The following is a 115343-nucleotide window of genomic DNA, read 5'->3' as shown; positions in this document are numbered from 1 at the left end:
TAGCGCCCGGACAGCGTCATGTTGATCAGGGGGTTCGAAACCGCCGCAAGACCTGATTCCGCCATCAGCGCGATCAGTTTATCGACATACGCGTTATCCATGGAGTGCATCGAGGTCAGGTGGGAGCCTGTCACCCTGCCCTGCAATCCGTATGTTATCGCGCAGGCCGCCATCGTCTCGACATGACGCGAATTCGGATCGTCCGTTTCGTCACAATGCATGTCTATCGGCAGGCCACGGTCAGCCGCCAGCCGGAACAGCGCGTCGATCGACTCACCACCCTGAAGCGTCGTGCGTTCGTAATGGGGGATGCCGCCGACCAGATCGAGCCCCATGTCGAGCGCCCTGACCAGCAGGTCCGCTGCCCCCGCCATCCGGAAAAAGCCATCCTGTGGAAAGGCGACAAGCTGGATCGTCATCCACGGTTTCAGATCGTCCCGCAGGCGCACCAGCGCACGCACCGCTTTCAGGTCAGGGTCGCTGATATCAACGTGTGACCGAATGGCGAGCGTACCCTGCGAGATGGTCATCTCGCACAGCTTGCGGGCACGGGCGTAAATATCCTCTTCCGTCAGGTGGGGTTTTGTTTCCTTCCATATCTGAATGCCTTCCAGAAGGGTGCCGCTGGCATTGTGACGGATCAGGCCCGCTGTCAGTGTCGTATCAAGATGAAAATGGCTGTCCACGAAAGGCGGAGAGACAAGATAACCCTCCAGATCCAGCGTCTCGATAGCCTCGCCTGTAAACTGCGCTTCAATAGCAGCGATTTTTCCACCAGCGATGGCGATGTCCGCCCGGCTGCCATCGGGCAGAACGCCGTTTTTGAGAAGCAGGTCCATCATGTCAGAGTTTACCCGTTGCAGTCGTCATGAATGTTCTCATCGTATCAGGCATCCTGAAAACGGGCGACTGACACGCGCCGCTCACGCACACTCAACAGCGCGATCTGTCCCAGAGCAGCCATGAAGAATCCGAGGAGATAACCCACGTCCGCCCCCCCAAGCATCGCCGCGACAGGCCCGGTGTAGATTGGCGTCGAAGAGAACAGGCCGATTGTCAAAATCGTCACAACGACAAACAGTGTTGCGGAAGATGTCCAGCCGTGCAGTGTCTGCATCCGCAAGGGTTTCAGCGCAGCCGGACGGCAATACCAGTCCGCCAGCACGATCCCGCACCACGGCGCGATCCAATAAAGGGCGAGAAGCAGGTAATTTTCGTAGAGAGACACGAATGCTCCTTCACCCAGCACGGCAAGAAGATAACCCATGCCCGCCGTCACCACAGCGCTCAGCATGCGGTTGACATGCACGCCTCCGGAAATCAGCGCGTAGGCGGCGGTATTGTCGTTCGCGGCATTGATCGCGATGGAGGAAAACGCCACGGCAGCCAGAGCAACGGGTGCGAAAACACCAGACCAGTTCTGCAAGGCTGCAATGAGCGATCCCGGAGACGGGTCACTGATCGCAGCCCCGGTCAGCAAGCCGAACAGTTCCATGACGAAGGAGGAAAGGAATGTGCCACCGAAGGTCAGCCAAAATACCCGCGAAGAAGGTGTACCGGGCGGCACGTAGCGCGTGTAATCCGACGCATAGGCCGCCCATGCCATATTGAAACTGCTGACCGCGCCAATGCCGATCATGATATCGGCAAAACGCGGCGCAGCGACCGGCGTGACGGCGCCGTGCCCCGACGACTGGAAAACGGCGATCACACCGACAATCGCAAACGAAACCAGCAGGACCCAGCCGAGATATTTCTCAATTGCCTGCACAATGTCGTGGCCACCCATGCTCGCCAGCAACTGGGCGAATGCCAGAATCCCCAGAGCGAGCCAGAACGGCACGGCCAGACCGACCATTTTCAGCAGCAGAATGAAAGCCAACGCGGATGGCACGTTGTTGACCGCGTCCCAGCCGACGCAGTTCGCCCAGTTGATCAGGGACGGCAGGCGTTTCCCAATCCGGCCGAATGAGAAACGTGACGCTTCCATCTGGGGAAGTCCGGTTTCAGGCCCCATCACGGCGCAGAGCGCCACCGGCAGCGAGCCGAGGAGATTGCCGATCAGCAGAACTGCGAAACCGGTCCATCCCGGCAAACCAAGCACCACCACCAGAACACCGATAACCCATGCGGAAGGCGCAAGGTTGGGTGAGAAATGGCTCCAGAAAACCCGATCCACGCGGGTTGTCCGCAGATGGGTAGGCACGCGTTCCAGAACAGCCGCGCTACCGGTTTCCTCAACTTGCATGAGTATATGATCCTGCTTGAGAGAATTCAGACTTTTTCTGGCTGGGACTGACGATAGTCATACGTCTCGTCGAAACGGGAGAGAACGTAGTCTCCCGCCTTGATGGGCGGATAGAGCGGCGGATGGTCCGCATCCTGACAGGATGGCAGCGGGCTGATCACCGTGTCATAATCAGGCCCGAAGAAAAGCGGGATGGAGTAACGTTCTCTTCCTGACCTGTTGATGACACGATGCAGGGTCGAACAGAACAGATCATTGGTCCAGCGCGCCATCATGTCCCCGACATTGATGACGAACGTATCCGGAATGGGTGGCGCTTCCACCCACACGCCAGCCGCGTTCAGCACCTGAAGCGCTGAGTCACCGTTCTGGTTCAGGATTGTGAAACACTCATAATCCGAGTGCGCGCCGATGCCGATCTGCTTTTCGCTGACCACGACTTCCTGCGGCGGATAGCGAAGGATACGCATATGCGCGCAGGGTTTGCGGATCAGCGGCAGGAAGTAATCTTCCTCCAGTTCAAGGGCCAGAGCAAAAGCCCGAAACAGCACATGGCCCAGTTTCACAAGGCTTTTATAGCAGTCGAGCACGGCGGGTTTGAAACCGGACGGCTGCGTGGGCCAGAGATTGGGACCATACAGCGCCTTGCCCGCCAGCACGTCAGGATCATCGGCGGGAATATCACCGGCAAGGTCAAAAGCCTCATGCAGATCACCCTGCGAGTCAGGGTTGGTATTTTCTTCCAGCAGCGGCCCATAACCGCGATGGTTCGGTGAGTTCCTGAGATGGATAAGGCATTTTTCAGCCTCCGGCAGCGCGAAGAAAGCTTTGCTTTCTTCATAGCACCGGGCCAGCACATCCGGATTCACCCCGTGATTACGCACGTAGAAAAAGCCAACCTCAGTGCAGGCCTTGCGGACTGCGGCGCCAGTTTCCTGCCGTTCCGTCTCGTCCGGCGACATCATGCCCGCGAGATCAATGACCGGTATTTCCGTGAAGGCCGTACGCTGAACGTCCAGTCCTTCATCGCCAGTAATCCGGACACCATTTCCGGTCTGAACGACAGCCATCGGATGGGCCTCCCCGTTGAACGCAAACAAAAGGGCATCCTTCCTTTCAGGCGCCCCAGTCTGAAGCCATACCGGGATTCATTTCTTTTGTGCAATTATTTTTTAATCAGAAGAGCTTGCGTGACAGGGAACGTATCAGAAGCTTGCCGTCGCCCGCATTCGCGCAAACTCCTGCAACGCGTTCGGTGTATCGAAATCCGTCAATATGGACGGATCGGCGGCGACAGCCGCTTTTACCAATGTCGGGTCGGAGAGCAGGATCTTTCCGCCCCGGTCTCCCGTCAAAGTCAGCAGGGATGGAAAGCATCGGGCGCTCCACAGAACCGGATGCCCTCTCTGTCCCTGATATTCCGGCAGAACGACATCGACATCACCCTGATGAAAGCGATCGATCAGCGCATCAATAACCGGGCTGCCCACCAGAGGCATGTCACCAAGACAGACGAGACATCCGCCCGCCCGTTTCTCCATTGCCCATGCGATACCGACTTTCAGGGAGGCGGACAGTCCTTTATCGGCTGCGGCGGATATCCGGATATCCGCATGTTTACCGGAGCATGTTTCCCTTACAACCGCCTGAAGCGCACTCGTTATGTCAGACGCTGAAGGTGGGAGAACAACACAGAGCCCGGACACCTGACTGGCGCAGACTCCAGCAAGCGTGCGGGCAAGCATGGTCCGGCCATCCGCGTCTCTGGCGAGCAGCTTGTGCTGTGTCCCGGACCGGGACGACTGACCCGCCGCCAGAACGACAGCAACGACCTGGCCCGCTTGCGTCACGCCTCTACCTTTCGGGGCGACCACCAGCGGACATCTCTGGAAAGCGGAGCGTTCCGACGCACGGCGACGATATCCGCCATGATGGCAATCGCAATTTCCTCGACATCGACAGCGCCGATCGGCAGGCCGACCGGCCCCCTGATCCGGTCGCGTGACACCTCATCCACGCCTGCTTTACGCAACCGTTCCAGACGCGAGACATGCGTCGTGCGCGAGCCCAGAGCGCCGATATAGAAAGCCGGACCTTTCAGGGCCTCCACCAGAGCAGGGTCGTCCAGCTTGCTGTCATGGGTCAGCGTGACAATCGCCGTCATCCTGTCCGGTCTGGCCGCCGAAAGGGCGTCATCGGGCCAGTCGTCAATCAGCCTGATACCGGGGAAACGCTCCGGTGTCGCGAGACTGGTACGAGGATCAATGATGGTGACGTCATAGCCGGCGCTGGAGGCCATAGCGGCCAGAACCTGCGCGATGTGGACTGCCCCCACGATCAGCAGCCGGGGCGCGGGCATGAGCAGTTGCACAAACCAGTCCGGCGTCTCTGCGGGACTGACAGTTCCTCCCTCTTCTGCCGCGACCCGCCCCGTCATGACATCGACAATTGCAGGCGGCACCTTCCCTTCGGGACAGAAGAGCGGACCATCTCCGGCCAGTAGCGCGTGGCGTGAACCGTCCAGTAGCGCGTGGCGTGAACCGTCCAGCGCCGTGCCTATGGCGAGAGCCTCTCCCCTGACACGCCGATCAGCGATCCATGAGAGGAGTTCGGCAGGAAACGTGCCTTCCGGCGAAAACGGCGACCGCACCGCTTCAACCAACACGTCCAGACGTCCTCCGCAGGCCAACCCTACCGACCAGAGTCCCATCTCCTCCCCACCGTAGCTGCGGACGCAGGGCGGCGCACCGGCCATCACCTCTCTCGCGGTGGACATGACGTCGGCCTCGACACATCCGCCACTGACGGAGCCCTCGACACGCCCGCTGTCATCCATGACCATGACGCTGCCGAGCGGACGCGGCGAACGTCCACCGGTTCCTACGACCGTGGCGAAAGCGACCGCCCTGCCCTGCGCGAGCCACTCCCGAGCCAGAGCAAACGGGCAGGACAGTTTTATGGGGTGAGTAGAGCTGGGCATCTCCCTACCCTACAATGAATTCGGCGTTTCTTCACCTCGTCTCTGTGACAGGGCGGCGCTGACAGAAAGGGGGGTTGCCCCAAACCCCGAACAGGTCTCTATCTTGGCCCGAGATCCGAATCCCGGCGCGCTTCACCCGCGCGCCTCGCACTTTCGGACAACAACGTGCCAATCATGGAGCACACACGATGCCGAACAGTTTCGACGGACAAGTCATCTATATCGTTGCCGATGGCGGCAAGGCCCGCGTCCTTCAGCACAAGGACGGCCACATGCATGAAGTCTCCCACTTCGGAGCCGCTGAAATCGCAGGCTCTTCAGACAATGGTCGCGGTGATTTTTCCGTCTCCGACCATCACAAGGAAGAGTTCGGCAAACGCGTCGCCATATGGATGAACGACCAGCTTCATGGCGGCGGCAAGCCGGACGGTTTCGTTCTGGCGGCCCCGGCGAAGGTTCTCCACGTCATCCGTGACCATCTCGCCAAGCCGACACAGGCCAAGCTGATCAAGTCGATCGACAAGGATCTGACCAACATTCCGGTCATCGATCTGGCCTCCCACTTCGACATCCCGGAAACGGGCTGGAAGACCGTCTGAAGCCCTGCGTAACCTTATTCCAGACCAGAAGGACCATATGATGAGCGGCACAGGACGTCTGATTACGGAACGGCTTCCTGTAACGCCTTTCCATCAGAACTGTTCTCTGGTCTGGAACCCGGCGACGCACAGGGCCCTCGTGGTTGATCCGGGTGGGGACGCCGAGCGCATCCATGCCCGGATCAAAGAAGCCGGACTGACGGTGGACGCCATCCTTCTGACGCATGGTCATCTGGATCATGTCGGCGGCACCGTCGCCCTCAGAGCGCTTCTGGCCGACACGCAGACCGGCACGCCCGAGGTGATTGGCCCCACGATCCATGACGAATTCCTGCTGACCTCGGTCGAGGAGCAGGCCCGTCATTTCGGTCTGGCGAATCTCCGCAGCGTCAGCCCCGACCGATATACTGCCGATGGCGACACGCTCGATCTTCTCGGCCATCACTATCAGGTGCTGCATGTTCCCGGCCACACACCGGGCCACGTCGTGTTTTTCGACGCCGCCGAGCAGATTCTCTTCGCGGGCGACACACTGTTTCGCGGCACCATCGGACGCACCGACTTTTCCTATGGCGACAGCCGCCAACTGGTCGCAGCGATCCGCGAGAAGCTTCTTCCTCTCGGGGATGAAGTCGTCGTCGTGCCGGGACATGGCGCACCCACGAAAATCGGCGTGGAGCGGGTGAACAACCAGTTCCTTCAGTAAGACTTTATTTTCCCTCGTTCCCTATTCCCCTTTCCAGCCGTTCTCCAAAACGATCAGCAGAGGCGCATCATCAGTGAACCGTCAGACGTTTGGCACTCTTTTCCTGTCCCTTGCGCTTGCTTCAGGCGGACTTTCGCTGATCCTTCCGGCCTATGCCGATGACGCCGCATCCGGCGCTCCCACAGCGGCCCAGCCGCCGCTTCCGAAAGAAACGCTGACAATCACCTCGGATTCCGGGAAGCACGAGTTCACAGTGGAAAAGGCCACGACCCTGCGCGAGCAGCAGGTCGGCGAGATGTTCCGCACGACCCTGCCCGCTGATCAGGGCATGATCTTCCTCTGGAGCGCGCCACAGCAGAGCGACATGTGGATGGAGAACACCCTCGTCCCACTCGACATCGTTTTCATCGATGCGGACGGGCGCATCCAGTCCATCACCGAGAATGCCGTGCCGCAGAGTCTGGCGCGTATCAGCAGCCATGGTCCGGCCATGGCCACCCTCGAACTTCAGGGGGGCACGACAGCGAAGCTGGGGATTGTTGTCGGGGACAGGGTGACATCCGCATCGCTGGCCGCAAAGATGACGCCGCCAACTTCCGTGAAAAAACCTCACTGACCTTCATGACCACCCCGGCAGCACGTATCTCGTTCAGCAGGAGCATGCGGTGACAGTTCTGGTCACCGGGGCCGCCGGGTTTATTGGCTTCAGCACCTGCCTGCGTCTGCTGACGTCCGGAAAGCAGGTTATCGGGCTTGACAGTCTCAACAGCTATTACGATCCCGCGCTCAAGGGCGCACGCCTTGCCCAGCTCGCGGCTTTTCCGAATTTCACGTTCCGGAAAATCGACATTGCCGTCGATGACCTGCTGACAGTTTTCACCCCCTTCGAGCGACGCTCTCTGACCGAAATCCTGCATTTTGCGGCGCAGGCTGGCGTGCGTCATTCGGTCGCGATGCCGTTCGATTTTGCAGACGCCAATGTCCGGGGACAGGTCGCCGTTCTGGAGCTTGCCCGGCAGCTTCCCGCCTTGAGGCATATCGTATACGCCTCATCCTCCTCCGTTTACGGTCGCAACGCGGCGCTACCCTTCCGGGAAACAGACCGTGTGGACCAGCCCGGCTCCTTTTACGCGGTCTCCAAACGCGCCGCCGAGCTGACAGCGGAATGTTATCATCACCTCCATCAGCTTCCCCTGACTGGCCTGCGTTTTTTCACGGTCTATGGACCCTGGGGACGGCCTGACATGGCTTACTACCTATTCGCCAGAGCCATAAGGGAAGGACGCCCGGTCACGCTGTATGAAGGGGCCTCTCTCGGACGCGATTTCACCTTTATTGATGACGCGGTGGACGCCATCTGCGCGATCATGGAACTGCCGCCTTCCGACAAGGCGCGCATCCTGAATATCGGCAGCAATGTTCCTGAACCCGTGTCGCGGCTGATCGGCCTGCTCGAAAATTTTCTGGACCGGAAAGCGGACATCCGGCTCACTCCCCGTCCATCGGCGGATGTCGAATACACATGGGCTTCTCTTGAGCAGATTCAGAAACTGATCGACTGGCGTCCCGCTACATCGCTCGAAACCGGCCTGAAGCAGTTTTCACGCTGGTTTCTCAATTATCAGTACAACTGAAGCTCTTCACCCATATGCGGGTCTTGCACAAAAGGCTTGTCCGCTGTTTGCAGGATCTCTCCAGACAGCCATATCTGATGAAAAGACTGGACCAACGAGTTTCACAAAGCGCTGAAGACGCGGCTTTACTGTCCTTGATCCTGCCGACCATCAACAGGTTCCAGCGAATCAAATCCCAAAAGCCCTGTGTGTCTGTGCAAATATTAATGTCCATTAAATACATTATTAACCCGGAATAAGGCAAAAATTGATTTTTATTCACATATTGTAGGATTTAAATCCTATATTTCGCTATCCGCCTTATAAGATTGATAGGATCTGACTTTTATAGCCAGTAAGTGCGGCTCCGCCCCTTGTCAGATGCAAAGCAGCCTTGCTACGCACGATAGAGAGAAATTTGAGGGCTGCGCATTATGGATCTGCTGAGGACTTCTGGCTTCCGTCGTCTCGCTATGGCGACCCTCACAGTAGCGGCGACCAATGCACTGCTTCCCTCGGCGGGTCATGCCCGGACACGCCATGCCGCCACGAAAAACATCAGCCATCGCGTGCACAGCATCTCCTTCAATGTCGTGCAGCATGGCTACCACACCCATTATGCGCCCGCCTATTATGGTCGCTGGGTCCGGCACAACCACTACAGCAGCCATGTGATCCAGTGCGTGGCCTTCGCCAAGGCGGAATCCGCTGTTGAGATTCAGGGAAACGCACGTGACTGGTGGTACAACGCCGCCGGTCGTTATGCACGTGGCTCAGCCCCTGAAGTCGGAAGCGTCCTCAACTTCCGTCCGATCCGCCGCATGCCACTCGGTCATGTCGCTGTCGTGACCAGCGCTCTGAACAGCCGCGTCATCACCATCGACCAGTCTCACTGGGGCCAGAGCGGTATCAGCCGCAACGTCCGTGTCGTCGATGTTTCACCCGACAATGACTGGTCCGCTGTCCGCGTCGAACTGAACGGCCAGAAAGGATCATTCGGGTCGATTTATCCGACTTTCGGCTTCATCTATCCGCACAACGCAGGCGCATCTCCTGTCATGACCGCGTCTGCGGAGCGCATGACCCTCGCGGCCGACACCGGTTCGGAAGTTGCAGAAGCCCCCGAGGATGTCGGCACAATCGAGCAGAATTATCGTGCTCCCCGCCGTTTCCATCCGATGTTCCGCCATCACAAGGCTCCAAGGCACAAGGTCCACAAATAAGGGCCACAGACTGCTTGTTTAAAAAGAGAGGCCTACAGGGCCTCTTTTTTTATGGTGTTCATGCGGGCTGAAAAATACACGTCAGACCTTAAAACGCTCTCCCTGCTCGCACTCAGGGAAGAGGGGCCGCTCTCTCACAAGCGGATGTCGGGCTTCCTCCCACCTGCAAAGCATGACTGTTTTCCGGATCACAGGCTGTTCCTCAGTGTTGAAACTGACCAGCAGCCATTCGCAGAAAACAAAGTGACATTCTCTTAATAAGCTTTTGCACGCATATCCATTGCGAACAATTCTCAGTTGCAATACCCTGCCTGAAATCCTGTATGCGAATAAGGCTTCCCGTCTCATGAACACCGCAATGGAATTCACTGCTGAATGGCACCTCGAACGCTCCCGTCCGGAACAGCTTCTCTCCTACCTTGACCTTGCGCAGCCATTTGTCGGACAGATCAACAAGCTGATCGCCCGGTTTCGCGATGTCCATTTTCTCTGCGAACATGGCAGCAAGCCGGAAGCCCTGCTTCCTCTCCGCGATGCCCTCGCTTTCAATCTGGTCAAGATGTCCCGCTGGTGGAGCTTCGATTTCTGCCCACGCAGCATTCTGGAAATGCAGGCTCCCCGCTTTCTTGGATATGTAAAGGAACATCTACAGCGTTCCTGCAACGACGAAGCTCTCTACGACGTTTTTACCACACAGCGTTATCTTCACCCCGGCAGTCCTTCTGACGTGCTGATCGTTGGGCGTGACCCTGAACCTGATCTTTCACGCGTGCTCTACGGTGTCGATGGACAACGCCGGTTTCGGATCGGCTCCGAAACGCCTGACGGTTCTTCGCTCTGGCATAACAGCGCCTACTCCGATTTCGCTGGCGCATGGCTCGCCGCCCGTGCAGTGAAAGCGCGCGAAAGTGGTGATCGGGAAGCAGCACGCGATGCTTCACTGGCTCAGGCGGAACACGAACAGACCCGCTTGTGGCACCAGCGTTATTTCCATGCCTGCTGTGAACGGCATGTCATCACTCTCTATGCCGACGCCAAAAACCGTCTGCTCCTCCACAAAAGCGCCTTTGGACGAATGGAATCCGAAACCGTCATCAACAGTCTTGCTTTTCGTGTAGCGCGTTTTGCCGTTCACTCAGGCATGACGGTGACGGATCTGATCCGGGAAACAGCACCCGCCACCTCTCAACAAGAAGACAGTCTTGAGATTGAGCGACGGGCACGCACCCATGTCTTTACGTCCGTTGATGAAACGCGGCAGACCGTGCAACTCGCCGTCGTGGATCGCCTCGGCAGCTACCGTCCGCGTCATTGCTGCTGAAACGCAGGCGACAGGAACACGCAAGGAAGCCCTCCCACGCGATCACGCTGCTCATGCCCCACGAGTTCCGGACATAAGCCATATGCTGATCAGGTGATCACCTTCCGGTATCGGGTTCAAATACGGTGATCCCATAGGCGGAGGCTGTTTTTACCCAGCTTCGGCCATCATGCTGCAACGGAGGAACCTCTCCTTCCGGCGACGTGTAATATCCTGTCGCCCTCTGTCCGGAACGTCCTTCATATTTCCGGAACACGGCTTCCGCATAACGGCTTCCAGCCTGTGACGCCGCATGATAACGGGCGACCGCTTCGTGCCAGCTTCCCGTCCTTGCGTGAATATTTCTTAGGAAAAGACCAGCAGCCAGTCCATTGGTCACTGGATCAAAGCCGGCTTCAATCGATGGAAACGCATCGGAATGCCAGCCGAGATTGATCTGGAAACATCCGATATCAACATGCGGGCGGGAACCGAAAGCACCTGATTTCAGCATTGTCTTGACTGCATCAACCGCCAGATCCTGCCGGGAAAAGGAAACAGACAGTCCGTTTACATTGACGGCGAGAGGCTGGTTGTTGCTTTCAACCCGGGCAATCGCAACCAGCAGTCCCTGCGGGATATCCAGACTGTTTTCGACAAGGGCAGCCGCCCTGTCGCACGACATATCCGGCGACGCCTGCGCCTGACTCAGGCAGCCGGTCGTGACAAGCCATGTCATGGCAATCCAGAATGCAAAAGATTGGTTCATGAAATGAATATCGGACGGGTTATTTAGGATTTTATTAAAATGAACAAACCGGCCGTATTGTGCAGGCTTCATGTGTTATTCAGCCATCATCTGCATTCGGTTCCCTGTTCCGACACATCAGAACAGTCGGGAATGCACTCGAACTGAGCCCGTTCCCATTCACTCCACTCTGCTATCTATCCGAATTTGGCGGAACATCTTTCCATCCATTTGCATGACATCACCAGAAAGCACCCACCTGATCGCCTGTGACATTAAAAGCAATCAGGGCTGGAGTGTTGTTCGGGACGTGTCGGGCACGAGGCCCGTTTCGTCTCTGCCATGCGGCGAGCCAATATGAATATCATTGGCATGGCTGTCAGGCAGAGCGGCCATAAATCTGAGAGGATTTTCTCCTCGGATTCAGAAGAAAGCGGCCTTCAGGAAACGTGTCAGGCTTTCTGGAGATTTGTCGCAGCCATCTTGCCGCGATCTTCCGTCAGATCAAAATTGAGACGCTCGCCATCCGCAAGTCCCTGCCATCCGGCGGCCTGAACGGCAGTAATGTGGACGAAGACGTCCTTGTCGGAATCATCAGGTTTGATGAAGCCATATCCTTTGGTCACGTTGAACCATTTCACAGTGCCGGTCGACATAAACTGATCCTCTCGGGAAATCGGGGCTCTCAGCCCCTTTCCCGCACCATACCAAACCGACAATCAGAGACTGGCAAGAGAATTCTGCTTCGGTCTACACAAACACCTCTGGCCGGTTGACCGTAGCAGTCGGCAGACAGACATCTTTCCTTCTCACCATAAGCGGAAACGGACAATGCAAGCCACACTCTACCACAACCCGCGCTGCGGTACGTCCCGCAAGGTCCTGGATATTCTCAGCAGCCAGATTCCTGATCTGATCGTCGTCGATTATCTGAAAACACCGCCAGATCGCAGCACACTGCTTGATCTCGCCAAACGTCTGCCGACAGGCGCTGGCAGCCTGCTCAGGACCAAGGAACCACTGGCGACAGAACTCGGGCTCTTGGAAACAGGGGTGACAGAGGATCAGATTCTCGACGCGATCTTAGCCCATCCGATCCTGCTCAACCGACCGGTCGTTGTGACCTCGCTCGGTGCGCGCATCTGCCGTCCTGCGGAAATCGTGCAGGAAATACTGCCACCGACAGCCTGATCCTCAACTGTGGTCCCGGCAGCACACAGCGAAATCAGTTGGGCAGGGACCAGTCCAGCCACGCCATCAGCCCAATGAACACGACCAGACAGACGTGAGCAATCACAAGAACGCGGACGGTGATAACAGGCACTTCAGTTTTCGGACGACACGATGCCATGACTCGATCTTTCCTTGAAAATCCGGACTTCTGGGGTGGCTGGATCAGTTATGCGGCAGATGATGATAGGCACGGTTAAAGTAGACAAGCGCCGGAACAGGACTTCCCATTCTGACAGCCTGCACCTGCCCGAACAGCACGCTGTGGGTGCCGACCTCGACAATACGCTCGATACGACAGTCGAGTGAGGAAACAGCTTCCTCAAGAGCAGGCGCGCCGGTTTCCAGCGTCGTCCAGTGTCCTACGGCGAACCGCTCAATGGCGCTCAACGGACCAGCGAATCGGTCCGACAGATGCTCCTGAGCTGACGCCAGAACATTGACGCACATGGCCCCACCCTCATGGAACGCGTCCCGCGCACGACTCGCCCGCTTGAGACAGACAAGCAGGGTCGGCGGATCATCCGTCACCGAACAGACGGCAGAAGCCGTGAAACCGACCGGCTCAGCCAGTGTCCCCGTGGTAACAACAGTTACAGCGGCCCCGAGACGCGCCATGGCTTCCCGGAAGAGTGTTCCGTCAACGCTCAAAATTCTTCCCTTCTCTCACGCAGTCGTGCAGTCATGTCCCCCTTCATACAGTCTACCTCTTGGCGATTAAATGGCCCTTAGCGACTAAATGAATTGTCGCAGTCAGAGATAAACTCTCAATGAATGTGCACGCTCCAGAAACGTTGAGACAGAGACACCGTATGCAGGACACCATCAGCGCCATCCAGTGCACCCGCCACGGGCCTGTCGGGCGGATTACACTGGACAGACCCGGAAACCTCAATGCCGTTGACCGCGCCATGGCCGAGGCGATCATGGAGGTCCTCACCCAATGGCGCGACGATCCCGCCGTTGAAAGGGTTCTGCTGGACTCCTCGTCCAGCAAGGCTTTCTGCGCGGGAGGGGATATCAAGGCCCTCTATAGAAGTATTCAGGAAGACGGTCCCGAGGCCGCTCACGGGAACATGGTCGTCCCCTATCAGGCCATGCAGATGATCGCCGACTATCCCAAGCCGATCATCACCATCATGGACGGCATCACGATGGGCGGTGGCGTCGGGCTGGGGGCCCATGCCCGTCACCGGGTCGTCACGGAACGCTCGGTCCTCGCCATGCCTGAAAATCTGATCGGGTTGACGCCGGACGCAGGAGGCTCCTGGCTTCTGGCGGAAGCCCCGCGTTCCTACGGTCTGCGGTTTGCCCTGACCGGGGATCGAATGCTCGGTGCTCAGGCTGTCGCCATGGGCTTTGCCGACCATCTTGTTCCCTCCGAAAGCCTTGAGGCTCTGAAAGCGGCGCTGCTCGGCGACATCGCATCATCGGAGGAGACCATTCTCAGGCACTATGCAGAGATCAACCAGACAGCATCACTGGACGTTTCCTCAGAAGCGATCGGCAAGTGTTACGACGTGGAAGATCTGGGGCCACAGAAAGGACTGGCCCTACTGCTCTCGCGACTGGAAAGCTCGGATGAAGTCTGGGCTAAAACAGATTTGAGCCGTTTACTCAGCGTCTGCCCGTTCTCGCTTCATGTCACATGGCGGATGCAGCAGAGGCTCCACGCCAGACAGTTTTCGCGCGATGATGCCTTTGCCCTCGAAACAGAGCTGGTACTCCACATGATCTCCCGCCCTGATTTCTGTGAAGGCGTGCGGGCCAGAGTGATCGACAAGGACAATACACCAAGCTGGTCTCCGGCCTTATTATCAGACGTGAAGCCGGAGGATGTAGAGCGCTGCTTTAACGGTGGAGAGCTTCAGTAACTGTTCTGACTGGAAGGCGGGACATTTGTATAGGATTTGTTCAGCCGCACGGCATTCTGCTCCGGCGTGAGCCCTGTGGGGCCTTCCGCGACGGAACGGGCGACATTGGGCATGAGGTCCGGCCGGCTCCAGCAATCCACGCCGCTCCACCCCTGCGTGCAGTAAGGCTGCGGCGGAGGCGGCGTTTCCGGCGGGGAGCACCAGCCTGCCCCTTTCATCAGCTCGGACGTACTGCATGTCCGTCCCATGGCGAACGAGCCGATCTGCGGAACGGAACATGCCGTGAGCATCGGGAGAAGACAGAGGACAAGAAGGCGCGTGCTGTGCATGATCCTAGTGTCCTTCAATCGGGTGAATAAAGGCTTACCGTGTCCCTTCCCCATCCCGATTATCCGCCTGCCTGATTTCAGCTTGGGCGGCCTGTTCCGCGCACAGGTTTGCCGCGGGGCTGCCTCCCGGTTATTGTCCGGTCAGTTCTTGAAGTTGTGATGGAAACAGGCCGTGATTCCTCCGGAAAATCACGGTGCATCGCCGCTTTATCGAAAGGAGAGAGTGGGTTCCCGTGTCTGACGATATTTTCAGGGAAGTGGATGACGCCATGCGGATGGAACGCCTCCGTAAGAGTGCGCGTCGATTCGCGGGACTTGGTCTTGCCGGTCTTATCCTCATTGGCGCAGGAATCGGCGGCTGGGAATATTACCTCTCCAGCCTCCACAAGGATGCTCTGGCGAAATCCACAACCTATCTCGGCGCCCTGCGCGATCTGGGCTCGGACAGTTCAGTCGCGGGAACCAGCCTGCCGCTGACGCCAGCCCAGCAGAAAGCGCTGACGGCCCTGACGGAAGTCGGACAGGCCTCTCCTTCCGGTCTGGCGACACTGGCGCAGCTCCGTGAAGCCTCTTCCTACGCCACGCACGGCAAGACACAGGAAGCGCTCAGAATCTGGGACACCATCCAGCAGGATACGAAGCTGGACGCGACGCTGCGCCATGTGGCGACTCTTTTGTGGTGCCAGTGGCAGGTGGATAGCGGTGACATCGCCACCATCCGCTCCCGGCTCTCCCTGCTTTCCAACGAAAGCAAGCCCTTTGCTGCCCTCGCGAATGAACAGCTCGCGGTTCTCGATCTGCGGGCAGGTGACACTAAATCGGCCCGTGACCGTCTGACGCGCCTGCAACAGGATTTCAATGCACCGAACGGCGTGCGGATGCGTGCCGGCGGCCTGCTGCAAACACTCGATCAACAGGGATAAGCTCCCGGGGTCTAAAACGTCATTTCCTTCTTTCTACTCCGTCTGCCGAGAGCCTTTCATGCACCTGCCCCCTTCTGACAGCCGCCGCAGTTTTCTCCGCAAATTGCTGACCGGGGCCGCCCTTGTGCCGCTCGGAGGCTGCCATCTCTTTGAAGACGACAAGAAGCCGCTTGTCGTCGGACATCGCGTGCCGGTGCTCCCCGCCCACGGCGGACTGACCGTGACCAGAAGCAAGGAAGCCCTCACGCCGATCACCCTTCCGTCTCCCGTCGCCATGACCGAATGGCCGATGAGCGGACGGACACCCAGTCACGTAGGGACAAACTATGCGTGGGGCGGCCTGAAACGTCGCTGGACCCGCTCCATCGGTCAGGGGACATCCGCGCCGGATTTCCTGGCTTTCGCAGCCCTCGGCTCCAACGGTCAGAGCGTCCTGCAGGCCAGTCCGGTCATTCAGGGCGGACGTATCTTCACGCTTGATGCGGCGGGTGACGTCAGAGCCTTCACATGGCCGGGCATGAACCATCTCTGGACATTCAATCCAAAGCCGCACCGGATGAAGTCCAGCAATCTGGGCGGCGGACTGGGTGTAAACGGCGATACGCTCTATATTGTCGACGGCATCGCGGAGACCGTCGCGGTCGAAGTCGAAACCGGCAAGGTGAAATGGCGTGCAAACGTCGGCACACCCGGTCGCTCGGCCCCAACCATCGCAAAAAACCGTGTGTTTTTCAGCACGATCGACGCCCGCCTCTTCGCCCTCGACGCCACATCCGGACATCAGCTCTGGACATATGCCGCCAGCATGGCGCCGACCGTCATGTTCGGGGCCCCGGCTCCCGCTGTCGTGGACGGGATCGTGCTGGCCGGTTTCGGGTCCGGCGATATTGTCGCCCTGCGTGAGGAAAGCGGCGAAGTCGTCTGGAGTGACACGCTGGGCGCAGCCACCGGCATGTCGGCCGCGGGCGACTTTTCCTGCATCCGCAGCCTGCCCGTCATCCAGAACGGCACGGCCTATGCCATGAGTGTATCCGCTTCTCTCGTCGCCTTTGACATGAGATCGGGTCGGCGTCTGTGGGAACGGGCGGTCGCCGGCGCCTGCCCTCTTCTCGTGGTGCAGGACTGGCTGTATCTCATCACTCTGGATGGACAGGTTGCCTGTCTTGACCGCATTACCGGTCAGGTGCGCTGGATCACCCAGTTGCGCCAGTACAGCCGCGTTGACGCCCAAAAGGACGGCGTCGCCTGGACCGGGCCTGTTCTGGCGGACGGCAAGCTGCTCTGCGTCAGCACGCTCCCCGAAAACGGCATCGTTTCTCTCGACCCTGTGACAGGAAAAATCCTGTCCATCGACCCTCTCCCCGCGCCGACCTCGGTCGAGCCCATCTTCTCCGACGGACACATGCTGATCATCGATAACCGAGGCGACCTCAACTCCTATGGCTGATCGTCCACGCACAAAGTCCGGAAAGCGCGGACAGAAGCAGCTTCTGAGACCGGAAGCTCCCCTGCCCGCTTCCGGCCTGCCGACAGTGGTGATCGCCGGACGTCCGAATGTCGGCAAATCCACCCTGTATAACCGCCTGACCGGACGACGGAACGCGCTGGTCGCGGACTTCCCCGGCGTCACACGTGACCGCAAGGAAGGCGAGGCGCTGATGCGCGGTCGCACGATCCGTCTGATCGACACGGCGGGACTGGAAGCAGCGGCTCCGGACTCACTGTTCGGACGGATGCAGAACTCCTCAGCGCTGGCCGTGCAGCAGGCCGACCTTATCCTGTTCTGCATTGACGCCCGTGCCGGAATTACCCCTGCCGACCAGCATTTCGCCACATGGCTGCGCCGTCAGAACCGCAAGGTCCTGCTGGTCGCCAACAAGGCCGAAGGGCGCGCAGGCGCGGCTTCCGCGATGGAAGCTTTTTCTCTGGGGCTGGGTACGCCAATCGGCATTTCCGCCGAGCATGGCGAGGGTATTTCCGATCTGATGAGTGAGATCGTTGACGCCCTGCCGCAGAGCATCCTGCCGCCTATCGCTGAAGAAAAGCCTGTCAAAAAGAAACCCAAACCCAAGGCACCGGTCGAAGAGACGGTCAGCTTTGCCGCGCTGACCGGCGAAATTGACGAAGTGCCTGAAGAACTCGGCGAAGAAGCCGTTTTCATCGAGGACGAGACCGAAGAGCCGGGCATTCTGAAAATCGCCTTTGTCGGGCGTCCGAACGCCGGCAAATCGACGCTGATGAACCGCCTTCTCGGCGAGGAACGCATGATCACCGGGCCTGAACCCGGTCTGACCCGTGACTCGATTGCCGTCCTGCTGCGTGATGACCATGGCGAAGTGCAGATTGTCGATACGGCGGGCCTGCGGAAAAAGGCACGCGTTGAAGAACATCTGGAGAAGATGTCCACCTCCGCAACGATCGAGGCGCTCAAACGCGCCGAGGTCGTCGTTCTGGTCATCGACGCCACGCTTGGACTGCACGAGCAGGATCTCCAGATTGCCCGTCTGATCGAGCGTGAAGGCCGGGCCTGTGTTGTGGCGCTGAACAAATGGGACGCGGTGGAAGATCGCACTGCCACGCGTCAGGCGATTTACGACCGTATCCAGACCTCTCTGGCCCAGATGAAGGGAATCGAAGTCGTTTCCTTCTCCGGCAAGACCGGTGCGGGTGTGCAGAAACTGCTCCCCGCAGTCCGCCATACCGCCGAAATCTGGAACAGTCGCGTTCCGACCGGCGAACTGAACCGCTGGTTCGACATGATGCTGGAGCGTCATGCGCCACCGCTGGTTCAGGGCAGACGCCTGAAGCTGCGCTACATCACGCAGGTCAAAAGCCGCCCCCCGACCTTTCTGGTATTCGGCACCCGTGCCGAGCAACTGCCGGATGATTACAAGCGCTATCTGGTAAATGGCCTGCGTGAGACCTTCGGTCTGACCGGCGTGCCCATCCGGCTGCAACTACGAGGCACGAAAAACCCTTACGCGGACGAGCGGGATTGAGGCTGTCTTGCTTCCTCTGCCTGAATGTTGTTGGTGTTCAGGCAGAGGGGGGTGTTTTGTAGGCTTGATTTATTGGAGTGCGTGACTGCTTACGCCCTCATTCTGGACGCTTAAGTAAGTATTCGGCTTTTCGTAAAGCAGACATAAACCCCAAAATAAAAATCTGCGCGGTTCTCTCGCCGCTACATTGCTCCGGAAAAAAATTGCTCTTTTGTTCCGACCAGCGTTTTTATTCCCATGAACTCGAAAATAATTTTTGCCCGTGAAAGAAGCCGCTTGTCTTCTGTAACAAATATATCGCATGCTGATGCGTATTTTGTGTGTTCTATATCATACAAGGCACTTCTCTTTGCGCGCTCGCCCCTATCAACTTTGAAATTCATTACGTCTAGTATGTTGTGAAGAGTATAGAAACAATGATTTATGCTCTCAAAATCTCTGAATTTAGAAAAATCTTCTTTGTGCGGTGATGGAGAGTGACTCTTGCTTTCCTGAATAAGCTTAGAAAATTCTTCATCAGTTAAATCCATTAATACATTAGAAAGTCTATTATTTACCTCCTTTATCTCCTCTGAATCTGGATTCTTATTTGAATCTATGTTTGCTATTTTAATTTGTTCGACGACGCCGGTAGCATCTCTATCGGATTTGCACCTATCAATAACGCAGCCCAGTTCTTCTTTGAAAAATCTCATTGGCTCCTGTCCGCTTTTCGGTTGTATAGATAATCCATTTGTAAGATGAGATATTATGCTTATAATTCGATCTTTTTTGTCGCTTTGTTGCATTCTGAACATTTCTTCCGCATGGGCGGGACTATAAGCAAATTTGGTCTTACGATTTTTTTTACAAAAGGCGATCTCATCATCATTTAAATCAGAAAATACATTTTGGTCGAAGTAAACGACTGTTTTCGGCCTAAATACTCGAGTCCTTTTGAAGTGCTTCGGCCCTTGCCCAGACGATAATAGTGCGCGCACTTGAAATTCAGAAAGTGTCATTTTGTTGTCAACAATCATATTCTCTATCCTATCCGTCACTTCAATTTTGAGGCTATGTGGATAAGATTCATTATTTCCGGGTCTGTAATATCGAGACTATCATCTGGCATGTTTCCACCCGAGCGCAGTCCAACATCATTCCATCTCCCGTTGATGGAACCCATGGCCGGTGTGTCAATAATGCCTATGATGAAATCAGACTCGCACGGAGCGATTCCTGTAATTTTTACAGGCCATCCACCCGAAGATTTCGTAATAATCGGTTCAATGTTCAATATGACCATTCGCTCTTTCCTTATCCTTCGGTTGGTGGTCATTCATGCTTACTTTAGAAGTCTATTGCACAAATGGTAGATGGACGTGCTCTGCTTTTTGAGGTTTTTAGGACAGGACATGTGATTGGACTTACCAGCGCCGTGAAGCAAGTAAATATGGCGACACGGACGTCAATTTCTGTAGTCTAACGCTCGAAGTCCCGTACCTTCAGACGTTGCCTGAGTAGTCGATGCAGGGCATTTTCGTTTCGACCCGGTGAGCTGCATCGAGATTGGCGGAGACGCCCGCTTTATAAGACTTTCTAACCGAAACCAGACATTCCGTTGCCCCCCAAAGCAGCCTCCTACTTTACCGGAATAAGATCCTCCACACCAGACAGCAGCGCCTCCCGCGTGAAGGGTTTGGCCAGCACACGTGCATCCGGAGGCAGGATGGCGCGGTCAGCAAATCCCGTCACGAAAATCACGGCCAGATCGGGTCGCAGAACCGCGATCCGACGGGCGCATTCGTCCCCATTCATCTCCGGCATCAGCAAATCCATGACCACGAGGCCAATGTCCGGGCGGGAGCGAACCAGATCGAGGGCCTTCATTCCACTGTGGCATTCCAGAACCCTGAACCCCGCCTTGGCAAGAAAGCCCACAGTCACGGCGGCCACGGCAGGATCATCATCCACAACAAGGATACTGCGCTGATTGCCGTGGCTGTGATGCGTTTCCGTTGGTGCCGGCTGTATGGCTCCCGGGTTTCCGTCCCTGCTGATGGCGGGAAGCCAGAGCTCGATCGAGGTGCCGACGCCGGGATTGCTGGAAACCCTGACATCGCCGCCATTGCGCTGGACGAAACCGTACACCATCGGCAGTCCGAGTCCGATGCCGGAACCGACTGATTTTGTCGTGAAGAACGGCTCAAAAATACGGGCCTGTGTTTCCGGCGTCATGCCAACCCCACGATCGGCCACGGAAACGACAACATAATGGCCCGGGAGAAGGGGACGACCAGATCGCCCGACCACCGTGTTTTTCCGTTGATCTTCCGCACTCAGCGTCACGGCTTCAGCGGAAATGATGATTTCGCCGCCTTTCGGCTGGGCATCACGGGCGTTGAGGCACAGATTGACCAGAGCGACTTCCAGCAACGATGGATCGGTGGAGGCCTGCGGCAGTTCCTCATCGGGAAGTCTGAGCCGGACCGGAACAGCACGCGCGCCACCACCACCAACACTCTGCGCCAGAAGACCCTGCATCTGCCCCAGCAGTTTCGGCACATCCACCGGCCGACGGGCGAGATCACGCGGGCGACTGAAATCGAGCAGTTTCTGTGTCAGCACAGCCCCTCGACGGGCTGCATCCATCGCGTTGGTGAAGAGACGGCTGATATTGGGGTCGGTCGGCGGCTGCATATCCTGAACAAGCTCAAGGGAGCCCAGAATAGCCGTCAGAAGATTGTTGAAATCATGCGCGATGCCGCCAGCCAGTGTGCCGATGGCCTGCATCTTGTCAGCCTGACGCGCCCGTTTTTCCATTTCAATCAGGTCGGTGACATTCTGGTCGATCAGAACCGAAACCGGATGGACAGGCGATGAATCCGATGGGGGCGCGAGTTCAACCCTGGAAATCCTGTGCCAGCTTTCCCGGCCATCGGGACCAGTCCGCCTTACGCCCGGGAACTCATCAGTCGTCCGCAGGTCGCCAACGTTTCTTGTCTCTACAGGCACATCGCCAAGCAGGGCCGTTTCCGCCTGTCCGATGCACTCCTTCAATGGTCGCCCGAACGCTTCCGCCGCCAGCGCGTTCAGCCGCGTGATACGCCCTTCCGTATCGGTAATCGCAAGTCCTAATGGAAGATTATCGAAAAGACTCCTCAGCAGGGCCCGTTCCGTCGTCAGTTCACGACGCGTCCGGCAACCGGCAGCAGCTTCCCGCACCATGGCCAGCAGGCTGCCTGCCTCCCACGGTTTTGCGGCGTAAAAAGAGATTGCTCCGCGATTGAGCGCCGATACCACGGTATCCAGATCGGCATAGCCGGTCAGGAGAATTGTTCCTGCATCCGAGCTTTTGCGGGCTTCGGTGAGGAACATGTCACCCGTCATGTCGCGCATGCGCTGGTCAGAAATGATCACCGAAATATCGGGGTGATTCCGGAGAACCGTCAGGGCTTCCTGCGCGGAGGAAGCCTGAACGGTCACAAATTCGTCATCAAGCAGATCGGTGAGAGCAATCAGGATTTCCGGTTCGTCATCAACGATCAGAATCCTGTCCTGATGAATGCCGCCGGGTATCGTGCTCATGGCAACTCTCCCACAAGAAAAGCCGTTCCTTCCGCTGTATCCGGGTGCAGACAGGGGATCGCCACCGTGAAACAGGCCCCACCCATGGAGGATTTGGAGACCTCGATCGTCCCACCATGAGCCTGCACGATGCCGTATGCAGTAGCAAGGCCAAGGCCGGTGCCTTCACCAACGGGCTTTGTGGTGAAGAAGGGCTCGAACACCCGCTCGCGCATGAAAGGCGAAATACCCGGCCCGTTATCGCAGATGGAAATGACGTAGTGGGTCGCCGCTCCCTCCTCCGCATCGCTCAGGTCGGTGCTGATATTGATCAGGGGAATCCTCTGGTCGCCTTCCGGCAGGGAAAGCAGGGCATCGGCTGCATTGCTGATGATGTTCATGACAACCTGATGCACGAGCGCCACCTGACACCGGAGAACGGGCGGCGCATTGAATGAAAGATCGACCTTGATATTTTCAGAGAGTTTCGGAGACAGCAGCGCAAGGACAGTGTTGATCGCATCGGGGAGATTGACATCTTCAAATGCTCCCTGATCCAGTCTGGAAAAACGCCTCAGGCTGGAGACCAGATCCCGCATGCGTCCAAGACCGATTGAAGTGGCCCCAAGACGGTCCTGCCCTTTTTCAAGAAGCATCCTGACGTTTTCGACATCTCCCTTTTCCAGCGCCGACAATGCGCCTTCCAGCGTCCGGGAAACCGTGGCCTCATGCGCGATGACAAAAGCGAGGGGGTTATTGAATTCATGGGCTATACCGGCAACCAGTTCGCCGAGAGACGCCATCTTCGCTGACTGCACAAGGCGGGTCTGCGCCTCGATGAGCTTGCGGTTGGCTGCGCCGAGTTCGTCATTGGCCTGTTCCAGCGCATCCGCCAGAACCGTCTTGGCCCGTGCGCCCTCCATGGCGGCATCGCGTGCGGCGCGCTCAGCCTCGCTGCGCAGACTCTCATCGAGAATGGCCTTGCGATACAGCAGGCTGCGAACATGAAGAAGTAGAATCTCAGGACTGACTGACGATCCGACACAATCATCAACACCGGCTTCGTAGGCCGCGACTGCGCCGGTTTCCCCATCGCCTCCAAAGCCAAGCAGACGCGGTGGCGTGAGCGTGGTGGCGAACGAGGCATGACGCTGCCTGTCGAGCAGACGGCAGAAAGCCAGCCCATCGAATGTGCGAGAGGACAGGTCCACCACCACGCAGTCAACGGCGGGCAGCCAGAAATCCGGCGCTCCGGAAAGGGCGGAAGGATCAAGCAGGACCGTGTCCACGCCTTCTCCTTTCAGCAGGTCCACCACAGGTGGCGAGGTCTCTTCCTGAACAGCGTGTGCTGGCCAGTGTCGCAGGCAGCCATCGCTCATCATGGCGATTGCCACGGTAGGACGTCTGAACCGCTCCTGCATCATGGCCTGCGCGGTAATTTTCAGGCCACGCAACAGTGTTTCGATACGCAAGGCAAGAAAGGCCGGTGTCGCGGCGCGGGAGACACAGACATCAATCCCCGCTCTGAAAGCCTCGCCCATCATGGCTTCGTCATCGGTCAGCATGATGATGGGCAGGGAGCGTGTCAGCCTGTTGAGACGGAGATGGCGCGCCATCTTGCATCCCGTCATACCGGGCAAGGAAAATTCCGTAACAAGAATGGCGGGGGGCCACTGATCGAGACTATCAAGCGCCGCTTCCGCGTCTGCGACAACATTGACCTCATAGCCATGTCCGGTCAGTCCTGCCGAGAACCGATCCGTTGTCTCAGACTGTCCAACCAGAAGAACGAGGGGCTTGCGATTGCTCATGCCTACGCACCGGACTCTGCCTGTGACGCGCCGAGGCCGTCGAGCAACGCCACGAGACTGCTGACATTTGCGTACACATCCGCAGCCCCGATCCGGACGGCGGTAAAGGAGCTTTGAGCGAAAGGGCACAGCGCCGGTAACTCCACAAAAGTACGCCCCCTAGCACGTTTCAGAAGGGAAAGACCGGCCGCCCCCGAAGAATGGAGCCCCCCCAGCAAAACCGCCGCAGTCTCTTTTACAGTCTCTTCTGGCGCCACCTCGGCAAGCGAGGCGAGCAGCACGTCAAAGCCGTTTTCTCCCGATGAGACGTGGGAAGCGGACCACGGCCCTTCTGGCAGTCCGGCGAGGATGAGCCCCCTGTCGCCGGAAGCCACCACCCGCGGCAGGGCAGAGGCCGCCACAACATTCAGCGGCCCGACCTTAAGAGGCTGCCCAGTGTTCAAATCCGCCAGTAGCGCGCCCTCTTCAAGCGTGTCATCGAGCCAGCGGACGAACCCGGGCAGCAGGGAAGGCGCAAGCGCTGTCACCAGAACAACCGGCACAGAAAAAGAAGGGGCACAACCCTGCCAGACACGTAGGGCCGCTCCAAGAGCCCCCGTCCCCGCCAGCAGGAAAAGAGCCTGAACCGGAAGGGCGGACACATCCGGTCGCGCTTCCGGCACATCCTGACGCTTCTGTAGCGCCCTGACCTGACGTGCAAGGCTGACGACACGGGTAACGGTTTCCGGCAAGGAAAGCCCGGCCTCTGTCCGTGTGACAATATCCAGTGCACCCGACCGGAGACATTCAAACGCCCGGTCCATGTCCTCTTCCGCCTGGTCAGCCATGATGACGACCGGAACCGGATGCCGGACCATGATGGATCGCGTGACCTGCAACCCGTTCATCCCGGCAAGTGCTGATCTGAGAAGGATGACATCCGGAGGAGAAGCCTCCAGCGCTGCGAAAACATCCTCGGCGTCTTCCGCCTCCACGCAGCCGGAGCAGCACGGGCTGACGGTGAAGACGCCACGAACAAGCGAGCGGATTGCGGGATCATCGTCAGCTACCAGCACGCGGACAGGCGGCCCTTCGGGCACAGCCTGACGGACCACGGCTGTCGGCTGCGAAAAGACCTGCTCTGCTGTCGTCACCATTCGACTCCCGTTAAGGCACGCTCTGCTTCACACCTGCGCCCCACCTCACCGCACCACGGAAAAACGGGTCCTGAAACAGTTTCTTCCGGGTCGAGACCGCGCCGCACCTACAGGCGATATAAACGGAATCTGGAGCATATCGCTATTTATCACACCTGACTGATCGCAAGTGCGTGTACTCTCTGGCTTTTTCCGGGCGACACCCTGCCCCGGCCATGATCCCGCAATACGCGGAACAGGGTCATTCATGCAGGCTGTCAGCCCCTGACAGGGATTTTTTCAGACTGACGGCACTTCATCAACACGGGATTCGAGCCCCATGATCTGCGCCAGCCGGGTCAGACGCCGACGTACGGAGTCTCCCCGCACGGCTACACGCGCCGAAGTGAGATACAGGCAGAGACCGCCTTCTTCCCGCTCCAGTCTTGTGCCGTTGAGCAGCGTTTCCGTTCCGCCGCACAGGGAATAGGCCAGCCTGAGCGAAAAACCGAGAGTGAGCCCCCAGGTGAAGGTCTCCGCATCCAGCAGGGCCCGCGCCGGAGCCAGCCACACCGCATCGACCTCTCCTTCATACCGGATGGCCAGAGCGAGAGCGAGGGCAGCGCGGGCCTCGTGATCAATCCCTCCACTCTGCATCCACAGGATACGCAGGAACGTTTGTTCAGCCCGATATTCCGGATGATCGTGGCTGCCTACGTCAGACAGCCAGCACGCCACTTTTCTCAGCCGCTTCTGATGCTCGGTCTCTTCGGGGAAGATCACGGAAATCCAGTCGAACAGCGCCTCAGGCAGCGTCGTGCTGCGACCAAGGCGCTCACACATCTGCCGGGCCATGGATTCCAGCGGGTCTTCCTGCTGGAGGTCCGGCGCAACGTTCAGCGCATACCAGCCTTCCCGCAGGCCATCGACGCAGAACACGACGCGATCCGGTGAAACCCGCTTGAGCAGACGGCGCAGAACCGTCGCGGCGAATGGAACGTCATCCAGCCGTTTCCTCGGCACGCCGGGCAGGCGTTCCAGGACGCGCCGGTTGCTCTGGATGAGCCAGCCCGTCATCTCCCGCGCCATCTGCGGAGTCAGGGTATAATAATGCAGGATATTCAACGGATAGCTGGTACGGGCGATCTGCAGACGCGCAAGGGCGCGAAAAGCGCCACCGACAAGATAGAGCGTCTGGCCTTTCATCGTCTCCAGCCACTCGACTCCGGCAAGCTCGTCATCAGCTATGGCTTTGGCGGCCATAAGGTCGCCATTGGCCCGGTCACCCAGACGGATCACGCCCAGCGGAAGCGTGTTGGCGTCATGCCGTCCTTCAGAATCAATGCGGATCAGTTCAAGCGATCCTCCGCCGATATCCGCCACAAGACCGTCCGCCTCCGGAATGCCGCACAGCACACCAAGCGCCGCATGGTCCGCCTCCTCGATCCCGGACAGAATGCGGATCGGCACATCCGGCATGATTTTCCGGAGAGAAGCGACGAACTCAGGACCATTTTCGGCATCGCGCACGGCGGCAGTAGCCAGAATCTCGAACGGATCGGCATTCATGCCGCGGGCAATGGCATGAAAACGGCGCAGTACATCGACGGCCAGCGCGACGCCCTCTTCATTCAGCCGTCCCGTATGGGTCAGCCCCCGACCAAGACGAAGAACGGCCTTTTCATTGAAGATGGAGACCGGATTCCGTGAAACCCCATCGAAGACGACCATGCGGACAGAGTTGGAGCCAAGGTCGACAACAGCGGAACGCGCCGGAATGTCAGCCTGCATGCATGGTTCTCCCCTGAAGCGGCAAACGGATCATTTTCACGACACTCCCCGGGACGCACCGCATCCCGCAGTGTCTGTCAAAAGATACCCAACGCCCTATAACCGATGAACGCCGTGAAACCCAACAGGGAACCTCTTCCACCTGAAACTTTGAGGCTTTTCAGGAAATTAACATACTGACAAAAATGGATATTTTTTTCGATTCAGGCTTTTTTGCCGAAAAGACGACACTCCCGGATTTTCAAAAAAGCTTCGCTTGATTTTTCCAGGCAAGCCCAGACAGCGGATGCGGAAGCGCCTTCCGAACCCTGAGCGACAGAAACGCTCATTGCATCTGACCTCATTCTCCCGATCGCGCCTGCCTGATGTGGCGGAGCCGGGACGCCCCTTTGTCTTCATGAAAAACAAAGGGGGATATTTTCAAATGAGATACAAAACACAGTTTCCGGTTATCGAGCGGCGATTTTCCCTGCGATCAGGCTGAAAATCTCAAAGAGTATCTGGGCGCCCGCCTGCGCCGTATTGGTGGTCGCGTCATATTGCGGCGCGACCTCGACAACATCACCACCCACGATATCGAGACCATCAAGTCCACGCAGCAGTTCCAGCGCTTCCCGGGTTGTCAGCCCTCCCACCTCCGGCGTGCCGGTGCCGGGTGCAAAAGCCGGATCAAGGCAGTCCACATCAAAGCTGACATAGACAGGACCGGCGCCGATAACGTCACGGACTGTTTTCAGAATGGCCTCGGTCCCGAGTTTCGGTACGTCCTCGCCATGAATGACGGTCATGCCGGAGTCCTTCGAGAACTCCCAGAGATATTCGGAAGAGCCGCGAATGCCGATCTGCACGCAGCGCTCAGGGTCCAGAACACCGTCCAGAACCGCGAGACGGAACGGACCGCCGTGATGGAACTTTGCGCCCTCATATTCGCCGCTGGTGTCGCAATGCGCGTCGAAATGCACCATACCGACAGGCTGCTTCGCTCCGACCGCCTTGAGGATCGAATAGCTGATGGAATGATCTCCGCCGACAGACAGGGGAATGACGCCGGCGTTTACCAGACGGCCATAGAATTCCTGAATATCCTCATGCGACTTTTCGAGGCTGAAGCGGCTGCGAAACCCGACATCGCCGATATCCGCCGCTTTGCACATGCTGGACGGCACACGCTTCAGGACATGCTCGTAGGGACCGATCCGCTCGATGTCACGCACGGCGCGCGGCCCAAAGCGGGAGCCGGACCGGTTGGTGACACCAAGGTCCATCGGCACGCCGACAACGGCTACATCGAGACCGCCAAAGTCATCGGATGAGGCGGCATCAGGACAATATGGCAGGGACAGGAAGGTCTGCACACCGGAATAGGACTTGCTGCGTCGGTCACCACCGGAAAACTGCGTCGCGGCAACAGCCTTGAACTCCGGATCGAACATGTCGCCGCCCGATGCGGAACCGTATTTCCGGCGCAGGGCGTCCAGTTTTGCAATGTCCATCGGTCTCTTCTCTCCCTGCATCATAAGCCTGCTTCAGCTTGGAACACATCCGCGACCGGAAAACCATTGGATCGAAACGAAGTTCAGTTTGATCAACGATGAAGCAAACACTCTCAATCCACACATTCATTGAAGAGCCATGCAGATTTCAGAGACCTTGCTTCATTCACTACGTATTTTCTTCCATTGCGGAACTGGAAAGAACCCGCTTTATGTGCTGCATGGAAGTGATGGACCATCCCGTTGCCGCGTGACCAGATGTCTTTGATCCGTATGGCTGATCAGTCAGAAGCGACCGATCCGGCGCTGCTTCAGCGCGCCGTCGGTGCTTACGGTCTGGAGGTCCGCCTGTCCGAAAATGCCACACGGATTTCCGGACTGCGGCAGCAGGGCTGTTGCCGCATCCTGATGCCGCGTCGTCCACAGGGCACACCGGAAGCCGTACTGGTCAATGTCTCCGGTGGCATTGCGGCAGGCGACCGGATCAGCGGTGACATTGTCTGCCGGACAGGAAGCTGCCTGACCGTGACGACACAGGCAGCGGAACGGATTTACAAGGCGCGCGAGCAGGATGCGCCAGCCCGTATTGAAGCCCGCTGCACGGTCGAATCAGGTGCGCGGCTGGACTGGCTTCCTCTGGAGACGATCTTTTTCGACCGGAGCGCGACATCCCGGCTTCTGGAAATCGACATGGCCGGAGACGCGATAGTCCTCGGCTGTGAGACACGGGTTTTCGGACGCTCCGGCTCAGACGAGACGGTCGAGCATATCCGCCTGCGGGACCGCCTGCGGATCAAAAGGGATGATGAACTGCTCTGGGTAGAATCGCTGATCGCGGAAGGACCGCTCGCCAGACTTCTGGAGCAGAAGGCCATCGCCGCCGGACGGACGGTGATGCTGACACTGTGGCTGGTCGCGCCGGACGCGGAGGCATGGCTCGCCCTCGTGAGGGAAGCTCTCGGCACGCAGGAGAATGGTGTGGAAGCCGCCGCATCGGCGTGGAACGGGATGCTGGTGGTCCGAGCGCTTGGGGTCAGCAATCTCGCCATCTCACGGCTTTCCCGGCGTCTGCTGTCCATTCTGCGGGAAGGACGAGGTGATCCGGTGACGTGGCGCGCATGATGGGGCAGGATCACATGAAAGAACGGTGGCGCGTGCGCCGTAGGCTGGACAAGGGAGCACTCGGGTCATGAAATTGACGCCTCGGGAAAAAGACAAGCTGCTGGTGGCCATGGCGGCCATCGTCGCCCGAAAGCGGCTGAAACGCGGGGTCAGGCTGAATTACCCGGAAGCGATCGCGCTGATTACGGATTTCGTGGTCGAGGGTGCACGCGATGGCGCGAGCGTGGCCGATCTGATGGAACGCGGCGCTCATGTCATCACCCGCGATCAGGTGATGCAGGGCGTCGCCGAGATGATCCACGATGTTCAGGTCGAAGCGACCTTCCCCGATGGCACAAAACTGGTGACGGTTCATGACCCGATACGCTGATCCCCTCCCCCCCGGCGCGGTTCCCGGCGAGATCTTCCCCAAAACGGGCGATATCGAACTGAACGCAGGCGCAGAACGCCTGACACTTCTGGTCACGAACACGGGTGACCGCCCGATTCAGGTCGGCAGCCACTATCATTTTGCCGAAACCAATCCGGCGCTGAAGTTCGACCGCGATAAAGCCCGCGGCTGGCGTCTGGATGTGCCGTCCGGCGGCGCGCTGCGTTTCGAGCCGGGACAGGAGCGCGAAGTCACGCTCGTGCCGTTCCGGGGCGCACGACGCGCCATCGGCTTTCGGGGTGACGTCATGGGGGAGATTGACTGATGGCAAGACTGAGCCGTTTTGACTACGCCATGACCTATGGGCCGACGACGGGCGACCGTCTGCGACTGGCCGATACCGCGATCCTGGTCGAGATTGAAAAAGACTTCACCATCTATGGTGAGGAAGTAAAATTCGGTGGTGGCAAGACCATCCGTGACGGCATGGGCCAGTCCCAGCGCACCAACGCTGAAGGCGCTGTGGATACCGTCATCACCAACGCGGTGATCCTCGATCACTGGGGCATCGTGAAGGCTGATGTCGGGCTTGTCGGCGGACGTATCCGTGCCATCGGCAAGGCGGGCAATCCGGACGTGCAGCCCGGTGTGAACATCATCGTCGGTCCCGGCACGGAAGTCATTGCCGGTGAAGGCAAAATCCTGACGGCAGGCGGTATCGACAGCCATATTCATTACATCTGCCCACAGCAGATCGAAGAGGCGCTGTCATCCGGCATCACCACCATGCTCGGCGGCGGCACCGGCCCCGCCACCGGCACGGCGGCGACCACCTGCACGCCCGGTCCGTGGCATATGGCGCGGATGTTGCAGGCGGCGGAAGGGCTTCCAGTCAATCTGGCTTTCGCTGGCAAGGGTAATGCCTCCCGTCCCGAAGCGCTGGAAGAGATGGTGCGCGCCGGGGCAAGCTGTCTGAAGCTGCACGAGGACTGGGGCTCCACGCCCGCCGCGATCGACTGCTGCCTGTCGGTCGCCGACCGCATGGATGTGCAGGTGATGATTCACACCGACACGCTCAACGAAAGCGGTTTTGTCGAAGACACCATCGCCGCCTTCAAGGACCGCACGATCCATGCGTTCCACACAGAGGGCGCGGGCGGCGGTCACGCACCGGATATCATCCGCGTGGCGGGGCTGCCGAACGTCCTCCCCTCCTCCACCAATCCCACGCGGCCCTACACCATCAACACGCTGGACGAGCATCTCGATATGCTCATGGTGTGCCATCATCTGAACCCCAGTCTGCCGGAAGACATCGCCTTCGCGGAAAGCCGCATCCGTCGGGAAACCATTGCTGCCGAAGACATCTTTCACGACATGGGCGTGCTGTCGATGATGTCTTCGGACAGTCAGGCGATGGGTCGTGTCGGTGAAGTCTCCATCCGCACATGGCAGACGGCTCACAAGATGAAGCTCCAACGCGGCGCATTGCTGGGAGACGGCGATGCGGACAACAACCGCGCCAAACGCTATATCGCGAAATATACGATCAACCCGGCCATCTCGCATGGTCTGGCGCATGAGGTCGGTTCGGTCGAAGTCGGAAAACTTGCTGATCTCGTCCTGTGGGACCCGGCTTTCTTTGGCGTGAAGCCTGATCTTGTCGTCAAGGGTGGCGCTATCGTCTACGCGATGATGGGTGATCCGAACGCCTCCATTCCCACCCCGCAGCCAGTACATGGAAGGATGATGTTCGGTGGGCTCGGCGGTTCTCTTGCCGCGACCTGTGTGACCTTTGTGTCTCAGGCTGCGCTGGAAGACGATATCGGCCATAAACTCGGCCTCAGACGTCATCTGTCGGCTGTGTCGAACACCCGTGGCGGCATCGGCAAGCGGAGCATGATCCACAACGATGCGACCCCGGTGATCGAGGTTGATCCTGAAACCTATGAAGTCCGCGCCGATGGCGTGCTTCTGACCTGCGAACCAGCGGAGATTCTTCCTATGGCCCAGCGTTATTTCCTGTTCTGATATGAGATGTTCTGAAATCCTGCCAGCGGGAAGCTGGGACCGTTCGCGTGAGTGCGATGTCTTCTCCGCCGATTACGAAGGCCGCCATCGCCGTCGCATGATGCTCGATCTGCGTTCGGGTGAGCGGCTGCTACTCGATCTTGAACATGCCCGCCTGCTCCGCGCCGGAGAAGGGCTGCTGCTGGAAGACGGCCGTGTCGTGCGGGTCGAAGCGCAGCAGGAAGACCTGCTGGAAGTGACCGGTCATGACACGCTGCATCTACTGCGTATGGCGTGGCATCTGGGCAACCGGCACCTGCCAGCCATGATCGAGGAAAAACGTATCCTGATCCGCAATGACCACGTGATTGCAGACATGGTGAAAGGACTGGGCGGCCACATTCATACCGTTCATGCACCGTTCGATCCGGAAACGGGGGCTTACTCTTCCGGACAAGGACACTCCCACAGTCACGGAGAGATGCACGCGCACAGCCATGAGCATGGACATGATCACGGCGGCGGGCATCATCACCATCACTGACTGCCTGCGAGACGCATGATGGACACCCTGCAACTCACCAGACTTCTCTCGTGGCTGTCACCGGCTTTTCCAACTGGCGGGTTTGCTTACAGTCACGGTCTGGAATGGGCCATTGAGTGTGGCGATGTCACCAATGTCCCGACTCTTGTCGAATGGATCGCCAGTTTATTGGCGCATGGCAGTCTGTACACCGACATGATCCTGCTGCGGGCAGCCTGGCGGGCTGAAACACCCGAAACCATGCGTTCGGTGGCTCAGGAAGGATGTGCGCTGGCATCATCACGTGAGCGGTTTGAAGAAACCGTCAAACAGGGTGAAGCTTTTTTACGGGCAGTGAAAGTCTGGGACTGCCTGCCTCCTGCCGTCAGCACGCTGGCTGTTCGCTGGCCTCTGCCGGTAATGTATGGTGTTGCGCTGAAGGCTGCTGGATTTGATGAGGATGTTGGCGCTTTGGGCTGTGCTCACGTTGCGGTTTCCGCTCTTGTTTCAGCAGCCGTGCGCCTGATTCCGCTCGGTCAGACAGACGGTCTGCGCGCTCTCGCAGGACTTGAAGAGCGGATGGCAACTGCTGTTGCCACGACAAGAACCCTGACGCTGGAAGATGCCGGAGGACTCTGTTTCCGTTCCGATCTTGCGGCAATGCATCATGAAACTCAGGAAACGAGGTTGTTCAGAACATGACGGAGAAACATCACGGCCCCCTGCGCGTCGGTATCGGCGGTCCTGTTGGAACGGGCAAAACGGCGCTCATGGACGCGCTCTGCCGACGCTTCCGCGACCAGTTCGATATCGCGGCGCTGACCAACGACATCTACACCCGAGAGGATGCGGAATTCCTCACGCGCGCCGGATCGCTGCCTCCCGAACGTATCATGGGGATCGAGACGGGCGGTTGTCCGCATACGGCCATTCGCGAGGACGCCAGCATCAATCTTTCTGGAATTGATGAACTAAACAGCAAGTTCCCCAATCTTGATATTGTTCTTGTCGAGAGTGGCGGCGACAATCTGGCTGCGACGTTCAGTCCGGAACTGGCTGACCTGACCATCTATGTCATCGACGTTTCCGCCGGTGACAAAATTCCCCGCAAAGGTGGTCCCGGCATCACAAAAAGCGATCTGCTGGTCATCAACAAGATTGATCTGGCTCCTCATGTCGGAGCCGATCTTTCGGTTATGGATCGGGACAGCAAACGGATGCGTGGAGAAAGGCCTTTTGTCTTCACCAACATACGCAAAGGTGAGGGTGTCGAAGATATCGCCCGGTTTATCTGTGACAAGGGAGGCCTGTCCCCCCTGAAATGAAAGCATATCGGGCTGGATCTGCCGAAGCAGAACCAGCCCGATATTTAGAGCGGCATCCGTTCAGACTGGATCACGGATGCCGCTCCAGTTCATTGTTTATCGAGCAACTTTTCCGACCAGACGATTCCGTCTGATCGGATGTTGCTCTAACGTGCTACAGAGAAATTCAGGGAGCGACACGAATCTGATCATCTTTCAGCCGTGTCTGTATCTCCAGCGGAGCCGTCATTGTCGGACAGACTTTTCGGCTCTGCTGCCGTTTCACAACAGTCAGTTCTCTGGTGAGTTCGGTGATTTCAGCATCGGAGACCTCATCACCAAGAGGCTTCCCTTCCGGTGACAGGGTGAGTCCATGCATGATTCCCACACCCGGAACGGAATCAAATTTCACAAAGAAGCCATTGTCGGCTGTATCTGATCCATTCGATATGGCCGTAGCCTGTTTCTGCTTGATGACCGCTATCCGATCAGAAAGACTCACATCTTCAGCAAAAAGATGTCGGCAATCCATCGCCTCGTAGTTTGGCGCGGCAAGAGCATGGCCTTTTCCAGCGCAGAGAAGAATGATGAACGCTCCCATGTGGATTGTTCGTTTCAAAGTCAACATTTTCGATATCCCCCGACAGCTTCGTTCGTCATTACGCCCATTTCATGATGTCATCTGCATTCGGAAGATCAGTACTGGAACTGCATACCCAGCAGGAAAGCATTTGAAACTTGGGTACCGGCTGCGTGGTAGCGGACATAATCGAAGGTGAAACGCAGATTATGACCATCCATGACGTAGTTTGCTCCAGCATCAAACTGGGTCGTTTTCGGATGTCCCGGTCCATACAGGTCTTTTTTAAACCGGAACTCCTGATAACGTACCAGGGGCTGGATGCGTCCCCATCCCAGCTTGTAGGGAATCAGGTAGGCCGTGCTGGCAAGAAACGCCGTGCCGTTGTTGATGCCTCCGACATTGCCATATTCCGGAGCCCGCTGCTTGTAGCCGGCAGGGATATCCTTCACGCCATCAGTGTAATACTGGTAATAGGCGCCTTCCAGAGTATACACGCCATATTGAGCATTTTTCCCGATCTTCTTTTCAAAAAGACCATCGACATTCCACGCTTTGTAGTCACCTTTCTCCTGAGCGCTTCCGACACCGTCCACTTCATACTGTCCGGCCAGACCAATCGCGAGAATGTCCGCCTTACCGTAATAGGTGCTTGCCGTGTAATAGGCAGGAGACGGCTCGGGATCGAGGAAATTGTACTCCAGACGCCCTGCGAACAGCGGGTGCTCGCCATAGTTCGATCCACCATCGACCCAGTTATGTCCACGGTACATGCCAAGAGTATAGCGGAACCGGTCTTTCAGCGTCTTTCCCCAGACGGTGACGCCGTCATCACGCCCTGACCACGCTCCCGGATACTGGGAAACAAGCGGATAGGCATAAGTACTGAGGAAATACGGACCGTCGAGGTTGGAACGATCGCTTCCCGGCAGCATCCGCCCGAACCAGACATTGAACTCTTTCCAGGGTTCAACCTGAAGAATGCCATCGAGAAGGTTCCAGTTTCCGTCCCTCAATCTTTCAAGATTGACTGTCGTCTTCACATATTTGTGGAACTGGGCACCCATGTAGATACGCAGATTCGAGGCGCTGGCGGCACTTGAATTGCTTGGTGTCGCACCCGGATCACGGGTCAGATACTGCCCTCTTACACCGACACCGAATGTAAAGAACTGGTTTTTTCCAAAATTGACAGTCATTGCTGCTTTTGCGTGCTGTGGAGACATCACTCCCAACAGAGCAAACGCTGACAGAGCACTTCCACAACGCAATAATTTCTTTTTCTGGTCCGACGAAAACCGTGACACTCGCGCAATCATGAACACCCCCTCTTGTGACCACAGCCATCACCCGGCGTTCTGATTACGTTACGGCAACGTATCGTATGGGAGGTATGCGTAAAATTACCTATATGTAAGACCTTCGCAAATCAGAGAAACAGCCGGGAAACATTCAAGGGCAAACTAAATCGTGAGGAATATTTTATAAAAATATCGAAATCAGAAATGACTGTTTTTCACCCACGTCAGTCCTGAAAATACGCAATAGACAGACCGCACTACAGAATAGAATAAAAAGAAATATACTTCATAATTATCCAAAAATAAAAATACAGACCCTACCCATCAGAGACAATAAAAACACTTTTTTCCTGACATATTCTTTCGCGCAACCAGAGGGCGGCTGGTCCATGCACCTTTTTCTTATGCCATACGATCGAAAGAGGAACCTGATGATGACCGGCATCAAACAGCAGTTCCGGCACGACAATATGGGACACCGCCGGTGAGGATGCGAGCACATGATCTGAAATAAAAGCCCAGCCGACACCATGCTTGACCATTTCCAGAATGACCCAGTTGCTCTCAACCCACCAGACTTCAGCCGCAATGCGCAAACTCTCCCTCTCCTGTTTCTTGCCGCGGGATGCAACCAGAATCTGGCGATAACGCTTGAGTTCTTCCCAAGCCACAGGCTGCGCAGCCAAAGGGTGGTCACGGCCACAAACCAGCCTCAGCGGCACTCGTCCTATTGTCCGAAAGGCAAGATCGACCGGAGGAGTGGTCTGTTGCCACATCACGCCGAGATCTGCCGTCCCGGCCTGCACCATATGGCCGACATCTTCCATAAGAGGGAGCAGCAGTTCCAGTTCAACATGCGGAAACCGGGCTGCAAAATCCTGAAAGACGGGCCCAAGCGCGTTTTCTGGATAAAGTTCGTCAATAGCGACGACAAGCCGGTTTTCGACGCCCTCTTCCAGCGATCGCGCTACCCCGACAAGATGCTCACGTCGATCCAGGACAACCCGCACTTCCTCAAGCAACCTCTGACCGGCCGGTGTCAGAACGGGCACACGTCCCTCCCGGCTGAACAGCAGGACACCGAGGTCATCCTCCAGATTGCTGACATGCGTGCTGATCGCTGACTGCGCCTTGCCTGTTCTCCGGGCGGCGGCAGAAAATGACCCGGCAGCCACGGTGTCTGCAAAGGCCTGTAGCTGATCAAAAGATACGCTCATTGATCCATCTTAAAAACAGATAGGTTCCAACTTTTCCCATCTAAAAATCTAGGTAGGTTGCGCTCATGTCAACCGAATCCACTCACCCCTCTCCGGCCCTTCGTTCAGGCGCCGACCGTCTAAGGCATGCCTTGCTGTTCGAATGTGTCGCACTGGCCATTGTCATACCATGCGGCAGCCTGCTGTTTGGCGTGCAGGCGTCAGACATGGGAGCCATTGGTGTCGGCAGCGCCATGACAGCGACGGTGTGGAACTACCTGTATAATCTGTTTTTCGATCGCATCATGCTTCGTCTGACCGGCTCGGCCAGCAAGAGCATCAGCATAAGGTTGTGGCATACGCTGCTGTTTGAAGCGGGGCTACAGGTCGTCCTGCTGCCGGCAATTGCGCTTTATCTCGGTATTTCGCTCATGCAGGCTTTTTCGCTCAGCATGTCGATCGCGCTGTTTTATCTGGTCTATGCCTTTGTCTTCAACATCGCCTACGATTCAATCTTTCCGGTCGGCGCTGTTACGACGACCTCCTCCCGGACCATACCAGCGGAGTAGGAGTAGAATTACCGGTAACAGTCACTACAGGCAGTAAATCCGACCTGTAGTGGCCGTACGTCACATATGGCTCGACGTGCTTTTCGTCTCGCCTTCAACGCTGTCGGTATCCACCGCCGGAACCAGATCAGAATGATGGACGATCTGTGGCACAGCGGGCGTCGCATCAGGCGTGGAAGAAGCCGCTCCTCCCTGCATACATCCTGCCTTGCCCGCCATGTCTGAAACATGCACCACCGGAGCGGCCTGCCCGTTCTGGCTCACCGTCACTGTCTGCGAACAGGTCGCACCATCCCTGCCCCAGCTCATGCTGGTGATGGACTGGTAGGAAGCCCCGCGCTCGACCGGCGCTGTGGCGAGAGTATGCCCGGCAATCTCCTGCATGTTCTGCTGAGCCTGCCGCATCATCGCCATCTGCTGCGCCATCATACGGTCCATCGTTTCAAAAACGGACTGCATGGGAACGAGACCGGCGGGTCGCGAAGCAGCCGGAGCCCGGATGAGCAGGCCAACCTGATGCCCCTGAGCATCCACCACGCGGATCAGTTCCTGCGCCCGCGCATGAGGAGAGAGGGAGACCGCTGCCATGCCCGCGACAAGAACACCCGCTGCAAGCCTGCCCGGAAAAGACTGTCTGAAGAAACGCATCACCAAACCCTCCGTCAGGAAAATCTGTCTCTCGTTTCGTGGCCCGAAAACAGTTACCAATCTGTTTATGCGGCCCTCAGAAAGCAAGGTTTTTCGTGCTCGAAAACAAAAAACCTGCCATCAGTCTCAGATCGCCACCAACCCGCGAATATCCTCTGCCTCCAGCGTCTCCACCGCGCCACTGGCGACAACCTTGCCTCGGTCCAGAACAACCACGTCCTGCGCCAGTTCATAGGCAAAATCGAAATACTGTTCGACCAGCAGAATCGCCATATCGCCGCGATCCCGCAGCATGTCGATGACTGAGCCGATATCCTTGATGATGCTCGGCTGTATCCCCTCCGTCGGCTCATCCAGCACCAGCAGACGCGGGCGAATGACCAGCGCCCGACCGATGGCAAGCTGCTGCTGCTGACCACCTGACAGGTCGCCCCCCCGACGATCACGCATTTTCGACAGAATGGGAAAGAGATCATAAATCTCGTCAGATATCTTTCTCTGACCGCGCGGCAGAAGACCAAAACCGGTCTCCAGATTTTCCTTCACCGTCAGCAGCGGAAAAATGTCGCGCCCCTGCGGCACCGTAGCAATCCCGCGCCGCGCCCGCTCGTAGGCAGGCAGACGCGTGATGTCCTCGCCTTCCCACATGATCTTGCCGGACGAGACGGCGTGCATTCCCGTGACGGCGCGCAGAACGCTGGTTTTGCCAACACCGTTGCGCCCCAGCAGACAGGTCACGGCTCCGGCGCGGGCTGAAAGAGAAACACCGCGCAGAGCCAGCGCCGCGCCGTAATGAAGCTGAATGTCCTGAACGTCGAGCATCTGTCTGTTTCCTCAGCGTCCGAGATACACTTCAATCACACGTGGATCATTACTCACCTGATCCAGCGCGCCTTCTGCCAGCACAGACCCTTCGTGCAGCACCGTGACTTTAACATCCAGCGCCCGCACGAACTCCATGTCATGCTCCACGACAACCACGCTGCGGGTCCGGTTGATCTCGCGCAGGAGGTCAGCCGTCTCCATTGTCTCCGCATCCGTCATGCCCGCCACAGGTTCATCGACCAGCAGAAGATCTGGCTCCTGCCCAAGCAGCATCCCGATTTCCAGCCACTGCTTCTGGCCGTGACTGAGCCCGCCCGCCTGCCGCAACGCCTCGCGCCCGAGACGGATCGTGCCCAGAAGACCGTCTATCCGGGCCGTCTCTTCCGCCGTTTCTCGGGCAAAAAGCAGACTGAACGGCGAACGCAACCCTTTCAGGGACAGCAACAGGTTATCGCGGACAGTCAGCTCCTCGAACACCGTCGGTTTCTGGAACTTCCGGCCAATCCCCATGCGGGCGATGGCGGGTTCATCCAGCTTGGTCAGGTCATGCTCACGGAACCGGACAACACCTGTATCAGGGCGCGTCTTGCCGGTGATGATATCCATCATCGTGGTCTTGCCCGCGCCGTTCGGTCCAACAATAGCCCGCATTTCACCGGGGGCCAGCGACAGGGACAGATCGTTGATCGCCCGGAAACCATCAAACGTGACGGAAACATGACTCAGCTCAAGCAGGGTTCCGGCGCTCATGCCTCTCCTCCTTCCGGGTTTGTCACTTCAGGCGTTACTTCGGAAGGACGTTTCTTCGGTATGTGACGCATGAGACCCATCAACCCCTGCGGAAGAAACAGGGTCGTCGCCATGAACAGCGCGCCAAGACCGTAGAGCCACATTTCCGGTAGCCACGCCGTAAACAGCGTCTTGCCCAGATTGACGAGGATCGCTCCCACGACAGCACCAGACAGCGTGCCACGTCCACCGACCGCGACCCAGATCACGGCTTCGATGGAGTTGGCGGGCGCGAATTCGCCGGGATTGATGATGCCAACCTGAATGACATAGAGCGCCCCCCCAATCGCCGCGATGACAGCGGAGAACACCCAGACCAGCAGCTTGACCTGTTCCGGACGATAGCCAAGAAACCGGGTGCGACTTTCAGCATCACGCACGGCAATCAGCAGACTTCCGAAACGGCCGCCAACCACATATCGTGCCGCCAGCAACGCCGCTGCAAGGATAAGACCGCTGATGAACAGCATCCCGGCGCGGGTGTGAGGGCTGTGCAGATCGAAACCGAGAATATCCTTGAAATCGGTCAGACCATTATTGCCGCCAAAGCCGAAACCGTTCTGGAAGAAGGCCAGCATCAGCGCATAAGTCAGCGCCTGTGTGATGATCGAGAGATAAACGCCCGACACGCGGGAGCGGAACGCCAGCCAGCCGAACAGTCCGGCCAGAGCCGCAGGCACAACCAGCATGAGAGCCAGCGCCACCGGAAAGTGGTCGGAACCCCACCAGTACCAGGGCAGGCTTTTCCATGACAGGAAGACCATGAAATCCGGCAGATCCGCATTGCCATAGACGCCCCGTGCGCCGATTTCGCGCACAAGATACATGCCCATCGCATACCCGCCGAGCGCGAAGAAGGCTGCATGCCCGAGCGTGAGGATTCCGGCAAAACCCCAGACCAGATCAACAGCAAGCGCCAGCATGGCGTAGGCCAGATACTTGCCCGCAAGGGTCATGACGAATGGCGACACCTGCACCGGGCTGGACGCTGGCAGCAGACTGCCCACCGCCAGCAGACCGGTCAGCAACACGACAATGACCGCCGTGACGGATGCGCCACGAAATGAGAGGGATGCGTTCACGATTCCACTCCCCGGCCCCGCAGCGGAAACATGCCGCGCGGATGACGCTGAATGTAGAGAATGACAAGGACGAGCAGCAGTATCTTGCCCGACACGGCTCCCACGAGCGGCTCAAGCGCTTTGCCGCCGACACCGAGCGTGGCCGCCGCCGCCAGCGTGCCCCACAGGTTGCCCACACCGCCGAAAACGACGACGAGGAAGCTGTCGATGATGTAGCTCTGTCCGAGATTGGGGCTGACATTATCGATCTGACTGACCGCGACCCCCGCCAGTCCGGCGATGCCGGACCCGAGGCCGAAGGTCAGCGCATCGACGCGCGCCGTGCGGATGCCCATGAGTGCGGCCATGCGCCGGTTCTGGGTGACAGCCCGCATTTCCAGACCGAGAGGCGTTCGACGCAGCACGAACGTCAGACCAACCATGACCACGACTGCAAAGATCATGATAGCGAGACGATCAATCGTGACTTCGATCCCACCCAGATGAAAGGAGCCGGACAGCCACGGTGGCGTTGTGACAGCCACATTGGTCGGTCCGAACAGGGAGCGGATAACCTGCTGGAGAATGAGGGAAAGTCCCCATGTCGCCAGCAATGTTTCAAGCGGACGACCGTACAGGAAACGAATCAGCCCGCGCTCGATCACGATCCCCAGTGCGCCACAGACCAGAAACGCTGCCGGAATCGCAAGAATCAGACTGAAAGAACCCAAGGCAGGCGCAACAGAGAGCACCGCTTTCTGGGTCAGCCAGGTGGTATAGGCCCCAATCATCATCAGCTCGCCGTGAGCCATGTTGATCACGCCCATCACGCCGAAGGTGATGGCCAGCCCCATGGCGGCCAGCAGCAACACGGAACCGAGGCTCAGGCCATAAAACGCATCCTGCCCGAAACCCCAGAGGCGCAGCTTGAAATCGATGGAAGAGACCGCTGCCTCGGCCGCCTTGCGTGTCGCGGGGGCCAGCGCCTCCGACGTCGCAGCCTGAGCCAGAACACCGCGCGCATCGAGCCCGCCTGCGGCCCTGAGTGTGTCTACCGCCTGTTGCTGGACCTGCGCATCAGACGATGGCGCACCGGGACTGAGCAACGTCGCCGCACGGGCGTTGAGCAGCATGTTTTTCAAGGCCGGGTCATCGGTTTTTGACAGCGCCTTGTCGATGGCGGGCAACATCGCCGGGTCATGACGCTGGTAGAACAGCGTCGCCGAAGCCTGCCGTTCCGCCGGAGTGCCAGAGACCAGCTCAAGCTCGGCTTCCGCCGCAGCTACCGCAAGCCGCACATGGTTATTGACCCGGACAACGCGCAGGGTTTCCTCATCCGGGGTCACGGAGCCGCCGGAACGGGCATCTTCCCAGCCGCTATCGGTGCGGATGAACAGACCGTCGCCTTCACGGGCGGCGAACAGCTTCCTGTCAGCCAGAGCACGCAGAACAGGGAGAGCCCGTGGCCCTCCCTGTTCTGCGATCTGATCAACCGAAGACGCGATGGTGTTGAACTGCGTTGTCGCAAGTCCGGCGAACGCATCTTCATCCGCCCGCGCATTATGGGGCTGGATGAAAAACAGGCTCAGCAGGAGAGCGGCGAGGATACCGCCTCGCATTTTCCGACCTGACAGGGTCGCCGGACCCGACATCGCACTATCAGCCATGCTTTGCTCCGAGACAGGCCTTTTTGACCGTATCGTAATTTCCGCAATTGACGGACTTGGTCCAGTCACCGATCAGATTCTTCGTCTCGGCCACATAAGGCGACCACGCCATACCCGGCACTTCCTTCGGCGTCTGCCAGACGACGTTGAACTGGCCGTCATCCTGAATCTCGCCGATATAGACCGGTTTGGTGATGTGATGGTTCGGCAGAACCTGCGCCGTGCCACCCGTCAGGTTGGCCTGCTTCAGACCGATCATCGCGTCGATGACCTTGTCATGGTCGGTGGAACCGACTTTCTCGACCGCCTGCACCCAGAGATTGAAGCCGATATAGGAGGCTTCCATCGGGTCGTTGGTCGTGCGCTTCGGGTTCTTCGTGTAGCCGTGCCATTCCTTGATGAAAGACTTGTTGGCAGGGCTGTCGATGCTCTCGAAGTAATTCCATGCCGCGAGCTGACCGACGAGCGGCTTGGTGTCCATACCGGCCAGTTCTTCCTCACCAACGCTGAACGCCATAACGGGAATATCCGTGGCAGTGATGCCCTGCGCGCCCAGTTCCTTGTAGAACGGCACGTTGGCGTCACCGTTGATGGTCGATACGACAGCCGTTTTCTTGCCTGCCGAGCCGAATGCCTTGAGCTGCGACACGATGGTCTGCCAGTCGGACTGACCGAACGGCGTGTAGTTCACCATGATGTCGGCGTCGGCAATGCCTTTGGATTTCAGATAATTCTGGAGAATCTGGTTTGTCGTGCGCGGATAGACGTAATCCGTGCCGATCAGTGCGAAACGCTTCGCCCCACCACCGTCGGCGCTGAGCAGATAATCAACCGCTGGAATGGCCTGCTGGTTGGGGGCCGCGCCCGTGTAGAAAACGTTGCGGCTGCACTCCTGCCCCTCATACTGCACTGGATAGAACAGGATGCCGTTGAGTTCCTCGAACACCGGCAGCACCGACTTGCGGGAGACGCTGGTCCAGCAGCCGAACACGGAGGACACCTTGTCCACGGCGAGAAGCTGGCGGGCTTTCTCGGCGAAGAGCGGCCAGTTCGAGGCAGGATCGACCACGACGGCTTCCAGAGGGCGTCCCAGCACGCCACCTTTACGATTCTGCAACTCGACCAGCATCAGAATGACATCTTTCAGCGTGGTCTCGCTGATGGCCATGGTGCCGGACAGGGAGTGCAGCACGCCGATACGGATCGGCTCGCCCTTGGGTGCGGCGGCGGCACCTCTGACACCGGCAAGCATCGCCGCAGATGCGGCAAGGCTGAATTTCGTAAAATCACGGCGGGAGAAACGCGGCGACATCGTCATGGCCTCTGTCCTTCTGATACTGACATGAGCATCCTCAGTGGGGCAGATTTTCCCATACGCAAACTTGCGTAGTTCATTACGATGTCGCATCTGGCATGAGGGATGCAAAGGAAAACAGGAATGCAGGAGCAGTTGTCCGGGTTCCCAGGCGTTCAGCCATGAGGCCGTTGCGCATCGTGCGCATGCGCCGCGACTATAACCGCTGGGCGGCGGATCAGTCGCTTGAGGATTACGCCCTGCGCTTCACGGCCCGGTCAGCCCGCGCAGCCACACCCTTGCGGGCCGCACTGACGGCGCTCGGCTCGATTTCCTTCCTTGCGCTCGAAGCCATCGGCGGCACGCTGACAATGGCGTTCGGCTTTTCCAACACGGCTCTTGCCATCCTCTTTGTCAGCGCTGTCATCTTTCTGGTCAGCCTCCCCATCTGCGCCACGGCGGCCCGCAGCGGCCTCGACATCGACCTGCTCACGCGCGGCACAGGATTCGGCTATATCGGCTCGACCCTGACCTCGCTAATCTATGCCAGTTTCACCTTCATCTTTTTCGGGATCGAAGCCGCCATTCTCGCAGCATTGCTGGAGCAGATTCCCGGTATCTCCCACACCATTGCGTGCTGCCTCGCAGCGTTGCTCGTCATTCCACTGGTCACCGGCGGTTTCCGGTTCATCGCCCGCTTTCAGATTTTCTCCCTGCCCATCTGGTTCGCCCTCAATCTGATTCCGCTGATGGCCATTCTCTCCATTCATCCTGACTGGATCGGCGAATGGGTTCAGTTCAAAGGACTGGCTTCCACACAGCCTCTGAACATTTTTGCCATCGGCAGCGCGGCGTCCATCATGTTCGTGCTGATCTGCCAGAGCGCGGAGCAGGTGGATTTTCTGCGCTTCATGCCCCCTCTATCCCGCGATAACCGGTTTGGATGGTGGTGCGCGCTGATCGCAGGCGGGCCGGGCTGGATCGTGTTCGACGCAGCAAAGCTTTTCGCCGGATCGTTTCTCGCATGGGCCGTCCTTCATGCCGGTTTTTCGCCGGCACGCTCCGTGCAACCGCAACAGATGTACAGGCTGGCCTACGGAACCTTTCTGTCGCCACCATTCGCGACACTAGCGACCGCAGCGCTCGTCATCGTCGCACAGTTCAAGATCAACATCACGAACGCCTATGCAGGCTCCCTCGCCTGGTCGAATTTCTTTTCCCGTCTGACACATTCCCATCCGGGACGCGTCTTTTATGTTCTGTTCACCGTAGCGCTCGCCCTCCTTCTCATGCTTGCCGGACTGGTAAGCACCATTGAGACGGGCATCGTGCTGTATGCGGACCTTGCCGCCGCGTGGATCGGGCCAATCCTCGCTGATATCGTGCTGTGCAAACCTCTCAGGCTCAGCCCGCCTTTTGTCGAATTCAAACGGGCCCTCCTGCCGGACATCAATCCTGTAGGGCTGGGAGCGGCACTCACAGGCGCTGTGACCGGCATTCTCTGCACTGATGGCTATTTCGGACCCTACGCTGGGGCTTTTTCGCCGTTCATCGCGTTGGGACTGTCGTTTCTGATGACACCTCTTCTCGCCGCGCTGACCGGTGGCCGCACCTATCTCGCACGGAGAGCGCCAGCAGACTGGAACAGACGGGGTTCCATGAAATGCGTGATCTGTGAACACACTTTTGAAGCGACCGACATGGCCAGATGTCCGGCCTATGGCGGGACCATCTGTTCGCTCTGCTGTTCGCTTGACGCCCGCTGCAATGATCGCTGCAAGCCGCCCGTCACGCATCTGAGGCAGCAGTTCAGCCTGCCGTTTGATCTGTTTCCTGAAAGGCTGAAGAATTTTCTTTTATCAACAAAAGGACGTTTTCTCCTCTTTGCCGGTCTTGGCACGGCGGCGATCCTGCTGATCGGAGACACCTCCTTTGCCCACAACCATACCTATCTCGTTCTCTTTCTTCTTGTCATTCTAACATCCTGGCTTGTCGTGCTCGGGCAGGATGGACGACAGGCGGCAGGAGAAGAAACCCGCAGGCAGACGCATCTCCTGATGAATGAAATCCGCGCCCATCAACGCACAGATGACGCCCTGAAACGGGCACGGGAAAAGGCGGAAGCGGCCAGTCTTGCAAAAACCCGTTATCTGAGCGGAATCAGTCACGAAATCAGGGCTCCGCTGAACACCATCATGGGCTATACGCAGATACTCCAGAACGATAACCGCATTCCCGAAGACCGTCAGGATGTGCTGCGCACCATCCGGGAAAGTGGCGAACACATGACGGGACTCCTGACCGGACTCCTCGATATTTCCAAAATTGAAGCCGGTCGGATCGAACTTTACAGCGACAGGATCGCCCTTGGCCAGTTCCTCAATACCGTCGTGCAGATGGTCCGCCCACAGGCGCGGGCCAAAAGGCTCGATTTCCACTACCACCCTGGATACCTTCCCCCGGTAGTGATGGGCGATGAGCATCGACTACGTCAGATTCTCCTCAACCTGCTGTCCAATGCCGTAAAGTTCACCTCATCCGGTTCCGTGACATTCACGGCAAACTGGCGTGGTCAGATTGCGGAATTCATCATCGAAGATACAGGTCCGGGCATTGCGGCTGTCGATCAGGAACGGATTTTCGAGCCTTTCGAGCGAGCAGCCGGTGACGCCGTGCCGGGGACCGGCCTTGGCCTGACGATCACGCGCCTTCTGACCCATATTCTGGGGGGTGAACTCACCCTGACGAGTGACGTCGGACACGGAACCCGCTTCCGGGTGCGCCTGCTTCTGTCAGATCGCGCCGAAGATGCAGCTCCCGCTCTTCAGGGACTTCCCTCCGGCTACGCAGAGCCACGCAAGACCATACTGGTGGTCGATGACAATGCCGCCCATCGCCGTATGATGCATGAATTCCTTGGGTCCAGACAGTTCAATGTCCGGGATGTCTCCGGGGGCGCAGAATGTCTCGAACTTCTGAAAACTGATCTGCCTGAGCTGATCATTCTTGATCTTTCCATGCCCGGCATGGATGGGAGGGAACTGGCTCTGCGCATTCGGGAAACAAGTGCCGGCCATCTTCCTCTGCTTTTTCTCACCGGCAATGTGACTGAACTGGCCTCCCGCCGTGTTCCCTCACTGGATGACTGCACGGTCCTGCCCAAGCCGGTCGATTTTCAGGCTCTTCTTGATGAAATCGGGCGGCTTCTGGATATCAGATGGACGTTTCCGTCTGAAGATGACGCCCCACCAGACAAAACGCCCCTGACGCTGCCTGCGGAAGAAGGCTCCGCACGATCTCCGGACACGATCCAGTCAGACGTGTCGGCAGAGACCTCTCTGACAGAAAATGAAAAAACAGAACTTATCGAACTGATCAATTCAGGAAACGTTCGTCTCCTGAAGCAAAAACTCGATCTTCTTTGCAGTAACCATCCACATCTTGTCATGATTCTTGCTCCCATTCAGGAAGCCGCCCGTACCTATCAACTCGAAACAGTCAGACGCTTACTGGAGGAACTTCCGGCATGACAGGCGATACATCCTCCCGTTCGACATTGCTTGTGATTGATGATGATCCGGGCGCTCTCGGCATGATGGACGAGGCTCTGACAAACGCCGGTTACGCGGTCCTGCTGGCGCAATCCGGTGACAGCGCCTTTGAAGTCATGCACCGGACGCAGCCCGACCTCGTGCTGGTCGATGCGATCATGCCGGGACTGAGCGGCTGGGATATCTGTCGCAGCATGAAAGCCGATGCCACGCTCAACGCCCTGCCCGTCATCTTCATGACCGGCCTGACGGAAATCGAGCATGTCCTGCGAGCCTTTGAAGCAGGCGCCACGGACTATGTGACCAAACCATTCCATTTCGCCGAGGTTCTGGCCCGCATTGAAATCCACCTGATTGCCGCACGCCGTATACGAACAGCCCATACGGCGCTGGACAGCGTCGGTCGGCGCTTCTTTGCTCTGGATGACAGTGGTGAACTGCTCTGGTCGACCCCGAAAGCGGCCGAGTTTCTGGCGCAACTCCCTTCTCCCGAGCAGTTCACCGAGTTCGTGAAGAAAAAATCTGAACCGGGACAGGTCATTTTCACCACCCCTTACCAGAACGGTGTTCTGCGGGTCACTTTCATCGGACGGGATGGACCGCAGGAATGGCTGTTCTCCATCTCGTTTCAACTGGACCGACCCGAGCAAGTTCTACAGGAAAAACTCGGGCTAAGCGCACGAGAGGCGGAAGTGCTTCTGTGGATCAGCCGTGGGAAGAGCAGCCGCGATATTGCTGAAATTCTCAGTATCAGCCCCCGTACGATCGATAAGCATACGGAGCAGCTTTATAACAAGGCCGGTTTCAGTGGACGTACCGCCGCTGCGGCGGCTGCGTCGCGGTTGTTGGGAGACGTGGAATAACTGTTAATCAAACAACACAAAAAATATAGATACAGTCATTGACATCGTTATCGGAAATATCTTTCAATTCTTGTAGTATCAGATCAACATATAAACGGATACATTAGCTATGGATTTGCATCTAACCTGCGACGAGGCTGTGTCATTAAGGCAGTTTCTTATCGCCATCATTTTTAAAAATATCTCCGTCGGAGAAGTAGAAATGCTGATTTGCTATTCTATAGAAGAAATATTTGAGACATCCTGTGCCATTTATGTATCTCCTATAGTAAAAAAAGATGAAAAAATCATTTTTAAATTGAAAGACAAGGATCTGGATATAATTAATCAGTGTATTTTTAATTGCGTCGGGGGTCTCCCGATCTACAGTTACTTCAAGAAAGACATAGATTATGGCACATGTGATTTTTCAAATCTAGCTAAAGAACTTAGCTCTAAACTTTTTCCCTATCTCGCTTCCATAGGAGTAAATCAGACTATAAATTCGCGAAATCTTTAAAAATAAATATTCATCAAAAACTAAAATTAAAAATATAACAATAATACTTTTTAATTATTTGCATTATTTGCAAATATCAGAATCAACATGTTTTACATAAACGAAATCGGGTCCACATCCACATCCACGCGCACCGCACTCGTCAGCGTGACCTGACCAAGCCAACGGCGCAGAATTGGCTGCACGGCGATATTTCGATGAGTCCGTAGCAACAGCCGTCGTCGATGCCGACCACGTAACACGGCAATCGGCGCGGGAACCGGGCCAAGCACCTCGATCCCGTTACCATGCGGTGCGGAAACACCAAGCTGTCGGGCCGCATTATCCGCTGCATCAGCATTTTCCGAACTGATGATCAGTGCGGCCAGCCGGCCAAAAGGTGGCCAGAAGCCCGGCTTCCGCTGATCAGCTTCCTCCGTCATGAAGGCCGCGAAATCACCCGAAACCAGCGCCTGCATGACCGGATGTTCCGGCGTAAAACTCTGGAGCAGCACCTCGCCCGGCGCTTCTGCACGCCCCGCACGTCCGGCGACCTGATGCAGAAGCTGCATCGTCCGCTCTCCTGCCCGCAGGTCCGCGCCTCCAAGTCCAAGGTCGGCATCGACCACACCCACAAGCGTCAGGTGTGGAAAATGCCAGCCCTTGGCGACAATCTGCGTGCCTATGATCAAATCGACTTCACGACGCGAAATCTTGCCCACAGCCTCCGCTGTCGCAGCCGGGCCGCTGATCGTGTCGCTGGCCATGACCATGATCCGCGCATCGGGAAATTCGCTGCGGGCTTCTTCCGTTATCCGCTCGATCCCCGGACCGATGGCCGTCAGACTGTCCTCCGCTCCGCATGTCGGACAGGCATGGGGAACAGGCTCGGTATGTTCACAATAATGACAGGCCAGAACGCGCTTTTTCCGATGTTCGACCAACCATGACGTGCAATGCGGACATTCCATCCGATGCCCACAGGTGCGGCACAACGTCAACGGCGCATAGCCACGACGGTTGAGGAACAGCATGGCCTGCTCACCGCGCCCGAGCCGTGTTTTCACCGCGTCCACAAGCACAGGTGAGAGAAACAGCCCGCGTGGTGGCGGATTTTCACGCATGTCGATCAGATGCGCCTCCGGCATGGATGCCCCGCCATGCCGCGCCGTCAACACCAGATGCCGGTAACGTCCGGTCTCGACATTGTTCAACGTCTCAAGGCTTGGCGTCGCGGAAGCCAGCACGATGGGCGCTTTCGCAAGTCGCGCCCGTACAACCGCCATGTCACGGGCGTTGTAGGTGACGCCTTCCTCCTGCTTGAAAACAGCCTCGTGTTCTTCATCAACAATCACGAGACCGAGATCACGAAACGGCATAAACAGGGCCGAACGAGCACCGACAATCACCTTTGCCGACCCATCCTCGCAGGCCGCCCATGTCAGGCGACGGGCCTTCTGGCCGATCTCGGAATGCCAGACAGCCGGGCGCACGCCGAAGCGTCGGGCGAAACGGTCCATCCATTGAGCGGACAAGGCAATTTCGGGCAAGAGAACCAGCGCCTGCCGCCCCTGCGCCAGACATTCAGCCACCGCTTCCAGATAAATCTCGGTCTTGCCGGAACCGGTCACGCCTTCCAGCAAGGTCGCGGAAAACACACGCTCATCGACACGCGCCCGCAACTCGGTAGCGGCAGTCGCCTGATCGCCTTCCAGAATCGGTGGATTATAAAAGGGGTCCGGTTCCGCAAAAGGAGAGACCGGTCCCATCAGCATGCTTTTCAGAACGCCAGCATCCGCCAGACCGCGCACGACCGATACGCCGACACCTGCCTTCTCTGTCAGTTCCGCCATTGTCACCGGCGGCGCACCCTGCGGCAGGGCATCCAGCACAGCACGACGGGCGGGCGTCATTCTTAAGGACTCTGGCGGCTCCCCAATACGCACCCACCCCACGGCAGGCGCTGTCTGTTCTCCACGCAGATGGGAGCGCAGCGCCATCGCCAGCACCATGCCCGGTGGCGCGAGCGTATAGGCCGCGACCCAGTCGATGAATTGCCGTAATTGCATCGACAACGGCGGCAGATCCAGCCGCTCCTTCAGAGGACGCAGGCGCGACTCAGCTATTTCGGGCGGCGGCGGAGGCGCAAGATCGGCAGGAAGCGCCGTCTGCTCCCAGACCACGCCGGTTTCCCGCCGTCCACCCAGCGGCACGACCACCACATCGCCGGGAGCAAGCGAGTCAGCCAGCGACTGTGGGACGGCATAATCCAGCGCACAGGGAAACGGCAGTGGCAGCAGGACAGACACGCGCTTTCGCGAAGGCAAAGGTTCCAGTAGGCTGCTCTGCACCATGATGGCTCTCTCTACCTTCTTCCCGGCGTCCTGTCTTGCCCCCTCACGGAGAAATATCCGGTGAAGGCTCACGACGCCCTGCAACAATTCCTCGCATGGATGACCGCCGAGCGCGGCGCTTCACAGCATACCATCGACGCCTATCAGGGCGATCTCTCCCGTTTTCTCGGGTTTCTGACCACTCATCATGGTGAGGAGCCGACACTCGCAACTCTTGGCACAGCCAGCCTTTCCGACCTCCGTGCGTGGCTGGCGCATGAGCAGACTCAGGCGCTGACACCCCGCCTCGGCCAACGCCCGACGACCCGCGACAAATCGGCCCGCACCCGTTCTCGCCGCGTCTCGGCGTTGCGTTCCTTCTTCCGCTTTCTCGCCCGGCATAAAGGCGTGGAAAATCCCGCACCGAGCCTGCTGGCCACCCCTCGCACCAAAAAGCCGCTGCCACGTCCGCTTCCTGTCACCGAAGCCCTCGAAGCCGGTGAAGCTATTGGACTGATGGAAATAAACAGTATGGCGCAGGAACGCGACAAGGCGCTGTTTCTGCTGCTTTACGGCGGTGGACTGCGCATTTCAGAAGGGCTCGGACTGAATGTCGGAGACTTTGACGAAGCTCTTTCGACGGGCGTGTTCCGTATCCGGGGCAAGGGCAACAAGGAGCGGCTTGTGCCGCTGCTCCCACGCGTGTCCGATGTCCTGAAACGCTGGCGAGGCTTTCACCCCTCGCCATCCCGGAATGAACCGCTCTTTCCCGGTGTCCGCGGCGGACGCCTCAACGCCGCCGTCGCACAGAAAGCCATGCGACAATGGCGGAAGAGCGAGGGTTTGCCCGAGCACGCCACGCCTCACGCCCTTCGCCATTCCTTCGCCACTCACATGATGGAGGGTGGTGCCGATCTGCGCGTGATTCAGGAACTGCTTGGCCATGCCAGCCTGTCCACGACGCAACGCTACACCCTTGCCGATGAAGCCCGTCTGCTGGATGTCTGGCAGAAAGCCCACCCCCGCGCCTCAAAAAACGCTGGAGACTGAATGATGACCGCCACCCGCACTCTTTATCCGCCCATTGAGCCTTACGCGCACGGTCATCTCGATACGGGTGAAGGCCATCTGGTCTACTGGGAGCGCTGTGGAACGCCCGGCGGCCTGCCGGTCGTATTCCTGCATGGCGGTCCCGGTGGCGGCTGCTCGCCGATGCAACGCCGCATGTTCGATCCGGCGCGGTATGACATCCTGCTGTTCGACCAGCGTGGCTGTGGCCGTTCGACACCACACGCTTCCCTTGAGAACAACACGACATGGCATCTGGTCGCCGACATCGAGCGACTGCGTGAGATGATCGGGGTTGAGCAATGGGTTGTCTTCGGCGGTTCATGGGGATCGACACTGGCGCTGGCCTATGCAGAGACACATCCGGAACGGGTAAAAGCACTGGCGCTGCGCGGCATCTTCACGCTGCGGCGGGAAGAACTGCTCTGGTATTATCAGGGCGGCGGCGCATGGCTTTATCCCGACAAATGGGACGCATTTCTCGCCTCTATCCCCGAAGAGGAACGGGGCGACCTCATGGCGGCCTACAACCGTCGTCTGACCGGCGCTGATCCGGTCGAGCGTGAAAAGGCGGCTATCGCATGGTCGGTCTGGGAGGGCTCCACGCTCACCCTGCTGCCCGATCCGAACATGGTGAAGCAGCATGAAGACCCGACCTATGCGCTCGCCTTTTCGCGCATCGAGAACCATTACTTCGTCAACGCGGGCTGGCTGGCGGAAGGTCAGTTGATCCGCGATGTGGAACGTATCCGCCATATCCCGACAGTCATCGTGCAGGGGCGCTACGATATCGCCACCCCTGTACGGACGGCATGGGATCTGCACAAGGCATGGCCGGAGGCGGATTTCAGACTGATCGACGATGCCGGACATGCCCTGTCCGAACCGGGCATTCTGTCCGCGCTTCTGGACGCTACTGATCGCTTCGCTGATCATCTGGGCTGAGCATGAACCGCCTTCACTCTCTCTGGACGGGCCTTGCCCTGCAATGGCTGATGGTCTCAGCCGCCTTTGCCGCCCCCTGTCCGCTGACGCCGGTCATGGAAGCGCCCCTGCGGAATGATCTGGGATTTCTGTCCGCTCCCGTGGCGATTGCCGGACGGACTGTCAATTTCATTGTCGATACCGGATCGGAAGGCAGCCTGATTTCGCCGTGGTTCGCTCGGTTCATGAAGCTGCCCGAAGACCCGAACGCTCTGACCCATGTCAGCGGCACAGGCGGGTCCGGTGGTGTGGTGCCGAATGTGATCGTTCCCAGTTTACAGGTTGGCAACACGGGGTTCGGGCCTGTTTCCATGCCGTTGGGTTTTCTGCCCAGCCGTCCGAACATTACGCCGCCCGTCGAAGGACTATTGGGCGGCGACGTGCTGGCGCAGGACGTGCTGGAGATTGACGCACCGCATGGGCGCGTCGCCATGTGGAACGCACCGGGACGCAGGACAGACCTCTGTTCTGTGGAACCGCCCTCCGTGCCCGGCGTCGAGTGGCAGAACCTTGAAGCCGAGGAACGGGGGCATCGCATCGTTCTTCACGTTCAACTGGACGGCCATGAACTGACGGCGCTGCTGGACAGTGGAGCCCGGTCCCGCATTCTCTCCCGTCGCGCAGCCGAGGCAATGGGGCTGACGGAAGAGCAGCTTGCCACTGACCCGGGTGGCACGACGGCCGGTGTGGATGGAAAAGAGTCGGTCTACCGGTGGCATAAATTCCACAGTCTGACCATCGGAGAAGAAACCGAGCGAAACCCGGTTCTGACCGTCTCTCCCGTGTCGGAACAGTCCGTCGATATGCTGCTCGGCTCCGACTGGTTCGCGGCCCATCATGTCTGGATATTCTACAGGCAGGGACGGATTTTTGTGCACAGGACATCAGCCGGGAAAAGAGCGGAAAATGCCAAATCCATCAGCGCCCCAACAGTGCCGGGCAAAAAGGAAACGAAAAAGTTTCCATAACAACATACTGATTTATTTAGCATAGTTCGAGATTTATCCGAAACAGGTTTTAACGGGCTATTGCAATCGATATCAGGCGTCCCACCTCATGCAGACAGAATTTGAGGAAAGGAGATGTCTATGCCCAGCCTGTTTGAACCGATCGAACTGGGAAGCATTCACGCCGGAAACAGAGTTCTCATGGCCCCGCTGACGCGGGCCAGAGGCACCCGCGAACATGTTCCCACTCCCATCATGGCGGAATATTACGCACAGCGGGCTGACGCCGGCCTGATCATCTCGGAAGCGACCGGGATCAGCCGTGAAGGTCTCGGCTGGCCGTATGCTCCGGGCCTGTGGTCTCAGGAACAGGTGGAAGCATGGAAACCGATCACCGCCGCCGTCCATGCAAAGGGCGGAAAGATCGTGACCCAGCTCTGGCACATGGGCCGTATGGTGCATTCGAGCGTGACAGGGCAGCAGCCCGTATCCTCTTCAGCAACGACAGCGCCCGCCGCCATCCATACCTATGACGGAAAGCAGGCTCCTGAAGAAGCACGCGCCCTCACCAAAGAAGACATCGCCCGCATCCTGAACGACTACGAAAATGCAGCGCGCAACGCTCTGGCCGCCGGTTTCGACGGTGTGCAGATTCACGCGGCCAACGGTTATCTGATCGACGAATTCCTGCGTGACGGCACCAATCATCGCACCGACGAATATGGTGGATCACCGGAAAACCGTATTCGTTTCCTGCGTGAAGTCACGGAACGGGTGATCGCCACGATCGGTGCGGACAGGACCTCAGTGCGTCTCTCACCCAATGGCGATACGCAAGGCTGCATCGACAGTCACCCGGAGCAGGTTTTCGTGCCCGCAGCAAAGCTTCTGAGCGATCTTGATATCGCGTTCCTTGAACTGCGCGAACCCGGCCCCGATGGGACATTCGGCAAGACCGATCAGCCGAAGCTGCATGGCCAGATCCGTGAAGTCTTCAGAAAGCCGCTGGTTCTGAATCAGGATTATACACGGGATGAAGCAATCGAAACGGTTGCGACCGGTGTCGCGGACGCGATTGCTTTCGGTCGGCCTTTCCTCGCCAATCCGGATCTGGTGCGCCGCCTTGAAGACAACCTGCCCCTGAACAAGGACAATGTCGCGACTTGGTATTCGCAGGGTGCAGAGGGCTATACTGATTATCCAGCCGCCCAGTGAACCAAGACACCTGCCGGAATCTCCGCATTGTTTGACAGAGTTTCCGGCTGCTTCAGAGCGGTATCCGTGCAGACTGAATCACGGATGCCGCTCTGGCCACATTGGCTGACCAATCAGCACACGCCATGTCGCCAAGACACCCAATGACTGATGACTGGACTCACCAGTACCGGGCTGACAGGACGTTAACGATCGTCAGCGCGTCCACAAACCAGTAAGCGGCGATTGCCACCACAGCCACCTGATGTAACGGAAGATAAGGGCTGATACGTCCTCCCAGTTTCAACTGAGGAAACAGAAGGCTCAGAAACGGCACGATCGGCAGGAAATACCGCCCCTGCACACCGTCAACAACCGGGTCGCCTACTTTTGTCCAGATGACATAAAGAGACAGAAACACAACACCCGCGGCCGCGAGCGTGGACAGGACCGTCAGCAACGATGTCAGTCTGGTCGGTAGCACAACTTCCCTGCTCCGAAAGGAAGAGAAGGAAACAACCACCGCAAGCAGCACCGTTATGAAGGCAAGGTGATAGAAAGAATGCGGCAGCGGTGTATCAAGCCAGCCCAGAACACCGACCCACTGCGTCACATACCCATAGCCATTCTGCTCCAGCGTGCGAACCGCCAGACCCGGTATGGAAGTGATATGCGTCAGAACCCAGTGGACCTGCCCGCTATCGGACACACCTACGTCGGGAAGAAACTGTATCTTGACTGGTTTGATGCCAATCCTGCTCCAGACCCCGACAAAAATGAACCCCAGCGCGAATGGCAGGAAAGCCAGAAGCTTTTTCCTGTCGAACATGAAAGCGACCGGAATAAGGGCGCACATCAGGAGAGGCGGCTTGCTCACGGCCAGCACAGCGAAGAGAACACTCAGCAAAATCCAGTTTCGTAAACTGATGTCAGTCCAACGATTGAACCGGGTCAGAATGCTCGCCGTGAGGATAGACAGGCCTATCAGAATGCCATCCTGAGAGCAGGATGCGGCGAGCGCCATTGTCATGGGCATGCTCGCGATGACGGCTAGAAACAGGGCGCCACGACGCGCCAGGGCAATACCAGCCGTGCAAAGGAAAACCGTCAGGAAACCGTTTACAAGTCTGACTGCGTAGCTTGTCTGGAGAACAGTCATCCGCGTATGTCGCGCCACCCAGATCGTCACGGCGCTGGGTATGTATGTGAACGGCGCATAAATAACGATATTGGGAAATCCGACGAAAGACAGTTCCTTGTTCCAGTGCACGTCCCTGATGGCGTCTAGTGCAGCAGGCGAAGCTCGCCGGGTTGGCTGGAAAGGAAGGTTGTCAAAACCCGTGTAACCAGGCGAAAAATTAGAAGGGAGCATACCGCCACTGATCATCGGTGACAGACGCTGACCGACAATTTTTCCTTCTGACAACAACAGACCACGAGCAAAATGCGGTTTTTCATCAGGAGTCTGACCGGGCGGCGTGATGAAGGCACAGATCACGACCATGATGGACGCAAAAAAGAAATAGACTTTTGCGAGAGAAAACGTCCAGTTCAGAGCGGCGTATTTCATAAATACTCCCGAAACTTTCATACAAACCAAGAAAATCGTAACAATGCCAGTTTATCACAGCATCAATGCGTCTCTTTACTATGATTAAAGAGCTTTTCTTTTCCGAATAGCACCACAGTTACGAACAAGCTAACGAAGAAGACGACAACACACAAAGAATCTCATGTGTAAGCAAAATTCGACATTTTTTCGCTCTCCCGTACCGGCGGTACAACAGAGCTTGGAGCCTGATCATTACCGATTAGATACACGCATATTTATATTACGAAAATTGCTTTGGCTCAGACAGACCCTGCAAAACACAAGAGCAAAAGCAATCATGCCGAAAAAGAACAATACACAAATTATTTTCAGATGATCCGGTTCATAAAACAAAGAGGCATCGACATCGCCAGCGGGAACATGAATGACCTGCCTGAAGCCATCTTTCTCTTGAAAGACGGTTTCTATTTTTCCATTCAGACTCACCTTCCATTTCTTATAAAACAACTCATTTCTGATAATATCAGATTCTTTATCGCAATGCGCATGGAATTTATTTCTATCCATAAAATCAATATGGCAGTCATTGGAGTAAAAATAAGCTTGGGTATCGGAAATTTTACTCAGAGAGTATTTCTCGTCATTAAATACCTTTGATTTTTCAAGATTTTTTATATCCAGACCAAGAAGAACAAGTGGCAAAATGCCGCTTTTTTCATTCTGCGCTTTCCACAATGCGACAACACCGGGGTTGCCGATTTCGTCACCATAAATCTTATAATGTACTTTCCGGGAAGAATCCGAAACAATAAATGGAGACGACAAATTCAGCCATGTCACCCCGAGGTCTTTTACAGTTTCAAGCTTTCCATCAACAGTAACGCAGTGATTTTCATCGCATAGAACGACATGCCACGGACCACTAGATTGGCCTTTATATGTACCCAGTACAACGCCGACCCTGAAAATTGTGGAGCCTGCAAGTTCGTCATTAACAATATCACCTTCTACGGGCGTCTTATTGAGTGGCTCAAACACGAAACCATTTTGCCCGATGGGAGTTCCAATAATATCTCTCCATACATCATAATCTCTCGGATAGAGCAGATATCCCACATTATGCCCGGACAACCATTTCAACCCTTCCTGAGTTGACGGCGCATGTCGTCCTTCCCACGTATGAAAATCATCTGAATCCAGCTCAGCGCGGCAAAATATTCCAAATCCTCTTGTAAAGAACCCGGTAGGATCATAGCCCGCACAGACATTTTCATCCAAAGCTTTCGCGAAATTTTCGGGCAGAGGAAGGTAATTATAGTTAAATGTCGCAATGCCATAAAAAGCGCCGTAATTGGGCGGGAATGCAGAAATTGCAACTACCCTTTCAGAGCGCGTACTATTTTTCAATACTGATATCAGCGCCTCATCCGGCGCATGGGTTATCTTCACCCCACATAAGGTTGGATAGAAAAAAAGCAGAACAGTATTAAAAACCATAACGGCGGAAATAAAACCCCTCTTCCCTTTAACGAAACCATAAACCAGAAAAAACAATACAGAAAAAGCATAAAAAATAGAAAATGCTGGATACAAAAAATATCCATCAATGAAATACATTTTTTTTATAAGACTAAAAGACGCAACAATAGAAGTAATGCCAAAAAATCCGGTTAACATGGCCCCTATTTTAATAGATTTCAGACGGTCAAAATATGGTATAGTATTCAGATCATCCAAAACAAGAACAAACAGAATAGTAAGAGCACACCACCAGCCAGACGATATGTAAACATAAAACATACACTGTCTGATTCCGGGTATTAAATCCAGAACTCTGCTAACCGGGAGGAATCCAACTGCTTTCAACACACTCAATACTAAATAAGAAACAACAAAAAACCTAAGTTTTCTATATTTTACGTTAAATTTCAATGCAAACAGAAGACTCAATAATCCTGTGAACAAAAGAGCAATATCGGAATATCCACCTGTATGCCACCACAAGCTGACATTATCGACCGATCCATTTGAGACTTTATAAAGTGGCGGTCCGAATAAATAAGGAAATAATGCCTGCCCCCAATTGGAAAACAAGAAATGCGCGTCCCGATAATCCTGATTCTGACCAAGAAACGCAACACGCAGAAGATCCATAAACGGTATCCAGGCCGGAGCGCTCAAAAGCAAGCCGATCGCCCCACCGGAAACAATATGCTTCACTGACTTCCAAGCTTTCCCGGAAAAGCAAAAAACGCCCCAGAAAGCAAACAATAAAGCAAAAAGTCCGTTCATGTATGCCGTTTCAGGAAAACCGGCAAAAATGGATCCCGCTATCCCCAGCGATACCAGCAAAACACCAGAGAGCGCCGTCTTCTTATCATCACGACAGCACTTTATAACACCCAATAACAATAGCGGCAAAAACGGAAGCGGCATGATCGGCCCGTGAGCAAACCACGCATATGTTCCGCACATTTCCATAAGCACAGAGCCGGAAAACACCGCTAAAGACGACAACCGCATTTCACGGAACAAGGCGTAAGACGCCAGACCTGAAAAAATCTGCAAAGCGATTTTTAGGTACAAAAGACCATTTGCAAAATGCAACAATAGTATAAATGGAAAAAACAATGCAGAATTTTGCATTTCCGCCGCAAGCGGGAATCCCATACCTGAATAACTGTCCCACCAAGGAATATGTCCGGAAAGCCATTGTCGGGCAGCAAGCGTTCCTAATGCCTGTGTGGTCGCACCCGCATTAGGATCGACCCACCCAGGACTCCCATCAAGGTAAGACGATACCTTGCTGCCAAAATTAAAATAAATATACAGAGGATCAGATGACCTTATCCCTAAAATATCCAGAAAATGCACAACTACCGGCAATAAAATCAGAACAGATAAACCAAGGTACATTTGATTAAAATGCTTTAGAATCTTTTTCACGACACATTCCATTAATTAGATACTTAGAAAAATCTTGGAAATCGCAATCAACAGACTGTCGATCTCACAAACGAACGTCGTGCAGACTATTCTCTTATTTTCATTCATTTTATTTTGTACACGATAAATAAAATAACCGCCTCACTTCCAGACGTCCAACCGCTACACTATCAAGAATAAGGCCGCAGGCCAGTGATAGAGCCGCGACGATTTCACATCCTGTCGCCAGAACGGCCGTCGGCAGCCTTGGGACCAGACCAGTCCGCATATAATCAGTAATGACTGGAATACCGAACAGCACGCCAGACAAAGCAAAAAACGCCGCAATCAGAGAGAAAAACAGAAGGGGGCGTTCCTGCTTTACAAGCTGGATGATGGTGGTGAGAATGCGGACACCATCTTTCCAGGTATTCAGTTTCGATGCCGAGCCCTCAGGACGTTCAATATACCGGGTTGGGACTTCACCAATCGGCATACTCAGTTGGAGAGCATGAACTGTAAATTCGGTTTCCGTCTCGAACCCCGCTGATGCGGCGGGGAAGGATTTCACGAAACGACGGGAAAACACGCGGTAGCCGGACAGCATGTCATCCGTCGCCCGACCGAAAAAATGGTGAACCAGCGATGTCAGAACCTTGTTGCCCAGAACGTGACCCGGACGATAGGCCGCCTTGCGGTCCGTTATTCTCTGACCGGTCACCATGTCGAAATTATTCTCAACGGCTTCGCTCAGCATCTGCGGGGCGGCATCCGCCTCATAAGTGGCATCGCCGTCGACCAGAATGTAATAATCGGCGTCAATGTCTGCGAACATGCGGCGTATGACATTGCCCTTGCCCTGCATCAGTTCCCGACGGACGACAGCGCCTTCAGCGCGTGCGATTTCCTGCGTCCGGTCAGTCGAATTATTGTCATAGACATAAATCGTTGCAAACGGGAGAGCATTACGAAAGTCACGGACAACAGTGCCGATCGTTACTTCTTCATTATAACAAGGGACCAGAACAGCAATACGCAGTGACTGCTCAACTGACATTCTCTCTTCTTCCATCATTGAACAGTCTCTTGCCGTATTCCAGAAAATGATTAACGCCGCTCCTATAGCAAAACAGCGTTTTTGCAAAGATTATCGCGCCAGAAGACCCCGATCGCACGAAACGGCCTTACGCCCCGAAACCTTCCAGAACGATCTTGCCCTTCGCCTTACCACTCTCCAGCAAGGCATGCGCGTGACGCAGATTGGCAGCGTTGATCGGCCCGGCCACGTCGCTCAGAGTCGTCCTGAGCACGCCCGCATCCACAAGGTTGGACACTTCTTCCAGAATTTCAGCCTGACGGACCATATCCGCCGTCTGGAAAGTCGAACGTGTGAACATCAGCTCCCAGTGGGCCGACACGCTTTTGGCCTTGAACGGCATGATGTCGAGAGACGGCGGATCATCAATCAGACCGAACCGTCCCTGAGGCGCGATCAGTTTCACCACATCCGCAAAATGCCTGTCGGTCTGAGTGATGGAAAAGACATAACCCGGGCCACCAAATCCAAGAGCCTCGATCTGGGGAGCAAGCGGCCTGCTGTGGTCGAGTACATATTCCGCACCCAGCGATTTCGCCCACTCCGCCGTTTCCGGACGCGAGGCCGTGCCGATCACCGTCACGTTACCCGGACGACGGGCCAACTGAACCGCCATGGACCCCACTCCGCCGCCTGCTCCGATAATGAGCAGCGCCTGTGGCACGCCGGGAATGGGACGTGTGATATCAAGACGATCGAACAGCATTTCCCATGCCGTGATGGCCGTCAGCGGCATGGCGGCCGCCTCGGCCCACCCCAGAGAACGCGGCTTCTTGCCGACAATCCGCTCGTCAACAAGATGCAGTTCGCTGTTGCAGCCCTGCCGCGTGACGGCTCCGGCATACCAGACCTCATCACCGGGACGGAAACGCTTCACCTCCGGACCAACCGCCCGGACGATGCCCGCCGCATCCCACCCCAGCACCTTCCATTCACCGGGAGGCGGTTCGGCCCGCATCCGCACCTTGGTATCGACCGGATTGACGGAAACAGCCTTCACTTCGACCAGCAGGTCGTGTCCCGTGGCGACGGGGTCCGGAAGCTCGATATCAACGAGCGCGTTCTCGTCTGTCACCGGTAAGGATTTCTGATAGCCAACGGCACGCATGGGCGGCTCCCTTTTCGCCGGTTATGACTCCGGCTGATTTCCCGTCACAACAGACCAAACCCGGTCATTTCGCAAGCCCGACAGTCCGTTCAGACAAGACTGTCGGATTTTCCACGCAGCAATCCACTGGCATGACGCCCTGCCATCGCCAGCGCCACGGCTTCCGCTATGCGAATGCCGTCCATGGCGGCCGACATGATGCCGCCTGCATAGCCCGCCCCTTCTCCGGCCGGATACAGTCCGGACGTGTTGAGACTTTCCCCGTCATCCTTGCGTGGAATCTGCAAGGGTGAAGATGTCCGCGTCTCCACACCCGTCATCACCGCATCTCCCAGCGCAAAGCTGGACAGCTTGCGGGCAAAGACCGGCAGAGCCTCACGGATGGCCGCACAGACGAAATCGGGCAGACAGCGCTCAAGATTCGTCGGCGTCACGCCGGGACGATAGGACGGCGTGACAGTTCCAAGATCGGTTGAAGGGCGTCCCGCCAGAAAATCCTCCACCCGCTGACCCGGCGCCCTGTAATCACCACCACCCGCGATAAAGGCCTGACTTTCCCAGTGCCGCTGGAACGCCACACCCGCCAGCGGGTCGTCGGGATAATCCACACCGGGCCGCAGTTCGACGACAATACCGGCATTGGCGTTTCGCTCGGCGCGGGAATACTGGCTCATCCCGTTGGTGACGACGCGCCCGGGCTCAGACGTCGCGGCGACGACCGTGCCGCCCGGACACATGCAGAAGGAATAGACCCCTCGCCCGTCTTCCGTGCGATGAACCAGCTTGTAGTCCGCAGCGCCCAGTATCTCGGAGCCGGCCTGCGGTCCGAACTGATCAGCGTCGATCAGTGACTGAGGGTGCTCGATCCGCACGCCGATGGAGAATGGCTTGGCTTCCATCGCCACGCCTTCGGCATGAAGCATCTCGAACGTGTCACGCGCACTGTGCCCGACCGCCAGAACGACATGACGGGTCAGGATATCCTCACCGTCCGACAGGCGGACACCGCGCACCTGTCTCTGTTCGTCCAGAAGCAACTGCTCGACACGTGAATAAAACCGGTAGGTCCCGCCAGCAGCCTCAATCTCCTCACGCATATGCTCGACCATGGAGACGAGGCGGAATGTGCCGATATGCGGCTTCGACAGATAGAGAATCTCTTCCGGCGCTCCGGCGCGGACGAACTCATCCAGCACCTTGCGACCCAGATGGCGGGCGTCGTTTACGCGGGTATAGAGCTTGCCGTCCGAGAAGGTGCCTGCCCCGCCCTCACCAAACTGGACGTTGCTTTCCGGCGTCAGCTCCGATTTGCGCCAGAGGGCGAACGTATCGACCGTCCGCTCACGCACGGGCTTGCCGCGTTCGAGAATGATCGGTTTCAGCCCCATCTGGGCAAGAATAAGCGCCGCCATCAGACCGCAGGGACCAGCCCCCACGACCACGGGACGCTGGAAATCCGGCTGCGCGAGCAGTGCCGGAACATCCACATCCACCGGCTCATACCGCGTTTCAGGCGTGACCTTGACCTGCGGATCATCATGATATCGGCCCAGAACCGCCACCTCATTCGGCACAGTGCAGTCGAGCGTATAAACCAGAAAGATACGCCCCCGCTTGCGAGCGTCATAGCCGCGACGGGCAATGGAAAACGTACCGATATCCGATACGCTTACTCCCAGACGCCGGGCCAACGCTTCGGGCAGGGCTTCCGGCGCATGGTCCAGCGGCAGACGGATTTCGCTGACTCGGATCATGGGAACAGCTCCTGTAGGGCGATAAGGGACACGTCTGTCGCCTTAGGGATTTGCGTCTGGTTTGAAAAGGGAGACTCCGGGTCTGCACAAACCGACCTGCGCTCCCCTGTCCCCAATGACTTGATAATGAACGGCTTCCAAAGGCGCACCTTTGGCGGGGTGTAAGGCAGCACCCCGTAAAGCACTCACAGCAGGAAGCATCAGGCAAAAGAGCCGTTGAAACAAAACGCGTCAGAAGGACCCGATCTGCCCACGATGACGCAGCAGATGATCTGCCAGAACGCAGGCCAGCATCGCCTCTCCGACCGGCACCGCGCGGATGCCGACACAGGGGTCATGCCGCCCCTTGGTAATGACATCCACATCCTCACCGGAACGGTTGACCGAATGCACCGGGATCAGCATGGAACTGGTCGGTTTGACGGCAAAACGCGCAACGATCGGCTGTCCCGTGGAGATGCCGCCGAGAATGCCGCCAGCATGATTGCTCTGGAAAGCGACCTCGCCGTCCCGCATCCGCATGGCGTCCGCGTTATCCGGACCTTCATAGGCGGCCGTCTCGAAACCATCACCGATTTCCACGGCCTTGACGGCGTTGATGCTCATCAGAGCGGCCGCGAGATCCGCGTCCAGTTTGCCGTAAAGCGGCGCTCCAAGCCCGGCGGGAACACCCTCCGCGACCACCTCGACCACCGCTCCGACAGAAGACCCAGCCTTGCGGATACCACCCAGATACTCTTCCCATAGAAGGACGCTTTCCGGGTCCGGTGAGAAGAACGGGTTACGGTCGACCTCGTTCCAGTCCCAGCGGCTGCGGTCGATCCTGTGTTTGCCGATCTGCACCAGAGCGCCACGGATACGCACGGTGTCCCCGAGGATACGGCGCGCAACAGCGCCTGCCGCGACCCGCATCGCCGTTTCACGGGCGGAGGAGCGACCGCCCCCCCGGTAATCGCGAATGCCGTATTTCGTCTGATAGGCCAGATCGGCGTGACCGGGGCGGAAGGTCTGGGCGATGTCGCCATAGTCCTTTGAACGCTGGTCGGTGTTTTCGATCACCAGCGAAATCGGCGTTCCGGTGGTCTTGCCCTCAAATACACCCGAGCAGATTTTCACCTGGTCCGGCTCACGACGCTGGGTCGTAAAAGAAGACTGGCCCGGACGACGCTTGTCGAGAAACGGCTGGATGTCCTCTTCGGTCAGGCTCAGCAATGGCGGACAGCCATCCACCACGCATCCGATCGACGGCCCGTGGCTTTCGCCCCAGGTCGTGACGCGGAACATATGCCCGAAGGTGTTATAGGACATTCCAGACTGCTCCTGTTCTTACTCGCCGACGACCGAAATATCGGGAGCCTTCGGGTTCTTCATGCCGACAATATGATAGCCGCTATCGACATGATGCACTTCGCCCGTCACGCCACGGGACAGGTCGGACAGCATGTAGAGGCCAGCCCCGCCAACCTCTTCCAGCGCCACATTGCGCTCAAGCGGCGCGTTATATTCATTCCATTTGAGGATATAGCGGAAATCACCGATGCCGCTGGCCGCCAGCGTCTTGATCGGACCGGCGGAAATGGCGTTCACGCGGATGCCATCCGTTCCCAGATCGGCGGCCATATAACGCACGGACGCCTCAAGAGCAGCCTTGGCGACGCCCATGACATTATAATGCGGCATGACACGCTCCGCCCCGAGATAGGACAGGGTCAGCAGCGAGCCGCCTTCTTTCATCAGGGCAGCGGCGCGACGCGCGACCGCCGTGAAGGAGTAGCAGGAGATATCCAGCGCCGTGAGAAAGGCTTCGCGGGGGGTATCGACGTAGCGGCCACGCAGATACTGCTTGTCCGCCCAGCCAATGGCGTGGACGACAAAGTCCAGACCGCCCCACTCCTTTTCGATCACCGAGAATGTCTCGTCGATGGCGGCGTCATCGGACACATCGCACGGCAGGACGAGGCTGGCTCCGATACTGTCCGCCAGCGGACGGACACGCTTGCCGAGCGCCTCGCCCTGATAGGTAAAGGCAAGCTCGCCGCCCTGTGCGGCAACGGCTTTCGCGATGGCCCAGGCGATGGAACGATCATTCGCCACGCCCATGACAAGACCCTTCTTTCCACGCATCAGAGTGCCGGTGGCCGGTGCAAGGGTGTCCTCAGTCATACGAAAGCCTCTATTGTTACAATGATGACAAGATGGCACGGGTCGTTGCACAACAAACGGGCGGGAACAAGCCCGATTAAAACAAGAATCCTTTCCACTCGTGACAGGAAACCGAGGACACCCATGAACATTCCCGCCAGCGAATCAGCACAAACTGTGGAAAATCCCCAGTTGATCGACCTCTCCGCCGATCCGTTCGACCTGTTCGCCGCATGGATGAAGGACGCGGAAGCCTCCGAGCCGAATGATCCGAACGCCATGACTCTCGCCACGGTTTCGCCTGAAGGGCGCCCCTCCGCCCGCATCATCCTTCTCAAGGGATTTGATAAAAAAGGGTATTCCTTCTACACCAATCTCGAAAGCCGCAAGGGACGTGAACTGACAGCCACCCCGGTTGCCGCCCTGCTGTTCCACTGGAAAAGCCTGCGTCGCCAGATCCGTATCGAAGGCACCGTCTCTCCTGTCACATCACAGGAAGCTGATGATTACTTCGCGACACGTCGCAGACTTTCACAGATCGGCGCCATTGCCTCCGACCAGTCGCGCCCCCTGCCCGATCGGGCCATATTCGAAAAACGCATCCATGATACGGAAGAGAAGTATGCCGGTCAGGATATCCCCCGTCCCGCCAACTGGTCCGGCTTCCGCCTGACACCCGACCGCTTCGAATTCTGGCAGGACCGTCCCTACCGTCTGCATGACCGCGCCATCTGGGTGCGTCATGGCGCGGATGCATGGGACGTGACCCGCCTGTACCCGTAAGCCAGTCGGAGAGATTTTCATGAACATTTCTCTTGTCATCAGGAATGTCGAAGCTGCCGATGAAGGCGCATGGCGCCGGTTGTGGGCGGGCTACAACCGATTCTACGAAGCTGCTGTTCCAGCGGATGTGACTGGACGCACGTGGGAGCGACTGCTGGACGCAGCCAACCCTCTTTTCTGCCGTGTCGCGGAAAAAGAGGGAGAAGTGATCGGCTTTACGAACAGCGTCCTGCATGAGGGGACATGGGTGAACGAACCAATCTGTTATCTGGAAGATCTGTTCGTAACGCATGAGGCGCGCGGGAATGGTGTAGGCCGCGCCCTGATCCGGGATCTTGTCGATCTGGGCAGGAAGCAGGGCTGGTCACGACTGTACTGGCACACAAGGGAAAACAATCCCGCCCGCAGGCTTTACGACGAATTTGTCCAGGCGGATGATTTTGTCCGGTACCGGATGGATCTTTAGTGTTTTCCCCACGACACGGAGTAATACCAACGGCTCTGTGAATTGACCTTATGCGGGCTCTGCCCGCGTGCAGGCCAAACCGGAATGCCGCTGATATTACATGGCAAGGCAGTCACGAAGACCACACTGAACAATCAGCTTTTCCTCCCTCATAGGCTACCGCTTGACTCGGTAACTATTCTGCATTCCGCACGTTTATCCTGTATCATAAAACCAATAGCCTCTATCGGCAGGAGCGCATCATGAAACAGGTCAGTAAAATCCTTCTCCCTCTGAGCAGCACGCGGAATGCGGAGGCCGCTCTCATCTCCGGCGCCAATTTCGCCCGTCGTTTTTCGGCGCATCTTGCTGTGCTGCATGTCCGTTCGGACGGTCGTGACATTGCGCCTCTGGCGGGCGAAGGGCTGACCGGCGGCATGGTGGAAGAACTGATCGCTTCCGCCGAAAAGGAAGGCGGCAAGCGTTCACGCGAAGTGCATCATGCCTTCGAGGATTTTGCCAGCCGCACACCGGACATTGAGGCCGTTCCACCCCGCACCCCCTTCCCGCAGGGACGTCCGAGCATGAGCTTCAATGTCATCAAGGGCGCTGAAAACGAAATAATCCCCTGGCATGCCCGTCTTTCAGACTTCACGCTGGTACCGCACCCGGACAGCGGCGATGAGGTCTCCTCCTCCGAAGCCCTTCATGCCGTGCTTTTCGATAGCGGACGCCCCGCCGTCATCGCGCCGCGCGTGCCCATGCCGCACTTCGTCAAGCGCGTATGCATTGCGTGGAACGGAACAGCCGAGGCGGCGTCGGCCCTGCGTGGCGTCCTAGCGTGGGCCAGCACGTCCGAAAGAGTCCGCGTGCTTCACTGCGAGGATTATCAGCGCCGCGGTCCGGACGCCCGGGAGGTCGTGGATTATCTCTCCATGCACGGCATTGCGGCGGACCGGCAGGAGTTTCAGGCCATTGACCGCGATATCGGCAAAGGACTGCTGGGGGCCTGTCAGGATTTCGGCGCCGACATGCTGGCGATGGGCGCCTATTCACACTCGCGCCTGCGTCAGCTTATTCTCGGCGGCGTGACCCGTCACGTACTGGAAAACAATACCCAGCTTGTTCTGATGAGCCGCTGATTATCAGAGCCTGACTCCCTGACGACAGGAGATGTCTTCCCGGAACAGTTCCTGTCGCAGCGTCCGAGTCATCGTTCCCAGGGAGGCGTCTCCCCGAAACATTCCACCAGATAATCAATCATGACGCGGGTCTTGAGCGGCACTGTCAGACCTGGCGCGTAGACTGCCTGCAATTCCGGACCCTCCAGAAGAGGCATGTCCAGATCGAGGATTTTCAGTTTTCCGCTCCGAACGGACTCGGCCACAATAAACAGCGGCTGATAGATAATTCCCATCCCGTCCAGAGCCGCCTGCGTCAGCACATCCCCGTTATTCGCGCTCAACGGCCCGGAGACCGGCACCGTCACCTCCCCGTTCCTGCCAAAGCTCCACCGTCCGACGCCGACCGCTTCGCTGAGCGTGTAACCGAGACACACATGCGATGTCAGTTCGGATACGGTTTTCGGCTCGCCGTAATGTTCCAGATAGGACGGTGCCGCACACACGACAAAACGGATCGAGGCCAGTCTTCGCGCCTTCAGGCTGCTCGCTTCCATCCGCCTGATTCTCAGCGCCAGATCCCAGCCCTGCGCGATGAGATCCACCAGACCATCATCGAGTCCGAGTTCAACGGAAACCTTGGGATATCGTTTGCTGAATTCCGGCAGGACCGCCCCGAGGTAGCGGATGGCGAACGATACGGGCGCGTTCAGGCGAAGCCGTCCGAGCGGTTCACGCCCTCCAGCGGCGATTTCATGCTCCATTTCATCAAGCTCACCCAGCATCTTCTGGCAGCCCAGAAGATAGCCCTGTCCTGCTTCAGTAAGGGACAGGCGGCGCGTGCTGCGATGGAACAATGTCACGCCCAGACGCTCTTCCAGTGACACGATATGTCGCGTCACCATGGTCTGGGAGAGAGAAAGGGTGCGTGCGGCTGCGGCAAAGCTACCCTGTGAAACGACGCGCACGAAGACCTGCATACTTGTCACCCGGTCCAGCATCTCACACTCACAGTTCCAGATATCTTGCCTGAAAGAGGCATTATCATAATTCAGGTTGGATGCCATTGTTCGCTCCAGTACACGACCGGAGGGCAACCCCATGACTGACACTGCCATCACAGGAGACGAGCGTCAGCCCGTTCTGTTCCTGCCGCATGGGGGCGGACCATGCTTCTTCATGGACTGGGCCGGGTGGGACACGATGGAGGCCTATCTCCGGAGTGTCGCCGCGACATTGCCGCGCAAACCCTCGGCCATTCTCGTGGTTTCAGGGCACTGGGAAACCCGCGTGCCGACAGTCACGACAGCGGAAAAGCATACCCTGCTGTATGACTATTACGGCTTTCCCGAGCACACCTATCACCTGAAATATCCGGCTCCCGGCTCGCCGGCTCTTGCAAGCCGGGTAAGGTCATTGCTCGCGGATGCTGACATAGCGAGCGCTGAGGATGACACACGTGGACTGGATCACGGCGTGTTCATTCCCTTCATGCTGGCTTTTCCGGAGGCGGAGATTCCCATCGTGGAACTGTCCCTGCGTGAAGACATGAATGCCGCCGAGGAACTCCGCGTCGGACAAGCCCTTGTGCCTCTACGGGACGAAAATGTCCTGATTGTCGCAACCGGCATGAGCTACCATAATCTCCGGCAATTCATGACGGGCAATCCCACCACCGACGCCACGGCGCTGTCGTTCGACAGATGGCTTTCCCAGACCGTGGAAGCCGCCCCTGCAGACCGGGATTATGCTCTGGTCAACTGGGAGCAGGCACCAGGGGCAAGGATATGCCATCCTCGTGAAGAACATCTTCTTCCCATCATGATCGCTGCCGGGGCTGCCGGGCAGGATCGCGGCACCCGCACATACAGCGATGTCGTTATGGGAAAAGCCCTTTCGGGGTTCCGTTTTGGATAACCCCTTTTTTCAACAAGGATAGACCTATGAAGAAAAGAACATTCCTCTCCTCCTCGCTTGCCGCTTTCGGCCTGATCGCCACGCTTGGAACGGCTGTGGCCGCACCGCTGCCGGCTGACATCAAGTCTGGCAACTATGTCATTGAACCGACCCACACACAGATCGGCTTCTCCCTGCTGCATTTCGGTTTCACCAATTATAACGGCCTGTTTTCTGACGCTTCCGGCACGCTGAAATTCAATCCCAAGCATCTGGACAAAACCAAGCTTGATGTGTCCCTGAAAATCGACAGTGTTCAGACAACAAGCGCACGTCTCACCGATGAGCTGAAAAGCGCAGACTGGTTTGATGCAACACAGTTCCCAACAGCAACCTTCGTTTCCACCACGGTCACCCAGACGGGTGAAGGCGAAGCTGATATTGCCGGAAACCTGACCATCCACGGCGTCACCAAGCCTGCCACGCTCCACGCCCGCTTCATCGGTTCGGGTGTCAATCCGATGGACAAGGCCTACACAATCGGTTTTGAAGGCACGACGACTGTGAAGCGCAGTGACTTCGGCGTCAGCAAATACGTGCCGATGGTTGGTGACGACGTCACCCTGACCATCGCAGGCGCTTTCGAAAAGAAATAAGCTTCATGCAGGGAAGCCGGATACGAGACCGTATCCGGCTTCTTTCAACAGACGATCACGATATCAGCGTATCTGAAAAATCCTTTTTCATAAGTTGAAAAAGCTGAACCGGTCCTCAACCGGTTTTTCCGTACACCTGACTGCTGGCGCGGCACCACGCCGCTGAATAAGTCCCAAACAGTCCGCTGTCCGCTTCAGACCCCCTGCCCCTGCGGCATCCGCCCCGAAATATTGGGTCTGCGTGCGCCGAGGCACCATCCTCCCAGAAGGGCGACAAAGGGCATCACAGCCAGAAATGTACTGATCCCCATGGAAAGCCCCGTAATGGTCGTGAAGTTATCGAGGATGATAAACAGCACGCTTGCCAGAACGAAAACGGAAAGAACGGGGCACCAGTTTGTTTGCAGACTACCGACCTGCTTCAGACGGCTGTTCCTGAAAAATGCAACAACGGCGACAGATGTCAGAATCATCAGCAGCACGATGCCGACTGTCGAGATACCGGCCATCGAACCGAAAACCGTCACCAGAGGATCGGCACCTGACAATGCGGCAACTCCGACCAGCAGAATTGCGGTAACAGTCTGAACCAGTGAAGAACTGTGCGGTGAAAAGTGACGGACGTGAGTCTGCGCCAGAAAAGCGGGCAGTATCCCTTCGCGACCGAGAACAAGCTGGTATCGGGCTATGATGTTGTGAAATGACAGCAGACAGGCGAACAGGCTGGTCAGCAGCAGCACTTCCATGACATTGCGCATGCTGGCGCCAACATAGCGACCAGCCGTGTCGAGAACCATATTGCCGCCGTCTGCCAGATATTTCCGGGCGACAGCCGTGACGGCGTCCGTTCCCCAAGCCTCAATCAGACACCAGCAGGAAAAAGCGTAAAACACTCCAATGATCGCGACTGCGCCATAAGTCGCACGGGGAATGGTCCGCTCGGGATCACGCGCCTCATCCCGGAAAATCGCGGTCGCTTCGAAACCCAGAAACCCCGTAATGGCGAACAGAAGCGCCACGGCAAACGGCCCCATCGGCTCGGCAGGCTGTGTCGTCACCGGAACCGGAACGGGAGAGGGGTGCATCATGATCGCGGTGTTCATGACGACCACGACACCAATTTCCAGAATCAGCGCAATACCGAGCACACGTGAACTGAGTTCGATATGCCGGTAGCCGAGCGTGCCCACGACAGCCAGCACACCAAAGGCATACAGCCACCAGGGAAGATGGGGGCCGCCCCAATCCTTGACAGCATCATCAACCGCCCAGCCGAAAAACCCGTATACGCCGACCTGAATGGCCGTATAGGTCAGCAGGGCGACGAACGCACCGCCACAGCCAGCGCCTTTTCCGAGCCCCTCACGGATGTAGGAAAAAAACGCGCCCGCCTCTTTCATGAAAGGCGTCATGGCGACGAAACCAATGGAAAACAGCAGCAGGACCAGAGCGGCGGCGACAAATCCTGTCCACGCATAGGGACCATTTCCCTGTGCAATGGCGAGCGGCACGTTGCCGCTGACCACAGTCAGGGGCGCCGCAGCCGCGACGACCATGAAGATGATTTCCGCGACACCCAGATTGCCGGAAAGGCGACCTTGCGGTGAAGAGAGGTCTGTTTTCTTCATGCTCTTTCCTTTCGTGTGTCGGAAACCAAAGATCCGTAGGCGGATGGCCGCCTGTCTTCCAGATAGGGATTTTCACGCTGGGCTCTGGCGACCAGACCGGGCTCCACATCCGCGACAATCAGACCATCGCCATGCTCGATACGCGCCAGAACAGAGGCGTCTGGCGCCACGATCTGGCTGTTGCCCACATAGCGGGTATTTCCTTCCCGACCGTCGTGATTGATGTAGGCGAGGTAAATCTGGTTTTCCCATGCCCGCGCCCGGATCACTTCACGGGCGACAAAGGTGAAAGGCTCCATCTGCGCCGTCGGCACGATGAGAAGTTCACAGCCGGCCAGCGCCGTCGCCCGCACATATTCAGGAAATTCCACGTCATAACAGATCATTGCGGCCATTCTTACGCCCATGAAGGATACTGTTTCGGGATTGGCGTCTCCCGGCAGGAAAAAATGGCGGTCCAGTTCACCAAACAGATGCTGTTTGCGGTAACGAAGCATTTCGCACCCGTCCCGGTCCATCATGACTGCGCTGTTATAGAGACCTTCCTCCGTGCTTTCCGCGAAACCGACAAGAATTGCGAGGCCACGACGCACGGCTATATCCCTGACGGCAGGGAGCGGGTTTTCCTTGGCGAGTTCGAATAGACGCTCACCAATATCATAACCTGTTACGAACAGTTCAGGGGTGACGAGCAGATCGGCGCCAAGAGCAGCCGCTTCCTCCGCCATTCGGTCCAGTTCCCGCAGATTGGCTGCCACATCACCGGGCGTTCCCGCTGTCTGAAGTCCGGCAACCCGCATTCACGCACCCTTTTCCTTGCGACCCTGAAACGATCCTATACGAAAGCGAAACGAACGTGCAATGACTTCAGCAGGCATGTCGCGCACAGACGCATCAGGCAGCCACTCGGAGATTTTTCCGGGCAACCCTCGCTCTCTTCACGCATTGATCCCTCAAGCCGGATGCAATGTCAGGGAGCCTCTTCATGTCCTCTTCCCCTTACGAAAAACAGTTCGAGAACAGAAAAGTGTTCGTAAGTGGCGGCACTCAGGGCATAGGTGAGGCCATTGCACGGGCTTTCGCACGGCAGGGTGCCCGCGTCGCCGTCAATGGGCGCAACCGGGACAAACTGGCGGCATTCCTCCCTACCCTACCCGCCGTCACCTCCGGACCTCACCTCTCCTGTCCGGCCGATGTCGCCAGCGAAGAAGAGGTGATCAGCGCCATCGACAGGGTTTTTCGTGAATTTGGCGGCCTTGATGTTCTGGTCTGTAACGCAGGAATACTCTCGGAATCTCCTTCCGAAGACGTGACACATGATGACTTCATGAACGTCATGAACGTCAATGTGACAGGCGTGATGTTCTGTGTGCGTGAGGTGCTCAAACGCTGGCTGAACACAGGCTTCAGAGGCAGCATCGTCATCAATAGCTCGGTTCACCAGATTATTCCAAAACCTGCTTTTCTGGCCTACTCCGCCAGCAAGGGGGCGGTCGGCAACATGATCAGGACATGGGGGCTCGAATACGCATCGCGCGGTATCAGGATCAACGGCGTTGCTCCGGGAGCCATCATCACCCCCATGAATGACGCATGGGTCAACGATCCCGGCAAATACAGGGCGGTCTCGTCACACATTCCCATGAAACGACCGGGAAAAGCTGATGAGATTGCCGAACCCGTCCTGTTTCTGGCTTCTGAAAAAGCGTCCTACATTACGGGACAGACACTGTATGTTGATGGCGGCCTGACCTTATATGCTGATTTCGCTGAAAACTGGAGTTCATGAAGCAGTGATCCGCGGCGACAGGACCCAGATCACGGCACAGCTCCGGATCGAAGCTTCAGGGGCCGCTCATCCGTAACCATTGACCGGGAGCAGAATGCATAAATCCGGAAACCCTTCCGAGATTTAAATACAGATTTCAAAAGCCTTCTTTTATGTTGCAATAAAGCAACGTTTTTATTCTTCTTGAAAATCCGCCTTCTGGAAAAGGTTTCATGTGCTGGTAATGGGAACATGAAAATGCTTTCATCCACAGAGACCAGAACGATCCCGTAACAACTCACGGATACCGAATCTAAAAAATAACTAAAAACCAAGACGTTTCAGGAAGACAACATGAAAAATTGTATACGAAAGCGCCATGGCTATATGCTTTCCACTGCTTTTTCCGAAGCAGTCCGGACCAAAGGACGTCTGTATACGATAACCTGTCTGGCAGGCGTTTTCTCCACGTCGGCCCTCCTCCCTGAAGCGCACGCCGCATCGACCGCCAGACACCACAGAACTGCGAAAAGCCCGCAAACCATTGCATCTTCTCATGTCAATCAGAAGACCGTTGGGGCTCACACGCCGCCAACAGCCTACGCGAAAGGCCCGGAGGAGATAAAGGTCACCAGATCGCGGCAGGCTCTGAATGGCGGCGGCGGCATGATGCGGGTCGAAACAGCGCCCCACGCCGTACAGACCGTCACAAAACAATTCATCAGCATGCGTTCGCCAACCAGCACGGCTCTGGATCTGGTCAAGAACCTCCCCAGCCTGAGTGTCTCGACACCCGACACCAGCGGCATGCAGGGCGGCATGATTCAGGTACGTGGCCTGACGGATCTCGACATGGCCCTGATGATCGATGGCGCTCCGGCTGCTGCGGCCAAATATATGAGCGAGAACCTCGATTCCGAAAATCTGGAGATGATCAACGTCACCCCCGGCAGTTCGGCAACGGCGCTTCCAGCGATGTCCGCGGCGGGAGGCGTTCTTGAGGAGCGCACACATACGGCCGCCCAGAAATTCGGCGGCATGGTGGATTTCTCTTACGGCACCAACAATCTCTCACGGCAGTTCATTCGTCTTGAATCCGGCGAGATCGGCAATACCGGCGTGCGGAGCTATGTGTCGCTCTCGAACAGTCATAGCCGTAGCTGGATGGGTTCCGGAATCAATGAGCGCCGCCACATTGATTTCGGCCTTCAGAAAGACTGGAAGAACGGCTCCAACGCCAAGCTGTTTCTTTCATGGAACTATGCCAATTTTACAATCGACAACTACCCGACTGAACAGGAATTTCTTCGTTACAGGAAAACTGGCGAAGGCTGGGGACGCTCTGACCAGTCTTCCAGCGTTAACTACTGGAAAAACAGCCGTGATCACTGGAACCAGATTTTTCTGACCGCCCCGGTGCATATTGTCCTTCCAGCGAAGTTCTCGTTCGATCTTCAACCCTATTTCAGTTTTGGTCAGGGCTGGGATGCGTCTCCCGGTGGCTATGACAGCGCAGGACAGAATCTGACAAACTTCTTCCTCCAGAACGCGACCAAACAGGTCGGTGCCGTGGCAAAGCTGAACTACGACATTGATCGCCACAACCATATCACCGGTGGTTACTGGTATGAGAACGACTATACCGATCAGTCCTACCCCAGCGGTCTGACCAATGCAGACGGCACGCCTCCCTCTCCCTGGGCTCTCTACAAGACGACTGCGCCTTACGGGCAGAATGCCGGCTACGAAATTCATGGATTGTTTGTAGAGGAAACAGCCAAATATTTTCAGGATCGCCTGACCATTCATGGCGGCTTCAAGTTCGTGATGGTCAATTCCTGGACGTCAGATCCCTATGATCGTTACAGCAGAAACACGACCGAACCGCTTCCGCAGCTTTCGATCGGTTACAAAATCAATGATCACAACCAGATCTATATCAATGCCGAGGGGGACTATCGCCAGCCGAGCGCCGTTGACATGGGCTGGCTGCCGACCAGTCCGAATTTTCTTAAAAACCAGTACTCCATCAAGGAAGAACTGGGATACCGCTATCATGATGAATACATCATCGCTGATGTCGCGCTCTTCAATTACAATGTCACAAACCGTATCGTGAACCAGTATGTCGGCATGAACAGTTTTCTGCCGTTCTCGATTGGAAGCCAGACCATGCGCGGCTTTGACGTCATGGTTTCCGGACGTCCCATCTACGGTTTCAGCCCTTATGCCTCCGTCGAATATCTGCACGCGACACAGGACAGCAACGTACTTGATCCCTATACGAGCACCATGATCCATTCACAGGGCTCGCAGGCCGTCCTGTCACCGCATGTCGTGGCCAATTTTGGCCTGACCTATACCTACAAAGGATTTTTCGCGAACGGAACAGTGCATTATACCGGTCCGCAATCCGTCAGCGTCGCTGGCGACCAGCGCATTCCCGGGTATGTAACCGACACGCTTTCTCTGGGTTATCATTTTCCATCGTTCATGTTCGCAAAATCACCGACATTCCGCCTGAACTTTACAAACCTGACCGGTTCCATCGTCAGGACGGGGGCAATGGGAGTCGTCTACAGGGCTAGCGACGCCAACACCCATCCGGTCTGGAGCGGCAACGCCGCGCCTTCCACCGGGTATGGCAATTCTTTCATGGTCGAACCCCGGTTCAGCATGACAGGCACGATTTCCACATCATTCTGAGACCGGCAAATGGCGGCTTTTGCCGCCATGATCATCTGGACCAGCCTTCACGACACCTCATGTCTTTCAGGCAGATAGCAAAAGAAAATCCGCTTTTCTGAAGTTTCTGCCCTACCCTTCAACCTTCGCCGCCAGCTTCGCCAATACAGCCGTCACTTTCTGCGCCAGACCCACGCGCTGCGCGTTGAGCAATTCGCGCACAATGGACAGTTTCTGATCCGGACGAACCCGAATCTGGCCGTCCGTCCATTTCGCCATCCAGCGGATCAACCCATCAGGATTGGCGAAATGATTACCGCGGAACTGGATCACCATCCCCTTCGGCCCGGCTTCCACCCGCTCGACACCGGCGGTGCGGCAGGATCGCTTGATCGCCACCACGTTCAGGAGATTTTTAAGCTCAGGCGGCACGGCACCAAAACGATCGACCAGTTCAGCTTCCATCGCTTCATCCTCAGCGGCGGAAGCCAGCGAAGCGATCCGGCGATACAGGCTGAGCCTGACAGGAAGATCAGTGACATAATTCTCAGGAATGAGGACCGGCAGACCCAGAACGATGTTCGGTGTCCAGTCACGGTCCTCCCGTTTCGCCTTGCCCTTTTCAGCCCGCAAGTCCGCCACCGCGTCCTGCAACATCTGCTGATAAAGCTCGATCCCAACTTCACGGATATGACCGGACTGTTCATCGCCAAGCAGATTACCCGCACCGCGCAGGTCAAGGTCATGCGAGGCCAGCGTAAAGCCAGCCCCCAGCGTATCGAGCGTCTGCATGATCTCCAGCCGCTTCTGGGCGGCGGCGGACAGCAGATGCGTCTGCGGCCATGTCAGATAGGCGTAGCCACGCTGCTTGCCCCGTCCGACACGCCCACGAAGCTGGTAAAGCTGTCCCAGCCCGAACATATCGGCGCGATGGATGATGAGCGTATTGACGGACGGCATATCCAGTCCGCTCTCCACGATATTGGTGGAAAGCAGAATATCGTATTTGCCATCAGCGAATTCCGTCATCACGCGCTCAAGTTCGGTCGGTGACAACTGGCCATGCGCCTGAATGACTTTTGCATCAGGCACGATATCAGCCAGACGCTCGGCCAGACGGTTTAAATCCTCGACACGCGGCGCAACACAGAAAATCTGCCCGCCACGGAAACGCTCTCGCTGGATCGCCTCGCGGATCACAACACTATCGAAGGGCATGATGAACGTGCGCACCGCCAGACGGTCGGTCGGCGGTGTGGCGATCAGGCTCATCTCGCGCACGCCGGAAAGGGAAAGCTGGAGTGTGCGCGGCAGCGGCGTGGCGGAGAGCGTCAGCACATGCACATCCTCGCGCAGCGCCTTCAGCTTTTCCTTATGATTGACGCCAAAATGCTGCTCCTCGTCGATAATCAGCAGGCCCAGATCAGCGAATTGCACGGTTTTGGCCAGCAGGGCATGCGTGCCGATCACGATATTCACCGTGCCGTCAGTAATACCTTTACGCACCTCGGTCGCCTGCTTGGCCGTAACCATGCGCGAAAGCTGAGCGACGTGAATCGGGAATCCTTCAAACCGGGTCTCGAACGTGCGGAAATGCTGACGGGCAAGCAGCGTGGTCGGCACCACCACCGCAACCTGTGTGCCGGACATCGCCGCGACGAACGCCGCACGCAGCGCCACCTCCGTCTTGCCGAACCCGACATCGCCGCAGACGAGGCGATCCATCGGACGTCCGGAGGCCATGTCTTCGATCACATCGGCAATGGCGCGGGCCTGATCGTCCGTTTCCACAAACGGGAAGCGGGCGCAGAATTCTTCCCACATCCCCTCCGGTGGGGCCAGCGAAGGCGCTTCACGCAGCGCACGCGCCGCCGCCGTGCGGATAAGAGCACCCGCCATATCGCGGATGCGCTCCTTCATCTTGGATTTGCGGGCCTGCCACGCAACACCGCCCAGCTTGTCTAGCGCAACACCGGCCTGATCCGAGCCGAAGCGACTCAGCAGTTCGATGTTCTCCACCGGCAGATAGAGCTTCTGGCCGCCGTCGTAGAGGAGCCGCAAACAGTCATGCGGTGCGACACCGACACTGACCGTCTCCAGCCCGTCATACCGTCCGATACCGTAATCCTGATGAACGACCAGATCGCCTTCGGTGATCTCACCTGCTTCGGAAATCAGCTCATCCGCGCGACGACGTTTGCGAGGCGGACGACCGATCCGCTCACCCAACAGATCCTGTTCGGAGACGATGGCGATGTCATCGCCGACAAAGCCACGGTCGATGCCGAAGATCAGCAGCCCGACCGGCCCCGCCTTCATCTTGCCCGCAGCGTCCCAACTATCAAAAGTCTCGACTGCTACGCGATGTTCCGTGAGAAGCGTCTTGATCCGCTCGCGGGAGCCCTTGGTCCAGGCGGCGACATAGCAACGACGCTTCGTCTGCGACCATTGCTGCGCGTAATCGGCGATCAGGTCGAAGACTTTCTCACGTTCGCCCTGCGGCGCCATCTTGGAGAACATGATGCCGGGACGGCCACCGGCATCGATCCCCTCCGCACCATCCGGCTTGGCGAAAGGGCTGAACTTCGTGACGGGGAAACGCGACAGAGCCGCGTCCCACCCTTTACGGTCGAGATACAGCAGATGCGGCGGCAGAGCGCGATAAGGAGTCTCGCCTTCACGCGGCGGCGTCTTTCGCGCCTCGTAATGGTCCTGCACCATTTCCATACGCGCGGTCAGGGATTCATCCGCCTGATGATCGAGCGAGATGGCCGGGTTTTTCAGGTAGTCGAATAGCGTTTCCATGTCCGCATGAAACAGCGGCAACCAGTGTTCGATCCCTGTATAGCGTCGCCCCTCGCTGACATGCTCATACAGCGAATCCGTTGCAGCAGCCTGCCCGAACTGATCACGCCATGCCGAGCGGAAACGCGAGATGCTGTCAGGGTCGAGTGAGAACTCTGACACAGGGCGGAGGGTCAGCCTGTCGGCCTTACCCGTCGAACGCTGGGTGCCGGGATCGAAATAGCGGATATTCTCGACCTCATCGCCGAACAGATCAAGCCGGACCGGTTCCGGCTGTCCCGCCGGAAACAGGTCGAAAATCCCGCCACGGGAGGCGAATTCGCCCGGCTCCATCACCGTGTCGGTGCGGGTGTAGCCGTTGGCGATCAGCAGTTCGATCAGAAAGGACTGGTCGAGACTTTCCCCCTGCGCCACTTCAAGCGACTGCCCCTCAAACGCCGAGCGCGGCGCGACACGCTGCATCAGAGCAGACGGTGTCGTCAGGACAATCCGGCCACCTTTCGCTTTCGCAGGCTCCAGCAGGCGGGTCAGAGTGGCGACACGCTCGGCGATCAGAACCGGATTGGGGGAAACACGGTCATACGGGAGACAGTCCCACGCGGGGAAACGCAGAACTTCAGTCTGCGCTCCCATATAGTCGAGCGCCTCGCCAAGCCGATTGAGCGCTGCGTCATCCTTGGCGACATGCAGCACGGGACCATTATGCTCACGCGCACGCTTGACCAGCAGAAGCGCATCAAAACCGTCCAGCGCACCCCATATCGTGGTCGCGGCTGTGCTGGCTGTCCGGTTAATGCGTGCGTCCGCGTCCATCAGAGAGAGGTCCATCAGTCAGAGAATAAGATTCAGTTTTCGCCGCGTTGCGTCCGGCAGTCCTTGATCATGGCCACCAGCATGGGCGTCTCACGCTCTTGCGGCAGCGGCAGACGCCCGAACAGCCAGTCCGACAGATCGGGATCGGGCATTTCCAGCACGGCTTCCATATCAGTGAGGGCTGCCGCATCCATTTTGTGCACGTTCCGATCGACAAAGCCGCCGATCAGAATGTCGGTCTCGAAGGTGCCGCGATGACGCGCACGAAAGACGAGACGCCGCCGCCGCGTCTCAAGATCGGGTTCGGAACCCTGCGTTGTTTCCGGGGCTGATACGGTTTCGTTTTGTTCCATGGCTGTGGTGTCCTATAGCCTCATGACTGATGCCTGTCAGCCCGACAAGAAAGGCCGTTGCGCCGCCCGTGTCCAGACCAGTTCGCCCGCAGCCCTCCTCACGGGCGGGTGAGGTCATGCCTGCCCCGCAAGAAACGGAGGCAGCGCAGCCGCCTGCCTGCATCGCACCGCTTCTGGAACCTCTGACAGCCCTCCCCGGCATTGGCGAGGCGACGGTCAAGCTGTTGTCCCGGGTTTCTGGCGGTAGCCGGATCATTGATCTGCTATTCCTGATGCCGGAAAATGTCATCGACCGGCGCTGTCGCTCAACGATCGCAGCCCTTGATCCCGGCCAGATCGTGACCCTGACGGGAACCGTGACGCGGATATCCGAGCCTGCTCACAGGCGGCAGCCATGGACCGTCACACTCGCCGACGATACGGGCACACTCGATATCGCCTTTTTTTCGAAATGGATGGCCAAACGCGCCGCTCTCCATGCCGTCATGCAGGTGTCCGGCCGCATTGAGCTTTTCAATGGCCGCAAGTTCATGAACACGCCCGACTATTTCGTCTCAGCCGACGATCATATTCCTCCGCTCGATCCCGTCTGGCCACTGACGGTGGGTCTGTTCGGCGGTCAGGTGCGGGCCGCGATGCGCCGCGCCTTTGCCCGCGTGCCCAATGATCTGCCTGAATGGCAGAATCCGGCTGTCGTGAAAAAGCGCAACTGGCCCGATTTCAGGACGGCGCTGCTCTGGACCCACTTTCCCGGCGACGTACCGGAATTTCAGGACGGCGAGACATGGCGGGAGAGCCGTCGCAAGGCACGGGAGCGGCTGGCGGCGGATGAACTGCTAGCCGACCAGATTGCCACGCTTCTGGCGCGAGAAGCCAACCGATCACGCCCCGGACGGGCGCTGAAAGGCGACGGTCATCTACGTCGGGAAGCCCTGTCACGCTTCGGCCATGTCCTGACCTCCGCCCAGTCGAAAGCGCTGAGGGAAATCGACATCGACCTTGCTGCTCCTCGCCGGATGGTGCGTCTGTTGCAGGGCGATGTTGGCGCGGGCAAGACGCTGGTGGCGCTTCTGGCGATGCTCCGGGCCGCCGAAGCTGGAGCGCAGGCGGCGATCATGGCTCCTACAGAAATCCTCGCCCGCCAGCATTTTACGACGTTCGAGCGTCTCTCGCCCGTTCCGGTCGTATTTCTCTCAGGCTCGGTGCGGGGCAAGGCGCGACGGGAAGCTCTTGCCGCCATTTCGGATGGATCCGCCTCTCTGATTGTGGGAACGCACGCCCTAGTTCAGGACGCCGTTCACTACCACGATCTGGCTCTGGCCGTGGTGGACGAACAGCACCGCTTCGGGGTCAGGCAACGCCTCACCCTCGGCGCCAAAGGCGAAGCCGTGGACATGCTGGTCATGACCGCCACCCCCATTCCCCGCACACTTCTTCTGGCACAGTGGGGCGAGATGGAGGTCAGCCGTCTGGACAGCAAGCCCGCCGGACGCAAGCCCATCCGGACCTCGGTTCACGGACCGGACTCCTTTGCCGGCGTGCTGGCCGGTCTGGAGCGGGCGCTGAAATCCGGAGCCAGAATTTTCTGGGTGTGTCCACTGGTCAGCGAAAGCGAGGCACTGGATATCGCCGCCGCCGAAGCCCGTCACATTGCGCTGGAACAGCAGTTCGGAGAGCGGTTCGGGGTGGGGCTGGCGCATGGACAGCAGGATATCGCCGTGCGTGAAGCCGCACTGACGGATTTCGCCGAGGGACGCACAAGACTGCTGGTGGCCACGACCGTCATCGAGGTGGGTGTGGATGTGCCGAGCGCCACCGTGATGGTGATCGAACACGCCGAGCGTTTCGGCCTCGCGCAATTGCACCAGCTACGTGGACGTGTGGGGCGTGGTGCGGCGGAGTCGTTCTGTCTGCTCCTGCATGGGAGCGAAATGGGACAGGTCGCCCGCCAGCGCCTCGGCCTTCTGCGGGAAACGGAAGACGGCTTCCTCATTGCCGATGAGGATTTCCGTATCCGTGGCGGCGGTGACGTAACCGGAAACCGCCAGTCAGGTCTTCCGGACTTCAGACTGGCTGATCCGGAGAATGGCGACATCGATATCGGCACGTTGCTCGTTCTTGCCCGCCAGACGGCGGAAACCCTATCCGGGCAGATGAAACGCCAGCATGATGTGCCGGAAAATATTCTCTGCCTTCTATCCTTGTTTAAAAAAAATAATTTTGCTTCCATTTTACAGGCATAACCTTCACGAGAGGATCGTCTAACTTTTGATTATTGTGTCATTAATTTTAGATTTACGGGCCTCTGCTATCACAGGGACCGATCAATACAGAGGCACACGGGGAGCCGTTCTTCCTTGTCAGCCTTATTTGAAAAGGCCGTGATTTCCATGAGCGACAACAAGGCAGACAAAAGCAGTCCCGATGTGTCCTGCAACGTGCTATGTCATCTCCTGCCGCAGCTTCTGCCTTGTGAGGCTGCCGTCATACTTGAAACGGGCTCAGTTCCCACAATCCTGAGCGTCAGCACGGACCATGACGCTGCTTTTACGGCGCCGTCCCTGATTGAGGCATTGACGCTGTCCGGAACGAGGCTATCCGCCGAAGGTGGGGTGGAAGCCGGTCTGTTTCCCGAGCCTCTCGATGGTTTCCGCTCATGGGCGAGCAAGCCCATTGGCTTCCGGGAGGGGCGCACCGTGCTGGTCGTCTGTCTGGACAGAAGCGCCGAACCTTTCCCCTCCCCGGCGCTGACCAGACTGGCGACGCTGACTGCCAACATCACACCCCCTGAAATCCGGAAAAAAGCTGGACATACCGGCAGGATATCCGATCTGACACGGTATCTCGACACGCGGATTTCGCCAGCAGAAATTTCCTCCACGACGCCTCTGGCGCTTCTCCGGCTTGACCTCGGCAAGATCAGCCCCATCAATGACCGGGACGGCTGGCCGACTTCCGATGCCCTCATCGACAGGGCTCACACGCTGATACGGGAATTTGTCCCGGCCCGCTGCTTTACTGTGCATCTGGGAGGAGGCAGCTTCGCCATCGTCCTTCCCATAGAGAAAGACGTGTCCGAAGCGGAAACGCTTGCAAGCGATCTCGTCAGACGCATGCAGGAAGATGTCGTGGCCCTCAAAGAGGGTTTCCCTTTCGAGCCCTATATCGGCTGGGCCTGCTATCCGTTCGACGCACCGGATACGCATACGCTGGTCAGCTTCGCCAATGCCGCGCTTGCCCGTATCCGGGGCCTTCGCGCCGGACCTCACATCAACAGGGTCGCTCCTGAGATCGCTCACGCCCATGCGGACGAGGTCGGCATGGAAAGCGACCTGAGGCAGGCGCTGATCGACAATGCCTTCACCCTGAACTGGCTTCCCGTTCTTGAGACCGGGACAGAGCACGTTGTCACGTTCGAGGCGCTTGTGCGCTGGAAAAGACCCAACCACGGCGATGTCGATCCTTCACAATTCCTCCGCTGCGCCGAACAGGCTGGGCTGATTGAAGATATCGACTCGTGGGTGCTGCACACTGCCTGCCATCAGGCCCAGAACTGGAAAGAACCGCTCGGACTGAGCGTGAACGTGTCCCCCTCATGGCTGGCGACGGAACGTGTCGCGACAACAATTCGGTCCGCTCTGGAGACAAGCGGTCTGGACCCTCACCGCCTGCAGATCGAATTTTCGGAGAAAAGCGACTTCGGCTCTCTCGACATCGCCCGAAAGGAACTGGCGAGAATCAGGGGAATGGGCGTCCGGCTTATTCTGGATGATTTTGGAACAGGCTTCGGCGCACTGGAACGCCTGACAAACTATCCTTTTGATCAGGTCAAGCTGGATCGTTCATTCGTGCGACGCGTCGGCGTCGACAGCCGGGTCGAGACGGTTCTTCGCTGCACGCTGTACATGATTCACGCCCTGAACATGACCTGCTGCGCGGAGGGTGTTGAAACCGAGGAACAGCTTGGCTTTCTGGAGGCGCATGGTTGCGAAGAAATTCAGGGCTATCTGATCGGACAACCGACATTGCGACAGCCTGACAGAAGAGCAGACTGACACGTCTCTTTCTGTAAAAGCCCAGTTATGCAGCGTCAGAGGCTGCTTTCTGTGTCAGATCAGCTCGATCAGCATGATCAGAAACGGCACGGCTCCCAGCACGACCCACGCACCCATGGCGCAGGTCGCGCAGACACGGGCGGTCTTTCGTCGGAAACGTTGGATGCCGGAAACCGTTGAAACCAGAACGTCGGATGTTTCCTGATTCATCGTGTGGTTCATGAGGAATTTTCCCCTTGTATCTGCCATCCGGCAACCCGAAGAAGCAAAGGCGAGTTTCTCACCCTACAGAACCCCTTGTTCAAGGCAAAATCAGGGCAGAAACCTCCATTTCCGTAAGGAAACTTTTCAAACATCGACGGGACATTGCCCCTGACCGACTGCTTATCAGGCAAACCCTTTCATTTCGTCTTGCCGCGTCCCCTCGCCCGTCCGCGTTTTTTCTCGGGATCATAGCCACCACCACCAGGGCCAAGCGGCACAGGTCCACTGTTTTTCCTGCTGCCTCCCGGTCTCTGACGAGGCGATGAAGGAGGGGGCGGTTCGATGCCCAGTTGCAGAGCTTCCAGCCGTTTGACTTCATCGCGCAGACGCGCCGCCGTCTCGAATTCGAGATCAGCCGCTGCCGCCCGCATCTTCTTCTCAAGCTCGGCAATCGTCTGGTCGAGATTTTTGCCGACAAACTCATCAGCCTCCGCCCCCTGGGTCGGCATGACCGTGACATAATCCTGCTCGAACACGGAGCCGACAATCGTGCCGATCTGCTTGCGGACCCCCTGCGGTGTAATCCCGTGTTCCGTATTCCAGAGAGACTGCTTTTCACGACGTCGCGCCGTCTCCTCGATCGCGTAACGCAGACTGTCAGTCATGCGGTCCGCATAGAGCAGCACGCGGCCATCAATATTACGGGCGGCACGACCGATCGTCTGGATCAGGGACGTTTTCGATCTCAGAAAACCTTCCTTGTCCGCATCAAGAATCGCAACGAGCGAACATTCGGGAATATCCAGCCCCTCACGCAGCAGATTGATCCCGATCAGCACATCGAACGCGCCAAGACGCAGATCGCGGATAATCTCGATCCGCTCAAGCGTATCAATGTCAGAGTGCAGATAACGGACCTTTATGCCTGCCTCATCCAGATATTCCGTCAGATCCTCGGCCATGCGCTTGGTCAGAACCGTGACAAGCACACGCCCGCCCTTGCCGATCGTCTCCCGGCACTCCGCCAGCAGATCATCAACCTGCCGCTCAACCGGACGTACCTCGGTCACAGGGTCAATCAGTCCGGTGGGACGAATGACCTGTTCGCTGAAAACACCTGCGGTTTTCTCCATCTCCCAGGGTCCGGGGGTCGCGCTGACAAAAAGCGTCTGGGGACGATAGGCTTCCCACTCCTCAAATTTCAGCGGTCGATTATCCAGACACGATGGAAGGCGGAACCCGAATTCTGCAAGAACGGATTTACGGGCATGATCGCCCCGTTCCATGCCGCCAATCTGCGGCACCGTGACGTGGCTTTCGTCCACAATCAGCAGGGCGTCTTCGGGCAGATATTCAAAAAGCGTCGGCGGGGGATCACCTGCCGCGCGGCCGGACAGATAGCGCGAGTAGTTTTCGATCCCCTTGCAGACACCTGTTGTTTCCAGCATTTCCAGATCAAAGGTCGTGCGCTGCTGTAAACGCTCGGCTTCCAGCAGCTTGCCTCCTTCAATGAACTTCGCGAGCTGCTGTTTCAGTTCCTGCTTGATGCTGACAATCGCCTGATTGAGTGTCGGACGCGGTGTAACGTAATGACTGTTGGCGTAGAGGCTGACCTCCTGAAGGTCGGCCGTCTTTTCACCAGTCAGAGGATCGAACTCGATGATCTGATCGATCTCGTCGCCAAACAGGGACACCCGCCAGGCACGGTCCTCGTTCTGGGAGGGAAAGATGTCGATACTCTCGCCCCGCACACGGAATGCACCCCGAGAAAACGCTGCATCATTGCGTCGATACTGAAGCTCCACCAGCCCCTTGATGAGCTTGTCGCGGTCGATTTCACCACCAACTTCCAGACGCACCACCATGCGGGAATAGGTCTCGACTGACCCGATACCGTAGATGCAGGACACCGAGGCCACGATGATGACATCGTTCCGCTCAAGCAGCGCCTGAGTGGCCGCATGACGCATCCGGTCGATCTGTTCGTTGATCTGGCTGTCTTTTTCTATGTACGTATCGGAGCGCGGCACATACGCTTCAGGCTGATAATAGTCGTAGTAACTGACGAAATATTCGACCGCATTGTTGGGGAAAAACTGCTTCATTTCTCCGTAGAGCTGGGCCGCCAGCGTCTTGTTCGGCGCGAGAATGAGCGTAGGCTTCTGCGTGGCTTCGATAACCTTGGCCATGGTGAAGGTTTTACCGGAACCAGTCACGCCGAGCAGAACCTGATCCCGCTGATTTTCCTGCACACCCGCCGACAGCTCACGGATCGCCGCTGGCTGATCACCAGCGGGTTCGTACTCCGACACCACCTCCATGCGGAAGCGCTTCTCTTTCGGAGACTGACGCTCAGGCTGAAACAGAAGCGCGGGATTTCCCTCAAGGGAGGAACGGGAACGAGTGGCCATTTCGTGAACATGGGCGTTCATCGTCCAACCCGCAAGAGACAGAAACGGGGACGGAAGCATCAGCCTCCGTCCCCGTTCGGACTACCTACGCTTCAGAAGAGCTGAGCCTAGCGACGCCACCAGCCTGTGCGGGGCTTTGCTGCAGGTGTGTCCCCATCAATGATCTGCGGTTCGACCACAACCGGCTTCCGATCGTTCCTGGGGGCCTCCTCCTTTGCAGCGGCAGAAGACCTGATAGCCTCAGCAGATTCAGCAGTCTGAACCCCCTCCGGGCTTCTCCGTGTCCGGCGACGGCCACGAGGAGCTGGCTTTTCCTCTGCTGTCGCCTCTGGTTCCGCTTCCTGCACAGGAGCAGACTCAGCCGCTTCCGTTTCAGTCTGCACATCCCGGACAGTGTCCACTGCGTTTCTGGAAGCGCCAGAACCCCGGCGTCCACGACTACGACGGCGTGCAGGGCGTGCATCCTGCACAGGCTCTTCACCCTCAACAGAGACAGCTTCAACCGCCACCACAACAGGGTCAGCCTCACCATGCTCTGTCCCGGCGACAGAAACCCGCTCATGCCGCTGGGTAACAGGCCTGGGAGCCACTTGCGGCTTTGGTTCGGACGATGCTTCGAAATCGACCTGATCCATAATGTCGAAGATATCGAAGCTGCCACCAAACGGATCGGCCGGTGTCGGACCACGCCAGCCGGAAGCAGCCGCTGTCTGGACCGGGTGATTCCTCTCTCTTCCCTGACGCTGCTCTGCCGGTGCACGCGCCTCGGCCTGAGGAAAATATGGCGTCTTGCGGGAATAACGGGTGCGGTTACGGCCCGGAACCAGATTTTCACCCGCCTCAGGAGCAGACCCCGCCCGGGTGTCCACGTAAGGATCTTCATCGGCGACAGGAAGCTCATCCGCGTTTTCAGACGTCACGCTTTCCGCGTTGCGCGTCTCAATGGCCCCTTCTTCCCGTGGTCCACGACGGCGACGGCGACGGCGACGGCGACGGCCGGTACCATCGTTCTCGCTGCGCTCTTCTTCCTGCGTCTCCGTACGATCACGGACTTCATCCAGCGCGCCGGGCGGCTCGTCACTGATGGCGATGACCTTTGTCCGCGTCTCCGCTGGTGTCGCTTCATCCTTTCTGGAAGAGGGATGACGGCTCGGTGAAGGAGCTTCATCCTCAACCGGAGCGGCAATCTCTGGCGTGTCGAAGCGGGCCGTCTGTGCGCGACGTCGTTCGATCCGAATCTGCGGCGCTGGCAGGGACTGATCCGCCGAGAAGATCACCCGCATCTTGTGACGGGTTTCAATGGCTGTCAGCCAGTCGCGCTTGTTGTTGAGGATGTAGAGTGCGATCTCACCCGCGACATACACGATGATTTCCGCCGAGCGGCGCTGGCCGCCCTCGTCCTCAACGGCGCGAAGCACATGGAGCGCCGAGCTTTCGATGCCGCGCACGATGCCTGTGCCCTGACAGTGCGGGCATGGCACGAAGGCGGATTCAGCGACGGAAGGACGCAGGCGCTGGCGAGACATTTCCAGCAACCCGAAGTGAGAGATTCCTCCCACCTGAATACGGGCGCGGTCATGGCGCAGGGCATCCTTCAGACGCCGCTCGACCTGAGCGTTATGGCGTCGGGATTCCATGTCGATAAAGTCGATGACAATCAGACCGGCGAGATCACGCAGACGAAGCTGACGCGCCACTTCATCAGCAGCCTCAAGGTTGGTCTTGACCGCCGTTTCTTCGATATTGCGCTCGCGAGTGGCGCGTCCCGAGTTTACGTCGATCGCGACCAGCGCTTCCGTCTGGTTGATGACCAGATAGCCGCCAGACCGGAGCTGGACCGTCGGGGACAGCATCCCGTCAAGCTGACCCTCGACCTGATAATGGCTGAAGAGCGGCTGACTGTCCTTGCGCCACAGCTTCACCCGCTGCGCGCTCTGCGGCATCAGCATGCGCATGAAGTCGCGGGCTGCCCGCCAGCCCGGCTCGCCATCGACGAGAATTTCGTCGATATCGCGGGTGTAGACGTCACGGATCGCCCGCTTGACGAGGCTGGCTTCCTCATAAATCAGGGCCGGAGCGACTGAGTTAAGGGTGTGCTCGCGGATCTCGTCCCACAGATGCAGCAGATACTCGCAGTCGCGCATCACTTCCGGACGGGGGCGTTGTCCGCCAGCCGTACGCACGATCATGGCCATGCCACGCGGCAGTTGCAGGTCGGCGATGATGTCCTTCAGACGCTTGCGATCAGCGACGGACGTGATCTTGCGGGATACACCGCCGCCGCGCAGGGCGTTCGGCATGAGCACGCAATAACGTCCGGCAAGGGAGACGTAGGTGGTCAGGGCCGCGCCTTTATTGCCGCGCTCTTCCTTGACGACCTGCACCAGCAGAACCTGTCGACGACGGATGACTTCCTGAATCTTGTAGCTGCGGAGGAAGCGGGCCATGCGCTTCTGCACCATAGCCTCTTCGCCGGTATCCGTCTCGCCGCCGACGAAATCAGGCGTCTGGTCGGATGAAGACTCTTCACCATTGTCTTCAGGGCTGGCGGCATCTTCGGACTGTTCGATATCGTCGGAAACAGACGCTTCATCAGCCAGATCGTCTTCCGCGGCCTCTTCTTCCTGAAGGGCCAGCAGTTTTTCCCGGTCAGCAACCGGAATCTGATAATAGTCAGGGTGAATTTCGCTGAAGGCGAGGAAACCGTGACGGTTTCCGCCATATTCTACGAAGGCCGCCTGAAGGCTGGGCTCTACGCGGATAACCTTGGCGAGGTAGATATTGCCCTTGAGCTGCTTGCGATTGGCAGCCTCGACATCGTAATCTTCAAGACGGTTTCCGTCCATCACAACGACGCGGGTTTCTTCCGCGTGCGTTGCATCTATCAGCATACGCTTGTTCATAAAAAAGGAAACTCCGGTGTCCCGGCGCTCGTCCAGACGGGCGCGGCCAACCAGATTGGAACAAACCAACATGGACATGGGCGCCGCGCGGGAGCGCTGCGGGCAAATCGACTATAGGATCGGGGATAACGGACGTGAGCGACTTTCGGGAGACAGTGATGCCGGCATGACAGTCCATCACTGGCAACGGGAATGGGGCATGAAGAGGACTCTTGCGCTCCCTGCCCTTCCCTTGTTCCGCCAGTGTGTCCAGACCTGCTCTCATCCGCCCTTGTCGATCAGTATAAATTAGGCCTGACCCAAAACGCAGCCGCTCCCTGAATGATGAAGAGAAGGCTTGCCTTGGTCCGGGCAGCGTGGATAACCGTCACAAACGGGCCACATGCTTGCAAACATGGCCGAAACCAACAGAGTACGCAAGTCATCGGATACAACTGTATGCAACCGGCTGTGAATGCAGCCGCAACGAACCCCACACTCTCCTGACATAATCATCGTTCATTAATGACTTCCCAACGTCAGCATGGCAAAATCGCAGAAGCCTCTTTCAGGACGCAGTTCATGACGCAGAAACCGGATCATGGAGACACATTGCCGACCAGCCGCCTCCTTCCCGGCAACGCATTCCGGCAGGGTTGCACCGCCAAAACAGCGAACACACTGGCAGCCACCACACCGGCAGGCACAGCCTCATCCGATCTGCTGGGTCTCTCGCTACCCCGCAGATCCGCTCTCATCGCCAGTCTTGCGCCGCTGATTCCGCAAGCAGCGCTGGCCCGCACCGGAACAGGCGTCCACACTCCAGCATCCTCGCTCCCCCACAGCACTCCACACGCCCCCGCCATTATCAAAGGAGCAGCCCCGCCTCCTCCTTTGGTCATGCTGGACCCGGGTCATGGAGGAAAAGATCCGGGGGCCATCGGCTATTCAGGCACTTACGAAAAACATGTCTCGGAGGCCGCGGCCGCTGAACTCGAACGTCAGTTGCTGGCGACAGGCCGCTATCGGGTTGCCCTGACCCGTTCGAGCGACCGCTTCATTCCGCTCGAAGGACGCGTTGAGATGGCGCAGGCGCACAAGGCGTCGCTGTTCATTTCCATGCACGCCGACGCACTGCATGACCCTGCTGTCCGCGGCGCCAGCGTTTACACGCTCGCCGGCGCCGCATCTGATTCCCAGACGGCCATGATCGCCCAGAGTGAGAACAGCGCGGACCTCTTCGGAGGCCCGCATGTTCACGCCACATCTCCGGAGGTGCAACAGATACTCGCCAGTCTGGTTTCGGAAGAGACACGAAGAGGGTCAACCCACATCGCCAATCAGGTTGTTTCTTCCTTCCAGTCCCGTATCTCGCTGCTGTCCCACCCGCATCGCCACGCTGCCTTTGTGGTTCTCAAGGCGGCTGATATTCCTTCAGTGCTGGTGGAAATGGGTTTCATGTCCAATCGCAGTGACGAAGCCGCCCTGCGTCAGGCAGGTCACAGAGCGATGGTGGCCGGGGCCATGCGGGATGCGGTGGATCGTTATTTTGCCACCACCCATATCGGTGTTGGCTAAAATCCGCCCACGCGGACTCTGCCGCCTCACCGATGCCACTTGCAGGCTTTAGAGAGCCCAAAACACACCACACTCAGGGAACCAAGAGAAACTTCATGACTGTATCCTTCAGGAAGTCAGGCCTTCTGCTAGCCAGCGCCGTTTGTATGATGACGATTGGCAACACGCCGTCTCTGGCCAGAACCGTCTCATCGACATGCGATAATAGCGGCTTCGTTCAGGCCCAGCAGACATTCGAGAATGGCGGCAGAAAACAGGATGTTCCCGTTCATATCTGTGGACAGGTTGTTGCCGTTTCAACAAAGGCCAAACACACGCGCAGTGGCTGGCATGGTTATTTTTATGTCAATGTCGGACAGGGCATCTCAATCCGTGTTGTCAGCAACCTCGATGAGATGAACGCCCCGGAATGGCCATGGGTACGAGACGGCGATATGGCGGACATCGTAGGGCGTTACTACTACGACTCCCCCCGTCGTCAGGGCATCGACTGGACGCACAAAGGCACCGGCAGTTCATGGGATATTCCGGGGTATGTGATCATCAATGGGAAACGGTTTGACTGAAATTCATGACGCCTTTTTTCTGCCGGAGATATGAGAAAAAAGGCGTCCGCACCGACCACCATTAAAGACATACGTCCTGATTTGATCTTCGATTCATCGAAGCATTACGCGCAAGGCTAATTTGTCTTACCGTCAGATTTCTTGACATTTCTTGGAAGCGGGCCAACTTTTTTCAAACTGTCCCAAGACAGAAAGCAGTCTCCAAGAAAGGAGGCCAGCGATGCAATAGTGCAGAGCAAGGCCGCGCCGAACAGACCGACCAGCCACAACGCAATCGAAGCATCCCTGACTGTACCAAGAAAAAGAACGAATGCTGCCCCGCAGGTCATGGCGCCAGCAAGACCGCCAAACATGATGGCCATATCAAGGACCATGACCCGCTTCTGCAAGCGCATAAAGTGTTTTTGCAGCTTGCGTTTCGCTTTGCCATCTTCTTCATCAGTGAGCAGATCAGACGCTTTTTCAATCTGATCCGCAACACGACCAGCCCGCGTATTCAACAGGTTGAGCAGCGTTCCAACGCCAGACAACATGAAAACCGGCGTAAGGGCTGTCTCGATCAGATGCGCGACGTCACCGGCGGAATCAGAAGCAATAGCGGAAAGAGGAAGAGCCATAATCGAATCACGCCGTGATGACAGAGGATTACGTTCCCTACAGAGAACGGCGTGAAACTTCAAACCAGACCAACGCGGGTGTCTGCGAGACAACCTCGTAAACACCCGTAACACCCCTTACTTACAAAGCAGCGAGTATCTTCAGACCGCCCAGAATTGCATTGGGGATAACGGACGTTTCACCCGGGCGCATCATGTATTCAAAAACGGGCTGCACCACGAGGCCCGGCACCACCGGGATACCATAGTAGGCTTCCAGTGTCGCGGCATGAGTTTGAGGACCATTCACGTACGCCCCCATCGACATGCCCGCCATCTGCCGCAAGCGCTGGCCTTCCGTCAGATTATGGCCGATCTGATAGTAGGAATACATCACGCCAAAGCGGTCAAACGGGCGATAGGGAAGGATACCGAGCAGCGACGCTCCGACATAAAACTGATCCGACCACACCGAAACACTCGGGGTATTATGAATATACCCGGCCATCAGATATCCACCAGCCATCTGATGATCGCCACCTTTACGGTAAACCATCTGATCAGCTTCAAAGTAGAACGTATCCCGTGGACCACCATTATGCCCCAGATAATCATGCCTGTAGGCTGCGGGGATGCTGCCCAGCATGTCGTCATAATGGCTTGTGTCGTGTCCAAACCCGATCTTGTAATGACCCGGAAGCTTCTTTTTGCCGAAAAACGGCTCCCACGCCAGTTCAATCGGCAACATGACACCTGTATGCTCCTCGCTGCCCCATGCCCACCCAGACGGGTTCGATGTCAGCGGTCCTGCGGCATATACGCCCGTGGTCAGCGTGAGGTCACGCACAGGCCGCACGCGAATTGTGCCGCCCCAGCTTGCTTTCGGATACACGCTCCAGCCTGCCTGCGATTTGAGAGCAACAGGGGCGGAACACTGGATCATGAATGTACATAGCAGCACGGAAGTCGCATAGGTATGCGTGAGGGTCAGTCGTCCGAGGTTGATGTTGACCTTATTATTAAAAAGAGATTTTTCAAGATAGATGTCCGACAGATGGGCGGCCATATGGCCTGACAGACTATAGACTTCAGACAGCAGCATACGATGCTCGCCGACATAGTCCGTTGCAACCTGACGCCCGGCACGCTCCATCAAAACAGCATGCAAAATCCAGCCATCCCATCCGACAAGCTTGCCCAGATCGAACCGTGTGGTGAGAGTCAGCTCATGGGTATAGTCCATTCCTCTGGACAGCCCGCCTCCCGTATTGGCAAGCCCCTCAGCCTTGTAGGCGAACTGAAAGCTGAAGCCACGATTCTGCATCCATTTACGCCATGGCTGCAACTGGGGAACGAGGTTACCGAATGTCTGGGCAGGAACGTAATAGCCTGCGGACAGATCACGCTCGCGGATGGCGTCATCCTCATTGTTGAGCAACGCCGAAATGCTCTCGGTGTCGAACAGGGCGTCCAGCCGCTGGGCAGGTGTCATCGGCGTTTTCTTCGGAGCGGCATGCGCAGGCGCATCATAAGGCCCCGGCTTTTTGGGCAGCGAAACCACCACATCCGACGGCGGACGCTGCACAGTCTCCTGCTTTTCCGCCCGAACTTCCGTAGAGCCAGCAAAGCAGGCCGCCACACCAAGGAACGGAGCCCACATAGTCCAGCCGTTCAGACGCGAAACAACAGATATCCGGTTACCGGAGAGGGGTATTTTTCTTGTTTTTTTCATTACCACGAACTCACCTTGTACCCCCGACACGTACTACACATAACCCTCCCTTCCAATATTGACGGGATCGCCGCCCCTCTCAATTTCCAAAGAATGTTGCAAAGCGACAACACATTTTCATCACAAACAACATATAAGACACACATCAATCGCTATAGCGCTTTCCAAAAATCATTATTCTTTCAACAACAAACCTTATTGTAAAAAAATTCATATTATATTTACAAAAAGCGAAAAAATCAGATAAAAAATTTACAAAACCCATTTATTCAATTGCTATTTTAGTTATTTATTTTGAATAGATATGCAGAAAAATCAAATAAAATTCAGGATGTTTGAACACACAAAAGGCTTTTCACAGCATGAAAAATTTTGGGCCTGACACAGTCATCTCATAGAGCCCTGATTTGTTGCAGTGGTCACGGCATCTCGTTCCGGACAGAAACCACACCAAGAGTTTCTGGTGGCAAGCCAAACGTGTCATCCACAAAGACACAGGAAGATGCCATGACAGGATTTCCACCCATTCCCGCCGAGTGGGATAGCAACGCAACACGCATATCGCTTCGCCTTCCAATGGGCTGACGTATCCTCACAAGCCAACCCCCTTAGCCTGTCCATCTATCTCAACCTCTTTCGGTTTTATCGTCGCTGGATACATATATGGCGTAAGACCCGCTGGCCTTGCTTCTGATACTCAAAACGGAACAACTCGATTTATTTTCAAGATCGTCAATCGAGGTAGCCGCGTCTTCACGCCTCTCCCCTTTTCGTAACAGCAACCAACATCAAGACTGTTCATCTCAATGGAGTATCCTCCAACCGTCCTGCAGATGAAACAGGGGCACCCGGAACTCTGGACATTCCAGCCGACCCATATAATTTTATATTATATATCATATAGTTATGAAGAAATTTCTTTTGATATCTCATGGCATTGGATTTTATTCCTCACAACGATGAGGATATTATCACCCACATGGCATATCTACCCTTGCACATAGCTCATTCTTATGATCAAAGTAGGCCGAGCATTGGCGGAAGCGGTTGAAATTCATTTCACTCCGCTCGTTACCAATAGCCCCTCTAAACTCCTTGGACCGCTTGCCGTTGAAGTGTGAATGCGCTTCAAAATTCTGGCGAGGGTCAATCAGGAGTTCAGCTAGCGGTCCAGAGGACCAATCGATTGAAAACCAAGAAGGCATCGTGGTAACGCCATGAATATAAAGCGCATGCGCAACCGTAATCATCGTCCCGGCGGAAGCAACGGAGGAGGAGGGGGCACGCGCCACCAGAACGGTCAGATACCTCTCAATCGAAATCACGTATTTGACAGCAATGGTCCTGAGGTTCGCATTCGGGGCACAGCGCAGCAACTCTTCGAAAAATATCTTCAGTTGGGACGAGATGCCACGAGTGGTGGAGACCGGGTTCTCGCAGAAGCCTACTTTCAGCACGCAGAACATTATTTCCGCATTCTGAACGCGATGAATCAGGCTGCCCAGCAAGCCCAGCAGGAGAGACAGGAACGCTCCGCGCGAACCAGAGCACCCTACAAACAGGATACCGACTCTTCTCCTGAAGATGAAGAAAATCAGAACGACCCGCAGCCTGAAGCTTTTGCAACAACAGAAGATGCCACCTTCTGATTTTGACCGAAGCAGATATGCAAAAACAAGCCAATCTGCTCGTCATATTCTATAGACTACCTTCTTTCGCCTTGCGCTATTAATAAGCGCAGGCGAAAAAAGTGTACGGTGACTCATTCATCGCATCAATCTCTGTATAAATTTCATTTATGACAATACATCTTCTGAGAAGCCCTTCTGGAAATTCATTATCTGACGTTAAACTGACCTCACAAAGCACATCATGACGCTTGAAAATGCCGGTTTTCACCATTCTTCTGTTGTTTCAGAGAACCTCTTCCATAATCATTTCGGAACACCAAACCTTTTCCAAAAGAACTCTCAAAAACATTACTCTTTAAAAGCCTTCAATCGGCAACCACAATACAATTTCTTCCACGCTTTTTGCCTCTGTAGAGTGCGCGGTCAGCGCGTCCAATCAGTTTAGATGTCGTGTCACCGGGCAGGATAACCGCCAGACCTATGCTGCAAGTCGCAACGACCTCAGAGGCGCCGTAAATCATTGGTTTACGTAGGTGTTCATGTAATCTTGTAACTTGCCTCAGCAATTCTTCTGTGCAGGAAACCGACATGAACGCCACGATCAGTTCCTCTCCCCCATAGCGTCCACAAATAGCCATTGCTCCAGCGAGTTTTCGTAAACGCTGACCATATTGCTCCAGAACAAAGTCGCCACCCTGATGGCCAAGCGTATCGTTAATCATCTTGAAATGATCAATATCAATAAGCGCAACAGCTATAAGCTCATTTGAAGAGATGGATGCCACCAGCTCATCAAGTTCATCAAGGGCACTCCGACGGTTGAGCAATCCCGTCAGACTATCGACACGCGACTGATGCAAAAGCTGCGTCTGCATTTCCTCCATCACACGAGTACGCCCTCGCACAGCAGCTTCGAAATTCTTTTGCCTTAAAAGCTTTATTCTTCTGTATAGAATGGCACCAAGCAGCATCACTAATAAAAATGAAAATAAAGCCCACCAACTTCCTTTGAACCCAGAGACTTTGAGGCCGGAGGAGCGTACAGACAGGATCGCACTGCTGGCAGAACGGTAGTTCAGAAGATCCTGCGCCTGAACCTGAAAAACAATTTTTTCTCCCTTTACATCGTAATAATTTACAAAATTTGTCGAAGAATATCCAGGTTCATGGTCAATACCTGCCAACTGGTACTGATATTTGATTTCTCTGTTTCCCGTAAAGGTTGGGGCGATAAACTGAAGAGAAAGCTTTCTCTCACCATCAGGCCAGAATTGCTCGCCCCCCAAAAGATCCACGTTATCCAAATGCGCAGAAAGAAAATTCGTGTGCAGATCAGGAAGCACAGGAAGTGATCCAGGCTCCCTGAGGTGATTCAGACCATTTTCCGTACCAAACCAGAGCGATCCATCATCATCTTCATTTATAGAACCTGGCAGAATACGACTTGAAGCCAACCCGTTCGTCAAATCAAAGTGAGACCAGCCGTTTGGTGTGGACACATCCAGCCCATGAGACCCTCCCAACCATATCCACCCTCTACTATCCCGAAAAATCGTTGTAGAGCCTGAATTTTTTGGACCATCATCCAACATGGAAACAACAGGAGAACCATCCTCCGGCAGAAAGATCTTTCTGGCATTTCCCTTGGTCCCTAAAACCCAGACATCATTGGACATCGTCACCGTCATGGCACTGGCGTCGCCGATAGCAAAATTTTCCAGATCAACCCGGGGCTCAAAAACATTCTCTTCAGCTGTCTGCTGAAAAAGAACGCTATCCGTCAAAACAAGAAGCCTTCCGAACTGATCAAAGCAGAGTGCGTTGATACGGTGATTCTGCAATGAAAACACCGTCGGCAAATGAGAGGCGTAACGCAACGGATCGTCTACTCTTACAAGTCCCGCAACCGTACCAACCCATATCCGCCCGCCACTGTCGAGGACCAGAGCTCCGGTCACCGGCTCGGAAGAGGGTAACGTTCTGACCTGACCTGTAACTGGGTCTATCCGGATCAAGCCCTTTCCTTTTTCTGCAGTCCACAGCGCTCCGTCCCCCGTGCGGATGAGGGAGGTTATATTTTCAAGCTCAATATGCTTCAGCAGATGCTCACCATCATGGCCATATGGCGACGCCGCATATTCAAAAAGACCGTTTTCAGCAGCGATCCAGAGGTTGCCCGCCGCATCATGTCTGACGCCAGATACATGCAGCGGAGATACGTCATGATCAGTAAAAAAAACTTTCCAGAATGGAAAACCGGCAATGCGGACAGGACCGCGCCCGGGACTGTCAAGCCAGAGACCGTATTCCCTGTCGATATAAGCACTTGAAATTGTTTGTGGCGAATAACTGGAGGGCCAGTCCATATCATCCCAATGTCCCGTAGCAGACCGGACAACAAGCGAATCATGGCCAGGCGTCAGAAAGGCGCCGTCAGTCAGCCGGAGCAGAAAGATTTCAGAAGGCTTTTCCCTGAAATATTCTGGTAATTCATATGGAATGTCTTCCACATGGACGCCACCATTCGCTGCAATGATCAGAAACTTTCCAGCACTTCGAGCAATCAGTGAACCGTCCGGTGCGATGACAAGCGCGCGCCAGACTTCACGAGGCACCCCCCTGCGTTCATCAAAAGTGTCAACACCACCATCCCGGTAACGGCATAGGGCCACGCCACACCCTATCCACACGGTCTTTGCATCGGAGGTCAGGGCTGAAAGAGCTTCTTCTTTCAGAGGATTTGTCGATGGAACCAGACTGTCCGCATGATCTTTCACAAGAGATACAAATGCAGTGTCCGCTTTCTGATGCCGGTACAGTCGCCAGATACCACCATTTCGGGCTGGCCCCTCCCCTGACAGGATAATAAAATCCATCCCATCGGCAGCAAGAGAAATCCTGCCATCGAACCTGAACGGTATTTTTTCAAAACCTGTTCTACTTTTCAGCCATAATTCTTTATCGGCAGCAATCAGGATGCTGCCATCGGCACCCCCGGCAATAGCTTCTATATCCTTGAAAGGAGACCCGTCAGGCTTGTCGACACGTGTGAATTCACCGCCGGAACTGACATACAATCCCGTTTTATTGCCAATATAAAAAAAGCCGTCAGAATTTTGCGCAAAGAGACTTCGGGACGTATCAGAAAGCCCACTCTGCCCGTTAAAGAAACGTACGGTCTGCGACAACGCTGGAACCGCGTGAAGCCCGGAAAAACCAATGAGAGCAGCAAGCAAGATGCTGACCAGCCGGGAAGACAGGTGTATTCCGTTCCGAAAGGCTGCCTTGAGCTTAAGGGGAGGATAAAAACAACCGGGTTTCTTTTGCGACTGCACTGCCGGAGTGCACAAAAAATATAGCAATGAAACCAACCTGCTTTATGAATCTCAACAGCAGGATGCTAGAGCCCTCACAGTTATCTTTTGGTTAAAATTCTCTATCATCATCCAATTGATAAAGATTTCATAGAATTACAGTCCTGCCGCGGCGAGCTGGGCAGCCTGATCTTCCTGAATCAGTGTGTCAACAATCTCGTCAAATTCACCCAGCATCACACGATCAATCTTGTGAAGCGTCAGGCCGATGCGGTGGTCAGTCACGCGACCCTGAGGAAAATTATAGGTCCGTATCCGCTCGGAACGATCCCCTGTCCCCACCTGAGATTTCCGATCGGCGGCACGGGACTCGTGAAGGCTGACGCGCTGCTGTTCGTAAAGACGCGCCCGCAATATCTTCATCGCCTTCGCACGGTTCTTGTGCTGGCTTTTCTCTTCCTGCATCGCCACAACGACACCAGTCGGCAGATGCGTTATACGCACAGCACTTTCCGTCTTGTTGACATGCTGCCCGCCCGCTCCGGATGCCCGGTAAACATCGATACGCAGATCTTTTTCATCAATCTGCACATCGACCTCTTCCGCCTCAGGCAGAACCGCAACGGTGATGGTGGAAGTGTGGATACGCCCCTGACTTTCCGTGGCCGGAACACGCTGGACACGATGAACGCCGGATTCATATTTCAGACGCGCAAAAACGCCCTTCCCACTGATGGTCGCAATGCCCTCACGCAGGCCGCCAAGCTCGCTTTCGTCATATTCCATCACCTCGAACTTCCAGCCGCGCAGATCAGCATAACGCCGATACGCGCCAAACAGCTCGGACGCGAACAGCGCCGCCTCGTCGCCTCCCGCAGCGGGCCGTATTTCAAGGATGGCGCTGCGTTCGTCAGCAGCATCCTTCGGCAGCATCGCCAGACGGACATCCTGCTGGAGCCCCGCGATACGATCTTTCACCTCATGAAGTTCGCTTTCCGCCAGCGCCTTCATTTCCGGATCATCGAGAAGCTGCCTCAGGTCCTGCTCTTCAGCCTGCACGGCGCGCAGGGCGTTGACCCGCGCCACCAGCGGCTCGATTTCCCCATATTCACGGGAGGCTCGAGTAAAATCCTCTCCCGTTACGCCGCTCGCCAGAAGCGCCTCAAGTTCCTCACTCCGGGCAACGATACGGTCAAGTCGGTCGTCAAGGTTCACGCGCCAGCTTCCCCCGGCTGCTGCCTGATCGCCTGAACCAGTCCGGACGCCGCCACTTCAGTCTGCAGGCCGGTCGCAAGGTTACGAAGCTGCACCGTTCCGCCAGCCACTTCGGTCTCGCCAATAATCACAACATGGGACGCGTTGGTCTTGTTGGCGCGCTCCATGCGTTTTTTCAGATTGCCGCGATAGGCCATCTCAGCCCGGACACCGCCTGCACGCAGTTCGGACAACGCCCGAACGGCAGTTTCCTGCGCCCCATCCCCAACCGGGATCACTGCGACAGGCTGCTGCACGGACGGTGTGGCTTCAAGAAGCATGGCCAGACGCTCGATACCGCCCGCCCAACCGATGGCCGGTGTCTGCGGCCCACCCATTTCCGACACGAGACCATCATAACGCCCGCCCGCGAGGACAGTGCCCTGTGTGCCGAGGTTGGTCGTTACGAACTCGAACGCCGTGTGGCTGTAATAATCGAGACCACGCACGATACGGGGATTTTCGGTGTAGGCGACACCAAACATCCGGAGCCCCTCACGCAGATCATCCCAGAAACGACGGGATGCATCGTTCAGGAAGGACTCCAGCATCGGCGCATCCGCGACCAGTTCACGATCTTCCGGCGCCTTGCTGTCAAGGATGCGCAGAGGATTGCGCTCCAGACGGTTACGGCTGTCTTCGGAAAGGCGATCACGGAAGTCTGAAAAATAGGCCACCAGCCCTTCGCGCCAGGCGGCACGGCTTTCCGCATCACCAAGAGTGTTCAGTTCAAGAACGACGTTCTCCATAATGCCGAGCGCGGCCAGAACGTCGCGCCCCATGGCGATGGCTTCCGCGTCCGCGATCGGTTCACCGGGACCGATCAGTTCCGCGCCAATCTGATGAAACTGGCGGTAGCGCCCCTTCTGTGGACGCTCATAGCGGAACATCGGCCCCGTATAGAACGCCTTCTGCGGCAGCGACTGTGTCAGGCCGTTGGTGACAAGCGCCCGGCAGATGGCAGCCGTTCCTTCAGGGCGAAGCGTCAGGGAATCCCCGCCGCGATCCTCGAAGGTGTACATTTCCTTGGAAACGACATCCGACGTGTCGCCGAGAGAGCGGGAGAAAACGCCTGTTTCCTCAAAAACAGGCGTCACCCATTCCTCGAAGCCATACAGGGCCGTGACGCGCCGGGCCGTCTCAACGACATGGGCGTGACGACGCTGGTCCTCTCCAATCAGATCATGGGTACCGCGAACGGGTCTGATGGCGCTCATAAGGACAGGACTCCGGCAAATTGACTCAGGACGCCAGCGGGCCATCAGACGAAAATGCCTGATGGCCGCGACTGGGTCTCTCATAGACTGTCCCGAAGGCAGAAACCTCCGGGACCTGATTATTTTATTTCGCGCTGGCGAGGTCAGGCAGCGGCAGGGCAATGCCTTCCGCTTTTTCCCTGGCTTCCTCGGCCTCGATCTTCGACACGCGATCTTCAACAAGACCGACAATGTGCTCGATCATCGAATCACCGGGCACCGTATGATCCTGCTTGCCTGCAGAATAGACCATGTGACGGCCTGAACCACCACCTGTCACGCCGAGATCGGTCATCAGCGCTTCACCCGGACCGTTCACCACGCAACCGATGATGGACAGCGTCAGCGGCGTCTTGATGTGCGCGAGGCGGTCTTCCAGCGTCTGCACCGTCTGGATGACGTTGAAACCCTGACGGGCACAGGACGGGCAGGAAATGATCTTCACACCGCGATGACGCAGGCCGAGGGATTTCAGGATATCCCAGCCCACCAGCACTTCCTCTTCCGGCTCAGCCGAAAGGGAAACGCGCATCGTGTCGCCCACACCGGCCCACAGCAGGTTTCCAAGACCGATGGAGGACTTCACCGTTCCAGCGCGGCGGCTGCCGGCCTCGGTGATGCCGATATGCAGCGGGTGGTCGCACGCATCGGCAAGCTGCTGATAGGCCGCTACCGCCAGAAAGACGTCCGACGCCTTCACGCTGATCTTGAACTCGTGGAAGTCATGATCCTCAAGGATCTTGGCGTGTTCCAGAGCGCTTTCAACCAGCGCGTCAGGGTTAGGCTCGCCATATTTCTCGAGCAGATGCTTCTCAAGCGAACCGGCGTTCACGCCGATGCGGATGGAGCAGTTATAATCCTTCGCGGCGTTCACAACCTCACGGACACGCTCGGCACTGCCGATGTTGCCCGGATTGATACGCAGACAGGCCGCACCCGCTTTCGCAGCTTCGATGGCGCGTTTGTAGTGGAAGTGGATATCCGCAACGATGGGGACATTCACTTCGCGCACGATCTCGTGCAGGGCAGCCGTGCTTTCCTCATCGGGGCAGGAAACGCGCACGATGTCCACGCCAGCCAGCTCTGCGCGACGAATCTGTTCGATCGTCGCCTGAGCATCACTGGTCAGAGTATTGGTCATCGTCTGGACCGAAATCGGCGCATCACCACCAACAGCGACCTTGCCGACGTGAATCTGACGCGACTTGCGGCGTTCAATATACTGATAGGGCCTGTAGCCACTCATCGTTCAATCCTCCTGTCGGGATGAAGGTCGAGGCTGAAAAACATACCTCGGTATTCGTCTTCGGGTCTTCCTGCCAAATTTGTCACCCGAAAGCCAGAGCGCAAGCCCTGCCTAGAGTGCACACCGCAACCCGTGGCGATAAAAGGCAGAGCATTCCATGCGGGGCGCATCAGCGAGGATCACCCATAGTCTTCAACTGGCGTGCGTTCAGATCATCCGCGGAAAGCTCCCCGCTTTCCGAAACCGCTGATTTCGGACGCAACACCCGTGGCTTTACCACAGGCGGCGGCGGAAGGGGAATCGGGGCGCTGTCTTCTGCCGGGATATCATCATGCGCGGGAGCAGGCATAGCCGTGCCGTCGGTCGCTTTCAACGTCAGACCGGTGACGCTTCCATCCCGGATCGCCGCTTCGGTGACGAGGATATTACGCCTGACGGCTCCATCGCGCCCCAATGGCTGGGTCGTCACATCACCCACAGCCAGAATCACGCCCCCCGCATTTCCAACCGTCAGTGTGAACGGAGCCCCTTCTCTGGGGAACTCCCAACTCTCCTCAGGCTCCATGATGTGATCATAGATGATCCTGCCATCATCGGCTTTCACCTGAATCCAGCTTTTGGCCGTGGCCCTGATCTGCGCGGCCTTCAATGGAACGGGCGTTTCCGGTGAGGCATGACCGCTTTCAGCCGTCCCGCTGTCTGGCGATACCGGCCCTACCACACCGTATCCGGCAGGCTGCTCCGGCGGCGGCATGGTCACTGCTTTTGCAAAATCATCCGTGCTGACATGGCTGGATACGTCAGGATGCGTCGCCGGAGCAGGCGGAGTTACGCTGCCGTTCAGGACCGAAGGTGCGGCGTCGGGCATCACCGTCGCAATTTGCGGTGAAGGCGCGGCGGGATTGTTCACGCCCGGCATCACACTGGCAACGGACGGAATTTTCTCCAGACGCATCGGTTCATGGCCACCCATCGCATACCAGCCGACATATGCCAGCATGACGACGAACAGTCCGGCCAGCACGAAGGCGCTCGCCGGAACCGTCCGTTCCGGCGCGGGAGTCAGGAAGGTCAGTTCGGGCTTTTTCGCGACATTATGGACTTCGCGCTTGAAGCGGGAGGCCATTGCTTCGGCGGGGAATCCCAGAGCCGAAGCGTAGGTGCGCAGAAAACCGAGCGCATAGGCGCCAGCGGGAATACTGTCCGCGCGGTCCTGCTCCAGAGCTTCGAGATAGGACTGTTTGATGCAGAGCCACGCCGCGACATCGGGGAGCGACCAGCCAAGCGTTTCCCGACGTATTCTCAGCGCGTGCCCCACGCCAAGAGAATGAAAATCGGGCAGCGGAACAGACCACGCACGGGATGCCTCCGCAGTCTGATCAGGATTCTGATCAGGGCTCTGCGCAGTGTCCTGCGGTTCATTCCTCCCCATTGTGTCTTCCTCGATTCGCTTCGAGGTCTCCACGCTCATTCACTCTCCTCGACGGGCGCTCCGCTGAGCCAGAGCGCCGACAGCCTGCTGGACAAGCTCTTCAATGATGTCCTTCACCGACTGGACGGTCTTTACCATACCAACCGACTGTCCGGCCATGACCGAGCCTGTTTCGACATCACCGTCAATCACGGCGCGACGCAAGGCGCCAGCCCAGAAATGCTCGATCTCAAGCTGGGCCTCTTCCTTGGTCAGTTCTTCCGCCTGAAACCGTCGAAGCGTCTCGGCCTGATGCGCGAGGAAGTTCTTGCTCCCCTCATTCGCCAGACCACGAACCGGGATGACCGGGAAACGGGGATCAAGCTGAACGGAAGTCGTTGCGTCACGAGCCGCGGCCCGGATGAACGCCTCCTTGAAACGCGGGTGAGCGATGCTCTCCTCCGCCGCAGCAAAGCGCGTTCCCAACTGCGCGCCTGCCGCACCCTGCTCCAGAAAACCGACAATCGCATCACCACGGGCAATGCCACCGGCCACGAAGACCGGAACCTCGGTAATGTGCGGCAGGATTTCCTGAGCCAGCACAGTCAGAGACACGGGACCGACATGACCGCCCGCTTCCGCTCCCTCAATCACCAGCGCATCCACCCCCATGCGCATGAGACGCTTGGCCAGAACGAGCGCCGGGGAGAAAGCGATGACCCTTGCGCCACCATCCTTGGCGGCGCGGATCGCGGCTGACGGTGGAATGCCGCCAGCCAGAACGATATGTCCCACACCGGCCCTGAGACAGACCTGAACCAGTTCATCAAGCTGCGGATGCATGGTGATGAGATTCACGCCGAAGGGTTTGCTGGTCAGGCTCTGCGTCGCCGCGATTTCCTTCTCCAGCAACTCCGGGGTCATCGCGCCACAGGCGATCACACCGAAACCACCCGCATTGGAGATCGCCGCGACGAGATTGCGCTCGCTTACCCACGACATGGCGCCACCGAGAATGGCGTATTCCGTGCCCAGAAACGCGGCGCCACGGGACCAGAGGTGATCAAGTTCCCTGCGGGCAGCCTTCATGTCAGAGGACTGCGGGTCAGAAGAGGCGTTGATCGTCACTGGATGCTCCGTCATGGCGTCGTCAGAAGGGACAGCAGCTTTACGCTGCGTCGAGCCCGTAGGCTGTGTGCAGCGCACGGATGGCAAGCTCCGCATAGTCTGCCGGGATCAGCACGGACACCTTGATCTCGCTGGTGGAGATGACCTGAATATTGATCCCGCGCTCGGAAAGAGTGCGGAACATCGTGCTGGCGACACCCGCATGCGAACGCATTCCCACACCGACGACACTGATTTTGACGACCGCGTCATCCGTGATGACTTCACCATACTGAATGACCGGACGGGCTGCCTCGATCACCGCCATGGTGCGGGCCAGATCGGTCTTGCTGGTCGTGAATGTCATGTTGGTCATGCCATCCTCGCCGGTGCTCTGGACGATCATGTCCACATTGATGTTGTTCTCGGACAGCGGGCCGAAGATGGCGGCGGCGATACCCGGACGATCCGGAATGCGGCGCATCGAAATCTTCGCTTCGTCGCGGGAATAAGCGATGCCGGTAACGAGTTCCTGTTCCACGATTTCGTCCTCATCAACCACAAGCGACCCGGGTACATGCGCCCCGGGCAGATGGCCATTTTCTGCGGGAGCTTCATCAGCGAAGCTGGAAAGCACCTGCACACGCACGCGCTCTTTCATGGCGAGTTCGACGCTGCGTGTCTGCAGCACCTTCGCGCCGACGGATGCCAGTTCCAGCATCTCCTCATAAGTGATCTTGGCGAGCTTGCGGGCCTTCGGCACGATCCGCGGGTCGGTCGTGTAGACACCGTCCACGTCCGTATAGATGTCGCAACGGTCCGCCTTGACGGCTGCCGCAATGGCCACGGCGGATGTATCCGACCCGCCGCGTCCGAGCGTTGTCACGCGACCTTCGGGCGAGACGCCCTGAAAACCGGCAATGACCGGCACCTGTCCAGCCTTCATGCAGGCGGAAAGACCCTCGCCGTCGATGGAGTCGATCCGGGCCTTGCCATGCGCGTCGTCGGTACGGATGGGCACCTGCCACCCCTGCCACGAGCGGGCGTTCACTCCGAGAGTCTGCAACGCCAGCGCCAGCAGGCCGCTGGTGACTTCCTCGCCGGTCGCAACGACGGCATCATATTCACGCGGATCGTAAAGGGGTGACAGGCTTTCGCAGAAGCCAACCAGCTTGTTTGTCTCGCCGGACATGGCGGAAACGACGACAGCCACTTCGCAACCGGCATTGACCTGCGCCTGCACCCGTTTGGCGACCGCACGGATACGGTCAAGATCGCCAACTGACGTGCCGCCGAATTTCATGACGATCCGTGGTGGAGTGCGCTCCATGATCTGACCTGTCTCCATCCCCCGTCCATGCGGAGGCCTGCTCTTTTCACGCAGGCGTCCAGATGCCAGAAACGCCACCTGAACCCTGCGTGTCTTGTGTTATCTCTTACGTTCGACAAATGGACTGTCGGTATACATCGGAAGTCGCCGATATTGATCAGGCAACCCCTCCCTGCATGACCAGCCATTGCCAACGCGTACAAGCCGCGTCACATAACCTCGCCCTTGGCTTACGTCCAGCCGGGAACGCAGTTGAAAGGTGTCGTTTCATGCATTCTGCTCATGACAGTGACTGGCAGACAACAGGGCCGGAAACAGCCGCCGGACAGGTCAACGCTTCGGCGGCCTCGGTTTCTCCTGAAGAAATCGCCCGTTTCAGCGCCATCGCCCGCGAGTGGTGGGACCCGACAGGACCAATGCGGCCCTTGCATGCCATGAATCCTCTGCGTATCGGCTGGATTGACCGCCATCTGCCTTTGAGAAGCAGAAAACAGTCGCCATTGACCGTGCTTGACCTCGGATGCGGAGCGGGTCTGGCCAGTGAGGCGCTGGCTAAGGCGGGGCACGACGTGCTGGGGATGGACGCCTCGGCCGAAGGCATTGCCGCCGCCCGCAGGCATCTTGAAGACAACCCGCTCCCCGCCGGGGCCGGCTCCCTCGCCTATCGCATCGGCAGCGCCGAAGCGCTTGTCGCGGAAGGCGTGACGTTCGACGCCGTCGTGGCTCTTGAAATCATCGAGCACGTCACCGACCCGACCGCTTTCATGTCGATGCTTGCCAGTCTGGTGAAGCCGGGCGGCTGGGTATTCGTCTCAACGATGAACCGCACTCCCCGCGCCTTTGCCTTCGCAAAAGTGGGAGCGGAATACATCATGCGGCTCCTCCCTGTCGGCACGCATGACTGGCGCAAGTTCGTGACGCCGTCCGAACTGGGGCAGTACGGACGGCAGGCAGGTCTGAGGCTGGAGGATATTGCCGGGATGTCTCCTTCCCTGCTGGGCAGCACATGGCGGGAAAGCCGGGATCTGGGCGTGAACTACATCGCAGCGTTTAAGCGGGACTGACATTTTTCATGACGAGAGGTCAGCAGACGCTTTGACCGTCACGGGCAATCGCTTCTTTCAGTAGAGGCGATGATTCAGAAAGTCTGCCCTCCGACACGAGAATTTTCAGCCTCGAACATATAGTCACGGGTCAACGGGACCGCACCGATGTCACGGGTCAGCTGAATCTGAAAATTCATATGACCCTGCACCTCAAAGGAAAGTTCCGCTCCCGCCAGATAGAATTCAAACATCCGGCAAAAACGTTCGTCATAAAGCTGCCTGACCTTTTCACGCTGCTCCGCAAAACGCTGACGCCAGACTGATATCGTTTTCGCGTAATGCAGTCTGAGGATTTCACAATCCGTCACCCACAGTCCCGTCTTTTCAATAGCCGCAAATGTTTCGCTCAGACTGGGGGAATATCCGCCGGGAAATATATATTTATCAATCCAGGGGTTGGTCGTTCCCGGCTCATCGCTCCGCCCTATGGAATGCAGGAGCGCCACACCATCATCTTTCAGGCATTCCCGAATTTTCCCGAAAAATACTTCATAATGCCCAATGCCGACATGCTCGAACATACCGACTGAGACAATCCGGTCGTAGCGTGTCTGAACGTGTCTGTAATCAAGCAGTTCAAACCTGACCTGATGCGAAAGACCGGCTTCCTGCGCTCGTTCACGGGCAATCTTCAACTGCTCGACCGACAGCGTCACGCCAGTCACTATCGCTCCGTAATCGCGGGCCAGTGTCAATGCCATCCCGCCCCAGCCGCACCCTATGTCCAGCACTTCCAGCCCCGGACGATCAAGCAGAAGCTTCGAAGCTATATGATGTTTCTTCGCTTCCTGCGCTTCATCCAGTGTTTCTTTTCCTGTGCGGAAATAGGCGCAGGAATATTGGCGGTCCTTATCCAGAAAAAGATCGTACAGACGCGTATCGAGGTCATAATGATGCGCGACGTTTTTGCGTGACCGGTTTTCGGGATTAAACTGAATCCAGCCGCGCCGCGCATAACGCGCCGTCGCGGAAATGGCCTCGCCAATATGACCAGCCGGTTTCATGGCGTTGATCATCATGACATGAAGCAGATCGTACAGCGTGCAGCCGTCAGGCTGTATGCCACCGTCCATGTAGGCTTCGCCAAAACCCAGACCGGGATTAAGCAGAAGACGTTTCTCGGCATCGACACCTGTAAAACGGAGCGCAGCGTGAGGCCCCGGCTGCTGACCTCTGAAGAGAGCGGAAGATCCGTCGGCAAAGACAACTCCCAGAGAGCCGACTGAAATAAAGCGCCGAAGCAGGATCTTAACCAGGCTCTTCATAAATCATTTCTCCCAAAACAAGATGTCCGGCCATAACGACCATGCCCATACACCGAACAGATCGGTTTCTTATAACCGATCCCTATCGGACAGGAGGGCGGAATCTGCTTTTCTTCATCACAGAAAAGATATTATCGCATAAGGCAGACAAGGGTTTCATGCCTCTATCTGCATCGTTTCAAACGAGGAGATAACCGGGAGATCATAGCCCGAAATACTGTCTGCGAAATAACGACATTCCCACAATTTTCACGACAGAAGACAAGTCATTCTCTTTTTCCTGCCTCTGCGTATTCTCTACAGACTTGCCCCTTCTACCAGGCCAGCAAACAACACAAACAAAAAAGGCCGGGATGGTCAAACCACCCCGGCCTTCCGGATTTCCAGATAAGACAGAAGTCTTACGCGGAAGCCTCTTCTTCAGCCGAAGCCTCGGAAGCAGTCTCTTCTTCGACGAGTTCGAGGACGGGTGTTTCTTCCTCTTCCTCGGTGCCGATCACTTCACCGCGCGCCTGACGCTCGGCCTCTTCGACCGTACGAGCGACGTTGACACGCACTGCGATGGAGACTTCCGGATGCAGTGCGACGCGAACGTCATACAGTCCCAGAGACTTGATCGGGTGCGGCAGGAACACCTGGTTACGGGTGATCGTGAGACCAGCCTCGGTCGTCGCCTGAGCGATGTCACGGGTGGAGACGGAACCATAGAGGTTGCCGCCGTCACCAGCCTGACGGATCAGAACAACGGCCAGACCTTCCATACGCTCGGAAAGACGCTCGGCCTCTTCACGACGCTTGACGTTCTGGGCCTCAAGCTGGATACGCTCACGCTCGAAGCGCTCACGGTTCGCAGCATTGGCGCGGATCGCCTTACCCTGTGGCAGAAGGAAGTTACGGGCATAACCCGGCTTCACCTTCACAAGGTCACCCATCTGGCCGAGATGCTCGACGCGCTGGAGCAGGATAACTTCAGTTGCAGCCATGATCTTCTCCCTCAGCCCACAACGTAGGGCAGCAGGGCGAGGAAGCGGGCGCGCTTGATGGCCTGAGCCAGTTCACGCTGCTTCTTCGCGGATACGGCCGTGATACGGCTAGGGACGATCTTGCCACGCTCCGAGAGGAAGCGGCTCAGCAGACGGACGTCCTTGTAGTCGATCTTCGGCGCGTTCGGCCCGGAGAACGGGCAAGCCTTGCGACGACGGTAGAACGGACGACGCGCACCAACGGCTACGCGACGGGCGCCCGGATTGATTTCGTTGCTTTCGGACATTCGTTCTTACTCCGCTGCAGCTTCGACGTTCTCGTCACGAGCGCGATATTCTTCGCGATCGTCGTAGGAACGACGTGAGGAACGACCGCTTTCAAAGCGACCGGCCGGCTTCGGACCACGGAAACCACGCTCGCCACGGTCATCGCCCTTGCGGGACAGAACCGGAGACGGGTTTTCGTCGATCTCTTCGACGCGCAGGGTCAGAACACGCAGAATGTCTTCGTTCAGGCTGAGCTGACGCTCGACTTCGCGCAGGGTCTCGGGCTTCGCGTCAAGACCGAGGAGCAGATAATGGCCCTTGCGGTTCTTCTTGATGCGGTATGCGAGTGAACGCAGACCCCAGTATTCCTGCTTCTTGATGGAGCCGCCGTCAGCTTCAAGGATGCCCTTGATCACTTCGGCAACAGCTTCAACCTGCTGCTGGTTGATATCGTTACGTGCGATAAGCACGGTTTCATACAATGGCATGCAGTCCCTCCGGATTGCTTCAACCCAAACACCGCGGACCGTTCCGGCGATGCTGCGTGACAGGGAACCCCTGAACGCACGGGTATAGCCGGACACGATGCCACGCGCCCGGCAGGGAAGAGCGGCGATCAAACACGACTGAACATGAAAAGCAAGTTTTTTCGCACTCCCATCAGCTTTTTCCTTCTGAGGGATGACGATCAGAGCCGGGTCAGATGCTCCGGGACAGGCAGCCCAAGCCGGATGGGGATGTCCCATTCCTCCCTGACGACGCCCAGCATCCGGAAACCGATTGCCAGATAGGATGGCAGGGCCCGCCTGTGGTCCGCCGTGCAGGTATTGACTGTCACGCGGAGCGGGTTGGCCGACCACGCCATGGCAACGACCTGAGACAGAAAGGCGCGTCCTACGCCTTTACCGATCATATCCGGCATCAAGCCGAAATAGGCGAGATTGACCGTCTTGTGCGGCTGGAGTTCAAATTCGAAAAAGCCCCGCACAACGGTATCTTCCTTCAGCAGAAAGAATGACCGCCTCGGCTCCGCGAGGATACCCGCCAGTTCAGCGTCAGATTTAACCCGACGCATCCACCAGCAATGCTTCCCGCCGACATCCGTGTGTAACTGACGGTATAACGCTACGGTCGGCGCATGGTCCTGTTCAATCCGGAACCCCGGCGGCAACGGGATTACCGGAAACCTCGGGGGGTGGATCATCTCCAGAAAGGTGACGTCCACCAGAACCCGTTCAACAGGCTCCATGACCTCAGTTGTCGTCGAGGAACGACCGGAGTTTACGGCTACGGCTCGGATGCTTGAGCTTACGGAGCGCCTTGGCTTCGATCTGACGGATACGCTCACGGGTCACGTTGAACTGCTGCCCGACTTCTTCCAGCGTGTGATCGGTGTTCATGCCGATGCCAAAGCGCATACGCAGGACACGCTCTTCACGCGGGGTGAGAGAGGCGAGCACGCGGGTTGTCGCTTCACGCAGATTGGTCTGGATGGCGGCATCCAGCGGGATGATGGCCGTCTTGTCTTCGATGAAGTCACCAAGATGGCTGTCTTCCTCGTCACCGATCGGCGTTTCGAGAGAGATCGGCTCCTTGGCGATCTTGAGAACCTTGCGGACTTTCTCCAGCGGCATTCCCAGCTTTTCAGCCAGTTCTTCAGGCGCGGGCTCACGACCGATTTCATGCAGCATCTGACGTGACGTGCGAACCAGCTTGTTGATCGTCTCGATCATATGCACCGGAATACGGATCGTGCGCGCCTGATCAGCGATGGAACGTGTGATGGCCTGCCGGATCCACCATGTCGCATACGTGGAGAATTTATAACCGCGACGGTATTCAAACTTATCCACGGCCTTCATCAGGCCAATATTGCCTTCCTGAATCAGATCAAGGAACTGAAGGCCACGGTTGGTATATTTCTTGGCGATGGAGATCACGAGACGCAGGTTGGCCTCGATCATCTCCTTTTTGGCGCGGGCTGAATCGCGCTCGCCACGGGCGACAGTGGCGTAGACGCGACGGAATTCACCAACGGACAGACCGGTGTCCTGCGCCAGTTCGGCCACCTGCGTACGCAGGTCGTTCATCGTGTCAGTGTGCTTCAAGACAAGGTTTTTCCAACCTTTGCCCGGAAGCGTCGTGATCATGTCCATCCACCCCGGCTCAAGCTCGTGGCCACGATATTTCAGCAGGAAGTCATCACGGGAAACCTTGCAGCCTTCCGCCAGCCGGAGCATCCGGCCTTCATAGGCGTTCAGGCTCTGGAACAGCTCCTTGAGCTGCATGACCAGTTCCTCGATCCGGTTGTTGTGCAGATGAACCTGCTCAACCTTCGCCACCAGTTCCAGCCGCAGCTTCTGATAGTCGGCTTCGATTTTGTCGGTGGTTTCCTCACCTGCGACAAGCGCCTCCAGACGCTTGTCCTGCATCTTCTGGAGCTTCTCGTAGAGCGGCTCGATTTCGTCGAACTGGACAAGAATGTCGGGCTTCAGCTTTTCTTCGAGAGCCGAGAGGGAAAGGCCGCTGCCCTCCCCTTCAGCGCCATCGACTTCCTCTGCGTCTTCAGCCTCGTCCGTCTCGTCCTCACCGTTCTCTTCGCCGTCCTCACCCTCGGCCGGAACGCCTTCCGGACCGTTCTGGTCAGCCTGCATGGCTTCAAGATCGACGATATCACGCAGCAGCATGTCGCCATCCTTGAGGCGCTCATGCCATGAGATAATGGCGCGGAAGGTCAGCGGACTCTCGCAGAGCCCGCCAATCATCTCGTTCCGGCCGGCCTCGATGCGTTTGGCGATGGCGATTTCGCCCTCACGGGAGAGGAGTTCGACCGACCCCATCTCACGCAGATACATACGAACCGGGTCATCGGTACGGCCAAGGTTTTCGCTGACGTTTCCAGTGGCGCTCTCGCTCCCGGATTCCGTTTCAGCCTCTTCCTCTTCCTCGGCTTCCTCTTCCTCGCCTTCGGCCGTCTTCTCAGCCGGACTCTCGGCTTCGTCGTTGTCTTCGTTCTCTACGACCTGGATGCCCATCTCGGAGAGAATAGCCATGACATCCTCGATCTGCTCGGAAGACATCTGATCCTGTGGCAGAACCGCATTCAGCTCATCAAACGTGATGTAACCGCGCTCACGGCCCTTGGCTATCAGACGTTTAACAGCGCCGGAGCGGGTGTCGAGGAGTGCGTTGTCTCCGTCCTGTTCACCAGACGTGGTGCCCGTCCCGGTTGCAGTCTTAATCGCCATCCCTGGATAGTCTCCCTCTGCCCGCTTCCTGAAGAAGGAAAACAGGACAGCACAAAATGCACACATAAAGAATAAGGCAGCGTGGAGGTGGTCGATCCAACCACGGAAGTCAAGGCTGCTCCCTCAACAAACGGGCAAGTTATCCGTGTGTTGCATCTGTAACACACGATTTTTCAACTGAACCCATCCTCCATACGCCGCAATGCCGCCAGCGCGTCGATTCGGGATTTCAGCCTGTCCCATTCATCGGGGTCCATCCCATTTCTCGTCCAGGCCTCGGTATCCCGTACCACATCAGCCTCAAATTCCGGGCGGTTGACGTTAGCATAAAAGTGCCACCACTGCATTTCAGGCGTCTCATCAGCCGTCGCGGGATCGGGGTTGCGTTCTGCTGTCGGACTACAGGAGGCCCTGATGACAGCGTCAGCTTTCCCGCTCAATCCCTGAACCACCAAAACCTGCATCAATCTTGCATGTATGTCTTCGGAATGGAACTGCCCTTCGGCATCCTGATCGTCCTCCACAAACATCATGATCGCGGCGCGCAGATCGGTCAGATCCTCCGGCAGCACCAGACGGCACCACGCATCCCCGACACGCTCAGCCAGCCAGGGATACCGCAGCACCAGATCCGTCAGCTTCTCCAGACTTCCCCTGTCGCCACTGAAAGGTGTCGCCGCCCGCGTGCCCAGACTGATGTCGGGCAGAACCGGACCGCCGCCCTTCCCTGACCGCCCTCCACCATATGCGGGACGCTTCTGCCGATAGGTCTGAAAAAACCTGTCGAGAAGCGTTGAGCGGTACTCACCGCCAAGCGTCTTGTCCTCGATTTTTGCTGCGGCCTGCGTAAGACGGCTGCGGAGGGCGGCGCGTTGCTCGGGCGTTGGCTGCGCGGGCGTGCCTTCGGAGAGCAGATCGAACAGCATGTCGGCCAGAGGACGGGCCTGCGCGAACAGCGCTGCGACACTGTCACGGCCACGTCGCTGAAGGAGACTGTCGGGGTCTTCGCCTTCGGGAAGCAGGCATATCCTCAGACCGCGATCCGCGGATATGAGAGGCAGCGCGGTCTCGGCGGCACGAACGGCGGCGCGACGACCAGCGGAATCTCCGTCAAAGCAGAGGATCGGTGACGGCGTGGCCTGCCAGAGAACTTCGAGCTGCTCTGG

The 115343-nt window shown here is 57.2% G+C and carries 96 protein-coding genes (2 of these 96 only partly in view); 38 read left to right on the top strand and 58 right to left on the bottom strand.

Going from position 1 to position 115343, the window contains the following annotated elements:
* From LKE90_RS02505 to LKE90_RS02485, 5 genes are all read right to left on the bottom strand, one after another.
* A protein-coding gene (locus LKE90_RS02505) for a cytosine deaminase (protein WP_291500986.1) crosses the window boundary here: on the bottom strand, positions 1-842 show its 5' portion. Its footprint begins 427 nt before the window's first position; 842 of the gene's 1269 nt are visible here — the first part of the coding sequence; its start codon is at positions 840-842; the stop codon falls past the left edge of the window.
* Positions 843-886: 44 nt separating this feature from the next.
* Positions 887-2248, bottom strand: coding sequence for a purine-cytosine permease family protein (locus LKE90_RS02500; protein ID WP_291491258.1), 1362 nt, complete (start codon positions 2246-2248; stop codon positions 887-889).
* A gap of 26 nt (positions 2249-2274) precedes the next feature.
* Entirely contained in the window at positions 2275-3318 is a 1044-nt protein-coding gene (locus tag LKE90_RS02495; protein ID WP_291491257.1) for an isopenicillin N synthase family dioxygenase, read from the bottom strand.
* Positions 3319-3453: 135 nt separating this feature from the next.
* Entirely contained in the window at positions 3454-4098 is a 645-nt protein-coding gene (locus tag LKE90_RS02490) for a nucleotidyltransferase family protein (protein WP_291491256.1), read from the bottom strand.
* Positions 4095-5228, bottom strand: coding sequence for an XdhC family protein (locus tag LKE90_RS02485; RefSeq protein ID WP_291491255.1), 1134 nt, complete (start codon positions 5226-5228; stop codon positions 4095-4097). Before LKE90_RS02485 ends, LKE90_RS02490 begins: the two co-directional genes overlap by 4 nt.
* Positions 5229-5416: 188 nt before the next feature.
* Here LKE90_RS02485 and LKE90_RS02480 point away from each other — a divergent pair, with 188 nt between their 5' ends.
* From LKE90_RS02480 to LKE90_RS02455, 6 genes are all read left to right on the top strand, one after another.
* Positions 5417-5827: a host attachment protein gene (locus LKE90_RS02480; RefSeq protein WP_291491254.1), complete on the top strand. Its 411-nt coding sequence runs from the start codon at positions 5417-5419 to the stop codon at positions 5825-5827.
* 37 nt (positions 5828-5864) lie between these two features.
* Positions 5865-6533 carry an MBL fold metallo-hydrolase gene (locus LKE90_RS02475; RefSeq protein WP_291491253.1) on the top strand — a complete coding sequence of 223 codons (669 nt, stop codon included), beginning with the start codon at positions 5865-5867 and terminating at the stop codon, positions 6531-6533.
* A 73-nt stretch (positions 6534-6606) separates the two neighbouring features.
* On the top strand, positions 6607-7149 hold the full coding sequence (locus tag LKE90_RS02470; protein WP_407066033.1) for a DUF192 domain-containing protein: 543 nt from the start codon (positions 6607-6609) through the stop codon (positions 7147-7149).
* A 49-nt stretch (positions 7150-7198) separates the two neighbouring features.
* Positions 7199-8167, top strand: a complete 969-nt coding sequence (locus LKE90_RS02465; protein ID WP_291491252.1) for an NAD-dependent epimerase/dehydratase family protein — start codon at positions 7199-7201, stop codon at positions 8165-8167.
* A gap of 413 nt (positions 8168-8580) precedes the next feature.
* Entirely contained in the window at positions 8581-9369 is a 789-nt protein-coding gene (locus tag LKE90_RS02460; RefSeq protein WP_291491251.1) for a CHAP domain-containing protein, read from the top strand.
* Between the two features lie 358 nt (positions 9370-9727).
* Positions 9728-10690 carry a hypothetical protein gene (locus LKE90_RS02455; protein WP_291491250.1) on the top strand — a complete coding sequence of 321 codons (963 nt, stop codon included), beginning with the start codon at positions 9728-9730 and terminating at the stop codon, positions 10688-10690.
* 97 nt (positions 10691-10787) lie between these two features.
* Here the strand turns inward: LKE90_RS02455 and LKE90_RS02450 are convergent, their stop codons facing one another.
* Both LKE90_RS02450 and LKE90_RS02445 read right to left on the bottom strand, forming a co-directional pair.
* The gene (locus LKE90_RS02450; protein ID WP_291491249.1) at positions 10788-11438 is read right to left on the bottom strand and encodes a transglycosylase SLT domain-containing protein; all 651 of its coding nucleotides are present in this window, start codon (positions 11436-11438) and stop codon (positions 10788-10790) included.
* Positions 11439-11869: 431 nt separating this feature from the next.
* A complete protein-coding gene (locus tag LKE90_RS02445; RefSeq protein ID WP_291491248.1) occupies positions 11870-12073 on the bottom strand; it encodes a cold-shock protein in 204 nt (67 codons plus the stop codon).
* A 175-nt stretch (positions 12074-12248) separates the two neighbouring features.
* Here LKE90_RS02445 and arsC point away from each other — a divergent pair, with 175 nt between their 5' ends.
* On the top strand, positions 12249-12608 hold the full coding sequence (arsC, locus tag LKE90_RS02440) for an arsenate reductase (glutaredoxin) (protein WP_291491247.1): 360 nt from the start codon (positions 12249-12251) through the stop codon (positions 12606-12608).
* Positions 12609-12642: 34 nt separating this feature from the next.
* On the opposite strand, the gene LKE90_RS02435 is transcribed toward arsC, so the two are convergent.
* A complete protein-coding gene (locus LKE90_RS02435; protein WP_291491245.1) occupies positions 12643-12768 on the bottom strand; it encodes a hypothetical protein in 126 nt (41 codons plus the stop codon).
* 44 nt (positions 12769-12812) lie between these two features.
* Positions 12813-13265, bottom strand: coding sequence for a flavin reductase (locus LKE90_RS02430; RefSeq protein WP_407066040.1), 453 nt, complete (start codon positions 13263-13265; stop codon positions 12813-12815).
* Between the two features lie 194 nt (positions 13266-13459).
* Between LKE90_RS02430 and LKE90_RS02425 the strand changes: the two genes are divergently transcribed.
* A complete protein-coding gene (locus tag LKE90_RS02425; protein ID WP_291491244.1) occupies positions 13460-14521 on the top strand; it encodes an enoyl-CoA hydratase/isomerase family protein in 1062 nt (353 codons plus the stop codon).
* Here LKE90_RS02425 and LKE90_RS02420 read toward each other — a convergent pair.
* Positions 14515-14850: a hypothetical protein gene (locus LKE90_RS02420; protein ID WP_291491243.1), complete on the bottom strand. Its 336-nt coding sequence runs from the start codon at positions 14848-14850 to the stop codon at positions 14515-14517. The genes LKE90_RS02425 and LKE90_RS02420 overlap by 7 nt on opposite strands.
* A 233-nt stretch (positions 14851-15083) precedes the next feature.
* On the opposite strand from LKE90_RS02420, the gene LKE90_RS02415 reads away from it, so the two are divergent.
* The 3 genes from LKE90_RS02415 to der are packed head-to-tail and all read left to right on the top strand — an operon-like array spanning position 15084 to position 18772.
* The gene (locus tag LKE90_RS02415) at positions 15084-15773 is read left to right on the top strand and encodes a hypothetical protein (RefSeq protein ID WP_291491242.1); all 690 of its coding nucleotides are present in this window, start codon (positions 15084-15086) and stop codon (positions 15771-15773) included.
* Between the two features lie 58 nt (positions 15774-15831).
* Positions 15832-17220 carry a PQQ-binding-like beta-propeller repeat protein gene (locus LKE90_RS02410; protein WP_291491241.1) on the top strand — a complete coding sequence of 463 codons (1389 nt, stop codon included), beginning with the start codon at positions 15832-15834 and terminating at the stop codon, positions 17218-17220.
* A complete protein-coding gene (der, locus tag LKE90_RS02405) occupies positions 17213-18772 on the top strand; it encodes a ribosome biogenesis GTPase Der (protein WP_291491240.1) in 1560 nt (519 codons plus the stop codon). The genes LKE90_RS02410 and der overlap by 8 nt, the downstream gene beginning before the upstream one ends.
* Positions 18773-18954: 182 nt before the next feature.
* On the opposite strand, the gene LKE90_RS02400 is transcribed toward der, so the two are convergent.
* The 7 genes from LKE90_RS02400 to speB form a co-directional block, all read right to left on the bottom strand.
* Positions 18955-19791, bottom strand: coding sequence for a hypothetical protein (locus tag LKE90_RS02400; protein WP_291491239.1), 837 nt, complete (start codon positions 19789-19791; stop codon positions 18955-18957).
* Positions 19792-19808: 17 nt separating this feature from the next.
* A complete protein-coding gene (locus LKE90_RS02395) occupies positions 19809-20057 on the bottom strand; it encodes a hypothetical protein (protein WP_291491238.1) in 249 nt (82 codons plus the stop codon).
* A gap of 335 nt (positions 20058-20392) precedes the next feature.
* Positions 20393-22339: a response regulator gene (locus tag LKE90_RS02390; RefSeq protein WP_291491237.1), complete on the bottom strand. Its 1947-nt coding sequence runs from the start codon at positions 22337-22339 to the stop codon at positions 20393-20395.
* Positions 22336-24129 carry an ATP-binding protein gene (locus LKE90_RS02385; RefSeq protein ID WP_291491236.1) on the bottom strand — a complete coding sequence of 598 codons (1794 nt, stop codon included), beginning with the start codon at positions 24127-24129 and terminating at the stop codon, positions 22336-22338. The genes LKE90_RS02390 and LKE90_RS02385 overlap by 4 nt, the downstream gene beginning before the upstream one ends.
* A gap of 2 nt (positions 24130-24131) precedes the next feature.
* The gene (locus LKE90_RS02380) at positions 24132-25265 is read right to left on the bottom strand and encodes a response regulator (RefSeq protein ID WP_291491235.1); all 1134 of its coding nucleotides are present in this window, start codon (positions 25263-25265) and stop codon (positions 24132-24134) included.
* Between the two features lie 279 nt (positions 25266-25544).
* Complete coding sequence (locus tag LKE90_RS02375) at positions 25545-27035, bottom strand: Ppx/GppA family phosphatase (protein WP_291491234.1); 1491 nt, start codon at positions 27033-27035, stop codon at positions 25545-25547.
* A gap of 449 nt (positions 27036-27484) precedes the next feature.
* Positions 27485-28528, bottom strand: coding sequence for an agmatinase (gene speB, locus LKE90_RS02370; RefSeq protein WP_291491233.1), 1044 nt, complete (start codon positions 28526-28528; stop codon positions 27485-27487).
* 273 nt (positions 28529-28801) lie between these two features.
* On the opposite strand from speB, the gene LKE90_RS02365 reads away from it, so the two are divergent.
* From LKE90_RS02365 to ureG, 7 genes are all read left to right on the top strand, one after another.
* Complete coding sequence (locus tag LKE90_RS02365) at positions 28802-29650, top strand: urease accessory protein UreD (RefSeq protein ID WP_291491232.1); 849 nt, start codon at positions 28802-28804, stop codon at positions 29648-29650.
* Positions 29651-29717: 67 nt separating this feature from the next.
* Positions 29718-30020, top strand: a complete 303-nt coding sequence (locus LKE90_RS02360) for an urease subunit gamma (protein ID WP_077812317.1) — start codon at positions 29718-29720, stop codon at positions 30018-30020.
* Entirely contained in the window at positions 30004-30345 is a 342-nt protein-coding gene (locus LKE90_RS02355; protein ID WP_291491231.1) for an urease subunit beta, read from the top strand. The genes LKE90_RS02360 and LKE90_RS02355 overlap by 17 nt, the downstream gene beginning before the upstream one ends.
* Positions 30345-32051, top strand: a complete 1707-nt coding sequence (ureC, locus tag LKE90_RS02350) for an urease subunit alpha (RefSeq protein WP_291491230.1) — start codon at positions 30345-30347, stop codon at positions 32049-32051. The genes LKE90_RS02355 and ureC overlap by 1 nt, the downstream gene beginning before the upstream one ends.
* Before the next feature lies 1 nt (position 32052).
* Positions 32053-32574: an urease accessory protein UreE gene (locus tag LKE90_RS02345; protein ID WP_291491229.1), complete on the top strand. Its 522-nt coding sequence runs from the start codon at positions 32053-32055 to the stop codon at positions 32572-32574.
* A gap of 15 nt (positions 32575-32589) precedes the next feature.
* Positions 32590-33255, top strand: a complete 666-nt coding sequence (locus LKE90_RS02340; RefSeq protein ID WP_291491228.1) for an urease accessory protein UreF — start codon at positions 32590-32592, stop codon at positions 33253-33255.
* The gene (gene ureG, locus LKE90_RS02335; RefSeq protein ID WP_291491227.1) at positions 33252-33878 is read left to right on the top strand and encodes an urease accessory protein UreG; all 627 of its coding nucleotides are present in this window, start codon (positions 33252-33254) and stop codon (positions 33876-33878) included. Before LKE90_RS02340 ends, ureG begins: the two co-directional genes overlap by 4 nt.
* A gap of 166 nt (positions 33879-34044) precedes the next feature.
* On the opposite strand, the gene LKE90_RS02330 is transcribed toward ureG, so the two are convergent.
* The 3 genes from LKE90_RS02330 to LKE90_RS02320 form a co-directional block, all read right to left on the bottom strand.
* Complete coding sequence (locus LKE90_RS02330) at positions 34045-34485, bottom strand: hypothetical protein (protein ID WP_291491226.1); 441 nt, start codon at positions 34483-34485, stop codon at positions 34045-34047.
* Positions 34486-34553: 68 nt separating this feature from the next.
* Positions 34554-35636 carry a porin gene (locus LKE90_RS02325; protein WP_291491224.1) on the bottom strand — a complete coding sequence of 361 codons (1083 nt, stop codon included), beginning with the start codon at positions 35634-35636 and terminating at the stop codon, positions 34554-34556.
* A 419-nt stretch (positions 35637-36055) separates the two neighbouring features.
* Positions 36056-36955, bottom strand: coding sequence for a LysR family transcriptional regulator (locus tag LKE90_RS02320; protein ID WP_291491223.1), 900 nt, complete (start codon positions 36953-36955; stop codon positions 36056-36058).
* Positions 36956-37020: 65 nt separating this feature from the next.
* Here LKE90_RS02320 and LKE90_RS02315 point away from each other — a divergent pair, with 65 nt between their 5' ends.
* Positions 37021-37503: a PACE efflux transporter gene (locus LKE90_RS02315; RefSeq protein WP_291491222.1), complete on the top strand. Its 483-nt coding sequence runs from the start codon at positions 37021-37023 to the stop codon at positions 37501-37503.
* Between the two features lie 60 nt (positions 37504-37563).
* Here the strand turns inward: LKE90_RS02315 and LKE90_RS02310 are convergent, their stop codons facing one another.
* From LKE90_RS02310 to urtA, 6 genes are all read right to left on the bottom strand, one after another.
* Positions 37564-38151, bottom strand: coding sequence for a hypothetical protein (locus LKE90_RS02310; protein ID WP_291491221.1), 588 nt, complete (start codon positions 38149-38151; stop codon positions 37564-37566).
* Positions 38152-38277: 126 nt separating this feature from the next.
* Entirely contained in the window at positions 38278-38973 is a 696-nt protein-coding gene (urtE, locus tag LKE90_RS02305; protein WP_291491220.1) for an urea ABC transporter ATP-binding subunit UrtE, read from the bottom strand.
* A 12-nt stretch (positions 38974-38985) separates the two neighbouring features.
* On the bottom strand, positions 38986-39726 hold the full coding sequence (gene urtD / locus LKE90_RS02300; protein WP_291491219.1) for an urea ABC transporter ATP-binding protein UrtD: 741 nt from the start codon (positions 39724-39726) through the stop codon (positions 38986-38988).
* Positions 39723-40847, bottom strand: a complete 1125-nt coding sequence (gene urtC, locus LKE90_RS02295; protein ID WP_291491218.1) for an urea ABC transporter permease subunit UrtC — start codon at positions 40845-40847, stop codon at positions 39723-39725. Before urtC ends, urtD begins: the two co-directional genes overlap by 4 nt.
* Positions 40844-42493, bottom strand: coding sequence for an urea ABC transporter permease subunit UrtB (gene urtB, locus LKE90_RS02290; RefSeq protein ID WP_407066032.1), 1650 nt, complete (start codon positions 42491-42493; stop codon positions 40844-40846). The genes urtC and urtB overlap by 4 nt, the downstream gene beginning before the upstream one ends.
* Positions 42486-43811: an urea ABC transporter substrate-binding protein gene (urtA, locus tag LKE90_RS02285; protein ID WP_291491217.1), complete on the bottom strand. Its 1326-nt coding sequence runs from the start codon at positions 43809-43811 to the stop codon at positions 42486-42488. Before urtA ends, urtB begins: the two co-directional genes overlap by 8 nt.
* Positions 43812-43969: 158 nt before the next feature.
* On the opposite strand from urtA, the gene LKE90_RS02280 reads away from it, so the two are divergent.
* Positions 43970-47317 (top strand): hybrid sensor histidine kinase/response regulator, encoded by a 3348-nt coding sequence (locus tag LKE90_RS02280; protein WP_291491215.1) that lies wholly within the window; start codon positions 43970-43972, stop codon positions 47315-47317.
* A complete protein-coding gene (locus LKE90_RS02275; protein ID WP_291491214.1) occupies positions 47314-48201 on the top strand; it encodes a response regulator transcription factor in 888 nt (295 codons plus the stop codon). The genes LKE90_RS02280 and LKE90_RS02275 overlap by 4 nt, the downstream gene beginning before the upstream one ends.
* 591 nt (positions 48202-48792) lie before the next feature.
* Here the strand turns inward: LKE90_RS02275 and LKE90_RS02270 are convergent.
* On the bottom strand, positions 48793-51033 hold the full coding sequence (locus LKE90_RS02270) for a primosomal protein N' (RefSeq protein WP_291491213.1): 2241 nt from the start codon (positions 51031-51033) through the stop codon (positions 48793-48795).
* A gap of 60 nt (positions 51034-51093) precedes the next feature.
* On the opposite strand from LKE90_RS02270, the gene LKE90_RS02265 reads away from it, so the two are divergent.
* The 4 genes from LKE90_RS02265 to LKE90_RS02250 all read left to right on the top strand — a co-directional run bounded on the left by LKE90_RS02265 (position 51094) and on the right by LKE90_RS02250 (position 55226).
* Positions 51094-52062: a tyrosine recombinase XerC gene (locus LKE90_RS02265; RefSeq protein WP_291491212.1), complete on the top strand. Its 969-nt coding sequence runs from the start codon at positions 51094-51096 to the stop codon at positions 52060-52062.
* Positions 52063-52065: 3 nt separating this feature from the next.
* Positions 52066-53025: a prolyl aminopeptidase gene (gene pip / locus LKE90_RS02260; RefSeq protein ID WP_291491287.1), complete on the top strand. Its 960-nt coding sequence runs from the start codon at positions 52066-52068 to the stop codon at positions 53023-53025.
* A gap of 2 nt (positions 53026-53027) precedes the next feature.
* Positions 53028-54032 carry a retropepsin-like aspartic protease gene (locus LKE90_RS02255; protein ID WP_291491211.1) on the top strand — a complete coding sequence of 335 codons (1005 nt, stop codon included), beginning with the start codon at positions 53028-53030 and terminating at the stop codon, positions 54030-54032.
* Positions 54033-54152: 120 nt separating this feature from the next.
* Positions 54153-55226: an alkene reductase gene (locus LKE90_RS02250; RefSeq protein WP_291491210.1), complete on the top strand. Its 1074-nt coding sequence runs from the start codon at positions 54153-54155 to the stop codon at positions 55224-55226.
* A gap of 160 nt (positions 55227-55386) precedes the next feature.
* On the opposite strand, the gene LKE90_RS02245 is transcribed toward LKE90_RS02250, so the two are convergent.
* From LKE90_RS02245 to fabI, 7 genes are all read right to left on the bottom strand, one after another.
* Entirely contained in the window at positions 55387-56775 is a 1389-nt protein-coding gene (locus LKE90_RS02245) for a DUF2142 domain-containing protein (protein ID WP_291491209.1), read from the bottom strand.
* A gap of 234 nt (positions 56776-57009) precedes the next feature.
* Positions 57010-59703, bottom strand: a complete 2694-nt coding sequence (locus LKE90_RS02240) for a hypothetical protein (protein ID WP_291491208.1) — start codon at positions 59701-59703, stop codon at positions 57010-57012.
* 109 nt (positions 59704-59812) lie between these two features.
* A complete protein-coding gene (locus tag LKE90_RS02235; protein WP_291491207.1) occupies positions 59813-60757 on the bottom strand; it encodes a glycosyltransferase family 2 protein in 945 nt (314 codons plus the stop codon).
* 109 nt (positions 60758-60866) lie between these two features.
* A complete protein-coding gene (locus LKE90_RS02230; RefSeq protein WP_291491206.1) occupies positions 60867-61886 on the bottom strand; it encodes a zinc-binding alcohol dehydrogenase family protein in 1020 nt (339 codons plus the stop codon).
* Between the two features lie 89 nt (positions 61887-61975).
* Positions 61976-63640 carry an NAD(P)/FAD-dependent oxidoreductase gene (locus LKE90_RS02225; protein WP_291491205.1) on the bottom strand — a complete coding sequence of 555 codons (1665 nt, stop codon included), beginning with the start codon at positions 63638-63640 and terminating at the stop codon, positions 61976-61978.
* A 231-nt stretch (positions 63641-63871) separates the two neighbouring features.
* On the bottom strand, positions 63872-64948 hold the full coding sequence (gene aroC, locus LKE90_RS02220) for a chorismate synthase (RefSeq protein ID WP_291491203.1): 1077 nt from the start codon (positions 64946-64948) through the stop codon (positions 63872-63874).
* A gap of 18 nt (positions 64949-64966) precedes the next feature.
* Entirely contained in the window at positions 64967-65803 is an 837-nt protein-coding gene (gene fabI / locus LKE90_RS02215) for an enoyl-ACP reductase FabI (RefSeq protein WP_291491202.1), read from the bottom strand.
* A gap of 123 nt (positions 65804-65926) precedes the next feature.
* Between fabI and pdxH the strand changes: the two genes are divergently transcribed.
* The 3 genes from pdxH to LKE90_RS02200 all read left to right on the top strand — a co-directional run bounded on the left by pdxH (position 65927) and on the right by LKE90_RS02200 (position 68152).
* A complete protein-coding gene (pdxH, locus tag LKE90_RS02210) occupies positions 65927-66565 on the top strand; it encodes a pyridoxamine 5'-phosphate oxidase (protein WP_291491201.1) in 639 nt (212 codons plus the stop codon).
* Positions 66566-66584: 19 nt separating this feature from the next.
* Positions 66585-67031: a GNAT family N-acetyltransferase gene (locus LKE90_RS02205; RefSeq protein ID WP_291491200.1), complete on the top strand. Its 447-nt coding sequence runs from the start codon at positions 66585-66587 to the stop codon at positions 67029-67031.
* A 242-nt stretch (positions 67032-67273) separates the two neighbouring features.
* A complete protein-coding gene (locus LKE90_RS02200) occupies positions 67274-68152 on the top strand; it encodes a universal stress protein (RefSeq protein WP_291491199.1) in 879 nt (292 codons plus the stop codon).
* A gap of 68 nt (positions 68153-68220) precedes the next feature.
* On the opposite strand, the gene LKE90_RS02195 is transcribed toward LKE90_RS02200, so the two are convergent.
* Positions 68221-69132: a LysR family transcriptional regulator gene (locus LKE90_RS02195; protein ID WP_291491286.1), complete on the bottom strand. Its 912-nt coding sequence runs from the start codon at positions 69130-69132 to the stop codon at positions 68221-68223.
* 100 nt (positions 69133-69232) lie between these two features.
* Between LKE90_RS02195 and LKE90_RS02190 the strand changes: the two genes are divergently transcribed.
* Together LKE90_RS02190 and LKE90_RS02185 are read left to right on the top strand one after the other, a co-directional pair.
* Positions 69233-70048: a DODA-type extradiol aromatic ring-opening family dioxygenase gene (locus tag LKE90_RS02190; protein ID WP_291491198.1), complete on the top strand. Its 816-nt coding sequence runs from the start codon at positions 69233-69235 to the stop codon at positions 70046-70048.
* A gap of 26 nt (positions 70049-70074) precedes the next feature.
* The gene (locus LKE90_RS02185) at positions 70075-70683 is read left to right on the top strand and encodes a YceI family protein (protein WP_291491197.1); all 609 of its coding nucleotides are present in this window, start codon (positions 70075-70077) and stop codon (positions 70681-70683) included.
* 194 nt (positions 70684-70877) lie between these two features.
* Here the strand turns inward: LKE90_RS02185 and LKE90_RS02180 are convergent, their stop codons facing one another.
* Both LKE90_RS02180 and LKE90_RS02175 read right to left on the bottom strand, forming a co-directional pair.
* On the bottom strand, positions 70878-72311 hold the full coding sequence (locus LKE90_RS02180) for an APC family permease (protein ID WP_291491196.1): 1434 nt from the start codon (positions 72309-72311) through the stop codon (positions 70878-70880).
* On the bottom strand, positions 72308-73111 hold the full coding sequence (locus tag LKE90_RS02175; RefSeq protein WP_291491194.1) for a carbon-nitrogen hydrolase family protein: 804 nt from the start codon (positions 73109-73111) through the stop codon (positions 72308-72310). Before LKE90_RS02175 ends, LKE90_RS02180 begins: the two co-directional genes overlap by 4 nt.
* A 185-nt stretch (positions 73112-73296) precedes the next feature.
* Here LKE90_RS02175 and LKE90_RS02170 point away from each other — a divergent pair, with 185 nt between their 5' ends.
* Positions 73297-74100: an SDR family NAD(P)-dependent oxidoreductase gene (locus LKE90_RS02170; protein WP_291491193.1), complete on the top strand. Its 804-nt coding sequence runs from the start codon at positions 73297-73299 to the stop codon at positions 74098-74100.
* A gap of 366 nt (positions 74101-74466) precedes the next feature.
* On the top strand, positions 74467-76785 hold the full coding sequence (locus LKE90_RS02165; protein WP_291491192.1) for a TonB-dependent receptor: 2319 nt from the start codon (positions 74467-74469) through the stop codon (positions 76783-76785).
* Positions 76786-76896: 111 nt separating this feature from the next.
* Here the strand turns inward: LKE90_RS02165 and mfd are convergent, their stop codons facing one another.
* Positions 76897-80382, bottom strand: coding sequence for a transcription-repair coupling factor (gene mfd / locus LKE90_RS02160; RefSeq protein ID WP_291491191.1), 3486 nt, complete (start codon positions 80380-80382; stop codon positions 76897-76899).
* 32 nt (positions 80383-80414) lie between these two features.
* Positions 80415-80735: a succinate dehydrogenase assembly factor 2 gene (locus LKE90_RS02155; protein WP_291491190.1), complete on the bottom strand. Its 321-nt coding sequence runs from the start codon at positions 80733-80735 to the stop codon at positions 80415-80417.
* 116 nt (positions 80736-80851) lie between these two features.
* On the opposite strand from LKE90_RS02155, the gene recG reads away from it, so the two are divergent.
* Together recG and LKE90_RS02145 are read left to right on the top strand one after the other, a co-directional pair.
* Positions 80852-82978: an ATP-dependent DNA helicase RecG gene (gene recG, locus LKE90_RS02150; RefSeq protein WP_291491189.1), complete on the top strand. Its 2127-nt coding sequence runs from the start codon at positions 80852-80854 to the stop codon at positions 82976-82978.
* Positions 82979-83125: 147 nt separating this feature from the next.
* A complete protein-coding gene (locus LKE90_RS02145) occupies positions 83126-84790 on the top strand; it encodes a GGDEF domain-containing phosphodiesterase (RefSeq protein ID WP_291491188.1) in 1665 nt (554 codons plus the stop codon).
* A gap of 54 nt (positions 84791-84844) precedes the next feature.
* On the opposite strand, the gene LKE90_RS02140 is transcribed toward LKE90_RS02145, so the two are convergent.
* From LKE90_RS02140 to LKE90_RS02130, 3 genes are all read right to left on the bottom strand, one after another.
* Positions 84845-85012, bottom strand: a complete 168-nt coding sequence (locus tag LKE90_RS02140) for a hypothetical protein (protein WP_291491186.1) — start codon at positions 85010-85012, stop codon at positions 84845-84847.
* A gap of 179 nt (positions 85013-85191) precedes the next feature.
* On the bottom strand, positions 85192-87405 hold the full coding sequence (gene uvrB / locus LKE90_RS02135; RefSeq protein WP_291491285.1) for an excinuclease ABC subunit UvrB: 2214 nt from the start codon (positions 87403-87405) through the stop codon (positions 85192-85194).
* Positions 87406-87512: 107 nt separating this feature from the next.
* Entirely contained in the window at positions 87513-90308 is a 2796-nt protein-coding gene (locus tag LKE90_RS02130; RefSeq protein WP_291491185.1) for an Rne/Rng family ribonuclease, read from the bottom strand.
* Between the two features lie 561 nt (positions 90309-90869).
* Here LKE90_RS02130 and LKE90_RS02125 point away from each other — a divergent pair.
* On the top strand, positions 90870-91865 hold the full coding sequence (locus LKE90_RS02125; protein ID WP_291491184.1) for an N-acetylmuramoyl-L-alanine amidase family protein: 996 nt from the start codon (positions 90870-90872) through the stop codon (positions 91863-91865).
* A gap of 146 nt (positions 91866-92011) precedes the next feature.
* On the top strand, positions 92012-92431 hold the full coding sequence (locus LKE90_RS02120; RefSeq protein ID WP_291491284.1) for a hypothetical protein: 420 nt from the start codon (positions 92012-92014) through the stop codon (positions 92429-92431).
* 116 nt (positions 92432-92547) lie between these two features.
* Here LKE90_RS02120 and LKE90_RS02115 read toward each other — a convergent pair whose 3' ends face one another.
* Both LKE90_RS02115 and LKE90_RS02110 read right to left on the bottom strand, forming a co-directional pair.
* Positions 92548-93153, bottom strand: coding sequence for a DUF2721 domain-containing protein (locus LKE90_RS02115; protein ID WP_367117384.1), 606 nt, complete (start codon positions 93151-93153; stop codon positions 92548-92550).
* 16 nt (positions 93154-93169) lie between these two features.
* Entirely contained in the window at positions 93170-94519 is a 1350-nt protein-coding gene (locus tag LKE90_RS02110) for a carbohydrate porin (RefSeq protein WP_291491281.1), read from the bottom strand.
* A 1457-nt stretch (positions 94520-95976) separates the two neighbouring features.
* Between LKE90_RS02110 and LKE90_RS02105 the strand changes: the two genes are divergently transcribed.
* Positions 95977-96408 carry a DUF4167 domain-containing protein gene (locus LKE90_RS02105; RefSeq protein ID WP_291491183.1) on the top strand — a complete coding sequence of 144 codons (432 nt, stop codon included), beginning with the start codon at positions 95977-95979 and terminating at the stop codon, positions 96406-96408.
* A 347-nt stretch (positions 96409-96755) separates the two neighbouring features.
* On the opposite strand, the gene LKE90_RS02100 is transcribed toward LKE90_RS02105, so the two are convergent.
* From LKE90_RS02100 to LKE90_RS02070, 7 genes are all read right to left on the bottom strand, one after another.
* Complete coding sequence (locus LKE90_RS02100) at positions 96756-99626, bottom strand: diguanylate cyclase domain-containing protein (protein WP_291491182.1); 2871 nt, start codon at positions 99624-99626, stop codon at positions 96756-96758.
* A gap of 234 nt (positions 99627-99860) precedes the next feature.
* Positions 99861-100919 (bottom strand): peptide chain release factor 1, encoded by a 1059-nt coding sequence (gene prfA, locus LKE90_RS02095; RefSeq protein ID WP_291491181.1) that lies wholly within the window; start codon positions 100917-100919, stop codon positions 99861-99863.
* On the bottom strand, positions 100916-102175 hold the full coding sequence (hisS, locus tag LKE90_RS02090) for a histidine--tRNA ligase (RefSeq protein ID WP_291491180.1): 1260 nt from the start codon (positions 102173-102175) through the stop codon (positions 100916-100918). Before hisS ends, prfA begins: the two co-directional genes overlap by 4 nt.
* 124 nt (positions 102176-102299) lie before the next feature.
* Positions 102300-103460 (bottom strand): flavodoxin-dependent (E)-4-hydroxy-3-methylbut-2-enyl-diphosphate synthase, encoded by a 1161-nt coding sequence (gene ispG, locus LKE90_RS02085; protein WP_291491179.1) that lies wholly within the window; start codon positions 103458-103460, stop codon positions 102300-102302.
* A gap of 169 nt (positions 103461-103629) precedes the next feature.
* A complete protein-coding gene (locus LKE90_RS02080; protein WP_291491177.1) occupies positions 103630-104931 on the bottom strand; it encodes a helix-turn-helix domain-containing protein in 1302 nt (433 codons plus the stop codon).
* Positions 104932-105960, bottom strand: coding sequence for an NAD(P)H-dependent flavin oxidoreductase (locus LKE90_RS02075; protein WP_407066039.1), 1029 nt, complete (start codon positions 105958-105960; stop codon positions 104932-104934).
* A gap of 79 nt (positions 105961-106039) precedes the next feature.
* Positions 106040-107308 carry an aspartate kinase gene (locus LKE90_RS02070; RefSeq protein WP_291491279.1) on the bottom strand — a complete coding sequence of 423 codons (1269 nt, stop codon included), beginning with the start codon at positions 107306-107308 and terminating at the stop codon, positions 106040-106042.
* Positions 107309-107577: 269 nt separating this feature from the next.
* On the opposite strand from LKE90_RS02070, the gene ubiG reads away from it, so the two are divergent.
* Positions 107578-108372 (top strand): bifunctional 2-polyprenyl-6-hydroxyphenol methylase/3-demethylubiquinol 3-O-methyltransferase UbiG, encoded by a 795-nt coding sequence (ubiG, locus tag LKE90_RS02065; RefSeq protein ID WP_291491176.1) that lies wholly within the window; start codon positions 107578-107580, stop codon positions 108370-108372.
* Between the two features lie 74 nt (positions 108373-108446).
* Here the strand turns inward: ubiG and LKE90_RS02060 are convergent, their stop codons facing one another.
* From LKE90_RS02060 to dnaG, 7 genes are all read right to left on the bottom strand, one after another.
* On the bottom strand, positions 108447-109679 hold the full coding sequence (locus LKE90_RS02060; protein ID WP_291491175.1) for an SAM-dependent methyltransferase: 1233 nt from the start codon (positions 109677-109679) through the stop codon (positions 108447-108449).
* Between the two features lie 401 nt (positions 109680-110080).
* Complete coding sequence (rplI, locus tag LKE90_RS02055) at positions 110081-110662, bottom strand: 50S ribosomal protein L9 (protein ID WP_291491174.1); 582 nt, start codon at positions 110660-110662, stop codon at positions 110081-110083.
* Between the two features lie 11 nt (positions 110663-110673).
* The gene (rpsR, locus tag LKE90_RS02050) at positions 110674-110949 is read right to left on the bottom strand and encodes a 30S ribosomal protein S18 (RefSeq protein WP_010668229.1); all 276 of its coding nucleotides are present in this window, start codon (positions 110947-110949) and stop codon (positions 110674-110676) included.
* 6 nt (positions 110950-110955) lie between these two features.
* Positions 110956-111417 carry a 30S ribosomal protein S6 gene (gene rpsF / locus LKE90_RS02045; RefSeq protein ID WP_291491173.1) on the bottom strand — a complete coding sequence of 154 codons (462 nt, stop codon included), beginning with the start codon at positions 111415-111417 and terminating at the stop codon, positions 110956-110958.
* A 200-nt stretch (positions 111418-111617) separates the two neighbouring features.
* Positions 111618-112178, bottom strand: coding sequence for a GNAT family N-acetyltransferase (locus LKE90_RS02040; RefSeq protein WP_291491172.1), 561 nt, complete (start codon positions 112176-112178; stop codon positions 111618-111620).
* A 4-nt stretch (positions 112179-112182) separates the two neighbouring features.
* On the bottom strand, positions 112183-114177 hold the full coding sequence (gene rpoD / locus LKE90_RS02035; RefSeq protein WP_291491171.1) for an RNA polymerase sigma factor RpoD: 1995 nt from the start codon (positions 114175-114177) through the stop codon (positions 112183-112185).
* A 173-nt stretch (positions 114178-114350) separates the two neighbouring features.
* A protein-coding gene (dnaG, locus tag LKE90_RS02030) for a DNA primase (protein ID WP_291491170.1) crosses the window boundary here: on the bottom strand, positions 114351-115343 show its 3' portion. The gene runs 876 nt beyond the window's last position; 993 of the gene's 1869 nt are visible here — the last part of the coding sequence; the start codon falls outside the window, past its right edge — the gene reads right to left on this strand; the stop codon is at positions 114351-114353.

Source organism: Acetobacter sp., assembly GCF_022483985.1.
Taxonomy (GTDB): Bacteria; Pseudomonadota; Alphaproteobacteria; order Acetobacterales; family Acetobacteraceae; genus Acetobacter.
The sequence above is the reverse complement of the archived record's forward strand: the minus strand, read 5'-3'. Positions and strand labels throughout refer to the sequence as shown.

Excerpts from the sequence above, each read along its gene's own strand:
- LKE90_RS02130 (WP_291491185.1), bottom strand. The coding sequence starts at position 90,308 with ATGAACAAGCGTATGCTGATAGATGCAACGCACGCGGAAGAAACCCGC.
- urtE (WP_291491220.1), bottom strand. The coding sequence starts at position 38,973 with ATGCTCGACGTTCAGGACATTCAGCTTCATTACGGCGCGGCGCTGGCT.
- LKE90_RS02225 (WP_291491205.1), bottom strand. The coding sequence starts at position 63,640 with ATGATCCGAGTCAGCGAAATCCGTCTGCCGCTGGACCATGCGCCGGAA.
- LKE90_RS02500 (WP_291491258.1), bottom strand. The coding sequence starts at position 2,248 with ATGCAAGTTGAGGAAACCGGTAGCGCGGCTGTTCTGGAACGCGTGCCT.
- LKE90_RS02255 (WP_291491211.1), top strand. The coding sequence starts at position 53,028 with ATGAACCGCCTTCACTCTCTCTGGACGGGCCTTGCCCTGCAATGGCTG.
- ureG (WP_291491227.1), top strand. The coding sequence starts at position 33,252 with ATGACGGAGAAACATCACGGCCCCCTGCGCGTCGGTATCGGCGGTCCT.
- LKE90_RS02410 (WP_291491241.1), top strand. The coding sequence starts at position 15,832 with ATGCACCTGCCCCCTTCTGACAGCCGCCGCAGTTTTCTCCGCAAATTG.
- mfd (WP_291491191.1), bottom strand. The coding sequence starts at position 80,382 with ATGGACGCGGACGCACGCATTAACCGGACAGCCAGCACAGCCGCGACC.
- LKE90_RS02450 (WP_291491249.1), bottom strand. The coding sequence starts at position 11,438 with ATGAACCAATCTTTTGCATTCTGGATTGCCATGACATGGCTTGTCACG.
- rpsR (WP_010668229.1), bottom strand. The coding sequence starts at position 110,949 with ATGTCCGAAAGCAACGAAATCAATCCGGGCGCCCGTCGCGTAGCCGTT.
- LKE90_RS02235 (WP_291491207.1), bottom strand. The coding sequence starts at position 60,757 with ATGATGGAAGAAGAGAGAATGTCAGTTGAGCAGTCACTGCGTATTGCT.
- LKE90_RS02485 (WP_291491255.1), bottom strand. The coding sequence starts at position 5,228 with ATGCCCAGCTCTACTCACCCCATAAAACTGTCCTGCCCGTTTGCTCTG.
- LKE90_RS02420 (WP_291491243.1), bottom strand. The coding sequence starts at position 14,850 with ATGCACAGCACGCGCCTTCTTGTCCTCTGTCTTCTCCCGATGCTCACG.
- uvrB (WP_291491285.1), bottom strand. The coding sequence starts at position 87,405 with ATGGCCACTCGTTCCCGTTCCTCCCTTGAGGGAAATCCCGCGCTTCTG.
- LKE90_RS02125 (WP_291491184.1), top strand. The coding sequence starts at position 90,870 with ATGACGCAGAAACCGGATCATGGAGACACATTGCCGACCAGCCGCCTC.
- LKE90_RS02205 (WP_291491200.1), top strand. The coding sequence starts at position 66,585 with ATGAACATTTCTCTTGTCATCAGGAATGTCGAAGCTGCCGATGAAGGC.
- LKE90_RS02145 (WP_291491188.1), top strand. The coding sequence starts at position 83,126 with ATGAGCGACAACAAGGCAGACAAAAGCAGTCCCGATGTGTCCTGCAAC.
- LKE90_RS02385 (WP_291491236.1), bottom strand. The coding sequence starts at position 24,129 with ATGAGCAATCGCAAGCCCCTCGTTCTTCTGGTTGGACAGTCTGAGACA.
- LKE90_RS02360 (WP_077812317.1), top strand. The coding sequence starts at position 29,718 with ATGAAATTGACGCCTCGGGAAAAAGACAAGCTGCTGGTGGCCATGGCG.
- rpsF (WP_291491173.1), bottom strand. The coding sequence starts at position 111,417 with ATGCCATTGTATGAAACCGTGCTTATCGCACGTAACGATATCAACCAG.
- LKE90_RS02480 (WP_291491254.1), top strand. The coding sequence starts at position 5,417 with ATGCCGAACAGTTTCGACGGACAAGTCATCTATATCGTTGCCGATGGC.
- LKE90_RS02445 (WP_291491248.1), bottom strand. The coding sequence starts at position 12,073 with ATGTCGACCGGCACTGTGAAATGGTTCAACGTGACCAAAGGATATGGC.
- LKE90_RS02345 (WP_291491229.1), top strand. The coding sequence starts at position 32,053 with ATGAGATGTTCTGAAATCCTGCCAGCGGGAAGCTGGGACCGTTCGCGT.
- LKE90_RS02270 (WP_291491213.1), bottom strand. The coding sequence starts at position 51,033 with ATGGTGCAGAGCAGCCTACTGGAACCTTTGCCTTCGCGAAAGCGCGTG.
- rplI (WP_291491174.1), bottom strand. The coding sequence starts at position 110,662 with ATGGCTGCAACTGAAGTTATCCTGCTCCAGCGCGTCGAGCATCTCGGC.
- LKE90_RS02195 (WP_291491286.1), bottom strand. The coding sequence starts at position 69,132 with ATGCTGGACCGGGTGACAAGTATGCAGGTCTTCGTGCGCGTCGTTTCA.
- rpoD (WP_291491171.1), bottom strand. The coding sequence starts at position 114,177 with ATGGCGATTAAGACTGCAACCGGGACGGGCACCACGTCTGGTGAACAG.
- urtB (WP_407066032.1), bottom strand. The coding sequence starts at position 42,493 with ATGGCTGATAGTGCGATGTCGGGTCCGGCGACCCTGTCAGGTCGGAAA.
- LKE90_RS02375 (WP_291491234.1), bottom strand. The coding sequence starts at position 27,035 with ATGCAGGCTGACATTCCGGCGCGTTCCGCTGTTGTCGACCTTGGCTCC.
- arsC (WP_291491247.1), top strand. The coding sequence starts at position 12,249 with ATGCAAGCCACACTCTACCACAACCCGCGCTGCGGTACGTCCCGCAAG.
- LKE90_RS02060 (WP_291491175.1), bottom strand. The coding sequence starts at position 109,679 with ATGAAGAGCCTGGTTAAGATCCTGCTTCGGCGCTTTATTTCAGTCGGC.
- LKE90_RS02315 (WP_291491222.1), top strand. The coding sequence starts at position 37,021 with ATGTCAACCGAATCCACTCACCCCTCTCCGGCCCTTCGTTCAGGCGCC.
- LKE90_RS02200 (WP_291491199.1), top strand. The coding sequence starts at position 67,274 with ATGAAACAGGTCAGTAAAATCCTTCTCCCTCTGAGCAGCACGCGGAAT.
- LKE90_RS02325 (WP_291491224.1), bottom strand. The coding sequence starts at position 35,636 with ATGACTGTCAATTTTGGAAAAAACCAGTTCTTTACATTCGGTGTCGGT.
- speB (WP_291491233.1), bottom strand. The coding sequence starts at position 28,528 with ATGGACATTGCAAAACTGGACGCCCTGCGCCGGAAATACGGTTCCGCA.
- LKE90_RS02320 (WP_291491223.1), bottom strand. The coding sequence starts at position 36,955 with ATGAGCGTATCTTTTGATCAGCTACAGGCCTTTGCAGACACCGTGGCT.
- LKE90_RS02355 (WP_291491231.1), top strand. The coding sequence starts at position 30,004 with ATGACCCGATACGCTGATCCCCTCCCCCCCGGCGCGGTTCCCGGCGAG.
- LKE90_RS02110 (WP_291491281.1), bottom strand. The coding sequence starts at position 94,519 with ATGACACCTGCCCAGCGGCTGGACGCCCTGTTCGACACCGAGAGCATT.
- hisS (WP_291491180.1), bottom strand. The coding sequence starts at position 102,175 with ATGAGCGCCATCAGACCCGTTCGCGGTACCCATGATCTGATTGGAGAG.
- LKE90_RS02175 (WP_291491194.1), bottom strand. The coding sequence starts at position 73,111 with ATGCGGGTTGCCGGACTTCAGACAGCGGGAACGCCCGGTGATGTGGCA.
- ureC (WP_291491230.1), top strand. The coding sequence starts at position 30,345 with ATGGCAAGACTGAGCCGTTTTGACTACGCCATGACCTATGGGCCGACG.
- LKE90_RS02230 (WP_291491206.1), bottom strand. The coding sequence starts at position 61,886 with ATGCGTGCCGTTGGCTATCAGAAATCCTTACCGGTGACAGACGAGAAC.
- LKE90_RS02380 (WP_291491235.1), bottom strand. The coding sequence starts at position 25,265 with ATGGTGACGACAGCAGAGCAGGTCTTTTCGCAGCCGACAGCCGTGGTC.
- LKE90_RS02390 (WP_291491237.1), bottom strand. The coding sequence starts at position 22,339 with ATGAGCACGATACCCGGCGGCATTCATCAGGACAGGATTCTGATCGTT.
- recG (WP_291491189.1), top strand. The coding sequence starts at position 80,852 with ATGCCTGCCCCGCAAGAAACGGAGGCAGCGCAGCCGCCTGCCTGCATC.
- LKE90_RS02180 (WP_291491196.1), bottom strand. The coding sequence starts at position 72,311 with ATGAAGAAAACAGACCTCTCTTCACCGCAAGGTCGCCTTTCCGGCAAT.
- LKE90_RS02250 (WP_291491210.1), top strand. The coding sequence starts at position 54,153 with ATGCCCAGCCTGTTTGAACCGATCGAACTGGGAAGCATTCACGCCGGA.
- LKE90_RS02310 (WP_291491221.1), bottom strand. The coding sequence starts at position 38,151 with ATGCGTTTCTTCAGACAGTCTTTTCCGGGCAGGCTTGCAGCGGGTGTT.
- pdxH (WP_291491201.1), top strand. The coding sequence starts at position 65,927 with ATGAACATTCCCGCCAGCGAATCAGCACAAACTGTGGAAAATCCCCAG.
- LKE90_RS02395 (WP_291491238.1), bottom strand. The coding sequence starts at position 20,057 with ATGGTCATATTGAACATTGAACCGATTATTACGAAATCTTCGGGTGGA.
- LKE90_RS02120 (WP_291491284.1), top strand. The coding sequence starts at position 92,012 with ATGATGACGATTGGCAACACGCCGTCTCTGGCCAGAACCGTCTCATCG.
- LKE90_RS02280 (WP_291491215.1), top strand. The coding sequence starts at position 43,970 with ATGAGGCCGTTGCGCATCGTGCGCATGCGCCGCGACTATAACCGCTGG.
- urtD (WP_291491219.1), bottom strand. The coding sequence starts at position 39,726 with ATGAGCGCCGGAACCCTGCTTGAGCTGAGTCATGTTTCCGTCACGTTT.
- LKE90_RS02105 (WP_291491183.1), top strand. The coding sequence starts at position 95,977 with ATGAATATAAAGCGCATGCGCAACCGTAATCATCGTCCCGGCGGAAGC.
- LKE90_RS02340 (WP_291491228.1), top strand. The coding sequence starts at position 32,590 with ATGATGGACACCCTGCAACTCACCAGACTTCTCTCGTGGCTGTCACCG.
- fabI (WP_291491202.1), bottom strand. The coding sequence starts at position 65,803 with ATGACTGAGGACACCCTTGCACCGGCCACCGGCACTCTGATGCGTGGA.
- LKE90_RS02460 (WP_291491251.1), top strand. The coding sequence starts at position 8,581 with ATGGATCTGCTGAGGACTTCTGGCTTCCGTCGTCTCGCTATGGCGACC.
- LKE90_RS02365 (WP_291491232.1), top strand. The coding sequence starts at position 28,802 with ATGGCTGATCAGTCAGAAGCGACCGATCCGGCGCTGCTTCAGCGCGCC.
- urtA (WP_291491217.1), bottom strand. The coding sequence starts at position 43,811 with ATGACGATGTCGCCGCGTTTCTCCCGCCGTGATTTTACGAAATTCAGC.
- LKE90_RS02245 (WP_291491209.1), bottom strand. The coding sequence starts at position 56,775 with ATGAAATACGCCGCTCTGAACTGGACGTTTTCTCTCGCAAAAGTCTAT.
- ispG (WP_291491179.1), bottom strand. The coding sequence starts at position 103,460 with ATGAGTGGCTACAGGCCCTATCAGTATATTGAACGCCGCAAGTCGCGT.
- LKE90_RS02080 (WP_291491177.1), bottom strand. The coding sequence starts at position 104,931 with ATGAGCGTGGAGACCTCGAAGCGAATCGAGGAAGACACAATGGGGAGG.
- LKE90_RS02330 (WP_291491226.1), bottom strand. The coding sequence starts at position 34,485 with ATGTTGACTTTGAAACGAACAATCCACATGGGAGCGTTCATCATTCTT.
- LKE90_RS02075 (WP_407066039.1), bottom strand. The coding sequence starts at position 105,960 with ATGAAGGCTGCCCGCAGGGAACTTGATCACCTCTGGTCCCGTGGCGCC.
- der (WP_291491240.1), top strand. The coding sequence starts at position 17,213 with ATGGCTGATCGTCCACGCACAAAGTCCGGAAAGCGCGGACAGAAGCAG.
- LKE90_RS02070 (WP_291491279.1), bottom strand. The coding sequence starts at position 107,308 with ATGGAGCGCACTCCACCACGGATCGTCATGAAATTCGGCGGCACGTCA.
- LKE90_RS02400 (WP_291491239.1), bottom strand. The coding sequence starts at position 19,791 with ATGATTGTTGACAACAAAATGACACTTTCTGAATTTCAAGTGCGCGCA.
- LKE90_RS02040 (WP_291491172.1), bottom strand. The coding sequence starts at position 112,178 with ATGGAGCCTGTTGAACGGGTTCTGGTGGACGTCACCTTTCTGGAGATG.
- LKE90_RS02190 (WP_291491198.1), top strand. The coding sequence starts at position 69,233 with ATGACTGACACTGCCATCACAGGAGACGAGCGTCAGCCCGTTCTGTTC.
- LKE90_RS02475 (WP_291491253.1), top strand. The coding sequence starts at position 5,865 with ATGATGAGCGGCACAGGACGTCTGATTACGGAACGGCTTCCTGTAACG.
- LKE90_RS02185 (WP_291491197.1), top strand. The coding sequence starts at position 70,075 with ATGAAGAAAAGAACATTCCTCTCCTCCTCGCTTGCCGCTTTCGGCCTG.
- LKE90_RS02155 (WP_291491190.1), bottom strand. The coding sequence starts at position 80,735 with ATGGAACAAAACGAAACCGTATCAGCCCCGGAAACAACGCAGGGTTCC.
- LKE90_RS02495 (WP_291491257.1), bottom strand. The coding sequence starts at position 3,318 with ATGGCTGTCGTTCAGACCGGAAATGGTGTCCGGATTACTGGCGATGAA.
- LKE90_RS02435 (WP_291491245.1), bottom strand. The coding sequence starts at position 12,768 with ATGGCATCGTGTCGTCCGAAAACTGAAGTGCCTGTTATCACCGTCCGC.
- LKE90_RS02430 (WP_407066040.1), bottom strand. The coding sequence starts at position 13,265 with ATGGCGCGTCTCGGGGCCGCTGTAACTGTTGTTACCACGGGGACACTG.
- LKE90_RS02275 (WP_291491214.1), top strand. The coding sequence starts at position 47,314 with ATGACAGGCGATACATCCTCCCGTTCGACATTGCTTGTGATTGATGAT.
- ubiG (WP_291491176.1), top strand. The coding sequence starts at position 107,578 with ATGCATTCTGCTCATGACAGTGACTGGCAGACAACAGGGCCGGAAACA.
- LKE90_RS02170 (WP_291491193.1), top strand. The coding sequence starts at position 73,297 with ATGTCCTCTTCCCCTTACGAAAAACAGTTCGAGAACAGAAAAGTGTTC.
- LKE90_RS02425 (WP_291491244.1), top strand. The coding sequence starts at position 13,460 with ATGCAGGACACCATCAGCGCCATCCAGTGCACCCGCCACGGGCCTGTC.
- LKE90_RS02455 (WP_291491250.1), top strand. The coding sequence starts at position 9,728 with ATGGAATTCACTGCTGAATGGCACCTCGAACGCTCCCGTCCGGAACAG.
- pip (WP_291491287.1), top strand. The coding sequence starts at position 52,066 with ATGACCGCCACCCGCACTCTTTATCCGCCCATTGAGCCTTACGCGCAC.
- LKE90_RS02165 (WP_291491192.1), top strand. The coding sequence starts at position 74,467 with ATGCTTTCCACTGCTTTTTCCGAAGCAGTCCGGACCAAAGGACGTCTG.
- aroC (WP_291491203.1), bottom strand. The coding sequence starts at position 64,948 with ATGTCCTATAACACCTTCGGGCATATGTTCCGCGTCACGACCTGGGGC.
- LKE90_RS02140 (WP_291491186.1), bottom strand. The coding sequence starts at position 85,012 with ATGAACCACACGATGAATCAGGAAACATCCGACGTTCTGGTTTCAACG.